Origin of the sequence: Chryseobacterium sp., assembly GCF_008014695.1 — a bacterium.
GTDB lineage: Bacteria > Bacteroidota > Bacteroidia > Flavobacteriales > Weeksellaceae > Kaistella.
The window spans coordinates 115,344-230,686 of the sequence record NZ_VOXE01000004.1 but is presented as its reverse complement, the minus strand read 5'-3'; the positions used below and the strand labels follow the sequence as shown (position 1 = coordinate 230,686).

Genomic DNA, 115,343 nt, shown 5'->3' with positions numbered 1-115,343 from the left:
ATTGGCCACGAATTCGGTGCGACTACCGGAAGACCGAGAAGAACAGGCTGGCTGGATCTTTTGTCGCTGAAACATGCAACAATGATTAACGGGATCAATAATCTCGTTATTACCAAACTGGATGTGCTTTCCGGAATTTCATCGCTTAAAATTGCTACTAAATACAAGACAGAAGACGGGAAAATTATCGATTATTTTACTTCTTCAACTACAAAACTGTACAACTACGAACCGATTTATGAAGAACTGGAAGGTTGGGATGAAGATATTACGAAAGCCAGAACCTACGACGAACTTCCTGCAAACGCTAAAAAATACATTGAGTTCATCGAAAGTTATCTAGGCATCAACGTTTATCTGGTATCAGTAGGCCCGGAGAGAAGCCAGAACATCATCAGAAAAGAATTGTTTTAACAATAGAATTGTTTTCGGAAAAATATCAATTGAAACCATGCTGAAGAGCATGGTTTTTTGTCGAAAAGGTTTAGAATTTTCACATTGTTATGAATAGAATAGTTTTATTTAAAAATAGGTAAGAAAATGGTTCGTTATTTGATAAAAGTTTATCAATTACGGTTTAAGTGTATAAACTGTGTAATTTGAATATTAAACTTTAAAATCTTCACAATGAAAAATTTTCTGACCGATACCCGAGAGATAAAGTTCAATGAAGTGGTTTTTGCCAACCGGAATAAACAGTACGGCGCATATGTCTTAAGAACCGAAGAATCAAGCACCTTAAAAAAAGCGCTTATTATTGGAGTTGCATTTTTTGCGGCGGTTTCTGTGATTCCGTTGATCGCAAATTCTCATACTGATATAGCTGTTCCCGAACCTGCACCTACAGAGGGGCATATTTTTAGAAACATCGCAGATCCTCCCAAAATTGAAAGGGAAATTGTTAAACCTTCTCCTCCCGCACCGGCACCAATGGAGAAAACCGTGGTTAGTACATTACCGACACCAACTAAAAATCTGACAAAACCCGAAGTTCCTGCGCCCTCAAAAGATGAACTCAAGGATGCCAGTATCGGAACTGCAAACGCAGACGGCGCGAAACCCGACGACACCTACAAACCAATTGAAAAGCCTGTAACAAGCGTTGTGCCGGGAAAACAGGCGGATATGCCAAAAACTTCAGATGAACCGGCTGTAATTGTGGATGTACAGGCGAATTTCAGTGGCGGAATCGAGGCTTTCAGAAATAAAGTCATGCAAAATTTTGATACTTCCGATTTTGAAGAAAATGGCGGTGTGATTAAAACCACGGTAACATTTATTGTCGAAAAAGATGGGACAATTTCCGGCATCAAAACCAACGGAGCCAATGCAGAATTTAGCCTTGAAGCTGAACGTACGATCAAAGCTGTTAAAGGAAAATGGATTCCGGCAAAAATCAAAGGACAGCCGGTAAGAAGTTATTTCAAATTCCCGATTTCAATGAGATTTGAATAAATACGCTTCAAATATGATCTTATCCACAAAAAGTAGCTTTTTGTGGATAATTTTATTTAGGGATAAACGTTTCATTAACAGTTTTTTAACTTAAACCAACTTATTAACACACATCCGAAAATGATAAAAAAGTGTATTTTTGGACTATAAAATAAAATAATGGCTAAAGTTATAGGTGTAGCAAATCAGAAAGGTGGGGTCGGTAAAACAACAACTGCCGTAAATCTGGCTGCCGCACTGGGAGTTCTGGAAAAAAAGATTTTGCTTATTGATGCTGATCCGCAGGCGAATGCAACATCGGGTTTGGGCATCGAACAGTCTAACTTTTCTACCTATAATCTTTTGGAGCACAGTGCTGATGCCGCAAAATGCATCCAAAAAACTTCTTCGCCCAATCTGGACATTATCCCGTCTCATATTGATCTGGTTGCTGCTGAAATTGAGTTGGTTGACCGCGCAAACCGGGAATACATGCTGAAAGAAGCGTTAAAATCGATCAGAAAAAATTATGATTATATCATCATCGACTGTGCTCCGAGTTTGGGTTTGATCACGATCAATGCTTTAACAGCCGCGGATTCGGTGATTATTCCTATTCAGTGTGAATATTTTGCACTCGAAGGTTTGGGAAAACTCCTCAACACTGTAAAAAACGTGCAGAAAATTCACAATAAAAATCTGGATATCGAAGGGCTGCTTCTCACGATGTACGACTCTCGTCTTCGCCTTTCAAATCAGGTCGTGGAAGAAGTGAATTCGCATTTCCCGGAAATGGTTTTCGAAACCATTATCAGCAGAAATGTCCGCTTAAGCGAAGCGCCAAGTTTTGGAGAGAGCATTTTAAATTATGATGCCGAAAGTAAAGGCGCCATCCAATACCTTCAGCTGGCGGAAGAGGTTTTGCTGAAAAACGAAAATTTAGTTAAAAATTAAAGAGCGGATTGCAGTAATGCAGAAGCCGAAAGCATAGCATGAAAGACAAAAAAAGAGCAATGGGCCGCGGTTTGGGCGCAATTTTAAGTGCAGAATCCAAGGCATCCGTCAACTCAGCGACCGATGAAGGCGCAGATAAATACGTAGGAAATATCGTAGAGGTTTCTCTGGAAGATATTTATCCGAATGCAACCCAGCCCAGAACTTATTTTGATGAAAAAGCGCTGAGCGATTTGGCGCAGTCCATAAAAAATCTTGGAGTAATCCAGCCGATTACTTTGAGAAAAGACGGAAGTAAATTCGAGATCATTTCCGGTGAAAGACGTTTTCGCGCGAGTAAAATTGCCGGTTTGGAAACTGTCCCTGCTTACATCCGTCTCGTGAATGATCAGGAACTTCTGGAAATGGCTTTGGTCGAAAATATTCAACGTGAAGACCTTGATGCCATTGAAATTGCCCTGACGTACCAAAGATTACTTGAAGAAATAGGAATGACTCAGGAAAATCTGAGCCAGAGGGTCGGAAAGGAAAGAAGTACGATTACGAATTCAATCCGTTTGCTGAGACTGAATCCTGATGTTCAGAATGCCATCCGAAGCGGTGAAATATCCGCCGGACACGGCCGTGCAATCATCAGCCTGGAAAATGCAGAAATGCAGAACCTTCTCTTTGATAAAATTCTAAAAAACAGTTTAAGTGTCCGTCAGGCAGAAGCGGAATCCATTCTTTTAAAAAACCCGAAAACACCAAATAAAAAAATTCAGGCAAGCTTGCCTAACAGCTATAAAAAAGCCGCAAAAAACCTGACCGATATTCTGGAAGTGAAAGTGGAGATTAAAACGGCTGCTAACAGCAAAAAGGGGAAAATTGTACTGGATTTTAAAGATGAAGAGGAACTCGAGAAAATTCTTTCACATTTCAAATTATGAGAAAATTACTGCTGTTCGTTTTCCTTTACTTTACACAGAGTTTTTATTCGCAGATCAGTCCGAATGACACAATCCGCGTCGAAAACCGCCCAACAGATTCCATCTCAGCAACGGTTTCAAAATCTGAAGCAGCAATTATTACCGATATTGAACTGGCTAATTCTGCTCCTCAGAAACCAAAATTCAGCCCGACAAAAGCGGGTCTTTATTCTGCTGTTTTACCCGGATTGGGACAGGTGTATAACAAAAGATACTGGAAAGTTCCCATTGTTTTGGGTGCGATCGGCACAGGCGTAGGATTTATTGTCTGGAACGACAGACAGTATAAAAGATACCGCAATGCTTTTGTGGCAGAACTGAATGGGATTCCCCATGAATTTTCAGATAAACCTTGGATTGACAAGGTAGCGCTGGGAAACATTCAGGATCAGGCCAAAAGACAGCGCGATTATGCAATTGCAATCACCGGGTTGGTTTATATCCTGGGAATTGTTGATGCGGTTGTAGATGCACACCTTTATGAAGGAAGAAAAGATCCTGATCTGGCCTTGAGGCCCACTTTAATTTACGATAACCAGGGAACTCAGCTTGCAAAAGCCGGAATCAGCCTCAATTACAGTTTTTAAAAAATTATGAGAATAGCATTGGTAGGATATGGGAAAATGGGCAAAATCATCGACAGGATTGCCACGGCAAGAGGTCATGAAATTGTTGCGAGGCTCAATGACACCCCAGATTCAGAAAATCTGAACAGTCCTGATGTCGTCATCGAATTTTCGAATCCTGATGTTGCGTTCAGAAATATTAAAACCTGCCTCGAAAATAAAATTCCCGTAATCTGTGGAACCACAGGATGGCTCGCGGGAAAAAACGAGATCGAAAAAATCGCTTCCGAAAACCAGACCGCTTTTTTATACGGTTCAAATTTCAGTCTTGGGGTGAATCTTTTCTTTGCTTTGAATGAGAAACTGGCTGATTTGATGAAGGATTTTTCTGAATATCAGGTTCAGCTGGAGGAAATTCACCATACCCACAAAAAAGATGCTCCGAGCGGCACTGCCATTTCTCTGGCCGAAGGAATTATTAATAACGATTCTCGTTATGACGCCTGGAAACTGGAAGAAACCGAAGACAACCAACTGGGAATTTTCGCCATCCGTGAAGATGAAGTTCCCGGTACGCACAGTGTTTTCTACCGGAGTGAAGTAGATGAAATCGAAATCAAACACACTGCATTTAGCCGCGACGGTTTCGCTGTGGGCGCAGTAATTGCTGCAGAGTGGATTCTGGGGAAAAAGGGCAATTTTTCCATGAAGGATTTGCTTTTCAAAACATTATAAAAAACTAAAACAATTGGCTTTCAAGGCGTCATAATCTGTAACAAATTTCATTTAAAATAAACTAATCAACCTTATTCTTAAATTTGTCAAAACCAAACAATGAATTATTTACTTACTTATACTGTCTACGTTCTTATTCTCTCAGTTCTGATGGGAATTTCAACGTGGAAGCTCTTCAAAAAAATGGGTTACAGTCCGGCTTTTGCTTTTATCCCGTTTTATAATTATTATCTGATCCAGAAAGCGACAAATCATCCGAAATGGTGGATCGCTTTGGCCTATCTTCCGATTGTGGGCCCGATTATGATGTCGGTTTTTCATCTTTTTCTGATGAAGCATTTCGGAAAGACGACTTTTATGCAGAAACTACTTACCGTAATTCTTCCTTTTATTTATATGGGTTTTGTCAACTATTCAAAAGACCCTGAAATTTATAGCGAAGACGATCTGTATTTAACCGAAGAGGAAAAAAATGCAAAAAAGAAAGAAACATTTATCGGTTCCATCACTTTTGCAGTGGTTTTTGCCACGGTGATCCATGTTTTTTTAACCCAACCTTTCGGGATTCCTACCGGGTCTATGGAAAGAACGCTATTGGTGGGTGATTTTCTTTTTGTGAACAAATGGAGTTACGGTTACAGATTGCCGATGCGTCCCGTTGCAATTCCTTTTTTGCAGGGAACGATTATGGATACCGGTCAGAAGGGCAACCCGAAAGATGATCCAAAATCATATGTGGATGCCGTGAAACTTCCTTACTGGAGAATTCTGCAGTTCAACAAACCGGAGAAGAATGATATTGTAGTATTTAATTATCCTCAGGATTCTGTGCATACGGCTATCGACAGAAAAGATCCTTATGTAAAAAGATGTGTCGCTGTTGCTGGTGATGTGCTGGAATTTAAAGCAGGAAGACTTTACGTAAACGGAAAACCGGAAACGATTCTTGGAGATCAGTACGAGCAACACAAATATGTCGTGTATACCGGAAAACCGCTGGATATTCCTGCGCTTTATGAAAAGTACGGTTTTCTTCCGGTTCAGGAAAAGCAGGATGATAAAGGTTTTATCTATGATTTTCAGGGTTTAACGGATGAAACGGCGAATGAAATTAAAGCACTTCCACAGGTGATTGATATGCAGGAGCACATTTGGCCAAAGGATTCTGCAGCTGTTTCCTATAAATTAAATGCAGACCGCACGGCTTATACCAAAAATGTGGATAGCACCGAATCTATTTTTCCAGTGAACAAAAGCTGGAATCCAGATTGGTACGGTCCGCTCAGAATACCTAAAAAAGGCGATGTGGTATCATTGAACCAGGAAACTTTGCCTGCTTACCGTTGGATCATTTCTGAGTACGAACATAATAAACTTGAAAACAGAGACGGTAAAATATTTATAAACGGTCAGGAAGCTGACAAGTACACGATTAAACAGGATTATTATATGATGATCGGCGATAACCGCGATGCTTCTTTGGATGCCAGATTTTTCGGATTTGTTCCGGAAGAAAACATTGTCGGAAGCCCTATGTTTACCTGGATGAGTTTACAGGGAGCATTTAAGGATTCAGGCTCCTCTTATCAGGCTCCGTTTAAAGTTCGCTGGGACCGCATGTTTAAAGCCACAAATACGGGAGAAGCCAACAAAACCTCTTACTGGTGGATTGCCGCAGGCCTTCTGGTTTTGTTTTTCGGATGGGATTATTTCGTGAAGCTTTTCAGAAAAAAAGAAAAAGAAGATTAATTTTTAAAGACGCGTTAATCGCGTCTTTTCTTTATATATAAACAATGAAGATTTTATTACCTCTGTTTTACCTGCCGCCGGTTTCGTGGTTCGCTGTTTTTTTAAACGACGAAACCGAAGCAATTATTGAACAGTATGAAAATTTCCCGAAACAGACTTACAGGAACCGAACCGTAATCTACGGCGCAAACGGAAGACTTTCGCTGATCATTCCCATCAACCATAACGGAAAGAGGGTAATGAAGGAAATTGAAATGTCGCATCGCGAAAACTGGCTGAAAATCCACTGGAAATCCATAAAAACGGCGTACCAGAGTTCCCCGTATTTTGAGTTTTACGAAGACCGGCTGGAGGGAATTTTTACCTTTAAAACCAATTCTTTGACGGAATTTAACCTGAATGCACTCAAAATTATTCTAGAAATTCTGAAAACAGAAAAAACATTTTCTTTGAATACTGAATTCTCAAAAACGCCCCTAGAAGAAAATTACAGGGACTTTTTTTCAGCAAAAAAACCTTCGGAATTTAACATGGAAGAATATTATCAAACCTTCAGCGATAAGATGGGTTTCGAAAAAGACCTGTCAATTTTGGACCTTATCTGTAACAAAGGTCCTGAATCTTCGACTTATTTAAGAAATATTCAAACAAAATAAATTTTTAAGATGAAAAAAATACTGATTGCAGCTTGCTTTATGACGGGCTTTGCTTCTTTTGCACAAACAGCAGCACCTTTGGATCCAATGATGGACAAAGATCTGATGACGTGGTATCATAAAGACTTTTCCTCGGCTAATGTATACGGAGTTAATACCCAGAATGCCTATAAATACCTTGAATCCAAAGGACTAAAACCAAAAACAGTAATTGTTGGTGTTTTAGACAGCGGAGTGGAAGTGGATCATCCGGGATTGATTAAAAATATGTGGAAAAACCCCAATGAAGTTCCCAATAACGGAAAAGACGATGACAATAACGGATATGTTGATGATATCCACGGCTGGAATTTCATCGGCGGTAAAAGCGGTGACATCGATGTAGACAATATGGAGGTAACGCGAGTGGTAAAAAAATACCAGTCGGTTTTTGAAGGTGCCGATTCAACTGTGAACAAAGCAAATCAGGCAAAAATGCCCGAAGAATTTGCGATGTACATGAAGGCAAAGGAAATCTTCACCAAAAAAAGCATGGAAGCGAAACAAGGGTACGAAACCTATTCCAGAATTCAGAAGATGATTCCTTCGATGGTGGCTTTGCTCAATGGAAAAAACCTGACTCCGGAGGCGGTAGCGGCTATTAAGCCTGCCAATCAGGAACAGGCAATGGCAGTTAGTGTACTGACGCAGATCTCCGCAGATCCATCATTGGCAGGAAAATCACCGGCTGAAGTGCAGAAATTTCTGGACGCTCAGATGAAAGAAGCTTTAGATTATTTTGGACCCCAGGCTACAAAACAGTACAACCTGGATTTTGATCCGAGAGCCAGTATCGTTGGCGACAATTACGACAACTATTCAGAAAAATCTTACGGAAACAACCACTACGAAGGCGCTGATGCAAAACACGGAACCCACGTTGCAGGAATTATCGCGGGATTGCCACAAGGAACTGAAGTTCAGTACGGTGTAGGATATAAAACTGCAAAAATCATGACGGTGAGAGCTGTTCCGGATGGTGACGAAAGAGATAAAGACGTGGCTAACGCCATCAGATATGCAGTGGATAACGGAGCGAAAATTCTGAATATGAGTTTTGGAAAACCGGTTTCTCCGGGGAAAAATGTAGTTTGGGATGCCTTTAAATACGCGCAGGATAACGGTGTGCTTTTGGTGAAAGCTGCAGGTAACGAAAACGAAAATATTTCTGAAAATGTATATTATCCGACGAATTTCAAAAATGTTACTGATGCTAAACCATTCGTTTCAAATATGATAGTAGTGGGCGCAAGTACCAACAACAATGAAATGCTGAGAGCAGACTTCTCCAACTATAATCAGAAAATGGTAAACGTTTTCGCACCGGGAGAAAAAATTTACTCTACTGTTCCGGATGGCAAATACGAATATCTTCAGGGTACCTCAATGGCTGCACCGGTTGTAGCTGGCGCGGCATCAGTTCTTTTGGCTTATATGCCGAACCTGACTCCGGCTGAGGTTATTGAATCTTTGGTGAAGACCTCAAACAAATCAACAGTTAATGCAATGATTGGTTCCAATGAAAACAACCGTTTCGACTTGATTTCGGAAGCTGGCGGAGTTATTGATTTGAGAAAGGCAGCCGAATATGCTTTTACCAATTTTTATAAACCAATGTCTGCGAAAAAAGCTGACAAGGCAAGAAAAAAAATAAAAATGTAAAATTTTAACTTGAATACACGAAAGTCCGGTTTATCCGGGCTTTTTTTGTGTCTGAGTTCATCTTGGCACGGTTTTTTGTTCATAACAAATTAAATAATTTTATTACGATGAAAAATTTATTACTGACAGGAATTTTAGGAGCTGCTTTAACTGTTTCCTGTTCCACTGCAAAAACAGCACAGTCTAACCGGGCCGAATTTTTAAAGATGAAAGGCGATTGGGAAATTACAAGTGTAAATTATGACAAGAGTTATAAAATAAAGCCTTTTGACGAAGGTGCAGATGTCAACTGTTTTGTAGGAAGCCACTGGAGACTAATTCCGAATAACTATTCGGGAGCTTATACGCTGAAAGGTGGTGGAGACTGTCCGAGTCTTACCCAGCCCGTGAAATTCGAGGTAAAAGATGGTAATACATTTTTATTCAAAAAAATTGTAGAAGGAACAAAGGCAAAAGCCAATCCGGATGGATATATGATGACTTTGCTTAATCAGTCTACAGATCAGTTCAGTTTACAGCAAAGTGTTCCTTTCGAAGGACAAATGGTGAATGTAGTTTATAACTTCGCGAGAACAGCAGCACAATAATTAATATTAAAAAATTAAGAAGATGAAATTCAATAAAACTTATATAGCAGCCTTATTTTTATCAACAGGATTGCTTTTTACTGGCTGTGAGTCGGTACAGAACGCAAACAACCAACAGAAAGGAACCGTGATCGGTGCTGCAGCTGGAGCTGTACTGGGTGGTGTACTCGGAAACAATATCGGTAAAGGTAAAAATGCGCCGGCTGGAGCCGTTTTAGGCGGTGTCCTTGGAGGTGTGGTAGGTAATGTAATCGGAAACAAGATGGACAAACAGGCCAAAGAAATTAAAAATACTTTGCCTGGAGCTGAAGTGGAAAGAGTTGGTGAAGGAATCCGAGTAACCATGAAAGAAAATATGGTGAACTTTGCATTCGATTCTTCAAATTTGACTCAAACCGCCAAAACAAATCTTGATAAACTTGCTCAGGTTTTAATTAACAATCCTGACACGGATATCAACATTTATGGCCATACCGACAGCAAAGGTACAGATGAATACAATCTTTCCCTTTCCGACAGGAGAGCTGCTGCAGTTAAAACTTACCTGATTTCAAAAGGCGTTGCCTCAAGCAGAATGATTACAATGGGGATGGGCGAAAAAGAACCCGTAGCTTCTAATGACACTGATGCTGGAAGAGCTGAGAACAGAAGGGTGGAATTTGCCATCACCGCTGGTGCAGAAATGATCAAGGATGCACAGGACGGTCAGTAAACCATTATACACATCAATATTTTTAAAAACCGCTTCGGCGGTTTTTTTTATTTCAAAGACTGGGAAATCAGGGAAAATTTAAGTAAAAAATATGTATTTTTGCTTTTCACTCCTCAATATTAATGCTGAAATACTTAAAACTCCTGCGGGTGGAACAGTGGGTAAAGAACTTTTTTGTTTTTTTGCCTTTATTTTTCTCTGGAAACGTTACCAACACCGGTTTATTGATCAAAAGTTTATTTGCTTTTGTGATTTTTTGCCTGGCCGCAAGTTCCGTGTATATCATCAATGATTATTCGGATATTGAGTCTGACCGCAAACACCCCGAAAAAAGAAAAAGGCCGCTTGCGAGTGGCTCCGTTTCAAAGAAAACTGCAGCGGCAATTTTTACGGCATGTGTTGCAGCCGTTCTCATGCTCATCTATTTCAGTTCAGCCTACTTTCACCAGAATGTTTTGGAATTCAGTTCAGTAATCGCCTTTTATTTTTTAATGAACATTGCTTATACTTTTAAGCTGAAACATGTAGCCATTATCGATGTTTTCATTATTGCATCAGGTTTTGTGCTGCGGGTATTGGCAGGTGGAGCGATTACCGGAATTCTGGTTTCTCAGTGGGCCATTCTGCTGACCTTTGTTCTGGCGCTGGTTCTGGCGATCGGGAAAAGAAGGGGAGAACTCATCAATGCTCAGGTTACCGGAAGAACGAGAAAAGCGCTGGACGGTTACAATGTTCAGTTTGCAGATATTGCCCTGTCGATCAGCTGTACTTTGGCAATTGTCTGTTATCTTATGTTTACCCTGTCGCCTGAAGTTCAGCAGCGCTTCCATCCCACGATATTTTATACCGTAATTTTTGTGGTCTATGCTTTTCTAAGATACCTTCAGCAGACATTGGTTTACAACAGGACCGAATCACCCACCAAAATACTTTACCGCGATCACTATATTCAAATTACGCTGCTCTTGTGGCTCGTCGTTTTTTTACTCCAAATCTATTTTAAATGATGAAGCCAAATTTTATCAGAAAAATAGCGAATTGGGGAAATTTTCCGGTGGTAGAGAAGGAGGTCAGATCGATGGATTCGTTATCTCGTATCCGGGAATTTATTAAAAACAATAACGAGGTCATTGCCCGCGGTAACGGTCGGTGTTACGGTGATGCAGCGCTCGGTGAACATATTTTTTCAACAATCAGGCTTAACAAATTCATCAGTTTCGACCGTTTAAACGGCATCATTGAATGTGAATCTGGTGTGCTTCTTTCAGAAATTCTGGAAATCTGTGTTCCTCAGGGTTATTTTCTTTTCGTGACACCGGGAACGAAATTCATTACCTTAGGAGGTGCCATTGCAGCTGATGTTCACGGCAAAAACCATCATTCCGAAGGTTGTTTCTCTGAATCCGTTTTAGAATTTTCACTTCTGAATGAAAATGGGGAAGTTATTACGTGTTCCCGAACAGAAAATTCAGAAAAATTCTGGGCAACCGTCGGTGGAATGGGCCTGACGGGAATCATCCTCTCAGCGAAATTCAAACTCAAAAACATTGAAACGGCTTATATCCGTCAGGAAATCATCAAAGCAGAAAATATTGATGAGATTTTCAGACTTTTTGACGAAAGTGAAAGCTGGACGTATAATGTAGCCTGGATCGACTGTCTTCAGAAAGGCAAAAACCTCGGTAGAAGTGTTATGATGAGGGGTGAACATGCATTCCGTCATCAGTTGCCACCAAAACTTCAGGAAAATCCGTTAAGGCTGAAAGAAAAATCAACACCGTCGGTTCCGTTCTATCTGCCTGGTTTTATTTTGAATAATATCACCGTAAAATTTTTTAATTTTCTGTATTTCAATCACCACCGTAAAAATAAAGTTGCAGATTACGTAAACTACGAAACGTTTTTTTATCCGCTGGATATCGTGAACGACTGGAACCGAATGTACGGTAAGAATGGTTTTATTCAGTATCAGTTCGTGATACCGAAGGAAAATGGAAAAGAAGGTTTAAAGAAGATTCTGGAAACCATTGCCGACAGCGGAAACGGATCTTTTCTGGCAGTGCTCAAGCTTTTCGGGAAAAATAATCCGGAAGCTTACAACTCCTTTCCGATCGAAGGGTATACCTTGGCGCTGGATTTTAAAGTGAATCCGAAATTAAAAAAACTCGTCTCCCGACTGGATGAGATTGTTGAGGATTACGGTGGACGGATTTATCTTGCCAAAGACAGCATGAGTAAATCAAGCCTCACCGATTATCTCAAAAACGTTCAGAATCCGAAATTTGTTTCACTTCAGCACAAAAGAATCATCAGTAACAGTTAATTTTCCGATGAATGATCCGTGGTCATTCGTCATTAATCATTTTGTATGATCGTATTGGGAAGCAACTCCGAGGTTGCGCAGGAATTTGTAGAAAAAGCATTGAAGGAAGGAGAAAAATTTTCAAAAATTTATCTCTTCACTTCCCATGCGGAAACCTCAGAAAAGTTTGTGAAACACATTCAGGTGAAATATGTGCAGCAGGCCGAAGTCGTTGACCTGGATCTGACAAAAGAAATAGACTGGAGCCGGTTCGAGGACATCAATTCGGACCTGGTTTTTTGTGCAATAGGCCATCTCGGCGAAAGTACCGAAGAATCGCTTTACGACAGTAAGAATACTGAAAAGATCATCAGCATCAACTATGCGAAACTCATTCCTGTACTGAATTATTTTGCAGAAAAAATGGAAAGAAAACGTTCCGGAACGCTCATTGTTTTATCTTCGGTCGCTGGTGAAAGAGGAAGGCAGAGCAATTTCATTTACGGCAGCGCAAAAGCAGGATTAACCGCCTATTTGAGCGGCCTCAGAAATTATCTGTTCGACAATAAAGTACATGTTCTTACCGTGAAACCCGGATTTATGGCCACCAAAATGACAGAAGGCCTGCCCCTGAACCCGCATCTGACGGCCACTGCAAAAGAAGCCGCTGCTCATATTTACAAAGCCTATAAAAAAAGAAAAAATGTCGCATATGTTTTACCTGTTTGGGAACTCATTATGCTGATCATCAGAAATATTCCGGAATTTATTTTTAAAAAATTGAAACTTTAAGAACGCACTCTTCAGATGAAAAAAGCATATTTTTTTGATTTCGACGGCACCCTTACCTACAGCGACACGATGTTTCGGTTCCTTAAGTTTTATGATGCCCCGAAATTCTATCTGCAGTTTGCAAAACATATTCCGCTTTTTATTCTGCTGAAGCTCAGACTTGCCAGCGCCGAAAAAGTAAAGAAAAGTTTTATTTCTTCCGTTTTAAAAGGGGAAAGCAAAAGTAAAATCGAGAAAAAATCCCGCGAGTTTTTTGAAAAGAGCTATCCTTCCATCATCCGCGGAAACGCTTTGGAATTCATTGAAAATATAGACCGCAGCCAAACCGAAAGTTATATTGTTTCCGCATCTCTAGACATTTGGGTGCAGCCTTTCGCCGAAAAACTCGGCATGCATCTTATCGCGACAAAAGCCGAATTCATTAATGGGATTTTTACCGGAAATTTCATCGGTAAGAACTGTAACGGAGCCGAGAAGCTCAACCGCATCAAAGAGGCGATTTCAGATAAAAAATTCGACAAGACCATTGCCTTTGGAGACACTTCCGGTGACCGTGAAATGATGGACTGGGCCAACGAAAGCCATTTTGAATTTTTTCACTAATTTTACCCTTTTAAAAATCTTAAAAATCTCCAACTAAAATGGATAAAATATATCTGGATAATGCCGCTACCACACCGCTTTCTGATGAAGTAATCGATGCGATGGTAAAGGTGATGAAAATTACCTTCGGAAATCCTTCTTCTACACATAGCTTTGGTCAGGAGGCGAAAATTCTCATCGAAAACGTAAGAAGGCAGATTGCAGAATGTCTTAAGGTTTCGCCCGCTGAAATTACATTTACTTCCTGCGGAACCGAATCCAACAACATGATCATTCAATCATGTGTGAACCATCTGGGTGTGGAAAGAATCATTACTTCGCCGATGGAACACAAATGTGTCGCCGAAACGGTTCTGGACATGAAGAAACGCAGAAATGTGGAGGTGATTTATCTTAAGCCTGATAAGAAAGGCGATTTCGATCTTGCGCAACTGGAGACCTTGCTTAAGGATTCGGACAAGAAAACGCTGGTTTCGCTCATGCATGCTAACAACGAAACCGGAAACCTTCTCGATATAAAAAAGGTTGCCGAAATCTGTCACGAAAACAAAGCGCTTTTCCATTCAGACACCGTGCAGACGGTTGCTCATGTTGATCTGGATTTTTCCGATATTCCGGTTGATTTTGCTTCGTGCAGTGCACATAAATTCCACGGTCCGAAAGGCAGCGGTTTTGCTTTCATCAGAAAATCTTCGGGTTTGAAAGGTATCATTACAGGTGGGCCCCAGGAAAGGAGCCTCAGAGCGGGAACTGAAAATGTCTGCGGAATTGTGGGCTTGGGTAAAGCCCTGGAACTTGCAGTAGACCATATGGCAGAATATTCGGCCCAGATTCAGGAGATAAAAGACTATACCATTGGAAATTTGCGGAATGCAATACCGGGCGTAAAATTCAACGGCAGAAGCGCCGAAAAAGAAAACAGCCTTTACACCGTCTTGAGTGTTTTGCTTCCTTTTAAAGACCCGATGATTGGTTTGAAACTGGATATGAAGGGAATCGCAGTTTCGCAGGGAAGTGCGTGTTCTTCCGGTGCTTCAAAACCTTCAATGGTCATGATGATGCTCTTGGAAGAAGAGGAAATGGAAAACTGCACACCACTTCGGGTTTCCTTTAGCCATCTGACCACGAAAGCAGAGATTGATGCGCTTACGGATGCGCTTAAAGAGATTTCGGAAAGCTTTGAAATAGACAAAACAAATATTCAGCATAGATAATTTGGGCTTTCCTTTGGCTTAAATATTGTATTTTTGCGGAAGAAATTTAGTAACAGTAATTTAAAAAATATAAAAAAATGGCTTTAGAAATAACAGATCAGTCTTTCGAACAGACTGTATTAAGATCAGATAAACCGGTATTGGTGGATTTTTGGGCAGTATGGTGCGGACCTTGCAGAATGTTGGGGCCAATCATCGAAGAGGTAGCCAATGACTTTGAAGGAAGAGCAGTTGTAGGTAAAGTAGATGTAGATAATAACCAACAGGTTTCGGTAGATTACGGAATCAGAAATATTCCTACCGTTTTGATCTTTAAAAACGGAGAAGTGGTGGATAAAATAGTAGGTGTTGCTTCAAAAGAAGTGATTGCTGAAAAATTATCGGCACATTTATAAAAAATTCCTCTTGAAACTGAGTGCTTTCTATAAAAGAAAGCATTTTTTTTGTCAAAAGGTTTTGTAGATGGCCGGAAAGTTGTATTTTTGCACTCATCAAAAGAAACAAGCTCTTTAAAACGTATTGATCCGGTAGTTCAGCTGGTTAGAATGCCGCCCTGTCACGGCGGAGGTCGCGGGTTCGAGTCCCGTCCGGATCGCATATATTGCTTGGCACAATCTTATTATTTTGTTTGATTGAGCCACATGAAATCATTAAAGTTTTGTCAGTACTTTTAAAAAATTGATCCGGTAGTTCAGCTGGTTAGAATGCCGCCCTGTCACGGCGGAGGTCGCGGGTTCGAGTCCCGTCCGGATCGCAAGCCCCATTCAGGGGCTTTTTTATTTATATTATTTACATTTTGGTAATCAACACACAAGATTTCACTTTGCATAGATGAAGCCATCTAATAATTCAAAGATTTCAAGTTAATTCCTTGTAAACACTGATATTTGGTATCATTCTTGAAACTGAGTAGGGAAAGGATATATGAAGATTACAACAAAAAGAATTCTGTTTTTCTTATTCATGGGTACGCTTTCTGGTGTGCTCATGCAATGTACAAAAGAAGCAGTTAAAGAGATTTCCCCTGAAAATAAAGTGCTTACTAAGGAACAGAATAATCAAAAGCAAAAGGCAATTGAGGATTCCCTGAAGGCCACTCAAATTCAATATACATCATTAATCTTCCCGAAAAATAAAAAGGATTCTTTGATGGGGGAGTTTACAAAAAAATATTCCGAAGAAGAGCAGTATATAATCCTTGCTCTTAACCGTCTTGACCAGAAAAACCGCTGGAGAGCTGATACTTTAGTGATCCCCGATAAATTTGACCCGACATTAATGCTATACAGTCCATTTCCCAGGAAAATGGAAATGCTGGATAAGGTGAATAAATTTGTGATTTTTTCTTATCCCATCCAGGCTTATGCGGTATATCAGAACGGAGAACTCCTGAAATGGGGTCCTACAAGTATGGGCAAAAAAGCGGCGCAAACAAAGCGCGGCCTTATGTTTGTAAACTGGAAAAAGGAACTTGCGATTTCTACAGTCGACAGCGAGTGGAAACTGCCCTATAACGTCAACATTCACAATACGCTTGGAATCGGATGGCATCAGTATGACCTTCCCGGTTTTCCCGCTTCTCATTCATGCCTGCGCCTTTTAATGAACGACGCAAAATGGATGTACAATTTCGCAGATACGTGGATTTTGAACGACGGAGGTGCGACCTTAAAGGCCAACGGAACGCCCGTTATTGTTTTCGGTGATTATAAATGGGGTGGTAAAAAGCCATGGAAAATGTTATCAGACAATCCTGCCGCCAATTTAATTACTGTGGAAGACCTGAATGAAGTAATTAAGCCACATCTTTCTAAAATTCTTGATGAACAGGAGAAAAGAGAGCATGTTATTCAGTCATCTGAACAAGCCTCAGATAAAAATATTGAAGCTGCATAAAAAATCAACTCTCAAAAGGAAGGACAGACTCTTCTGCAAAATTTCTCAGCATCTCCATTTCGGTATTTGATCTCCGCTGCCCGATTTTTGCGGCTGCATAAGTCAGGAATATCAGAACAAGCATGGTGATTGAAGCTGACAATGCCCAAGGAAATTCATTGCTTTTAATCTGCTTTTCCACAAACCACATGGTGATGAAAACCATCCACAAGATCCCGAAAAGGAAATAAAGGAACATGAAAAAAGTCCATACCGCGGAACTGGGACCGAAAACGCCCCGAATAACCGTGTTTTCCTCCTCTTTTTCGATGCGTAAGGACAAATAGGGCTTCCAGTAACTGTCGGTTTCTGTTTTAACGGAAACGGTCACCATTTCGGAATTTACATTTCCTGAAAACTGTTCCCGGTGTTCTTGAAGATATTTTTTCAGCCCTGCGGCATATTCATCTTGCGAGAGTTGAATGATCAGCTTAAATCGCGGACGCGTACGGATTTTATCTAAAGTTGTTTCTTCTTTTTTCATAATTATTCCCGGTAAGGGATTGGGTCTTCCAAATTAAAACTAAAAGTAAGGGTTAGTGTATTGCGAGTCGCCTTAATCTCAATAAATTTACCTTCTTCCGACTTCATAAGGTCATTAATTTGGTTTAAGGACATGCTTGAAGTTTTTTTTCCGTTTATGGAGAGAATCTGATCACCTTTCATAAGCCCGGCTTTGAAGGCTGGAGAGTCTTTCCTTATTCCCGCGACAGAGTAAATGGGTTTCAGTACAAATTTATACTGAAAAGGGTTTGCAATAACATTTACTTCATTACCTGCATTGTCATTTTTGGTAGGTGTTTCAACCTTTACCATTTCTTCTTCCCATTTCACTCCGTCATGTTTAAAATCAATGCCACTCATGTTGAAATGAAAATCATCTCCATAATTCTTGTTTTTTCTGAGGTACATTTTTTTATTTTCATAATCAAATATAATATTGAACCGCCTCAGGATTTCACTGCCTACCGAGCCTTTCCGGTCTTTCACCAAATTTACATGCTGTATAGAAAATTCATCGGGCATGGCCATTAAAGGTTTTTCAAATTTAAAATTGCCCAGATAGAAATGATGAATGCGGCTTCGCTTTCCATACACATCTCCGTTGAAACCACGCCCCAGAAAATCTTCGATATTCGGACGGTTGTAAACAAAATCCTTGATGAGGGCAGGGAAGAGCCAAAGGGCATCGCTGTTGCCAAGATCCAGCAGTAGTTTTGAGCTGTTTTTCTCGTTTTTCATTTCAACGTCAGCCACTACATACGGTTTGTTGTATTCTACTGTAATGGGTAACTGCTGAAATTTGCCTATATTCTTTGGAAGTGCTTTTTCGTCCTCAAAAACCGTAATTTTTTTAGTGATGTAATTGATGGAAACAGGATGGTTACGGAAAAAATAATATCCAATAATTCCGTTTACCGGAATGCCGATATGAGATGAGAAATTAAAGTCTTCATCTAAAATAATGAAAATGGTATGGGAAGAATCGGTAAAATTTTTTCCTATTTTAAGTTGGTTTCTTATGGATTTCAGGCCTTCAATTTCCAGACTTCCCCCAAGTCCGGAAAATTTTATTTTTTCGATATTTTTGAAATTGATTTCTTTATTGTCTGTACTAAAAAGGATCGTCTCCGCAACTCCGGTATCTAATAGAAAGGTAAGCGGAACACCGTTCAGCTCTACCGGAATGAAAATTAAATTGTTAATGAGTTGAAAAGGAATGACAGTAGTCTTCTTATTTTCCGTGATCTCAAAGCCATCCTGCGCTCTAAAAAAGACCGCGGTGAAAAGAAGAAATAGTTTCAAGAAATTCATCAATTGAAATTACGATTTTTTTCATATTCAAGTGCAATTTATTTGAAGCTGAAAAACCTTTTCATAAAAATACTCCAAAAAAAAAATCCCCAAGTAATTGGGGATTTTTTCTTTTAAAATTTATTGTTAATTCTTGATGAATTTTTTCTGGGCGGTTTCTCCGTTATTGTCTATATCAATTACATAAACGCCTCTTTCGAGTTTGCTGACATTTATTTTTCTGCCATAGATTTTACCTTTGGAGATCAGCTGGCCAGCAGCATTGTAAATGGTATAAAGAGCACCTTCAGAAACTTTGGAAATATTCAGGATATCACTAACCGGGTTCGGATAAATAAATATCGTGTTTTGATCCAAAGCATTGATTGTACCGCTTTTTGAAATCATCACTTTATAGTCTTCCACTTCACCGTTAGGGAAGTTAACACAGCTTAATGGTGAACCATCTCTCTGCATTACCACTCGCATTACCACATATTTGTCATTTGTTAAACTTACAAATGCATCGGAAGGAACAGTAAATGTGCCGGTAATTGGAGTGTTTTTATTTGGTGGAGAAGTAAGAATTCTTTCACCAACTTCAAAAGTGGAATTCCTGTTGAAATCTATCCAAACAGTAACAGCTTCGTTGTACTGGGTATTCGCCCAGGTTTTAGAAACAGATATCTGATTATTGGTAGTTCCTTGAAGCAAACGGATTGTTTTAAGGTTATTACCAATATAACTTGAATAGTTGGTTGCTCCGGAATCATTGGTCATTGCCGGCAATCCACCAGCAGGAGTTACTTTTACATTCGAAATATGTTCAGCTGCAGAACTCGCAGATGTCATTGGACAATATACCACGCTTGGAGTCGTAAAGATATATGGAGAGGTAAAAGTCTGTAATGTTCCTCCACATACGTTCGCTACCTGAACTTCATACTGTGTATTTTCAAGTAATCCCGTCAATAAGTAGGTATTTACGGTTAGGTTAACAGTAGTCCAGTTTGGAAATCCAACTTTTCTATATCTTAAGACATATGTTGCACCGGCAAAAGTATTCCAGTTCACTTCAGCCGTAGTCATCGTAAGATTTGTAACGGTCAGCCCGATTGGAGCCATCTCACATGTTGGTAAGGTGGTAAACACAATTGGAGTGGTGTATGGATTCGTTGCTCCTGAACAAATTGACGCAACCTGTACTTCATAAGTTGTATATGGAGTAAGTGCTGTTAAGTTGTAACTGTTTGTAGGTACGTTTACAGTAATCCACGTTCCCGATCCTACTGCACGATACTGCAGACTGTAAGTTGCGCCTAATGTTGCAGCCCAGTTCACCTGTGCAGAAGTAGCAGTTATATTTGTTACCGTGAATCCGGCTGGTGGTGTAGGATCACATTTAGTGGTAAACAAACTGGAGGCCGTGTAAGCGCCCATTTGGTTGCTGCATATAGCCGCCACCTGCACTTCATATTGTGTCGAGGATGACAATGGTGTCATTGTATAGGTATTGGTACTTAGCGGCAGAGTAATCCATGTCGTACTTCCGACAGCTCTGTATCTGATGCTATATGTTGCACCACCTGGATCAGCTGTCCACGTTGCAACAGCAGATGTACTGGTAATTGCAGTGATTGTTAAACCTACCGGAGTTGTATTGAGACAAGGTATTGGTTCGTGCAATTTAACAGCATAGTCTTCTATCTCACCATAAGTGTAACCTACACAGGCATCTGTCGGCTGAGTAGATTCTCTCAACATGATCCTCATTTTAGTTTTCAAAGGACCATTATAAGCAGTTGGAGGTGAAGGCACAGCAAATGTAGCTGTAACTGGTGTGGTAGTACTTGAAGGGGAAATCATGATTTTTTCTCCTACTTCAAACACACCGTTTCGGTTAAAATCGATCCAAGCGGTTACTGCAACACTAAAGTTAGTTCCATCCCAAGCTTTACCAATCGAGATAGTATTTCCTGTAGAACCCATCACCAGATTAACCAATTTAGTAGCATCACTTGAATAATCGATATAACCACTTGCACCTGAATTATTGGTCATCGGGGCAAAAGGAGGAGTTCCCGTAGGGGTAATGGTTACATTGGCAATCCAGTCATCTGCACTGGTGCTAGGAGCACTGTTTGGTGTAGGGGTCGGTACACAATATGTTAATGGAGTTGTTGTGAACAATACTGAAGGAGAAAATGCTCCCTGGGTTCCTCCGCATATTGTTGATACCTGAACCTCATACTGAGTCTGTTCTGTTAGACCAGGAATTACAAAACTATTTCCAGGTGTTACGGGAACGTTTGCAGTGATCCATGTAGGTGAACCTACCTGACGATATCTTATCACATAAGTTCCACCTGTAGTAGCTATCCAAGAAACATTCGCTGTTGTAGAGGTAATATTTGATACTGTAATATTACTAGGTGCGGCAGTAGTACACGGCTGCATATCTACAAACACAACGGGATAATCTTCAATTTCACCTTGAGTGGACATCGTACAAGGACTTGTAATGGTAAGGAAAGACATGATCACCCTCATCTTAGTAGGTTGTGATCCTGCATATGCCCCAGCCGGAACTGTAAATGTTGAAGTAACAGGTGTGGTTGAGGAATAACCTAAATTCATAATCCTTTCAGATGTTTCAAATACTCCGTTTCTGTTAAAATCCACCCATGCTGATGTAGCATAAGTACTTGAAGCAATAGATCTACCCACTGAAAGGGTGTTATTCGCCTGACCTCTTACCATTGTAATGGTGGTAGCAGGAACTCCATAATAATCAGTGTAAGTACTTGCACCTGAATTATTACTCATGGTCACTGAATTTGTAGGAATTACAGTAACATTATTAATGAAACTGCCCGCACTTGTTGAACTGATTGGACACCATGTTAAAGGACTCGTTGTAAACACTACTGACGGTGAGAATGCACCTGTAGTAGCACTACATGTTGTTGCAATCTGCACTTCATATTGGGTCGATTCAGTAAGACCGTTAATAACGGTTGCAGTTGTTGCAGGATTAATCGTTGTCCATGCTGTAGTCCCAACTTTTCTGTATCTTAACTGATAAGTAGCTCCAGTCGCATTCAACCACGATATTGTAGCTGAAGTGGCATCCACACTGCTTACTGTAATATTTGATGGTGGATTGGTAGTACAAGGCTGCAGTTGAAGCAGTTTAACATCGTAATCTTCAACTTCACCGTATGTAAAGTTTGTACACGCGACTGGTGCAGTGCTGTTTTGCATTACCACTCGCATTCTTGTCACCAAACCTCCGCTGTAAGCGGTTGCAGGCACCGTAAATGTTGCGGTAACTGGCGTGGTTGTACTTGATGCAGATGTAAGTATTTTTTCTGAATCCTCAAATATTCCATTTCTGTTAAAATCTATCCAGGCAGCAACAGCACTGGCGTATGTCGTTCCTGACCATGTTTTGGAAACCGAAATAGCATTATTGGTAGAACCAATAATAAGATTTACAGGAGCAGGAGCAGCGGTAAATAAGGTGTAGTTGGCTGCACCTGTAGTGTTGGTCATTACATTGGCACCTGTAGGAGATACCATAACGTTTGAAATATAACCTCTTGTTGTATCACTGGAAGTTTGTGGACAATAAACCACCGCAGGTGTTGTGAATACTATTGGAGCTGTAAATGTGCCCTGTGTAGTTCCACAAACATATGCCACCTGAACTTCGTAAGGAGTTGATGGGGTTAAATTAGTTAAAGTATACGAACTTGAAGTTGGAGCGGGTGTGGCCGTTATCCAAGTTGCTGAACCCACCGCCCTGTACTGCAGAACATAAGTGGCTCCGGTAGCAGAATCCCAAGTTACGTTTGCGGTAGTTGCGGTAACATTCGTTACACTACCGTTTAGTGGCGCTGCAGAAGTACATGGAATAGGGGTAATTAATTTAACTGCATAGTCTTCAATTTCTCCGTATGTATATCCTGTACATGCATCAGTTGGTGGCGAACTAAACTTAAGAATAACTCTCATTCTTGTAGGTAAGCCTCCACTGTAAGCGGTTGGTGGTACTGTGAAATTTGTAGAGACAGGATTAGTTGTACTGGCTGGTGAATCCATTACTTTTTCCGCTGTTTCAAAAACACCGTTTCTGTTGAAATCAATCCAAACTACTACAGCTTCTGAAAAAGTAGTACCAGTCCATACTTTTGTCACTTCAATATTATTATTGGCCGAACCGATTACAAGATTTACCAATCTCGTAGCATCCGTAGTATAATCTGTGTAGGTACTGCCGGCTGAAGTACTGTTCATAACCGCAGCTCCATTTGGAGTTACTTTTACCCCACCAATATATTCGTCACTGAAGTTAGTAGAACTTATTGGACAGTAACTTAAAGATAAAGTTGTAAAATTTGTTGAAGTAGAGAATACACCTTGAGTGCTAGAACATACGTAAGCTACCTGAACTTCATATTGCGTGGATTCTGTTAATCCTGTAATAATATACGAGTTCGTGGTTGGAGCAGGCGTTGCGGTTGTCCACGTAGGCGCTCCAATTTTTCTGTATTGAAGAACGTATGCGGCACCTGCAGCGGCAGTCCAGTTAACTGTAGCTTGAGTTTGAGTTACGGGTGAAACCGTAATTCCAGTTGGGGCAATAGTTGGATCACAAACTGCCATTGCAGAAATTGTGACATTCCCAATTGCATAAAACACATTATTAAGAGCTGTAACCCGAACTTTTGCAATGGCTCCTGTAGCAACACCAGTAAAAGTGAAGCTTTCGGTACCGTCATTTGGTGTTGAGGCTGAAAGTACATTCCATGTAGCTCCATTGTCTGTTGTATAATCTATTTTAACATTTGCAACACTATAAGGTGCTGCAGTTGTTCCGACTACATCCCAGGTTACTGCCGATGGATTGTTGTTATAACCTGCAGTTGAAGTTACTTTGAACGGACCTGCACTACCAACAACAATAACCTGATTGGCTCTTTGCGTTTGCTGTTGATTTCCTGCAGGATTGTTGTCCCTTACAGTCAATGCAAAATTTGTTGTACGCGCAACTGTTGATACAGCTTCCCAAGTATTGGTGCTATTGTTTAACACACCCGCTAAAACTGATTGCAGTTTAGGGAAGTATCTTGTAGCTCCGCCAGTGGAAGGTACAACAGACCTGAATGAAGCACCTGAAGAAGTAGTTCCCAGATTTGTTTTATTAATAACGACAGCTCCGGCTGTATCCACCTCTTCCCACGTAAAAGTCATGGGATCGTTTTCCGGATCTGTTACCGAACCTGTTAAAACAAAAGCGGTCCCTTTAGGGATATTATAAGTTGGCAACGCTGCAATAACCGGTGGGTTGTTAGTCACCGGAATTTCAACATCACATGTTTTATTTGTTAAATTGGTTTGAACCTGATTGATACTTACAGTGTGAAAATAACCGTCAGAATGAGGCTGTACATCAGTGTTGGTGCCTGTAATTCCGGCATAACCCATTATGGTGGATCCTGAACCAGGCTCCACATTCATACCTGAATTTTCTGTATTATGCGAAAAAGTATGGTTTGCACCTAACTGGTGACCCATCTCATGAGCTACATAATCAATATCAAAATTATCTCCCTGCGGAATGTTGTCAGCAGGTGAAGTAAATCCTGAACCTTTATTTTTATCTGTTAAGCTCGGAGTATCATCTACACATACACAACCAATACATCCTGCATTACCGCCGCCGCCTGAAGCACCAAAAAGATGCCCAATGTCATAGGCAGAATTACCGATAACTGTAGTTAAGGTATTTTGTAGTTCAGTATTCCAAGGTCCACCAGACCCTACAGGTCCACTGGAATAAGGATCGGTGGCTGCATTGGTATAGATTAAATTAGGAAAATTCTGCACATTCAGATGAAGTGCAAAATCTTTTTCAAATACACCGTTTACTCTTGTCATTGTTGCGTTGATCGCTGTAAGCGCTCCGGCTACACCACCAAAGAAGGTAGTATATTCAGCGGTCACCGAAATTGCCAATCGCATTGTTCTGTATTTCTTATCAGAACTTTTGGAAAAGTCATTAGGATTATTGGTGAAAGATTTTCCGGCATCATAGAGTTTGTTGATTTCCTCTTTTGACAGGATATCTTCATTCATCGAACACAAAAAGCCTTTATTTCCAGTGTCCACCGTTTTGGGATGAACCTCATAAACTGTTTTGCTTTTATTTGCGGGCTCAATGAACTGATATTCACCATTATGAATGATCATCGCCTGGAAATCATTCGGAGCGACACTAAATCTAATATATTTTGAGGGATCAGACACATCAACTCCTACATAGGATCCGAGTTGATATTGATCAGCAAGCTCTTTTACCACAACAGGCAGACTGTAAACAGCAAATGTTTCAATTTTACCACCTAAAGTGGGAATTGAAACTTGAACTGGCTTCGCCTTGGGCCCGGTTTCCTGAACATTTACTAACTGAGCTCTTAATACATTTAAATCTAATTTGAAATAATCCGATGCTTTCGTATTATTTCGAATTTTTTCTCCCTGCATACTCGTTGGAGTCCATTGTGCAAATGAAGTAACAAAGGAGCAGAGAAGAATCAATAAGGTAAAGAATTTCTTCATAATATTCACTATAAGTTTATTTTACAAATCTAAACAATTTTTATTATTTAATACATCGGATGGAGTAAAATTTTAATAATTGCGCAAAATATAATCAATTCTTGAATTTTATCGATAAATAGAGGTGAAGCGTGATTTGTTTCAAATTAAAATTTTAATTTTTTGTGATCAGATCTTAATGGGATTAAAAAAACGCTTTGGGAAACCAAAGCGTTATATAAGACATTAAAATATTTCAGAAAAAACATCTGAAATTACCTGTTTTTAGTAACGGTAATATTCCGGTTTGTAAGGTCCTTCAACCTCCACACCAATATATTTTGCCTGTTCGGGACTTAAAGTTTCCAGTTCTACGCCTAATTTTTTGAGATGTAAAGCCGCTACTTTTTCATCCAGATGTTTTGGGAGCATATACACTTCATTTCCGTAAGCTTCAGCATTCTTCCAAAGTTCAATTTGAGCCAAAGTCTGGTTGCTGAATGAGTTACTCATTACAAAACTCGGGTGTCCTGTTGCACAGCCCAGGTTTACCAGACGACCTTCTGCCAGGATAATGATTTCCTTACCTTCGATATTGTACACATCAACCTGAGGTTTCACTTCGTATTTTGTAGAACCGTAGTTTTTGTTTAGCCACGCCATGTCAAGTTCATTATCGAAGTGTCCGATGTTACAGACAACTGCTTTATCTTTCATTTTAAGAAAATGCTCGCTTCTTACAATATTGAAGTTTCCGGTAGTGGTAATTACAATATCTGCAGTATCTACAACAGTCTCAAGTTTTTTAACCTCAAACCCGTCCATTGCCGCCTGAAGCGCACAGATAGGGTCGATTTCCGTCACAGTAACAATAGATCCTGCGCCTTTAAATGAAGCCGCAGTACCTTTACCCACGTCTCCATAACCGCATACAACCACTCTTTTTCCTGCAAGCATAAGATCTGTGGCTCTTCTTACTGCATCAACAGCAGATTCTCTACAGCCATATTTATTATCGAATTTTGACTTTGTAACTGAATCGTTTACATTTATGGCAGGCATCACTAAAGTCCCGTTCTGCATTCTTTCGTATAATCTGTGAACTCCTGTCGTGGTTTCTTCAGAAAGTCCTTTAATGTCCTTTGTTAATTCAGGATATTTATCGAAAACCAGATTTGTTAAATCACCACCATCATCCAGGATCAGATTCAAAGGTTTTCTGTCTTCGCCGAAAAATACCGTTTGTTCAATACACCATTCGAATTCCTCTTCGTTCATTCCTTTCCAGGCATAAACCGGAATTCCTGCAGCAGCGATAGCGGCGGCGGCGTGATCCTGAGTAGAGAAAATATTACATGAAGACCAGGTAACATCAGCTCCAAGTGCAACCAAAGTTTCAATAAGTACTGCAGTCTGGATGGTCATGTGAAGACATCCTGCAATTCTGGCGCCCTTCAATGGTTGAGAAGGTCCGTATTCTTCACGGATGGCCATTAGACCTGGCATTTCTGCCTCTGCCAGTTTTATTTCTTTTCTTCCAAATTCCGCTAATGATATATCCTTAACTTTATAAGGAACGTATTGTGTAGTTGTTTCCATTAATTCAAAATATTTTTGCAAAAATACACAAATTTCTTTGGACTGTCAAAACATGCAGCTGTTTGCCCATGAACACTGGGTTTTCATTTTTGGACATTTTAAAAGAAAGTATCCCGAAGCATCCAAATGAGGCATTTGTTGTACCTATTGTTGTACCTTTCAACATCGTTGCCCCACATTGCCAATCGCCGTTTTAACAGGTTTTAAACCTTTTGCATTCATCAGTTTGTTTAATAAAAAATGTATGAATTATGGCAACCGTAAAATTTGTTCTTAAAACACAACAAAAAGATAAAACTGGCAAATGCCCACTTTATATCCGCGTCATTAAAAACCGCAACGCAAGGTTTATTTCCCTTGGAATATAGCTTCTTCCCTCAGAGTGGGATCAGGACCAGCAAAGGGTCCGCAAAAACTATCCGAACAGCACGAGGATGAATGCAGTGCTTATCGCTAAAATGGCAGACGCATCGATGGAAATTATCGACGAGGAAAGAAAGACTAAAAACATTTCAGCAAGTGCTTTAAAAGAGACTGTACAGGAAAAAAAATCCATCAACTTTTTTGAGTACGCTGATCAGACTCTGGAGAAGATGTATCTTAACATTACTGAAAACACGTACCGGGTTTATAGAACTTTCCTTAACAAATTTAAACGGTTCGTCGGATCGGAAGTGGCGTATACTTGCAAGTGAAATATCTTTAGAAAATTTCACAAGATCATCTTATGGTTTTCTTTTTTCCTTCTCACTTTATTTTTGTAGTTTTGAGTTAACCGTGAATCCCCTTAATGGCTCAGAACAAAAACGCTCAGATCAGATACAAGGCTTTGGACAAATGCTTTGCGAATCAGTATAAAAAATTCTACATCAATGATTTAATTGAATATTGCACCAGTATTCTTTCCGATCATTATGCGCAGGAGACCACGGTTTCCCGCCGCCAGATTTTTGAAGATATGGATTTCATGAAAAGCGATGCCGGTTTTGAGGCGCCCATCGAAAGTTTAAAAGACGGTCGTACCGTCTTTTACAGGTATTCAGATCCGGAGTTTTCCATATTGAAAACCCCGCTGAACCCCTCGGAAATGTCTTCTCTGCAAGAAGCTCTGGAGACCCTGAGCAGAATGAATAATCTCCCCGGTTTTGATTGGGTGAATTCCTTACAGGCAAAACTTCAGTCAGGATTAAATGCGGAAACGCAGAAAACACAGGTCATCAGTTTCGAAGAAAATGAATATTTGCTGGGTCTGTCATTTCTGAACCCTCTATATCAGTTTATTATCAATCAGCAGGTGATTGAAATCCAATACAAAACTTTTACATCAGATGAGGTGTTGACATTTACTTTGTCACCTTACTACCTCAAGCAGTATAACAACAGGTGGTTTCTCTTCGGTTGGAATCACACTGATGGCTACATTCAGAATTTAGCATTGGATCGGATGCAGAATATCATATCATGTAAAGATCAGTACATAGCAAATCCCATAGACTTTGAAGAATACTTTGAGGAGATCGTTGGAGTAAGTAATGATCTAACGAAAGCTGCCGTTAAAATTAAAATTCAATTGAGTAATAACATCATCCCGTATATCAAATCCAAACCTGTTCACGGTTCACAACAAGTCAAAGAAAATATTCTGTTATTGGAGGTCAAGCTAAATTATGAATTGCAGTCACTCATTCTTTCTTACGGCGAAAATATGAAGGTATTGGAGCCGCTGGAGTTGGTGGAGATTATTAAAAATAGAGCTAAAAAACTGTCTGCAAATTATTAATGCAGTTATTGTGCACAGAATATTTATATCATTGTACCATTATACAGCGCACACAATACTATTAGCATGCATTAAAATAATATCAGCATTATGGAAAATGAAAAATTACCCACCAGAATGGGCACAGTTGCTTACCGGACCACAGGTAGACATGCCTCATTCCAAAGATTTTGTGAACTTTTTGAAATTAATTTAGAGAAACCTTTTGATAAAGATTCTCGTATCAGTGCAGAATGCTCCGCTCATATTTTCAAATTTCAAATTTTTGCCATACTATATGAGCAGGATTATTATAGAAAAAAGTCTCCTCAAGAGATCGCCGCTTTTTTGGGAAGAAAAACTGACAATGTACTGGGGATCTTGCAAAAGATTAGGCCTAATTACTTTATTAACGGGGTTTATACCCCAAAGGAGAATCATAATCTTAGATATTTGTCCTCCTTTGAAGTCGACAAACATCTGGGAGGAAATTATGATTTCCTAAGCTATAAATAAAAATTATTTTCTGGTGCACTTCCTTTGCATTGGTGACGTTGAAGTTTGCATCAGAAAAACAATAAGAGTTCATTGAAAAGCCTGTTTTTTAGATTTTGATTTCGCCTACTGTTTTTTGTAGGTATTCCTGGCGAAGCTAGGGATGATGAAGGTTTCTTTTATAAATTGATTTAGATTTATAGGTCTTAGTAGACTGAGGATATTATTTTATAATAATTGGTAATATTATTTTAGTAGATCATTGGTTTTACTTTATTACATCTTGAATTTTTGATCAATTTAATTTCAGAAGTACCCTCACTTATTTTAGCAATTGAATATATAAAGAAAACACAAAACAGGCTTTGAACTTTTTACATAAAAATGAAAAATGGTAAAAAATATATCAATTGAGCAGGCAGAATTTATAAAGAAGTTTTTCAAGTCAATGAAAGATTTAAGGGATTTCTGTATGCTTATTGATATTTGTCAGGATATTTTATATCCTGAATTTAAAGACCGTACCCGCATTGATGAGTATGTAATTAAAACATTGGCTCATCCAAAATCGAAAAACAGATACCATTCTTTTGAAATCAAAAAGAAAAATGGGGGTATGAGAACGATTCATGCACCACAACCTGAATTAAAAGTAGTGTTGCAATGTATTAACCTGATGTTCCAAACAGTTTTCACACCACATTCTGCAGCTTACGGATTTGTTAAAGATGCATCTGTAGTAGATAATGCCAATTTACATTGTGGCAATAACTACGTATTCAATATTGACTTGAAAGATTTTTTTCCAAGTATTGAAATCGGAAGGGTACTAAACCGATTAAGTTTTCCACCTTTCAATTTCAATAAAGAAAATGGACGGGAAGAATTAGGGAATTATATTGCATGGTTAGCCTGTGAAAATACAATTGTGGAAAGACTTGTAGATGGCAAAATTCAAAAGGCAGAAAAACGGGTCTTACCACAAGGTTCTCCATTATCCCCTATCCTTACAAATATTATCTGTGAGCGGTTAGACCGGCGATTAACTGGGCTCGCCAAAAGATTTGGTGTTAAATATAGTCGATACGCGGATGATATTACTTTCAGCTCGATGCAAAATGTATATCAGGAGGAAGGAGCATTTCGAAAGGAATTAGGAAGAATTGTTTCCGACCAGTATTTTATAATTAATCAGGATAAAGTAAGGCTGCAAAAATCTGGTACACGCCAGGAAGTAACCGGCATTACTGTAAATGAATTTTCTAACGTGACGCGAACTTATGTAAAAAGGATTCGTCTATGGCTAAGTTTTTGGGAGAAATTTGGGGCCGAGAAAGCTTTCAATTTATTTTTAAATGGATACATCAAAGACAAGGGACATGTTAAAAACCTTGGAAAGACCTCCTTTTTTATGGAGAATGTTATCGAAGGTAAGCTTAACTACTTGAAAATGGTAAAGGGGGAAAACAATTCCACTTATTTGGGTCTAAAAGAAAGATTTGAAAAACTTTCGCTGAGAAACAAATCAGTCGATCAACTTTTAGATACATGGGAAAAGAATGGTATTGATGAGGCAATGTCAAAATTTTACGCTGACCCATCTCCTAGAGTTGATAAAGTAGCTGATCAAATTGCATTATTATAATTTCTATGGCAAAAGATAAATACGATTTTATACAGGAACTTCTCGAAAATAAAAAATTGACGCTTAGTCAGCGTGAACGTATATTACGTAATACAAAGAATGAGATAAAAAAGGATGGGCTGTTGGGCAAAGATTTAGAACAGCGTGTTGCTCAGTTGGAAGAACAAGTACAGACAACGCTTGGTGGAAAATTGGGAAGCATGACACATGTTATGCCCGATAAAAAAATAGACGAGGAGATGGGAACCCCGCAAATGGGATCCACAAAACTAAAATATGTGAATCCACATAAATTAGCATCGTTTTTAGAAAAGTTCAATCAGAATCCACTCCTTCGTACCGCCTGTCATTTAATTGACAGCAACGAACTAAAGATGATCAACAGGGCTTGCGGAACACTTACTTATGATTATTTCAATCACCGTCAACTTTTAATAGACGAATTCAACGAGTGGATTAAAGGGTATGCAGACGGCGACCTCAAGGCAATCTTCTTTGCATTTATAACAGGACGAAATTTTGACAACAGTAAAAATCTTAATTTGGACAGCACAATTACGATAAATTGGTTTTCCGATGAATTGGAAAGTTGGTGTCGAAAAAATCCGGGAGCAGTTCCCCATCCAGACCCGGGATTTAAGAACGTCCAGAAGAACAAAGGCTGTAAATTGCCTCAACCTTTAAGTGGACAAACATTCCCTGCCGACAAATCAATTTATTTTTCTGATCTCATATTATATTTTAAAAAACTATTCCATATCCGGGGAGACAATCCGCTAGTGCAAATTTTAAAAACTCACAATACAAGAAATAACTGGGAAAGGGATATTACATTTATAATTGAGGAAGAAAACTTCCCTGAGGATATCGAATTATTTACGAACGTGCAGAAACTAATCGCCGCCTATGACGTTTTGATCAAATTGATAATTGAAGTGCAAAAAAAATATAAATTAGAAAAACCCCTAGTTAAACTGTCCTTGCTGCAAAGTAAGAAGGGAACTGTAGAACTGTCAGTCCATCATAAGAATACAACCTTCCGAAAATCTCGCTTTGACGCAATTAATCGGCCAGGTCAAGTCCTGTCGAACCTCTTTGACTTGCAACTTAATGGACTTTGCGATTTCTATATAAGGGCAATCTATGCGGATTCGGAAGAGCCCCATATTATCAATTTCTGGGACGGAAAACCGGCTAAAGCCAAACCGGATTCAGTTTCATCATTCCATGGTGTTGAATACATCTTAAAATTTACAAAATGATTTTTTTAATAGACGAAAAAACTGAAAGGCAGGAAATAGATTATGCCTGGACACAGGAACGTTTTAACGAATTTCACGGCATCATACATAGTATTTCTTCATATGAGGATCTGGAGAATGGTAATCTGCGTGAGGAAATCTTTGCTGACGACAGCATAATCTTGTTTCACGAATCCTTTTTTGACAACGTTCTTAACAACCACCCGAAAGACAGCCGTCTCATCCGGGAGAAATTGACTGCTTTTACCGAAAAGAATGGTAACTCGCTGGTGTACTTTAGTGGCAGCAAAGTGGACCGTCATATTAATGGCAATATCGCCCACTTACCCGTTTCTGTTTTATACCAGAATTTAGAGGTGTTTTTATCAGAAGTAAAGAGCGAAAACATAGATTTACGCAACTTGCTTTTTGGCAGGGACTTCTTCCGGGAAGAAAAGCTACTCCAAAAGATACAGGATAGCAATAACGCTTTTGATTCAACACAATTGGATACTGCTGAAGTAACTTTTTTGGCGCTTAGCTTGGAAGACGAAATTCCCGTCTCTATTCAAGAGTCAAGGGATGAGACCTTCTTTACTGAAGATAAATTTAATCACCTGATTTCAGACGAATATCTCGATCAAAGAGTGAAGGAGTGGTTTAATGACGAAACATTTGATAAAATTTTCATCCCCCTTTGCTTCGGAAATGTTCTGTCCGATTTTAATGGACTCCGCTTGGCGTTGCATATTCGCATCACCGATTCAAAAAATAAATTAACACCATTGTTTATTTATTCACCTGTAGAGCACCGGGACCTACTGAATAATGATTTCTATGATGTTTTAAAAACCAAGAACATCTTTCTCATCAGTTATTCCAGGGAAGGATTTCTCCGCTCGCTGGCATACCGTCCTCAGAAATTAGAGGATTACCAGTTGCCGGCTGAGCTGGCTAAAATTAATTTGAAAGTCCCTTCCAATTACGAAGATTCCCATAGCGCGACTAATGAGTGGGCAATTTACAGATGGGCCCGGACATTAGATACTTCTGACGAGGCAATTGAAAAAATAAGCAAGAGAGTCGAGGGAGACAGCTATTTTAAGTATTTAAAAACCAGATTCCCGGTTTCATCGGCAGAAATAATTTTGGAGAATACGCTTAAGATTAAGGTAAACAATAAACCCCGGATTCTCCTCATTGACGATGACGCAAATAAAGGCTGGTACAAAAACCTCTGTAAAATTTTCTATGACATTAATAGATTTGAGTTCAGTTATCTCGAGGAAGATTTCAAGACGCTTTCTCAGGACCTGATCATTGAAAAGGGTATTGAAAAGGTGATCAAAATTGACGCCGATATAGTACTCTTGGATTTCCGGCTACATCCTTCCGATTTTCTGCAGAAAGACATTTCCAGCGTTACAGGTCTTAAAATACTTAAAAGGATAAAAAAACACAATCCCGGCATTCAGGTTCTTATATTTTCTGCCACAAATAAAATATGGAATCTTCAAGCCAATCAAAACGCGGGAGCGGATGGTTTTATAATAAAAGAATCACCCGAAAACAGTATCGATGAAACTTTCACAAATAATGCGATTAATGATTTGATAAGAAATTTTAAGGAAGCATCTCAAATGGGATTTTTAAAAAATGTCTACTCAGATTTCGTAGAAATTAAAAATTCCATTCTTATATATTCTTCATTTGATAAGGACGAAATAATACTTGGTGAAGAAATTAATTCATTTTTAGATATTTCATTTGAATTATTGAAAAGAGCACGATTTGACAAGAAGTATTTATCATATGCATACATCCAAATTTATTTGTTCCTGGAATTTTTAATTTCACAAGACTTTTTCCTTATCGAAGGCGATTCGGTGTATGTCATAAATAAAGACCAAAGGATTCTCGTTCAGCAACGGAAAAATAAAGAGTTTGAGAGAAGTATAAAATTCACAAACGGAAAATATGATATAAATAAAAATTCGTTGAAACAAGAACATATTAAAAGATTAGACACTAATTTTAAAGTATCTGCTATTTTAATTTATAGATTGGGAAATTCCAATTCGTCGGTGATGAATTGGACGCGAATCTATACAAACCGAAATACAAAAGCAGCTCATTACAGCAAAGAAAATATTTCAAGTAAAATTGGCATTCAAGATATTCTAGAGTTGATAAGCTTTTTGAAATATTTTACATCTCTTGAAAATGTTAGTGATAAGAATCTCTTAAATGGTCTAACAGAAAAAACTTTTGAGGACTCTCTTGCTGAACTTTCTACACATCCCAACTTCAAGAAATCTAAATGATAACTACGCATTTCTCGGCTATAAGAAAAAATATTATTTCAGAAGTTTTATCAGCGACAGATGAGGTACTTATTGCTGTCTATTGGTTCACTAATCGTGAATTATTTAATATCCTTTTGACAAAATTAAAAGATGGGGTCCGCATTAAACTGATAATTCACAATGATTTTATAAACAACCGAATCGGTGGATTGAATTTTCAGGAATTTATTGATTTAGGTGGGGAGTTCTATTTTTCAAGCTTAGAAAACCCAATGCACAACAAATTCTGTTTGATTGATAATATAATTCTCATAAATGGATCCTACAACTGGACCTATTTTGCAGAAGAAAAAAACAGAGAAAACATTCTCATCATAAAAGAGGAAGAGGAAGTGATAAAATCATTTTCCCATGAATTTTCAAATCTATGTTCTACAACAAATCGTTTAGACAGCATCCAGCAGATTTCTAAATTTGAAGTTGGAGTTAATGATGAACTAAATCAAAGGGAATATCTTGCTCAAGATATTTTATATCAAGCCAAAACAGAGGGGGATAGAACAGACATTAATAAAGCGTTTGACATCGCACCGGATAACATTAAAATTCAAAAATTAGCTTCTTCATTAGATTTATTACCTCAATATATTCTGAAACACAATATCGGTATCTCCATTCTAAATGATGAAATAAAATACTTGGCTAAGAAAGGAGATAAAGTCCCATACACATATTCAGCAGTGGTGAGGACAAGTAAGGACTATCAATCAAAAAGCATAACCAACATTGTATACGGTAATAATATTAAGGCAAGTCAAAACTCAAAACTCTTAATGTTTGAGTTTGACGGCCTACCGTTGCTCCAAAAAGGAAAAGTAGAAATGAGATTTACATTCTCTATTGATATGGAGGGAAACGCCATCATTTCACAAATTTGTTTAAACAATGGAAAAGATCTCACTAAAAAAGTTAGAAATCTCAATCTAATAGAGAGAAAATAGAAATGCACTCAAGTTGAATTAATAGCAATGTTAATTTCATCTCCAACTAAAATTTTCAGAAATGGCTATACTAATTCCCATGATACCCCAAATTTTAAAAGGGAAAGTTAAACCTCAGGAAGGTGAAATCTATTAAGCGGTTAGTTACCCTCTCAATATTAGCTTCAAAAATGAACAAAAAACAACTAATCCTAAAAGCTTTTGAAGACCTCGACTTAGACATGCTCGACGTCCTGCTGAATGATGGGCAGTCTTATCAGGATGTCCACAAGGAAACTTTTGTGGCAGAGCTCAAATCATACTTTGATGATCTTCGGAACGATCGTAATTACAAAACAGACTTTAAAGCGGTTCAAGGAATGTGCACCAATTGCAGCAAGGGTAAAAAAGGATTTTCATTTGTGAATTCGGACGGGGAAAGTTTCATGAGTATGGTTTTCGAAGAATCTGAAGATGATTATGTAGACAATTTATAAATGCAGCAGTTTCAAAACTTTTGACAGGGAAATCACAGAAGAATGGGCTGGTATTTACTTTTATGATGATGACAAAGTAGATTACCTTCCTACAGAATTTAATATTCGGGAAAAGAATGAATGTGACCGTGCGGTAAAAGCATTGGAAATGGAAATTGAAACTGAAGGAATTCTATCAAAAAATTTCTATATTCCCTGGATCAACACCTATGGCCACCTGCACACCGTTGCAGATATTTTCGCCGACAAAACATACCGGTATAAAAACGAAATCTCCGGCTATCTCTGGATTCTGGAACCCCTTGTACAGAGCCTCAAAAAGTCTGATCTTGCCCTGGAATATTGGAAGGAATTCATTGCCTTTCCCGTTATTACCCGGGAGATCATCCAGGACTGGCTGATCAGATGTGACCACCATTTTCCTTATAGCAAATACGGCTTTGACTATGAAACAGATTTCAGACAGGGTTATTTCGCGGATAGAGGCGTCAAAATCAACCTTCCCGAACACTGGTATCTACAGAATATTGCTGTAATACTCCATAATTATTTTGTCTTGATTCCTGAGGAAAACTCGCTGAAACAAAATGAAGAGTTACCCATTGATGGGGAAGATGATGACATATTTCTTTTCTAAAAAAAACACCCCTAATTTTCAGTCTTCTAATTGCTTTAAGTGAAGGGATACCAAATAGAATATACAATTTTTTTTGCTGGATTTTACTTACTTCCTTTACGGATTCCCTTTTTTACTTTCAATTGCATTTACTATATTTACAGTGTATGATAAAAAACTTTCATCACGTTGAGAGAAGTGTAAATAATTCAGCGGATATGCAAGTAAATATATTTATTTATGGAGTGAATAATAAATTATAAGTAATACCAAAAACATAGATGCCTGAAATTTTACCTTTTAAAGAGATCTTTTCCAATAAAATATTCCGCATTCCCGATTACCAGAGGGGTTACTCTTGGGAGGAACCGCAACTCGAAGATCTCTGGGCAGATCTTACAAACATTCATCTTGGTAATAACGCCTACCACTTTACCGGTATCCTAACCATTAATGATTTTTCAGACGACGATTTTGCAAACCTTGCCAGAGAAGGATTTGAAAATGCTATTGACCTTCATGAAAAAATAGTGCGGTTAAATGATGAAGATTTCAAGGCATATAATTTAGTGGATGGACAGCAGAGGTTAACCACCATACTCATACTGCTTTCCCAACTCAATGAAAAACTACGGCATGCCGCTGAAAAGTTGCAGATTTCGAGAAAATACTTTTTCAGATATGAGGAGGGCAACAAATACCTTTTCGGTTATCATGTTGATGTGCCTTCTCATAATTATTTGATTCATAACATTTTTGAAGACAGTTCTTACGATCCTGAGAAAACAGAAACGCTATACACCCACAATCTCGATTTTGCAAAAAAATTCTTCCAGGAAAAGCTGGAGGATTATGGGCAGAATAATGTTCGGGATTTGATGACCAAAATCACGGAAAGACTTCTGTTTTCAGTATTGAATCTCAGCGAAGCTGCCGGTACCAACCTGGACATCTCAATGGTGTTCGAAACCCTGAACTTTAGAGGCATGCAGTTGTCCGGATTGGAACGTTTTAAGAACCGTGCCTTATACCTGCTGTCTAAGCAGGCTTTTGGCGCTAATCAAATTGCATCCCGAAGAATAACCATCAATAAAACATGGCTGCAGATTTATAAATGGCTCGGTAGGAATCCTGCTCCTAAGAAAGTAATGGATGACGACGCTTTCCTGAAAGCATTTTGGCTTCTCTATTTTTCAAACGACAGTATGGTTGCAAAGGAATTCAAAGCATACCAGAAAAATCTTTTCGAAAATGACTTTAATCTGTTGAATATTAATAATAACCGGTATATGATGCCGGATACACTCCGAAAGTGGTTAACATGCATGCGTCATTCGGTCGTGTTATGGTATTTTATTAACAATCCTTACGAAGTGGATTCGGATGACGATTTTAATTATCATTACACGCCCTCAATACAAAGATCTCTGCTGCGGCTTCATAGTTTTCCTTATGGTTATGGCCGCTATATGCTCAACCTGATACTTGCAGTTTTGGTTAAGCTTCTACCGCCAAAAGTGGAAGACCAAGAACTGTCTCTCGAAGAACAGGAAAATCTCCGATCAATTGAAGAGTTGTTATGGGCAGCAGAACGTCATAATATCATGTGCTTTCTGTTTTACGGTAACAAAACCAATTTCAACCAGGAAGTAATATTCAGGGAGATCAATAAATTCTATAATGCCGGAGATGCCGCCAGCATACCTGCATTAATCAGCACCATTCTTAATGTTAGAGTGGGTCATTTCAATTGGGACACTGTACTTCGGAATATTACCATGGGACAGGATTTTGCCAATTGGGACGGTATTCATTTTCTGTTAAAAGAGTACGACGAACATTTGTCCGGTGAACCCGTTCACCGCGAAGTGGCCGTTAACCTGATTTTTCCTGACGATCAAAACCCCTCTACAAGAGCTTTTTACTCTGACATTAACCGCTGGGGTCAGGCGAAGAAAAGAAAGTACACCTATGCGCTGGGAAATCTATACATGTCTAACAACTCACATGCGCCTAAGCCGTTTGAGGAACACAAAACGCGGATACAAAATGCGATCGAAAAAGGCTATACCGTCTATGAATCTGAAAAGGAACTGCGGAATTATCCTTCCTGGAAGACAGAACATGTCATAGAGCGTACCCATAAAATTATTGACTTTGTCGTCGGTAAATGGTCACTTCCGGATCCGGCAGATACTTTTAAAAATTATTATAACTAAAACGCAACAGCCTAGAAGCTAAATTAAACGAAAAATCCAGTCTTTAGTGACGGACATAAAATATGAACAAACAGGATTTAATAAAAAAAATCAACAAGATACAGGACATCTCACGCGAAGAAAAAGCGTATTTGATCGATTTAGTCAACACCAAAAAGAAATACGGTCTGGTCTGGGAAAACAAACCCGAAGATGTAGAAGAACAGCTGCGCAGCATGCTGCCGGTTTTTAAGGAGGTTAAGGAACGTGCTATCATTTCAGAAGACAAAACTGCGCCCAACCATATCCTTATTGAAGGCGATAACCTTCATGCCCTTACTGCGCTAACCTACACCCACGAAGGAAAAATTGATGTAATCTACATTGATCCTCCTTATAATACGGGGAAGGAGAAAGAATTTAAATATAATGATAAATATGTTGATTTAGAAGATTCTTTTCGTCATAGTAAATGGTTATCATTTATGAATAAGCGTTTACGCATAGCGAAAAAATTACTATCGGAGAAAGGTGTTATTTTTATCTCAATTGATGACAACGAACAAGCACAATTAAAAATGTTATGTGACGAGATTTTTAATACGAATAAAGGCACTAAAAATACAAACCACCTTGCCTCAATAGTATGGGACTTAGGGACCGGAACCTCTGCAGGTCATTTTACACGATCACATGAATATATTCTTGCCTATACCAAAAATCGAGATTTGGTCAAAAATTTTGAAGGTGGTGAGGGGATAATTGACGACAGAGCTGTTAAAAAAATTGGAATTAAAAATCCAGCTTCAGAATTTAAATTTCCTGCAGGAACTAGATTTGATGCACCGTCTGGATTTGAATTAACGGAATCTTGGGGAGGCACAGAAACGCTTACCTTAGTTGAGGGAAAAATGATTTCTGAAAATGGGATATTAAAAGAAGATGTGATATTAAGGGCTGGCTGGACTCAAAAAAAACAAATGAAAAGCTTCTTTGAAGGGTTAGAAACATTTGACAGTAAAGGGCAACGGGTTTTGGAGTTTTATTTTAGAAATAATGGAAAGATTTATAGCAGAAAACAAAAAAGCACTATAAATCCAAGTTCTGTTTTACGAAGTATAGCAACAACAAAACAAGGCTCCTCCCTTATAAAGGAAATTTTCTCAGGCGAAGAGCCTATTTCATTTGTCAAGCCGATTGAATTGTTAAAATACATTTTAAATTTATTTGATCAAAAATCTTTAGTTCTCGATTTTTTCGCTGGGTCCGGCACCACTTTACACGCTACCATGGCGCTCAATGCGGAAAATGGCGGCAACCGCCAGTGCATTTTGGTAACCAACAACGAAAACAATATTGCCGAAGAGGTAACCTACGAACGCAACAAACGCGTTATACAGGGTTATACCAGCGCAAAAGGCGATAAGGTAGAAGGTCTTATGAACAATAACTTACGATATTATCAGTCAGATTTTATCCCAAGCGCACGCACCGAGGTGAACCGCCGTCAGCTCACCGCACGCTCCACAGAACTGCTTTGCATTAAAGAAAACTGCTACCACTGTATTACTGCAGATTTTGGAATCAACCCCAAACAGGCGCAACTGTTTACCGACCTTCTGGGCAGTTACATGGTCGTCATCTACCATTCCCGGAATATGGAAGCAGTAGTTGAAAAACTGACGGAAGTAATTCAAGGATTGGAAACAACCGAGAAAGTAAAGATTTATGCCTTCAGCCCGGAAAAAGATTCCATCGAAGATGATTTCTTTGCGGTACAGGATAAGATAGAAACGGTACCGCTCCCGGACAGTATTTACAATGCCTATCGTGCAACTTTCCGAACTTTAAAACTAAGTCAGAATCAGGCAGCTGCCTCCACCCAAAACCAGGATAATTAATGTACACCCTATTAGAATTTCAGGAAAAAGCAGTCGGCCAGTTGCAGGATCATGTAATCGCGGCGTTGGAAAGTCCCTTCGCACAAACTCCCATTTTATTAAAAGCGCCTACAGGCTCCGGCAAAACCGTTATGGCGGCAGCGTTAATAGAGCGTATTGTAGATCAGGCGCACCTACACCCCGGTCTCGATAACAACATCGCCTTCATTTGGTTCGCGCCCAATACCCTGCACATACAGAGTTACGATTCACTACATACCTTGTATGAAGAGTCCCGCCGGTTAAATTGCATCAACCTGAGCGAACTTTCTGCTAATCCGGTCTTAAATCCGGGCGATTTGCTTTTTGCGAACTGGAGCAGCCTGAGCAGCGCCACCAACATCTGGCGTAAAGAAAACGAAACCAACACCAATCTGGAATCGCTGATTGAAAATATCCGGAACAATGATACCAAGATTATTCTGGTGATTGACGAGGCGCACTTAAGTGCTTTTACGGGAGCCCAGGCGAAAGCGGTTCGCAGCCTTATTGCGGCAGATGTAGAAATATTGATCACCGCGACGCCAGCTCATATCCCGGACCGCAATGTCGTTGTGCAGCGCAGCGAAGTGATTGAACAGGAATTGATTAAAAAATCAGTACGCCTGAACATGGGATTGGATCCTGCTCAGCAAAAGAGCGATAATGTGCACATTCATCTCCTCAGGAAAGCGTTTGAAAAAAAGGCAGAACTTCAGAAACTGTACGATGAAGAATTAGGGGAAGGCATCGTAAATCCTTTATTGCTTATTCAGCTTCCATCAGATTCCGTCACTTTGTCCGATGAAGACAAAAGCATTCGGGAGACGCTCGAAGGAATCCTGGCTTCAGATTATAACATTACTTTAAATAACGGTCGTTTAGCGGTGTGGTTATCCGGCGAAAAAAATAAAGATGATCTGGAAGACCTGAACGGTTTGCAGGATGTCTTGATCTTTAAACAGGCCATCGCACAGGGTTGGGATTGTCCGCGGGCCTCCATCTTGGTGAGTTACCGTAATGTCCGCTCTGAGGATTTTGGAATCCAGACCGTCGGCCGCATTTTACGCATGCCGCACAGGAGACATTACCTTCACGATGACCTGAACCACGGCTATGTATTCACCAATATACAAACCAACCAGATTAAATTGGTGCCTTCAGATTCTGATTATTTCGATAAACTTTTGGCCGTTAGACAATCGGATAAAGGGTGGGATTTTCCGGTAATGCCATCTGCACAAATGATCAATGACCGTAAAACAAGTGCCACCTTAACCTCCAGATTTCAGTCCATATTTTTCAGCTATATGGAGAACAAGTACGGTATTAAGCAACTTCCGGACATTGACCTGTTTACGCCACGCCCTGAGGATGATGAAGACGTTCTGAAAATAAAAGAGGATAATACCCGGAAGATGTTGGAAAAAGGCTGGGTATTTGAAACCGATGACCACCAGATAAAAATTCCTTCCGATATAAAAGTCGACCCCTATCAGGTAGATGCCATTCAGCTCAACACGGGCAACCGTAAGGAATTTGCCATTACCCATGAAGAATTCAGGCAGTATTTCGACCGGTTTTGCTACGACAGCATCACACGCTTGATCAAAGAAAAGTCCTGGCGCAAAATGAGGGAAACACTCATCAATTTTGCTGAGTATTATTTGCAGTCTTTTGAATTTGATGCCCGAAAAATTTACCTCTTCCCACAGAACAGGGCAATTATATTAGATGATATCAAGGTAGCTCTGGAAAAATTTGATGCCTGGCAACAGGCCGTCGGAAACGAGAGACGAAGGGTGGAATACTCCGATTGGTCAATTCCTGCCGAACGCTACTACAGTGAAAAACACAGCAGAGAAGATATTGAAAGTCATGCGTTGAGCCCGTTTTATGAACAGAACGGCGCTTCTAATCCCGAAAAACTGTTTAAGCAGTTTTTAGTTGCCAATGCAGATAAGTTGAATTATTGGTATAAGAATGGAGACAGCGGTCGCGAACATTTTGCAGTAGATTACGTTGATGTTTCCGGGACCCCAAGACTGTTTTACGTAGATTTTATAATAAGAACAAAGGACGGTCGCATCGGATTATTTGATACCAAATCATTAAAATCAGATATTGATGATGCTAACAAACACAATGGTCTGCGAAAGTGGATCACAACTAATGGCGATCAATATTTTGGTGGAGTCTTAATTCCGGTGGAAATGGCTGGAATCTGGAAATTCTATTTCTCGGAATTCGATCTGCAGGAAAATGCATATATAGAAAACACCACTGGTTTCACGGATATGAGTCAGAAATTATAATAGATCACAATAATCTGAATGACTTATAATATTTAGACAATTATGATATCGAGATCATGTCACAAAAATTGAAAAACGATAACATGTTCCACAATTCGTGTTACAAAAACTAAAAAAAACTAACATATCTGCGATATCATGTTACATTGTATAGCAGGATAGAACACAATCAAATAACAAAAACGAAAGAGATGAATAAAGGATTAGATGCGATGTTTATGCATTCCGGTATTAGGAATGAAGATATGGCAATTATAGAGAATATTTGTAAAGATAATGACATTGACTTCGAGTGGTTCAAAGATGCCATACTCAAAGAATACCACGAGTTAAAAATGAAAAATGAAGATATAAGTTCAAAGTCCCTTCAAACGCTTTTGGAAAAGGCACTAGCTAACAAATAAAAATCTATAAAATGCTCATCACAAAAATTGCAGCTAAAAATTACAAGACCTATAAAGAACTGGATCTGGATTTATCGGTAAACCCCGATCAGCCGATTGTACTCATCGGCGGCCAAAACGGCGGGGGAAAAACAACCCTGTTCCAGGCTATTTACGCTGCCTTATACGGTCTGGAAATTAAGGACGCAGCTCATTTCAAAAGACTTATCACCGCTTCAGTACCGTTTACTGATGATATTAAAATAGAATTGGAAATTGATTTTAAGGGAAAAGTTTTATCACAGGACTTCCTCTACAAGATTAAGAGAGTATATGCCCTCAATACCCAAAAAAACCCGGTGGAATCGGTATCTCTTAATTTTAATGGGGACATTTTTACTTATGGCTCGGCAATGCCTTTCTCCCAAAGGAACAAAATGGAAGCAGAGGTCAATAAAATCATCAAGGCAAACCTTCCGAAAGAACTAAGCAAATATTTCTTATTTGATGCGATGGAATCCGGTGACCTGCTGAAAGAGGATTATCTCTCTCGGGTTATTAAAGAAAATATTGAGAACGTAATGGGATTCAATAAATACTTGCATCTTGGCGAAGCAGCGCATAAACTGAAAGAAAGGTATATTGCGGATACAATAGAAATACAGTCCGAACGCATTGCGTATCAAAAACTATTGGATACGAAGTCTGATGTAGAAGCAAAAATAAAATTACTGAAGGAAGAGCAGCAAATAAAACTGGGATATTCTATAGATAAAAAAGATTTTTATAAAAAAGCCAAAGAGGGCAAAAATTTACAGCAGGAATACAAGGACCAGATAAACATTTTAGAAAATAGAATCGCTGAACTGAAAGATAAAGAGCTGGAATACCTGCACTGGGTGAACAAATATGCCGAGGAAGTGGAATTACAGGCTTTTGTGCCCAAATTGGTTGATACCATCAGAGAAGAATTGGAACTCATCTTGAGTAAAACCGAAGTGATGGGAAGTAATGACAATTTTACTGCACTTCAGCTTAATTACATTAATGACCGGATTAACCGGTTTTTCATAGAAAAGAAATATTGTGATGTAGCTCCTGAACAGTTGGCATCGGAAATTACCGATTACATAAGAACAGATCTGAAAAAAGAGGAATCAGCAAATGATTTCGGTTTCTTTTCTAATGAAGAACTGAACAGCATCAGGTTGTTGCTAAACCAAACATCAATAAATAATTTCAAATTTATATACCATACCAAAGAAATCTTACAGAAAGAATTAAAACAGCTCCCTATATTAAAGGCTGATTTAGCCGAAGCAAAAAGCCACACTTCCAATGATGAAAGCGCTGTAATTGATGCGTACGAAAACAATGAAAGCATCCTTAACGACCTAAAAGCTAGTATCAGCAGCTTGGAAGGCGAGGTAGTTCGTATAAATACCGAAATCAACCGGTATGATATTTCCGAAGAGGAAATTCCAAATCCCAAACTTGAAATCCTTAAAAAAATTGAACCTGTGTTTGATCAGATTTCCAATGCCTTATTGAAAGCAAAGAAAAATCGTATTGAAGAAACAATGAAAGAGGATCTCAATGCTACTTTGGTGGCATACAGCAATCAGGTCGGTAAAGTGGAACTTTCAGAAAAGTTGAATGATCTGACCTTTAAAATATACCATAAATCAGGAAACGAAATTTATCTCGAAGAACTGAATGCTGCTTCGAAACAGATTATCGTACAGGTGTTGCTAAAGGCATTACACCAATTTGGTGATTATAACCCTCCGGTGATGATTGATACGGTGATGGGTTATTTGGACGAAGAAAGCAGAGCCTCATTATTGGAAAATTATTTCCCGATGTTGTCTCATCAGACCATATTGCTGAGTACGGATAGTGAAATTAGGACTGATAAAGATCTCTTGAAGATTGAAGAATTTATTTCGAAGAAATACACCTTGGAACGGGACAAAGAAAATCAGTACACCAATGTGCGGGTCGGTTATTTTAATGCTTAATTATTGATATTTATGTTGACTTTACAAACGAATTTACGTATTGCTGAGGCAGTAGCTCCCAAAATGGATCAGCTGCGCACAAAATTTGAACAGATACTTAACTTGGACAAATATGAATTTGAGCAAAAACCTTTTGCTGTCAAAGGAAATGCTAAATACATGCGGATTTCTTTACTGGCAGGCTTGGCATTAAAGGAAGCGCGAACCAAAGATTTTACAAATCTTGTCATGACCAGCAACAGTATCCATCCCACCTTATTTACAGTTCATAACTTATCGAATTATTTAAATACACTGCTGCATTACCGGTACAGTCACTTAGACGTGAATTGGGAAGACAGTATTACAAGAAGTAAGGTGATATGTCACGAAATTTTGATGGGCGCAGAAGCGCTGCTTCAGGGTGAGCAATTATTGGAATGGCTCAGTTTTACAGGCAGTTCATCCACACAGAACAACGGAATCCCTCACCTGAATTTAAATATTGGGGAATACCACGATGAAATTCCGGCATTCCTGGACATGAACAGTTCCGCAATTACCAACACCCAGATATTAATTGCCGGAACCACCGGCTCAGGAAAATCAAACCTGTTGGCCGTGTTGATGAATGAAATTCGCTCTTTGTCGGTGGAAACAAATTATCCGGTGAACTTTTTATTTTTTGATTACAAGGGTGAATTCTCAGACATTGCCAATAACAGCTGGCTGAATCACTTTGCCGTAGATCGTGCTGCTATTCTGGATCCCATTGAAGGACCATTACCTTTTACGCCATTTAAAAATTTTGTCAATGCAAACCAGAACGAAATAAATATTTATTCTACGGAAATGGCAAATGCACTGTGCGCAATCGATAGAGCAACGATCAGTGCAAATATGAGCAACAGATTGTCCGAGGCGATCATTGATGCCTATGCGGCAACTAAAGGCCATCCTATATCTTTTGAACTTATATTGGATGCTTATACGGATCTTCAGCCTACCAATGAAAAAGAAAAAGTAGATAGTGTGAAATCCGTTTTGAACCAGTTAATAAGGTCAAACCTTTTCCTCAACGAGGACAAAGCAGACCTGGTAAAAAGTAGTTTTATTATTAAAATGGATAAGTATGCAAGCCAGGGAGCAATAGGTAAAGCAATAGTTTACTTTATTGTTTCCAAACTGAATTCTATCTACGAAAATCTTTCTCAACAGGCCAACGATGGGGAGAAAGTGCAGCTACGTCATTTCACAATAATAGATGAAGCCCACTACATGCTGGATTTTGATAATAAGCCCCTTAGGAATCTTATCGCCGTGGGTCGTAATAAAGGAATGAGCGTGGTGCTTGCCACCCAGAACATGGAGCATTTTAAATCGAAGCACTTCGACTTCTACGCTAATGCACAATACCCCTTAATAATGAAACAGCAAACGATAAACGACGGAGTTCTGAAGGATATGTACGGCGCAAATGCTGCAGAATTGCAGGACATTAAGCAGGCCATTGCTGGTTTAGGTAAAGGAGAACTCATAGTCAAAAATAACGAAGCCATAATGATCGGCATCGGTAAAAAGTTCAAGAAAATAAAAGTAAGGCACTTAATATAATGATTGATTACTAACCACATCTTTGGCCGATTAATCTCCGGAAAACGCCGAAAGAGCACCTCGGAAATTAGGAAGTTTGAAAGTACTGCTAAAAAAGATCCAATTATAATTTGTTTAGATGGTGTACACAACCCGCTATGGATCCGTTAGGATTGTAATGTATACCAAAAAAAGGAGCATTAGTTCAAAGTTTAAAAGACCTTATAATCTTATTTATTTTAGGTCGCCGAAGATCTCCCAACTAATAAATCAATTAAATCAGCTGCAGGTCTACCCTCTATTATTGTTAATAAAAATTCCAGACCATATATGCAATATTATATCTGCAGAGTATGTAACCAAAAAAAATAATGTCAGAAAATATCTATGAAAGCCAACGAACTACCGATCATTAATTTCTTACAAGCCCCTAACGTACAGTTTGTAATTCCGGTTTATCAACGGAATTATGACTGGTCCAACAATGAATGCAGAGAATTAATCAATGACATTATCTCAGTAGAAGAACAGGATCGCGGTACACATTTTATAGGAAGCATTGTTTTTATTCACGAAGGTACTTACAGCACTAGTGAAGTTAAAGAATTGGTGATTATCGACGGTCAACAGCGGCTAACGACCATCAATATTATTTACGTTGCACTTTACCGGTTCGCGAAAGACAATGGATTGAAAAACGAAGCAGATATGTTGTTCAATATGTTTTTGACCAATCAATATGTGCAGCATGAATCCAGCAAACTGAAACTAAAACAGACTGATACCAATTCCCTCGCATTTAAAGCCATTATGAATGGTACAGAAAACGAATACGATCATTATTCAAATGTCATAGAAAATTACTCCTATTTTAAAAGCATCATTACAGAGGAGAATTTCCAAACAATATTACAAGGGCTCAGACGACTTATTTTCGTCGAGATTTCGCTGGAAAGAGGTAAGGATGATCCCCAACGGATTTTTGAAAGTTTAAACAGTACAGGTTTGGATTTATCCCAATCAGATCTTATCAGAAACTATATTTTGATGGATCTGGATCCTAAAAATCAAAATAAGATATTTGAGCAAATTTGGAGTCCCATAGAAGAAAATGCAAAAGATATCGTTAAGCAAAAATCTGTGGTCTCAGATTACATCAGGGATTATTTGACCCTAAAGAATAAAAAAATTCCAAATAAAAATAGTGTCTATTTGGAGTTTAAAAAGCTTTACGGACAAAAGGATGAAGCATACTTACAGGAACTGGAAAATATTAAGTCACTTTCTGTTCACTACAAAAAGTTTATCAATCCTTCTACAGTTGCGGATTTCAACGTTAGGCGCGAATTAGAATATATTTCCCGACTGGAAATTAATGTAGTGTTTCCATTTCTTCTTCAGGTATTTGAGGACAAAGAAAATGGTTTAATCACCAATCAGGAACTTATTGCCATTCTAAAACTCATTCAGACCTACACTTGGAGAAGGTTTGTGGTAGGATTACCAACCAGTGCGCTAAACAAAATCTTTATGGCACTATACTCAGAAGTGGACTCCGAAAATTATGTGGAATCTCTTGCCATAGCTTTGGTTAAGAAAAAAGGAACAGGTAAACTACCTACGGATGAGGACTTGAAAACTGCGCTGAAAGATAAAGATTTGTACAACATACAGTCTAAGAACAGGAATTATATGTTTGAGCTGTTGGAAAACTTTAATAATAAAGAGCATGTAAATACCGCAAATGAAAACATAACCATTGAGCATATATTTCCGCAAACACCAAATGAGGATTGGGAAAAAAGCATTACGCCCGATGACTATTTTATGTTTAAAGAAAAATATTTGAACACGATTGCCAATCTGACTTTGTCTGGAAATAATGGTGCCTTGAGTAATAGATCTTTTGCAGATAAAAAAATGATGAACAGGAATGAAGGCGAACAGGGTTACAATTACAGCAGACTTTGGCTGAATGATTATCTAAAAAAAATTGATCAGTGGAATGTAGCAAATTATGATTCGCGTTTTGACCTTATTTATAATCGTTTTTTGAAAATCTGGGAATATCCAAACGTTACTCTGCCGGTTTCTGAAAATACAGATGAACAGAATATTTTTGATGCCGAGTCACCAACGCACAAAAAATTAGAGTATTTTATCTTTGAGAATACCAGGGTTGAGGAAGAAGCCATTGCCCAGATGTATTTCTATGTTATAGACAAATTGTACGATAGAAACGCACAACTCTTACTGGGAGCCTCAGACATCATAAAAATTACCCACGATACAGCAGATTTCAGAGCGCCTCAGCCTCTCAAAAACAGCTATTATATAGAGTCGAACATTGATAGTAATTCCAAATTTAGCGTGCTCAAGAAGTTGCTCAAATTGTTTGAATTGGAAGATGATCTATTGATAAAATACACGGAAGCACAGAGCGAAAATTTACAGAATGGCCCATATTTAAGACGGGAATTCTGGAAACAGCTTCTGCCTTTAATAAATAACACATCACTATTCTCGGATGTCAGTGCGGGCAAAGACAGTTGGTTAAGTTGTGGGGCCGGAATCAGTGGGATATCTTATACTTTCGTAATTACCCAGAAATATGCAAGAATAGAGCTAACGATTTCCGGATCTAGTAAAGAAGTAAATAAAAGATATTTTAAGAAGCTCTTAGCAAATAAAGAGTCCATCGAAACTGCTTTTGGTGATCACTTGGAATGGGAAGAATTAACAGACTCTAAGATGAGCAGGATTAAATATGAGTTGGATAATGTTAGTCTATATGACAAATCAACATGGGAGCAGATGAAAGTGTTCTTAATCAATAATTTACCAAAGTTTGAACAGGCATTTAAGCCCATTATTTTGAATCTAAATTAAACCACATAATAAGTGATAAAAGAAATATCTCAGATTGAAGCATCTTACTTATCCAGATTAAAAAAACCGGGGAAGGTTTTAATCTTATATCGATATTGAAGATGGAAAATAATGAGAGGTATACTTACTCAAGAAATAAATCAGCAACTTTACATAAAGTATCGCCTCTCAGAAGAAGAAATAGCTATTTTTGAAAGTATGATAAAACCGATGTCATGATCGGACAATTTTAAATTAATTACTAGTTGATTCACATCTAAATAAATATGGCAAAAAATGTAGGCATACTTGCATCTATGAGTTGGAACAGCAATGGTTGGCAAAACCAGGCAACCACCGAGGACATCGCAAAATCTAATTTTGATTATATGAAGGAAAATGGTTGGATGCATGAAGATCTTAACTTCGGTCATAAGAAATATGCTTTAGAAGAAAACGGGACCTACATTGCATATACCCCACAATTCAATACATTACCTGCTTTAGAAGAATCCAAATATGTTGAAATAGTGTTTCTAAAAAGTTTCAATTATCATTTAAATAAAAATTATATCGTAGGATGTTATGCATTTCCTGATATAGGTCATTTTGTAAGGAATGCTGATGAAGATAACTACCATGTATACGACTTTGGGAATGTTAGGGCAATACCTGAAAATATTATAGCCTTTACCACCCCTTTGCACATAACAGATGATATATGCTCATTAAAAGGATATTTACCCAAAGGAAAAAAACTGGGAAAAATGGGCTATAATTATTTGGATTATAGCAATGTCTTAAAAATTCTCGATGAAGCAACAAGACTAAACAGGGACAAAAAACTAGATTCAATCAAGTATAAATTTTTGACTGACGGTAGATACAAATTTTAATATGCAACTCAGAAAAACACAGCATGAAAAACTGGAATTATTTTTCGACAATTTAAACAAGGAAATTGTCAGGAATGGATCAAAGTCGATCAAAGTAAAAACCCTCGTCAGAAATTTTGTATATACCAAAAGAAGTGTTCAAAATATCACGAAAATAAATGACGAATTAAGATTACGTGGATTATTTGCTCAACCTGCATATTCTATGGACCTTAAATTCGAATCTGTTATTAGAATTTCTTCGTTTCCGGTAAAACAGCTGGGTGATTTATTCTCGTCCGAAAAACAACTGGAAGACTTTTTTGACGATAAAAAACTCTATAAGAAACTGGATATAAAATCTGTTGAGCGACAATACAGTCCGAATGGTTCAAAAGATAGGCCGGATTTTCGGGGTGAAACAGTAAGCGTGAAGTGGTTGTTTTGGAATTAAAGAATTTCGGCGGGGGTAAATCTGCGGTAGAACAGGTGTTTAGATATACAGGTTTGTTAAAACGCGAGAATTCAAAGTCGAAAATTAGAACAGTATTGGTAACCGGTATTCAAAATTATGAAACAACTTTGGCCATAAGTGGGATGACAAAAACGCAGAGGAAAGCATTTGAGTGGTACCTCTACAAATTTGATAAATCATCTAATAAATTAGAATTGATTAGACTGTCGGAAGAAGATTTTAAAATGATAAAGTTTTAAGCTTAAATAATTGTACACAAAAAAGCAATTTCAACTCTTAAAAGACTTTGCAGCTAAGAATGATGCATTGTTTGATCTGGGGATTACTGCCACGGATAGTTTTACCGGCGAGATCGGGGAATTCATAGCCTGTCAGCATTTCAAACTCACGAAGTCCGGCCGGTCAAATAAGGCAGTAGATGGTGTTGCAGCAAATGGTGAAAGGTATCAGATCAAATCAAAAGTAATTTCCGCAAGTAACTTCAGTCATACAATCTCAAACTTACAGCCAGATTTATTTGATAAACTGGTTGTCGTATATCTTGATACACATTATAAGCTTCTGCAAATGCTGGTGATACCTGTTTCGGAAATCCCAGTATCTGTTTTTAGAATTACAAAGGCAAATGTTTCAAAGTTTGAGTCTATTGATAAAGTTAAAATTCCTTTAAAATTCCAAAAGGCACTTACAGACTTTGCAAACTCATTCACTGCACTCCATGTAAATGGTATTATAAGAAGCCGTAGAATAGTCGGTGATATAGGGGAATTTTATGCATGTAAAAAATTAGGTTTACTAATCAGTGAAAATCAAACCGAGAAAGGCATAGATGCGCGACATCCCAATGGATTGACGTTCGAGATCAAGACAAGATGGGTATATGAAAGTGATCGCCGGATTTCAGAAGTAAGAAGATTAAACAATTTAGTAGGCAAAACTGCCGACTACGTCATAGTGGTTACATTGGACAGATCTTTTGAATGCTCAGGAATGTGGATTATTCGAATGAAAAATATCGCAAACCCCAAATCCGCTAATCTGAAAATTATAAATAACACACCAGGCGTCAAAAATATAATCCCAAGCAAAATTTCCTGGTTACAGACTGGGGAATCTTTTCAAGGTTTTGAAACAGTTGTAAGTAAACCTCTGTCACCCAAAACTATTGCCAGAAAAAAGAAAATTTCTATCAACCCAATTGAGGCTTTTCGTCCACAAATACCTGTTGCTGAAAACAAGATGAGTATTATTCAACAAATTATTATTGCAGTTGTTATAATTGCCTTTGTCTATCTCGTAGCATTTAAATGGTGAGAGATGGTTTTACAAAATAACCCGTAGCATTATCCTCCTTTTTGTGATAAGGTAGTTAAAAATACTTTGTTATTTAATTTTTCTGCGTTGCCATTTCAAGGTATCTGCAAAAGGGATTCGCAAGTTTCATTTGGTTAGGCGAATGACAATCCGGTTCAAATAGTCTCGGACTCCCCACTAGAATAAATAAGGCTCTCGCCCTCGACACTGCAACATTAAATCGGTTTGGGCTGTATAGAAAATCCATACCTCTCGGTGCATCCTCCGGTGTAGAACTGGCCATACTGTAGATAATGATGGGCGCCTCCTGCCCCTGGAATTTGTCAACAGTTCCAATTTCATAATGGGACAATCGTTTCTTCAGCTCAAACACATTGTTATTGTAGGGGGTAATAATCTTAATGTCTTTCAGCGTTACCTTATTTTTTTGCTCTCAAAGAAGCCATCGTAAATTCAGACGGAATCATCAGCAGGGTCATTAAAAAACATGACTTCCTCATAAAAAACAGCCCCAAAATCACCAATGATCGTCAGCATTTAGTCATCAACAGACTGTTGGATGGTTTTGAAGGAAATCTTACCACTTCCAAATATGCAGGACTCACCAAAAGCTCTTCCGATACCGCGCTGCGCGACATCACCGATTTAGTAGAAAAGGGCATTCTTCTGAAATCAGGATCCAGAGGCCGAAGCACCCATTACCAACTGAATATTGAAGGATAAAATCCCCACTTCCCACACCGAGCAACATTATGGCAATGATAAGTGAATACCATCTGCCACATCTTTATGCTCCAATCCATGCTCCAGTAAAAAAAATCATAAATACAAGTACAAATTACCATCGGAGCACTAACTGGAAAATGTCTTGATTTCTGAATGATTAGCCGTTTTTTTGTAGAGCGGGGAATTTGTAGAGCGGGGAATTCAGCCAAACGGGAGTTTGAAGTATCTGTCTGGAATTCCATCAGTGTCAGCGTCTGAACTCTTTTAACGGATTCAGAAGTAATCCCGTATAACGTTTAAGCTGTGAAAACTTAACCATTTCAATGAATAATTACACTATTTGAATGATGATGATGTCTTTTAAAGACGTAAAAAAATGGTAGATAACGAAATAGAAAGTCTCGCATAGATATGTGAAAGGAATGCATCCGCATTCCTTTTTTATTCCTCAAACTGATTGTATTTAAGGATATAAAGTACTTTCCCCATGTTTTGTGCTTTGTTAATAGCGTCTCGGGTGCCGTTGGATCTTCCGTCCCAAAAGGCATAAACCACATCAGAATTCTCAATGATTTCGGTGTTCCAGATTAATGCAGCGCCCCGCCCATTTCTTTTGTAATCAGGTTTATAAACGATCATTGGTCACCCGATTTCCCTCGCATAGCGTGCAGCAAGGATATCTGCACCCTTAGCACCACCCGAAATAATAGCCTCAACAAAGCTTAGATGGTCAAATTTTAAATGAGAACTTTTTTATAAAGTCGATTGCTTTTTATTAAACTCAAAACCTTTCAGGTAGTTTCTTTGCGTTGAGATCTCAACCTTCCGGTATCCATGTGCCTTAGTACCGTCTTTCAAGTTGATCTTCTTCATAATCGAAGTCAGTCTTTCTGTAACTTTTGTATCGGTGAATTTGCCCATAAGCTGAGACAGCGCGGTGCGAACTGCTTTCCCAGAAATGGCGCACCCGCCGAACTCATTCATTTTCTCCCGGGTTCTCTCGAACTCCGGTGCCGACTTGATCTGCTCTGCAGTGGGTCCACCCACCATTCCGGCATAAAACCCCTGCTGGCCTTTGATCTTAAAATGTCTCACGTCGCCCAATGTGCCGACGTATTTCATGAGACCTCTATGTTTTGCCATGATAATAAAATTTTTAAGTTAGAAATTAAGTAATACACTGTTGTCTAGACGATTACAAATTTCATTCATTATCATGTAAAAAACAATACACATATCAATGTAAATCAATGCAATAGAAAGAAGAAGTGTTATTTTATTCTCTAGCTTACAGTATAACAAATACCGACGTAAAGGATGGGCCTAAATTGAAATTGGGTTCAATAAAAAATGTGTGTAACGAGCTTACAAACAATGCCGGACTTTGGGCAAATATCTTATTTTGCTGCTGTTTGTCCATTCATAACAATACTGTACATTTGTAGGAATGCAAAGGGGTGAAGAAAAGCGCACTGAAAGACTTAATGATTGATGTTGTACGTATGTTGTACTAAAGAAAGTAGGGACGTAAGCAAAACCCCATAAATAGGACCTATATCAACAAAATTAATAATGTTCGCAAATTTACAAACTAATTTCCTGACCGCAAAATATGCCGCTCTACCGTGATTTTTCCGACCATAATGCCACAATTCTTGTCTGGAAGTATGACGAAAATGAAGAACTGAATGCCGACGAACTTCTGGAGCCCGAAAACCGCCAAAAAGTGAAAGATTATCATCCTCAGAAATTACTCGAGGCTTTGATGGTGAGGAAAATCCTGAAAACGCTGAAACCCGAAGCCAAAATTCTCTATAATGAGCGGGAGCCTTATCTTTCAACGAAAGATGCTGAAATTTCCATTACGCATTCGTTTCCTTATGCCGCTTTGGCACTTTCCCCGCATAAAGTCGGGATCGATATTGAAAAATTCAATCCGAAAATCCTGCGTCTCAAAGACAAATTTATTCTGCCGGAAGAAACGGAATTTATTCCGGCTGATAAAGAGGAAGAATACCTCACGGTGATCTGGAGCATGAAGGAAAGTCTGTACAAAATTCACCATTCCAACTATTGGTCCCTGAAAAAGCATTACGAAGTAAAACCGTTCAGTTTTAAACACCTTAACCGGTTGGAATGCCGTGTTCATGATGATCATTTCTCCGATGATTACAAAGCCCGGGTTGAATTTTTCGACCAGTACTGTTTTACGATTGTTGACTGATCTGTGGCGGGAGTTTTTCCAGAATCTTAATCTGTTCTTTCGAAACATCATCGATCAGGTGGAGCAGGGTGCGGATATTGCTGAGCTCTGTTAAATGGGTGATTCGGGCGGGGTCACGGCGGTTCGAAATTTCATGTTCTTCTATTTCCTTTTTTCTGTTTTCGAGTAAAATTTCCACCGCATCTTCTGGTGTGATTGTTTTTTCAGGAGTTACGTCGTGCTGAGAACCTTCTGTGCTTAGAAGGGAAATAATTTTTATGATTTCAGCTGAAATTTTACGGTTCCATGTTTCAAAATCAATTTCTGGATACTCGTTTCTGGTTTTCGAAAACTGCGAGAGCGAAGCGGTATAGGCCGTGATCAGATGCGAAGTGTTTACAAACTGGTGCACGGTTTCAAGTTTTTTCTGCTGGTTTTTTGGATCCGAGATCATCCGCTGGAAATTATCTGAGAGATTTGCCAGATTAATAATGGCATTTTTGCGTTTGAGTTTGTAGAAATTCGGATCGTTGTTTTCTTTTTTAAAGGAATCCATCACGACCTGAAAATATTCCAGATTGCTTTTCGCCGCTTTCTGCATGAGCTGAAGGTTCTGCGTATGTTCCCAGACCGGAAGTACAAAATATGAAACGGCGAAAGCCACCAATCCCCCGATCGCAGTATCCAGAATTCTGTCCTTAAAGATCACATTGATGTTTCCCGGCGTAAGAAGGTTGAACGTGAGAAAAACATAAATGGTCATGAAAAGCACCGCCCAGAAATACTTCCACTTCAGCATGCTGAAACACAGAATCATGCTGATAAGCAAAATAGTAAAAAGAAGAGTGCTGTCTTTAATAAAAAATAAAATAATATACGCCGAAACGGCGCCCACAAGAGTGCCGTAAAGCCTGAGCAGATTCCGGTCTTTGGTGGTGGAATAAGCCGGCCGCATAATCGCGATAATGGTAATGAGGATCCAATAAGAATGTCCGAGACCCAGAAACTCCAGTTTAGAAATAAAATATCCTATGAGCAAGGCAGAGGTAATTCGGATGGCATGCCGGAAGTGGGATGATGCCAAGGATAAATTATTTCTTAGAACTTTTAAATTGAGCTTCTCCTGATTTGGCGTAAAATTTTTAATATCCAATCCGGTTGAAAGGCTTTTTGCCAGTTTTTCATCCTGGGAAAATATACGGTAAATGGCGTTTATTTCTTCGCTGATATCGGCGATTCTTACCATGATCTGCCTTAGAATCATAAAATCTTCAAGATTGTCGGCAGATAATTTTTGGTTCCGGAGATCAAAATATTCTTCAAAAAGCTGCTGAAGTTCTTCGTCGATGTTTCTGAGAGGTTTGGCTTTTGCATTTGCCTGCATTGCAATTCCGATGGAAGTGAGTTCTCCGGCAATGAGCGACAGGTACTTACTCACCGACAGCAGGAAACCGGTGTCACCAAAACGCTGCTGCACCTTTTTATAATCACTTTCCGAGGTCATTAGTTTTTCGTGCAGGTCGATTGAATTCAGAAACATCAGCATCAGAAGCCGGCTTTCAGTCGTGGATTCATTAACGATCGTCCGGGTTTTGAAAACGGTTTCCCGGGTTTCTTCCTGAAGGTTTTTGATCTTGATCTGTTGCGAAATTACCTGCGAGAAAAGTGCGTCGATATCAGCATCTTTTTCATAAAACTTTGCTTTAATGAGAAGATAATCTGCAAGATCAAGATAGTTTTCTCCGATCATCTGTCCGGCGAGCTTATAGGGTTGGATTTTAGTAACGATAAGGAAAACGATAAAAAACCAGAAGCAGCCTGCCAGAAATGTGATTAAACTCAGAAAAATATCGGCTCCGGTTAAGTGTCCGTTGATAAAAATCCCCAGAACTACCAAGGAAAGGGAACCAACGGCGGCCAAGCGCTGCCCGTAAATCCCGATGAGGGAAAAAAACATTCCGAAAAAAATAATCTCTGTATAAATCAGCAAGGGAAAATCTTTGATTAAAGTCGCCACGAGCGCTACAAAAAAGAAACAGATGACTGCGAAAAGTAAAGAATTTCTCCGGCGAATAAATGGTCCCGGCTGATCGGTAAATCCAATCAGACTCGTTCCCAGCGGGAAAAGGACATATTCCTTCAACACCCCGAAATAGGCAAGAATAACACTCGGAACTACGATAGCCAGCGTGATCCGCACCGCGGAATAGATATACTGGCTGGTCATGTATTTTTTTAGTTCTGAGCGGTAATTCATCATGCAAAATTAAGGATAGAAAAGAAAAAACCGGTAAAAATTAGATTTTTTAATCATCAAATTTGAATCTGCATAAAAAAAACCTCACAAGTGAGGTTTCTGTTATCATGACTGTGAATTTTAATAATCAACATTTGAAGTTTCTTCTCCAATAGTCCAAGTCAGTCCAAATCTTAATGTATTGTCCAGAGCTGAGTTGATTTTAGAGGTATTAATGAGGTAAGAAACATCAAGTGCGAAAGCGTTGTATTTTAAACCAATCCCGGCAGTGGCAAACTGTCTTGCTCCCTGCTCTTCGCTTTCATGGAAATAACCGGTACGTACAGAGAAAGCATTATCATAAGAATATTCAAGCCCTCCGCTGAACATTACGCTTTTTTCGTTTTTCAATGATTTTCCGATTCCTTCGAGTACACCTACATTCGGAACGGCGTAAATAGGATCGTTCGTAATAGGATTAACTCCAACCAGTTCAGAACCTGGTACCAAAAGTTTTGAAGCTTCTGCACTTATACTGATTCGGTTTGCATCATCAAGAAACATATCGTATCCGGCTCCAAGTCTTGCCATTGTCGGTAAATAAGATCTGGAATCATCATTTCCGGTATAATCAAGCCTTGGACCTAAATTCTGAATTGCCAAACCAGCATTTACACGACCGTCGTACCCTCCGATACTGGAAAAACGCGGAGTAGTATAATAACTGGAAATATCAACCGCGAAAGAATTCGCAGCTTTCAGTGTAGTATCTGTATTGAAACCTCCTGCAAGATCGGAACGTAAAAATCTTCCGGTTACTGCCATGGAAAAGGTGTCGAAAAGTTTCAAACCATAGGCGATATCGATTGCAAACTCATTAGGTTTTGCGATTCCTTCCTGTACCACTTCGGTTCCTACAATCCGGGTAAGATCAACCTGGCCCATATTGAAATAATAGATACTTGCAGAAATGGTGGATCGTTCTTCCTGACCCAAAAATTTATGATAAGCCCCATATACCAAAAATACATCATTAGTCAGTTTACTCATATAAGGAGTATAACTGAAGCCCACCGCAGAATTTGTTCTGCTGAATGGATATTTTGCGGCATTCCAGAACTGAGAAAATGCATCTGATGAAGTGGCAACACCCTGATCACCCATACCTCCTGAGCGGGCATCTGGTGCAATTCTTAGGAAAGGCGCTCCGGTAAGAACGGGTCTGATATTACTCAAATCCTGGGAAAATCCCATGAATCCGGCACTAAGACCAAGACCTAGAAAAAGTTTTTTTGAAAGATTCATATAATATTATTTATAGTTTATTTATTTTAAAAGAACCATCTTTTCGACAGCCGTTGCACTTCCCTTACATTTTTCCTGGTTCTGGCTTTTTGCAAATATCTTAAAAATATACGTACCTTTTGCTACCGAATCACCAAAATCATCATTACCATCCCATTCAATGGCCTGTCTTGGTGTTCTGAAGCCCTGTAAGAACGGTTCCGAAACAACAGTCTGTGTTAAAGTCCTCACCAATTTTCCGGTTATTGTATAAATCTGAACATTCACATCCAGAATATCATCACAGTTGTGCTCAAACTGCACATAGGTCTTATTGGTAAAAGGATTGGGCCAGTTCAAAGGTCTGTTGATAATGAGACTTTGATTGGTTTCATCTTTCACGTCAAATTTTAACGTTTCTGTAGTCGAATTATTGTTGATGTCCCAAACTTTAAAAGTTAAAAGATGTTCACCCGGAGTCAGATTTCTGAAAGGGTAGGTGACATTCCCTTTCTGATAGTCTGCTAAACCAGCATTTACGCAGCCGTTTCCTTCACCCGGCGAATAGAAATCGTTTAAAACCACGGTGTTAATAATTTCGCCATCCAAATATACAGTAATATCGTGACCAATTCCCGCCCCGGTTGAATTTATTCCGGTATCGTCTGTAACACAGGCTAGGAGCATTGGATTCTGATCTGTGATTCCTCCGTTTGCAAAATTGGTATTGTTCATATACAAATGAACTTTCGGTGGCTCATTGTCATTAATACCGTTGGGATTAATATCTCCAACCTGATACGGCTGGTTATTGAAGACATCAATAACTTTATTATCTGCATAAGCGAGTATTCTTCCGGTACCTACAGTATAGTTGATATCGTTCGGCACATAGAATTCAACTGTAAATACACCGTTTACTGCAGTTCCCGAAGCTTTTACAATTGCACTCCCTTCTTCGGTATAATTCAGGACAGGTGTTAGGTTCCCATCGTTGTTGAGGGTGCTTTTATTGAGCCTTTTATCGAAAATATTAATGACCACTCTGCCGTTGAAGGTATTATTTAAACTGCCATTCGGGTTGTTGATATGACCTGTGATTTTTACAAAATCCAGCGCTCTTATAAGACCCGGCACAGGCGTTACAATCTGGTCAATCACCAAAAGTCTTTTAGGGCGGCTTAGTTTCATAGCCGGATCTCCCAGAAAGTTAACCTTTAAATGGTTAGAATTGGCCCCAAAATTCGTTTTGGCGATTAAATTGGCTCTTCCCAAAGTTTCAAAATCATCATTTGTCAATTTAAAGAGGGTTTTTGTAAAAAGATCGGTATAGCTGAGTCCGTAATTCACCTCAATGGCGCGGCTCGAAGTAATCATGGTGGTTGCCCCGCCGTCTTTATGTTTGATGAATTGTTCACCTACAGAAAATGTATTCGGCTCATCCCAGAGCGTAAATTCACAAGTAATGGTGCAGACCAAAGGAAAGCGGCTGTAAACATTCGAAAAATTATTGGAATTCTGTACTTCATCTGAAGTGAGTACCCGTTCCTGAGCCCAACCATTGATTCCGCCATGCCCGAAATAAAACAAATAAAGGCTGTTGCCGATGTCATTGGAAATAGCCTGGTTCACCTGCGGATAACGCGGTCCGCCCGCAGAACTCTGCTGCACAAATGCATCCTGATAAAGTTTCCGGATGTTGTATTCAGGTTTATCGGTGGTTCCTTCAAAGGTGTCGGCAATAGCGGTTTCTACATAATTATGGAAAGGTCCGCCACCATCATTGTCATCATCCACTATAAAATCCATCTTCATCCGCCATTCTCCAAACGGGGTCGACTGTCCCGGTAATGCGTTGTAATAAGCCAGTGTTTTATCAATGAGTTTCGTTGCTTCTGTAATTGTAGCAGCAGGAAGTCTTCCTACAGGTAAATCCGGAAGCATATTCCCTAAACTCGTGGAGGTCTGTGGCTGAGTCATTACGATGTAATCATCGGTAACGAAGGAAGAAACAAAATTGCCACTTTCCTCACTTTGGTAAGAAGGAACCACATCATAATTGTTTGGAGTCCGATTTTTATAGTCATAAGTGGCATCTCCAAGCAGAAAAACATATTTTAAACTTCCGGCCGGAGTATTCAATTTTGTTATGAAATCCCGGATTGCTGTTAAATCCTGGCCTCCGCTGCTGTATTCATTATAAATTTTATTAATGTCGACAATTTTAGTTTGAAGATTGCTTTTGGTCTGATGATAAGTGGAAAGCCGTTGTGCATTCGACATCATTTCCGGTGTTGTGAGTATCAGATAATCCACATTCTGCATGGCCGCAAGATTCTGGTTCTCAATTTTACCCACAAACGCAGGTAGGTATGCAGATGCAGCTTTGAAAGCCACAAATTCATTATTAAAATCCATATTTTGGGAAATATATCCGAAATTAAAGAGTGATCCTCCAGCTTTATTTACCCTTCTGTTGGCATTTGTAATGTCGGTAACATCCCAAACCTGCTCCAGCGAAGCTGCATCAGAAATAGAAAATCCATAATTCTGAAGGGAGCCGCTTTCCATTGAGAAGTCCCGGAAATTCATCTGGGTCCCGTTGAATTTAAGGTTTTCTTTATACTGCACCTCGATATAATCAAAGTAAAAAAGACCATTAGGATTTGAAGTGATGTTTGGAGTGTAATTCAGCGTAATTGCGCTGCCCGTGAGGTTTGAAATATTCCCACTGTACCGCATTTGGACAAAGTCCTGTCCGTTCGGCGCGATGGATTGCGACTCTACATTTTGTCCGTTGATATTAAATGATATATGGTTGCCCTGGGATTTAAATCCTATAACCTGAGTCCGATATTTAATCACGTCAGTCGGTTGGATGGGTGATTTTGTAGCTAAAGTGACAACTTTTGCGGTGGTAAAAGGCAATTCGTCAGCCCATATTCTTCCCAGTTTCAATAAATTTTTCTTTTCCTCGTCTATGAACTGGTAATCATCATATCTGGTAATAAGAGTAGAGGGGAGGTTTCCGTCTACCGTCTGCACTCTTTTTCCCGGACCTTTATCAAAACTGATGAAATAATAGGAAAAATCCTCATAAATATTCTTAAGATGATTACTTCGGTCAGTACGGGTATCTGTTCTCTTGAAGCCACCTCCGTTTGCAGTATCATAAAGGTTGTAGCCATCGGGTCCCTGTGCATAGAAGAGAGCGTAATCTGTACTGTTCCAGACCCCGTCATCTTCTCCTACTACCTGAACTGCATTTTCCTGCAGCGCACCGTACCGTGAATCCTGATTAAATTCAGGCAACATCAAACCGCCGTTTCCGTAGATTCTGAAATTTTTAGGATTCACCGATGCTGGATTAATTCCGTTCTGCTGAAGAAAATCTGCTGTAATCTTAAATATTCCACTGCGGTCTACTTTGATCTTATAAAAATTTCCGTCGGAGAGCGGATTGATTGTGCTTCCTATTTTGGAAGCGCCATTGTTCTTAGCAGTATTCCCGGAAGATATTTCAAAAGAAGCAAGCCGCTGGATTTTCCCTTTTTCAAGTTTAAACAGGGCTACGTTAATTTGCGCAATGTTGCCGGTTTCGCCCGAAGAGTAGGATACGGAGGTTTGATCAAAATCGATTAGAGAATTTTTGTTGAGGTCAAAAAGTTCTTTGTCAGGAACCCCAACCCACTGCAGATTGGTAATTTTAATATCTTTTTTTTCTGTTTTTTGTTTTATATTGATAAAAATGTTATTTTGGTCAAATGAAAAACCTTCGTTCTTGAAACTGGGGAGATTCATATTTATTTCACCAAAACTTCTTGTTTTCGAGCCTTCCCACTGAAGATCGATTCTTTGAGCATTTACAAGTGAAATAACCAAAAAGAAAAAAATAACCGTAAATTTTGTTTTCATAAAAGGAATTAAAATTCTAGAATACAAAATAAACGAAAATTTTAGAGAAATTATATGAGACAATAAAATTAATTTCTAAACGTTTTGCAAAAAAATCAAATCTTTACTTGATTAATTGAATAATTTATTTTTTCTTTGTACTTTGAAAATATTTAAACCAACTATGAAAAAACTAAAGTTGTTTTCATTAATAGCATTCAGTTCTACACTTGTACTCACCAGCTGCGGCGGCTCCGGAACAAGCAAAGGAGGAGGAACCAAAAAATTTGTAAGTAAAACCGGTTGGAAACCTAACGATTCCAAAGGCTGGTTTTATGCTGGTAAACAGCCAAAACAAAAAGGTTGGCCAGGAATGGTGTATGTAGAAGGAGGAACGTTTACAATGGGATTAGTGAAAGATGATGTCATGCACGATTGGAACAACACACCACGCAGAATGCAGGTGAGTTCATTCTACATCGGCGAAACTGAAATTACCAATTACGAATACCGCGAGTATTTAACCTGGTTAAAGTATGTATTCCCACCGTCAGATCCTAGTTTTACTAATATCTACACCGGCGCTTTACCTGATACTTTACTTTGGGACAATCAGCTGTCGCGTAATGATTTTTCTGAAACCTATTTCAGATCTCCTGAATATGACTATTACCCGGTAGTGGGAGTAAGTTTTGATCAGGCGAACAGATATTGTGAATGGCTTACCGACAGAGCAAACGAAAAAGCTTTGATGGATGCCGGAATCATTGCCAAAGATTTCTATATCAATGAATCCAACAATGTTGGTGGAGCTGCTTTCAATATGGATAAATTCAAAGCGAATGATCCTGAAATGAAAGAGTATATCAATGATAAAAGAATGCAGCAGAAATCCGGTATGAAAACCACCAATGAACGTCTGCTTGCTGCAAACAGATCTCCAAATGCTGCCATAGTAACCAAATTCAGACTTCCAACGGAAGTGGAGTGGGAATATGCAGCGCTAGGAATGGAGAAGAACAGAGAATATAACAATTATCTGGGAAAAACTCCTGAAATTGAGAAGTTGAGAGGCAAAAAAGGAAAAAATGAAGGAATGTTCATGGAGAATTTCAAATACGGAACAGGAGATTACTCCGGTGTTGCGGGTTGGAAAAACGACGGTTCTGCACAGACTTCTGATGTAAGACAATATCCTTCAAACGATCTTGGAATCTACGGAATGTATGGAAACGTAGCAGAATGGACCGCTGATGTGTACAGACCTATCATTGATTCAGATTATAACGATTTCAATTACTACAGAGGAAATGCACCGCAGGCCATTGTTAGAAACGGAGATGGAACCCTTAAGAAAATCGAAGCTGGCGATATCAAATATGATACACTTGCCGATGGAAGATTGGTTTACAGAGGACTTCCAGGTCAGTTCGAACGTGAAACAGTTGCCAATTTCGGTAATTTCAGAGACGGTGACCGTCAGTCTTCACTGAATTTCCGTGGAGAATCTACCGACAGTGCCAACTCTTATAATATGTATAATGCACCTAGAAAAAACTTTATTGTTGATTCACGTGGCCGCGTTATTATGCAGAAAGATACTAAAGAAAGAACTTCCGCAATAACCAACGATATTCGTGTAGTGAAAGGTGGTTCATGGCAGGACTCAGCTTATTGGCTGGATCCGGGTCAGAGAAGATACAAAGACCAGACAAAAGCTTACGGCTGGATTGGTTTCCGTGTTGCTCAGGATTCAAGAAGCCACGACGACAACAGATCAAGAAGATAAAATATTATCAAAAATAAAGTAAAAAATCCTTCCGAATTTTCGGAAGGATTTTTTACTTTTGACCCATGAATGCAGAACAGTTTTACCCTATTTTTCTTAGGGCCGGTAAAGTAACCATCGACAGCAGGACTGTTCAGAAAAACGACCTTTTCTTTGCTTTCTCAGGAGAACAGTTCAATGCGGCAGTTATGGCGGATAAAGCTTTCGAAAGCGGCGCTTTGGCGGTTATTGTTGAGCAGAAGGAATATGAAAACGAAGCGAAAAATATTTTTTATGTTCCTTCTACCTTAATTTTTTTACAGGAACTTGCAAAATATCACCGGAATAATTTAAATATTCCCATTATTGCACTTACAGGAAGCAACGGGAAAACCACTACGAAAGAACTCATTCACGCTGTTCTTTCTGAAAAGTTCAGGGTGCAGTATACTTTCGGAAACCTGAACAACCACATTGGTGTTCCGTTGACGATGCTCTCCATCAGACCGGAACATGAAATCGCGGTTATTGAGATGGGTGCCAATCACCAGAAAGAAATCGAAATGCTGTGTTCTATTGCGGAGCCGGACTTCGGGTACATTACCAATTTTGGTAAAGCTCACCTGGAAGGTTTTGGCGGGTTTGAAGGCGTAGTAAAAGGCAAATCTGAACTGTATGATTATCTGAAATCAAATGGCAAAACTATTTTAGTGAATGAAAATGATTCCATTCAGTTGCAGAAAACTGCAGATTATCCCAACCGCATCACCTTCGGAAAAGAAAATTCTCAGTATTTTTTTAAGGAATTTTCTGAAAAGAATTATGTTGGATTGGCTTTCGGCAGTAGGAAAATACAGTCTAAACTTACCGGCAGTTATAATTTTACCAATCTGTGTGCAGCAGCAGCTTTCGGACTGCATTTCGGTATCGGAATCGATGAGATTAAATCTGCAATTGAAAACTACATTCCTACCAATATGCGTTCCCAAATCATGCAGAAGGACGGCAAGACGATGGTTTTAGATACCTATAATGCGAATCCGAGTTCCATGACCGAATCTCTGAAGAATTTCAGTTCATTTGAAGGGACTAAAACAATTATCATCGGAGACATGCTTGAGCTCGGAGAGGAGAGTGAAAAGGAACATGGAGATATTCTGAAGTTTGCAAAAGCAATGAATTTCGATGAAATCATGACGGTTGGAAAGTATTTTAAAATGGTGAACGGTTCCGAAAAAGCCTTCGAAAACACTGAAAATCTCATCGGTTTTCTTAAGGAAAATAAAATTAAGTCAAAAAATATCCTCCTGAAAGCTTCAAGAGGAATTGCACTGGAAAAAATAATCAGTTTTATTTAATCGGCCTCCGACCAGAATTCATTTAAGATCAGTTTGATATTTTTGAAAGTCGAAGGAAGCACGTCCTCCTGGATTTCTTCATTGTTCTTCCAGGCGACATGAGTGATGCCTTCCTCAATTTGGGGAACGGCTTTCTGGTCGCCCACACAGGTCATTTTGAACCAGTAAGTAGTTTTCAGGATCCGGTCTCCGTTTCTTTCGGTGTAAATGTGGAAGGTGTTATTGACAAATTTTTCAAGAATCAGGTTTTTCAGTCCTGTTTCTTCTTCAACTTCACGCAATGCCGTCTGTTCCAGCGATTCGCCTTCTTCAATTTTTCCTTTCGGGAGATCCCACTTTCCAAGCCTTTTAATGAATAAAAGTTCGCCACTGCTGTTGCTTACAATACCGCCTGCAGCCTCAATCACGCGGAACATATGCGTAAAATCTTCCCAGATTTCTTCAATATTTTCGCCATATACATTCAGCATGGGGCAAGACGTGTTCTGCAGCAGATCAATTGCAATTTCCAGTGTGGCAAATCCTTCAAATCTTAAATTCTTCTCGATATCCGCAGGATATTTCGACAACAATAATTTTTTTTCGTTAACAAAAACTTTATACATTTGCAGGACTTTTTTAATGGAACAAAAATATAAAAATGAATTTAGAAGCACGAAAAATAATTGTTAATAAATCAGCGGCCGAATTAACAGAATTACTGAAAACCCCCGAAAATTATAAAGCGCTGATGCCTGAAGGCCTCCAGACTTTTGAAACAAGAGAAGATGGTTTTAAATTCAGCTTGAAAGGAATGCCTGAAATTGCGCTTAAAATCGCAGAAGTAACCGACAATAAAGCGGTCCTGAAATCTGCTAGTTCCAGTCTTGATTTTGAGTTGGTAACCCACCTTACAAAATTAAGTGAAGCCCAAACTGAAATTCAGATGATTTTTGAGGGGAAATTCAATCCTTTCATCAAAATGATGGTCGAAAAGCCACTTCAGAATTTCATCAATTCCCTTACCGATAAGATCGAACAGACGTATCAATAAATTAAAACCTTCAGAAATGAAGGTTTTTTTATGCGTTAATTCCGGAAGAATGATCTTTTATACTTCCTGTGGCTGATGCCAAAACATTGATTTCGTTTCTCGTCCGCAGCATACCCATAAACGCAAAAATAAGCGCTTCCTTGAAATGGATGATTTTTTCGTCGGGAATAATGATTTCGGTTTGCGTTTTCCGCTGGACTTTTTCCATTAAATAAGAATTAAAGGTTCCGCCGCCGGATACCAGTACATTTTTAAGGGCATAGGTGTTAAAAACTTTTGAAATCTGTACCGCAGCGTGTTCTGTAAAGGTCGCCAGAAGATCTTCGGGTTTTCGGTTCAGGATAATAGGATTAATTTCCTTTATCACCCATTCAATTCCGAGGGATTTTGGTGGACCCTGGCTGTAAAAATCCAGCGCATTTAAAAATGATAAAAGTTCGGCATCAACAATTCCGTTGCGGGCAAGAAGCCCGTTTTCATCATACTTTTTGCCGAGTTCTGCGGCGAACCGGTTGAGCATGATATTAACAGGACAAATATCGAACGCAATTCTTTTCCCCTCCTTTTTCATGGAAATATTAGAAAAACCGCCTAAATTTAAACACGCGCTGTATTCCTTAAACAGAAGTTCATCCCCAATCGGGACCAAAGGTGCACCGTTGCCTCCTAAAATAACATCCTGACTTCGGAAATCATAGATTACGGGAATTCCTGTTGTGGCTTTCAGAGCCATTCCATCGCCGAGCTGAAACGTGTATTTTTTTTTCGGATTGTGGAAGACAGTGTGACCGTGGGAAGCGATAAAATCTACATTTTCAAGCTGGTATTTTTGAATGAAAGCATTGACCTGTTTCCCCAAATAAAATCCATATTCAGAATGAAACTCAAGAAGTTCTTCGGACGAAAGCAGGATGGAATTCCGGAGTTTTTCTTCCCAATCAATCGGATACGGAATGGTTTCAGCCTGAAGAATTTCAAACTGCCATTTTTCATTTTTCTGAAAACGGACAAAGCAAAGATCGAGGCCGTCAAGACTTGTGCCGGACATCAGACCGATGACTTGGTACATCATGGTAATATTTTGATAAAAATAAGAAATTACTGGTTCTTTTCCGGTATTTTTTTGGCATTGATGTCGCCGGAATTGTTGTAGAAAGCATATTCCGAAAAATCATCTTTGGCTTTCATGCCGTTAGCGCCAACTAAAGTCGAACCGTCTTTATCGGTAACGAAAACCGTGTCATTGGTGTAAATTTCCTTCTTATTCTGATCCCAATAAACAGTCTGCATCGCAAAAATCTGACCTTCGTTGGTCACAATTCTTACATTGCCTTTCGCCTCATAGAATTTTTTCATCTCCGAAAATTTGGCATATTTTGCGGTGATTTTTCCGGGAACATCGGGTTTTTTCTTGTCGAAGAAAAGAATATTGATTCCTTTTTTTGCTACCACATACGGAGAATCGATGAGTTCGTATTTCTCGATCAGCGGAGCGGTGGCCCTAAGTTTTACAAAGCCTGAATCCCGCTGTACAATTTTGGCATTGTTGATGACCTGTGAAGGGAAATTGGTATTTTTTTTACCGCCGAAAGTATCGAGATCTTCTTCGCAGGAAATCATAAAAAATATAGCACATCCGTAAAGGAAGGCTATATTTTTAAAATTTATTTTCTGCGAAAAAAAAACCATTAATTATAGAGATTTTTCCTGAACCATTTGTCGGCAAAATTAATTCCTATTTTAAGATTCACGAAATTCTGGTTGATGAGATTGTTCTGAACAGTACCGCGTTTTCCCAGTTCCAGTCCAAGATCAATGCCGCTCATTCTGCTTGCAGAATTGTTTTTGAATGGAAACAAAGCTCCTAAAGTAATCCCGTATTTGTTGATATTCGTCCCGTTAATGTTAAGATTACCTTTTTCATAATACGCACCATAACGGTAAGTGATTCTGGAGAAATAATTTCGGAAATTATTGATGTTTGGCAAATACCAGCCGCCTGCTGAGACCCTGTATGAATCTTCATATTGGAAAGGAAGTCCTAGAAACTGAATGCTTTCCCCTTTTTTATAATCGATCTGCGAAGATACAAACCATTTCAGATTGTGTCCGAAACCTGCACCGAGTGAGGCTTCGAAAGGAATCAGGTTTTTAGAGATGGAGTTTCTTTGCTCAATCACATCCAAATACGCTTTTTCACCACCTGTTACATAATAATAGGTGCTGTTGGTATAGAGGGTCTCCATATCCGTCGTATTTCCCAATGTGGAAGTGGCCCCCAAAGTCAGTTTTCGGTCGTTGTCGTATTTTTTCTGATAGGTTGCTCCTAATGTGAAATTGAAATTCTTGATGTTATTCTTGGTTTCATAACCGTTTACCAGTTCAGCATCAGAAAGGGTTACTTCATCAATATCATAAAGATTTCCGAAGTAGAAATTGCTTCGTACACCCAATGAAAAATCTGGAGTTACCGCATATGAAAAAGCTGCCTGAACGGTGCTCAAACTTCCTTCTCCTCTGAAATTATTGACTCTTACTGATCCGTCATCAAGCGTTTTAGAATTCAGGATATTGTATCTCTTGGAACTGTAAGGCTGGTAACCGATACCGAATTTCGCTTTTTGAGAAAGCGGAAAGGCGATGGAGATATTTGATAAGTAAGTGGAGTGTTTTGTTGACTTCGTGTTATCCGTTGTGAAAAAGTTATTTTCATTAGTTGCCTCAAATTTGATCGTCGTAAGTTCAAGGTTTGAATTGGCGGCCGGATTTTTGAAGTTGAAACTGTTGTTGAAGTCACTGATATACGCAGTCGTAATTCCACCCATTGCAGAAGTCTCAACTGTATTGTCATACTTTACATCACCGATTCCATAGGCGGCATAAGGAGAGTTACCAATGCTTTGCGCATTCAGGAAAAATCCTGCGGAAATAAATGATAATGCAAAAAATCTTTTCATTCTGAGTTTTTAAAAATAATGCGCAAATATCCTAAATATTAATGAATTGAGAAAATTTACTTTGGTTAAAGTTTGTTAAGTACGTTTCGGCATGAAAAGGTGATGCTGTTCCTATTTCTGATGGTTTCCGGTTAGCGTTTTCCGGCAAAATATTTATCTTTGAAAAATGAACTGGGAAGAAATTGCAGGCCAGGAAAAGCTCAAAAGCCTCCTGAAAGACAGCATCGAAAATAAAAGGGTAGGCCACGCCCAGCTTTTTGTAGGAACCGACGGATACGGAACGCTGCCTTTAGCCCTCGCTTTCGCAAAAGAAGTCTTTAAAAAAGAGAATGAACACGCCTCTTCGAAAGTGGAGCATCTGAACCACCTCGACCTGCATCTGAGTTTTCCGGTTTTTAAAGTGAATAACAGCGGTCTCAGCAGCAATTATTTTGATGATTTCCGGGATATGATTATGGCAAATCCGTATTCAAGTGCGGAAGACTGGAGCCGTATTTTGGAATCTGAGAACAAACAGCTCACGATTTATGCCGATGAAATTGATGAACTGAATCATAAATTCTCCCTTAAAAGCTTTGAAGGCGGCAGCAAAATCCTCATTATTTGGCAGGCCGACCGAATGAACGATTCTGCTTCCAATAAATTTCTGAAATTCCTGGAAGAACCGCCGAAGGACACACTGATTATCCTCATTGCAGATAACACCGATGATATGCTGCCAACAATCCTGTCGCGGACACAGCTCGTGGAAATTCCCCGTATTTCCGACGAAGACATGGAAATTTTCATCCATAAAAGCAGAAAAATACCCTCTGAAAAAATTGCTGAAATCGTATTTCAGGCGCAGGGAAACTGGAATGCCGCACAGAAACTCATGGCTTCAGAACATTCCGATGCCGAGTTTGAAGAACTTTTTGTTCGGTGGGTACGTGAGGCCTTTCAGGTGAAAAAGAAACCTGAATTCCTGAAAAACATCGTCTTCTGGGGCAGGAATATTTCGCTCTGGAACCGCGAAAAACAGAAGAAATTCCTAGATTACTGTGCCGAAATGTTCCGCCTTGCACTGTTGCAGAACTACGGAAACACTGATCTGGTTTATAAAAAAATTAATTCTGAAGGGTTCAAATGGGATGGCTTTTCAAAGTTCATTCACGGCGCGAATATTGAAGCCATTCTTGAAGAGATTTCCAATGCCGATTACCATTTGGAAAGGAATGCGAACGCGAAAATTGTGTGGACGGATCTCGGGATCAAACTGTCCCGCTACATTCACAAATCACCCTAAAAAAAGCCACTCCGGACCGGAGTGGCATCTGCTTTTTCAAAATAACCGAAATCAGGCCGCTTTTTTTGCGGTCATTTTTCGCATTTTAGAATGATCCATCTTGCAGTCTTTGTGATTTTTCATGTCACAGCTTTTTGCTGTTTTTTTACCGTCCATTTTGCATTCTTTGGCGTCTTTACCCGCGCAGCAGGATTTTTTAGGGGTTTCCTGTGCAAAAGTCATGGTAAATGCAGTGATGGCTAAAACTGAAATTATTTTTTTCATATTTGGATTTTATTTATTAATAACTGAGTAAAGTTATGAATATTTATGAAATAGTATCATTTCTAAAAGCGAAATATCTAATAATTTCATCCATTCTAAACTGCTGAGAAAAAATATTTAAATAAATCAATCAATCGTTTGATTTATTTAAATATTTGTGTAAATTTGCACCGTCAAAATCATCAGAACATGATTTCTAAAGAAGAAAATATTTTATTTACCGCCGAAAAACTCTTTGCCGAAAAAGGTTTTGAAGGAACTTCCACACGGGAAATCTCGAAGGAGGCGAACGTCAATATTTCGATGATCTCTTACTATTTTGGCTCAAAAGAAAAACTTTTCGAAAGGATTTTTGAAGTCAGAATGACGGAAAGTCTCCTGTTTACGAAAGAAGTTCTTGCGAATCCGGACCTGAACGAATGGGAAAAACTAAACCTGATCATCAACAGGTATACGGAACGGGTGAAAAGACTTCAGACTTTTTACATCATTATGCAGCGCGAACAGCTCACCAACAAGAACCTGCACATTGTGAAGTTCCTGAATGAATCTAAAATGGGCTTTCTGGATATTTACGCAGAGCTTATTGAAAGCGGACTGAGAAGCGGAGTCTTCACCAAAAAACCACGTCTTGAATTTCTTCATTCCACTGTTTCCGGAATCATTTTCTCTTCCCTTCACACGCTCAAGGTCTATAAAGAGTATTTCAAAGCCGATGAAAACTACGAAAATCAATACTTCGACGAATTAAAAATCCACATCACTAACATTTTAAAAAACCTTTTGGGTTATGAAGAAAATTAATAATGCCGTTATTGTGCTTGCTTTTTTAGCTGGAGGAACAGGCATTAACGCTCAGGAAACAAAACTCCTCACGCTGGATGAGGCAGTACAGCTGGGCATCCGGAATTCTAAAAATCTGAAGATCGATGAAGCTAAAATTCAGGAAGCCACTGCCGATTATCTGGATGCCAAAAACCGCAGACTTCCGGGTCTGAGTATATCGGGAAGTGCTTTGGCACTCGCGAATGCAGATGTGAACCTGAAAATTTTACCACCTTCAGATGGCGGCGGAAATTCACCGAAAGCCAATTCTGCTTTTTACGGAAATGTCTCTGCGTCTCTCCCCGTTTTTGCAGGCGGAAAAATCAGATACGGCATTCAGTCGGCTGAATATTTGGTGGAAGCATCAAAACTGAATGCTGAAAATGATAAACTCGAAATTGCTTACAACGTTTCTCAGGCTTACAATAATCTGTTCAAAGCGAGCCAGGCGATCAAGGTGCTGGAAGAAAACCTTTCTGCGTCCCAAAAGCGGGATGAATCCTTTCTGAAACTCGAAACCAACGGAATAATTCCAAGAAATGACCGGCTTAAAGCCAATCTGCAGACTTCGAATATCGAACTCCAGTTACTGGAAGCCCAGAATAACTATAATATTGCGAACATCAATATGGATCTGCTTCTGGGACTTCCGGAAACCACCACAATTGAAATCGACCGCCAATATACTTCTGAATTTTCTCCGAATGAAAGCGTTTCTTATTATATGAACGAGGCGACGAATAACAGAAAGGATCTTCAGGCTCTGGATTATCAGCGAAAAGCCGCTGCTTTGGGAATCAGGTCTGCAAAAGCGGAGTCTTTACCCACTATTGCTTTGACGGGAGGCTACGTTGCCGCCGAAATCCCGAAGATTTTAACAGTGATGAATGCCGCAAACGTCGGGGTCGGAATCCAGTACAACATCGATAATCTCTGGAAGAAGAATTCTGCTTTAATGAAGGCTGAATCACGTCAGAACCAGCTTTCCGCTACAAATGAAATGCTCAGTGACCAGATTAAACTTGAGGTGAACAGGGATTTTCAGAATGCAGATTTTGCACGGAAAAAAATCGCTGTTTACGAAAAAGCCGCCGCACAGGCCAACGAGAATTACAGGGTGACGAAGAATAAATACGACAACGGGCTGGCTACGATAACGGAGTTGCTGGATGCTGACGCTGCACAGATTTCGGCAAACGTGAATGTGGTAAATGCTCAGGCCGATGCCGCGCTTGCGTACCGGAAACTTCTGCAGACCAGCGGAATTCTGGATTCAAACTAACAAATAAAGAAGCAAAGGAATCCTTCGCTTTTAAGATCAAATAATAAACTAATCAAATTATCAATACAGAATCTATTTCTGTACTGCCAAGAACTTAAACAATGGAAAATAGCAATACCTCAGATCAGCCGGAACTTTTCCCGGAAGCAAAAAAGAAAAAAAGTTTAATATTCCCCATCATTTTGGGGGTGGTTTTAATTGTGGGCGGATTTTTCGGATACCGGACGTACTCCTTTTCACAGACCCATGAAGTGACCGATGATGCGCAGATTGCCTCCAATATGAGCCCTGTGATTTCAAAAGTTTCAGGTTACGTGGCCGAAGTGAAGGTAAAGGACAACCAGTTTGTGAAAAAAGGCGACACGCTGGTTGTTTTAGACAGCCGCGATCAGAAAATGGCTTTAGAAGCCGCGCAGGCAGCACTTGGAACAGCGCGCAGCAATATTTCCACCGCAAAAGCCAGTACAAATGCCGCTTCCAAAAATATCAATTCTACCAACGCGGCAATTGCGACTGCCAACGCACAGATCGAGGCCGCAAAAGTGAACGTCTGGAAAACTTCGCAGGATTTGAAAAGATATGCGAACCTCGTGAAGGACCATACCATTACGCAGCAGCAGTACGAAACGGCTTTGGCGGCAAAACAGTCAGCCGACCGCCAGCTGCAGGTGTTGGTAGTGCAGAGAAATCAGGCAGCACAGCAAACAGGAATCGTGAATTCGCAGACGGCAGCAAGTTCGGAGCAGATTGGCGTTGCCAGCTCCGTAGCCCGACAAAGGGAGGTAGAAGTGGAAAATGCAAAGCTCAATCTTTCCTATACTGTGATTGTAGCTCCGGAAGACGGCTTTGTTTCAAAAGTCCCGATCCAGAAGGGTCAGTTTTTGCAGGCCGGTTCCCAGTTGTTCAGCCTCGTGAGAGACAATAATAAATGGATTATTGCCAACTTTAAGGAAACGCAGCTTTCGAAAATGGTAGAAGGTCAGAAAGTAGAAATAGAAATTGATGCTTTTCCGGATCATGAGTTCGAAGGGGTCGTGAGCTCTTTTTCGCCTGCAACCGGTTCTTCGTTTTCTATACTTCCTCCGGATAATGCGAGCGGAAATTTCGTGAAAGTCGTTCAGCGGCTTCCCGTTAAGATCGACTTCGTAAAACTCGATCCTGCTATTGCCAAAAAACTGCGTGCAGGAATGAATGTAAAGACTACGGTAAGTTTAAAATAATGTTTGATGGCGGACGCCAAATAACGGGAGTTTACCGCTTCCGGAAAGTATTCAGTGTCCAAAACTAAACATCAAACAACAGAAAAATGGAACAGGATTCATTGGTTGAATACGGCGCAAGGCGCGCCATTATTACGGTTACCGCAATACTTTGCGCCCTTCTCGAGATCGTGGATTCCACGATTGTGAATGTGGCGCTGAATGAAATGAAAGGAAATCTCGGCGCCACGCTTTCAGAAGTGGGTTGGGTAATCACTGCCTACGCGATTGGGAATGTGATTGTAGTACCCATGACGAGCTGGCTTTCTCAACAGTTTGGACGGCGGAATTATTTCGCGGCATCCATTATTATTTTTACCGTTTTCTCCTTCCTTTGCGGGAACGCCGACAACATCTGGGAACTCGTGCTTTTCCGCCTGATGCAGGGAATTGGCGGCGGCGCACTGCTTGTGACCTCGCAAACGATCATCACCGAATCGTACCCGATTGAAAAAAGAAGTATGGCCCAGGCGATTTATGGACTCGGAGTCATCATCGGTCCCACTTTAGGCCCGCCATTGGGTGGCTATATTGTGGATCATTACAGCTGGCCGTATATTTTTTACATCAATATTCCGATCGGAATCGCGGCAGTACTGATGACGCTTCAGTTTGTACGCAGCCCGAAATTTTCAGAAAAAAGAAAAGCCAAAGATGTCGACTGGTACGGTATTGTTTTATTGGCCATAACCGTAGGTTCGCTTCAGTACATTCTTGAAAAAGGACATGAAGAAGACTGGTTCGACAGCAGAGAAATCGTATTCTTAACCGTCACTGCAGTTATTGGATTCATTCTTTTTCTCTGGCGGGAACTCACGTGTAAATATCCGATTGTGGAATTAAGGGTGCTGAAAAACGGAAACCTCAGGATCGGAACCGCAATGTCGTTCATCCTCGGTTTCGGTCTGTACGGATCTACGTTTATCGTGCCGCTTTACACCCAGAGTATTTTGGGGTGGACAGCGCTTCAGTCTGGAGCATTGATGATTCCGGCAGCACTGACGACGGCCTTTATGATGCCGATCATCGGAAAACTCCTGACAAAAGGGGTGAAGCAACAGATTCTGGTATCATTGGGACTGCTGATTTTCTTTGTTTACAGTTTCTGGGGCTATAAAATATTGACTCCGGATACGGGCGAAAGGGATTTCTTCTGGATGCTGATGGTGCGTGGAGCCGGACTCGGACTGCTCTTTATCCCGATCACATCGCTTTCTTTAAGCACGCTGAAAGGTCAGGAAATTGGTCAGGGTGCAGCTTTTACCGGAATGATGCGCCAGCTCGGCGGTTCGTTCGGTATTGCGGCGATTACTACTTTTATCGCGAACCAGACTTCCATCCACAAAGCGAATATCGCTCAGCATCTCGATGCCAACAGTTTCGATGTGCAGCAAAGACTGATGGGTTTAAAGGCCAGCTTTATGGCTAAAGGATTCTCTCCTGATGTCGCCCTTCAGTCTGCATACAAGATCCTGGATCTGAGCGTGCTGAAACAGGCTTCTGTTCTTTCGTACATGGATGTTTTCCTGTACCTCGGGATTCTGTTTCTGATTTGTATTCCTTTTGTACTGTTTGTAAAGGAACGGAAGAGCAGGGAACCGATCGACGTCAGTGAGGCAATGCATTAGTAAGAGCCAGATAAAAAGAACCAAGTCAAAAGGATTCAGATGAAGGAATAAATTAAGTAAAAGGTTTAGTTTTTTATAGTTTATTTAAAGAGAAAGCGTTTTCATATTATATGAAAACGCTTTCGGTTTTTAGAGGTGATTTCTTTTGTAGAAAATATAGTCCGTGTTAATGGGTTCGATTCCGTTTTGGCGTAAATCGGCCGCGATCTGTGCCCGGTGATACGTGGAATGGTTCACCACATGAAAGAGCAGATCCCTAATTTTATTGGAAAATTTCTCTCCTTTGGAATTGGAATAGTCCACGTTTTCTTCCAAGGGAAATTCTTCTATGATTTTAAGCGTGTTTTCATAATTCTGCGTGTTCAGATCGCTTAGAATATTTTGGTCATTCAGCTGCCACACTTCGAACGTTGGTGCGTTAAGTATCCGCCCATTCCAGATCTGGTGGGCGTTCAGCAGATGGCTGATGAGCTGTTGTGAACGTTCTGAAATGTCAGGCCAATGCTGCAGCATCAGTGCAATAAGCTGCCGGTTGGCGTGGAGGTTGTATTCAAAAATTTCTTTAAAGTAATCTTTCATGGCGTCTTGGTTGTAAAGAGTAAACCTGATTTGTCTGCTGCTTTTAGATATTTTGCAGACTTAAATACTGTTGGTGTTTTTCAGAAAATCCCCGTCAATAATGAGGAGTTTAACCCCTTCTGCAGAAACCGAACGGTGAGAACTCATGTCGTCGGACACCACATAAATTTCCCCTTTTGCGAGTTTGATTTTTTCGCCGGTTTTGAGTTCGCTGATAAATTCACCCTCAAGGCAATGTACAATATGCCCTTTTTGGCACCAATGGTCTGCGAGATAGTCTGCGGAATATTCTACCAGCCGGATTCTGAGCCCGCCAAACTGAATGGTCTGCCAGAACGCTGTTCCTTTTTCACCGTTGTGTTCAGTTTTCTCGATGGAAGTCCAGTCGATGGTTTGGAAGGGGATGTTGCTCATTTTTTTTTTTGGTTATATTTAAGGATAGTACTGGATATTGATCTAGATTGACAGCAAATAAAAATTTCACACTGCTATTCATATTTTGAAATGTTCGCCCTTACCATCTTTTCTTCCTCACATAGATAAACGTGAGCAGCGAAATAAATCCCATTAAACCCAACGTAATAAAATAGCCGTATTTGTGTTGCAGTTCAGGCATAAACTGGAAATTCATGCCGTAGATTCCTGCAATAAAGGTTACCGGGAAGAAATACATCGAGTAAATCGCCAGAACCTTCATGACCTGATTCGCTTTCTGGTCGGTAAGGGCCAGGTACATTTGGATGAGGTTGGCAATCTGGAGGTTCAGATGATCGAAATCCGTCGCCACATCTTTGTATTTGTCTTTTAAATCTTCAAAAGCCGCATCTTCAATGCCGAGGGTTTTGAACTTATCGACCCAGTCCGAGGAAATATTCAGAATTCTTGTGTTGAGGCCCGCTTTTCTTTTCAGTTTGTACAGGCGGCGGATCTGGCTGGTTGAATTTGTGTTTTTCAGGAAAATCTCATTCTCGATATTGTCCATGGTTTCAATGAGGCTGTCCGATTCGTCATCAAAGGATTTCATGACTTTAAGGGCCAGATTCAGGGCAATCTTTTCGGATCTGATGGCAGCGTTTTCGGCGAGGAGTACTTCTTTCTTGAATTCATACACGCTCCGGTTTTTCATGCGGTGTATCGTGATGATGATGTCCTTCATCAGGAAAATGCCCAGTTTTGTCGAAATGTCGCTGATGGTATTGAGACTGGCCCGCTCCAGTTCCGTGTTTTCCCGCATCAGGAAAAATTTTACCGAATTGTCCTGCTCGTATTTCGGCAGGTGGTTCGGGTCGATTGTATCCTCCAGAAGCAGCATGTTGATCTCGTATCTTTCGTGCAGGAAATCCAGGTCTTCCTGAGTTGGTGCTTCCACGTCGATCCACTCACAGTGGCTGTTCCGGTAAATAATTTCGATTGGCATCCAACAAATTTAACAATTATTTCCATTTGAAATGATGTTAAGGTCGGTTTTGAATAACCTTCTGAATAAAATTAAACTGCCGGATTAAAGCGGGATGCTTTACTTATCTAATTTCACCAACAGATAACCAACAGGAGGGATCATCACGGTGATATAAATATACAGACACTTTTTTAGAGTCCTGTAATCTTTTCTGAGAATTAATTTGATGGTATAAATAATAAGGAGCAGCATTAAAACCGCCAAAATCAATATAAAAGAATGTCTTAAACTGATATTTTGCATATTTAAGTTATTAAGGTTTACCGGACTTAAGGCTATCAATTAGCCTTAAACCAAATATATAACTTTGTTTTGAATCATAACGAACGTTGTATATTTGCAGAAATTTAAACTTTCATGATCAGAAGCAGAATAGCGGGAATCGGGCATTATGTTCCGGAACATACCGTGACCAATGACGATTTGGCAAAACGCATGTCTACGAACGACGAATGGATTACCGAAAGAACCGGCATCAAGGAGCGCCATCACCGGAAAAACCGTAACGATTCCGAAGAAACCACGGCTTTTCTCGGTTTTAAAGCTTCTGAAAAGGCCTTGGAAATGGCCGGACTCACTGCAAAAGACATCGATTATATTATTTTCGCTACGCTTTCTCCGGATTATTATTTTCCGGGATGCGGCGTCCTGCTTCAGGAAATGCTCGGTTGCGACACGATTGGTGCGCTCGATGTGCGTAACCAGTGTTCGGGATTCGTATATGCGATGAGTGTTGCGAATGCTTTTATTAAATCGAATGCATATAAAAACATTCTCGTGGTCGGTGCCGAAGTTCATTCTTTCGGACTTGATTTCAGCGATGCGGGACGGGGCGTTTCCGTTATTTTTGGCGACGGAGCCGGCGCAGTGGTGCTTTCTGCTGCAGAAGGAGAGGGAAAAGGTGATATCCTGGCCATGAACATGCATTCCGAGGGGAAATACGCGGATGAACTGTGCACGAAATTTCCCGGCTCGAAATACGGCTGGAGCGACCGCATGCGTCTGGAACCTGAAAATGTAACCGATGCCGAGGTCTATCCGCACATGAACGGCAATTTCGTGTTTAAGCATGCCGTAACACGTTTCCCGGAAACCATGGAAGAAGCCCTGAAAGCCGCCGGAAAAACCGTCGAAGATCTCGACATGTTTATTCCGCATCAGGCCAACCTCAGGATTGCGCAGTTCGTGCAGCAAAGATTCGGACTGCCGGACGAAAAAGTGTTCAACAACATCCAGAAATACGGCAATACGACCGCTGCTTCTATTCCGATCGCTTTAAGCGAGGCAATTGCTGAAGGAAAAGTAAAACGCGGAGACCTTGTCCTCATTTCCGCTTTCGGCAGCGGATTTACTTGGGGATCCGTTCTTTTTGAATTCTAAAATCTGATTTTAAATCATAAAAAATGCACCTTTCGGGTGCATTTGATTTTTCAGGCTGAAAACTAGTGTGGCGAAACTGCCTGAACCGTGTCCCGGTCCGGATCGCTGAGTGCCGCAGAATCTACGCCTGCATTTCTTTTTTCGTCTTTGCTGTTCTCCGCTTTGTATTCGTCGCGTTTTTCTTTTTTTCTGGCGCAGCTGCCTGCAAAAAGTCCGGCGATAAGCAATGGAATAAGGATTTTTTTCATGATTGGGTTTTTAACGTGTGCTTAGTTTTATCAAATATTGTGCTATTCTGTCCCGACCTTCTGTGTAAAGTGTTTTTAGCGTCGGATTTTAATTATGATATTGATAATTTACTGGCTTTCAATACTGTAAATACACCCGATATGATATTTTTCACTGTTGAATTTCTGTTTTTCGCTCCGGATTTGCGTAAATTTATATACCGTTAATGAAATAATTAAAATTCAATATCATGGCGACAAAATCCAAATCCCAGAAGTATGTTTATTCCTTCGGCGGCGGAAAAGCAGACGGCAATGAATCCATGAAGAACCTTCTTGGAGGCAAAGGCGCCAACCTGGCAGAAATGGCAGGACACAAAGACTTAAAGCTTCCTGTACCGCCGGGATTTACCCTCACTACCGAAGTGTGTACTTACTTTTACGCCCACGGAAGAACTTATCCTGAAGATCTCGAAAAACAGATTGCAAACGCACTTTCGGAAATCGAAAAACTCATGGGCAAAAAATTTGGTGACGTGAAGGATCCGTTGCTGATTTCTGTCCGTTCAGGCGCAAGAAAATCAATGCCGGGAATGATGGATACAGTTTTGAATATCGGTTTAAATGATGAAACGGTGAAAGGTTTGATCCAGACTACTGGCGACGAAAGATTTGCGTACGATGCTTACCGCAGACTCGTGATGATGTATGCTGATGTAGTGATTGAAAAAGCAGGCGGACTTGAACCTGTAAAAGGGGTAGGCATCCGTAAACTGATGGAGGAAAAACTCCAGAGCCTGAAAAAAGAACGGGACGTGAAACTCGATACAGAACTTTCTGCTGCTGACCTTAAAAAATTGGTGAAAGAATTTAAATCAATGACCAAAAAATTTCTGAAAGTTGAGTTTCCCGAGAAGCCCTGGGATCAGCTGATAGGAGCAATTGGCGCTGTATTCGGATCCTGGAACGGGAAACGTGCGCTGGAATATAGAAAAATAGAGAAAATTCCTGACGACTGGGGAACGGCGGTGAATGTGCAGGCAATGGTTTTCGGAAATATGGGCAACGACAGCTGTACCGGTGTGGGTTTCACCAGAAATCCGGGCAATGGCGACCATCATTTCTACGGCGAATATCTGGTAAATGCACAGGGGGAAGATGTAGTTGCAGGCACCAGAACTCCGGCTCCGGTAAATGATTTCTCAAAAAATGATCACTCGCGGGATTTAATGACCTTACAGAAATTCATGCCTCAGCAATTTAAAGAACTGGATTCCATGCAGAAAAAACTTGAAATACACTACCGCGATATGCAGGACATTGAATTCACGATCGAGAAAGGCAAACTTTATATGCTCCAGTGCCGTGTAGGAAAACGCAATGGTGTTGCTGCCGTAAAAATCGCCGCCGATATGTACAGAGAAAACCTTATTGATGCCGATACTGCCGTGATGCGCGTCGCACCCAATCAACTTCTGGAACTTTTACTTCCCATGATTGATCCGGATGCAGAAAAAATTTCGAAAGTAATCGCAAAAGGCCTTCCTGCAGGTCCCGGCGGAGCAGTGGGCAGAGCAGTATTCTCTTCGGAAGATGCTGCAGAATGGGCTTCGAGAGGCGAAAAAGTAATTCTGGTGCGCGAAGAAACCTCTCCGGAGGACGTTGACGGAATGCATAAAGCAGAAGCCATCCTTTCCTCAAAAGGCGGCATGACTTCCCATGCTGCACTTGTCGCAAGAGGCTGGGGAAAATGCTGCATCGTGGGCTGCAGCGAAATAGATATTGTAGCGAAAGAGAAAATGCTCATCACTGCTTCGGGAAAAACAGTCCATGAAGGCGACTGGATATCTCTGAACGGAACAACAGGATTCGTGTATGAAGGTGCTGTGCCTTTAAAAGCTACGGATCTTCATCAGAATAAATCGTACAGAACTTTCATGAAGCTTGTTGACAAAACCAGAACCATGGGAGTGCGTACCAATGCCGATACGCCTGAGGATGCTGAACAGGCTTTGTATTTCGGCGCGGAAGGCATTGGCCTTTTCAGAACAGAGCATATGTTTTATGGCGAAGGCTCTGAGTTTCCGCTGTTCCTGCTCCGAAAGATGATTATGGCAGGAAATAATGAGGACAGGAAAACTGCGCTTGACGAACTTTCAGTTTTCGTGAAAAAAGACATTAGGGACACTTTGGAAGTAATGCAGGGAAATTCCGTAACCATCCGTCTTCTCGATCCTCCGTTGCACGAATTTGTGCCGCACGACAGAGCAAAACTTCAGGTATTGGCTAAAGAACTGGGCGTAAGCCTGGGCATCCTGAACCGGAGAGTTCTTGCCCTTCACGAAAACAACCCGATGTTGGGACACCGCGGTGTAAGGCTCGGAATTTCTTATCCTGAAATTACCGAAATGCAGGTAAGAGCGATTCTGGAAGCCGCGGGAGAACTGATAAAAGCCGGAAAAAAAACAAAACCGGAAATCATGGTTCCGGTAACAGTTGATGTCCAGGAACTTCGACACCAAAAAGATATTGTAGACCGCGTTTACCGCGAAACCTGCAAAAAACTTAAAATTGATAAAATCCCATACCTGTACGGAACCATGATCGAAACTCCGAGGGCTGCCCTGAAGGGTGCTTCCATGGCGAAGAGTGCTGATTTTTTCAGTTTTGGAACCAATGATCTTACCCAGATGTGCTTCGGATTTTCCAGAGACGATATCGGTGGGTTTTTGCCGAAATATATTGAGCTGAAACTGTTGCCAAACGATCCGTTCGCGACGCTGGACCAAACCGGTGTTGGAGAATTAATGAAAATCGGCATTGAAAGAGGGCGTTCCCAAAAGCCTAAACTGGAAGTGGGAATCTGTGGCGAACACGGAGGTGACGCCGAATCTGTAAAATTCTGTCACCGCCTCGGAATGGATTATGTCAGCTGCTCACCGTTCCGTATCCCGGTCGCGCGTCTTGCTGCTGCACAGGCCGTGATTGAAGACAGAAAGTAAAAATACTTTAGCAAAGTAAAACTGGTCTTTTCAATTGTAAGCCGGTTTTTAACTTTCTTATTTGATTTACGAACAAAAAAATCCGCGGAATATATTCCGCGGATTTTTTTGTTGGTTATGAGGTCAAAATAGTTATCCCAAATAAGGATAACGGTAATCTTTTGGAGAAACAAATGTTTCTTTGACGGAACGAACGGAAACCCATCTCAGAAGGTTCATTTTTGAACCGGCTTTGTCATTGGTTCCGGAAGCTCTGGCCCCGCCGAAAGGCTGCTGACCAACGACTGCTCCTGTCGGTTTGTCATTGATGTAGAAGTTTCCTGCTGCATTTTCGAGTGCTTTGTAGGCTTCATCAATTGCATAACGGTCCTGCGCGAAGATGGATCCGGTAAGGGAATATGGTGAAGTTTCATCCACAAGTTTCAGCGTTGCTTTCCAGTCCTGATCTTCGTACACGTAAACGGAAAGGATAGGTCCGAAGATTTCTTCACATACCGATTCATACTTAGGATTGGTTGTTTCGATCACCGTAGGCTCTACGAACCAACCTTTTTTATCGTCGCATTTTCCACCGAAGATGACTTCAGCATCTTTGGATGCCTGAGCTCTTTCAATATATCCTTTGCATTTGTCGAATGAATTTTTATCGATCACAGCGTTCACGAAGTTGGACGGATCCTCCGGACTTCCCATTTTCACAGAAGCCAGCTGCGTTTCCATTACTTTTTTTACATCATTCCAAAGCGATCTCGGAATATATGCCCGTGAAGCGGCAGAACATTTCTGTCCCTGATATTCAAAGGCACCGCGCACCATTCCGGTGGCCACTGCTTCTACATTTGCAGAAGGATGCACCATGATAAAGTCTTTTCCGCCGGTTTCACCAACGATTCTCGGGTAGGTTTTGTAATTGTGGATATTGTCTCCCATCAGCTTCCACATTCCCTGAAACACTTTCGTGGAACCCGTGAAATGAAGGGCTGCAAAATCAGGATGAGCAAGGACTTTCTCAGCAGTGCTTTTACCGTCCGTAAAGATCATGTTGATGACTCCACCCGGAAGGCCCGCTTCAGTTAAAGCGTCCATGATCACTTTTGCGGAATAGATCTGGTTGTTGGAAGGTTTCCATACGACCACATTTCCCATCATGGCCATACACGTCGGAAGATTTCCGGCAATCGCCGTGAAGTTGAAAGGCGTCACTGCAAAACAGAACCCTTCGAGCGGCCGGTATTCTGCACGGTTCCAGATTCCCTGATCGGAAATCGGCTGTTCCGCGTACATTTCGGTCATAAATTCTACATTGAAACGGAGAAAGTCGATAAATTCGCAGGCGGCATCGATCTCTGCCTGATGAACATTCTTGGACTGTCCGATCATCGTAGCGGCATTCAGCCTGTCGCGGTACGGACCGGCGATGAGGTCTGCTGCTTTGAGGAAAATCGCAGCGCGGTGTTCCCATCCCAGGGTGTTCCATTTCTCTTTGGCCTCCATGGCGGCTTTAATCGCATCATCTACATGCTGCATGGTTCCTTTATGGTAAAAACCAAGGTCATGCTGGTGATCTTGAGGCGATGTAAGCGTCACTTTTTCTCCGGTTTTCACTTCTTTCCCGCCGATGTTCATCGGGATTTCCACTTTTTCTTTCCACATCTGTTTGTAGGTGGCGATGAGGGATTTCACCTCTGCGGAACCCGGTTCATACGTTCTTACCGGCTCGTTTACAGCGAAAGGAACCTGCGAAATTGCTTTTGACATATTGTGTATTTTTTGATTTAAGGATTGAGTTGTCTTCAGAATTGTATCTCTGCGACAAAGCTTCTACAAAGTTAAGGGATTTTGGCTGATCTGCAAAGTTTTGGGGAAGGCAGCCGAAGGTGAACTTTTCAATATCAACATTCAAAAGAGGTACTTGAGAACAACCCGTTCCGGCACCCGAAAAGTGGTTTGCCTCGTCCCGCATTGCGGAAACTAAAACCAAAACAGTTTTGCACTGTCCCCAATGCGGGAAAGTTAAAACCAAATGTGGTTTGCCCCGTCCCTTATGCCGGAAACCTTAAACCAAAACTGTTTTGCCCTGTCCGCGATAGGGGACAGAAAGAACCGGAAGTTTCGGGCATCTTCAATAATTGAGGCAAAAACCGACAATGTGCAAAGATCATTTGTAATAAAAGCAGATCGTCAGGAGTTTAATTGTAACGGAACCCCTTCCACTCCCTTCAGGATTTCTCGGACTTCATTGATCTCACTTTCATCCAGGCCTCTTTTGGGAATAATAATCGCCGACAGATTGTTCTGGTAAATCAGGAACCAGCGTTTTCTTTCAACAATTTTAAAGATTCTTGGCCACAGGATCTCCATATAAAATGACTCGCCACGGATCTTGATCCGCGTATCGGTCAGCCGCATGTCCAGTGTTTCACGCAGGTGATTGCTCGACTGGTAATTTCTGTAAATCGTGTAGAAAATCATAAAAGGCTGCACAACCAAAATTAAAATGAGCGTGATGTACTGGTAAATGAGCGGTTCAGGAAGGTTAAAGAGATCAAGCCACGACAGTATGATCCATATCAGCAGCAAAAAAGCGAAAGCTACCAGCAACCTCAAAACCGGCTTTTCGTAGGCCAGGCTGTAGAGCAGCCGTAAATATTGTTTAAACGTAACTTTGGCTTTCAGTCTCATAACGTCATGATTGGGTTTGAATGGATTTTGTTCAGCACAAAACGCCAAATATCCAAATATAATCCCGTTTCACCAAACCGGTTAACTGAAATAAAGTTGGGCAGAAGTGGGTTAGTGTTTTCGGGCATCCCATTCGCGGTTGAGCATGGCGTACTGAAATTCGCTTCCCCATTTGCCTTTGAAGAATACGTTTTCAATAAAATGGCCTTCAAGCCTGAATCCTGTGCTTTTCAGCAAATTGATAGAGGCAGTGTTTTCAGCATCTACAGTTTCTGTGACGCGGCGGATGCCTTTTTTATCGAAGAGAAATGCCAGAAGGGCTAGCATGACTTCCTTGGCGTAGCCTTTTTTCTGATGCAGCGGCGATAGCGTAATACCGATCTCTGCAGTATCCGGATCATTCAGGTCCAGTTTCAGGGCACAGTCTCCGATGAGTTTTGTTGTTTTACGGTCTTCGATGCCGTACTGCACCCATTCGCCGGGCTTCCCAAAAGTTTTGGTAGCGTTTACTTTTATAAAACCCTCTGCCTGTTCTTCGGTCATGACATCAAAACCCTGATATTTGGTGACTTCGGGGTCCGACCGGTAGGCAAAAAATTCAGGGAGATCAGGTAATTCAAGGGAACGTATACGGAGACGTGGTGTGATAATCGGTTCCATTTAATGGCTTTTATTTTTTTTTATCTGACGGCAATTTAATTCGGTTTCATTGATTAATTTTCTTTGGCGGAACAAATTTTTCTATTCCTTTTAAAATTTTATTCCTCTGAATGTCGTCTTTATACTTAAGGCGGGTGATCCGCTTCACCCTTACAGGGCTAATTCCACAGAATTCCAATGTTGCCCGCTTAATGGAATTTAAGTCGCTGCTGCGGTACTGCCACCAAATCCACCATCCCGGCGCGTCGCAGGTAGTGATAAGATCTGCCGAACGGCCTTTCAGCAGTTTATCCCACAAGGGATCTTCAGTATGGTACCGGTAGGCAAATCCCGAATACAGGGTTCTGTCGAAAAAGCCTTTCAGCAAAGCAGGCATTGAGCCCCACCAAACAGGATAGATAATTACCCATTTATCGCACCATAATATGTTTTCCTGAGCAGTCTTTAAATCATCTTCCAGCTCCTGAACGGTTTTATAGCCTTTCCACAATACAGGGTCGAAGTTCATCTCCCCCAGTTGCTGGGCTCTTACTTCGTGTCCGTTCTCAACTGCAGTTCTTTGGTAGGTCTCTGCAATTTTTCCGTTGAAACTCTCATGATCGGGATGGCCGAGTAAAATGTATATTTTCATGGCGAAGATTTTGGAATTGTTTACATCTTGTCCACGTGACTTCTGTAATTTTAATCGGTTATTGTTTCTTCCTTCTTTTTGAAGTAGTAGTTTAAGAGGTAGATTACCGGAAAAATAAACACAAAACAGAGTCTGGATAAAAGCACGGAATAGAATGAAAGCGCTATGGACAAAAGAAATATAACCGGAGCGACCAGACTTCTTAAAGTATGGTAACGGCGCCAGTTACGGTCGCCCGAAAGGGTGGAAAGTCCATGCTTTCCGGAAGAAACATAACATATGAGCCAGCAGTTCAGCATTCCGGTAACTGCAATATTTAAGCAATAGATGGAGTAGGGAACCGGGAGGCTGAAATTTTCGCTGTAAAAAGCGGAGGAGAACGGCATGATGACGATGGAAAGCAGAAACAGGATGTTGATCCAGATTAACCGGTCTGTATATTTGGTGACAAATCCGAATACATAATGGTGGGCTTTCCAGTAAAGGGCAATGACAAAAAAACTAACGAGGAAAGATATGAATTTAGGGATTAACTCATTGAGGCTTCTTTTCATTTCCGCGGAAGAGTGGTCATGGAGATGCGGGGCTTTGATTTCAATAATGAGTAAAGTCATTGCAATCGCCATAACGGCGTCACTGAAAAACAGGATTCTCTCAATCTGCAGTTTATTGTTGGTCTTTTCCATTCATTAAATAATTTAAAATTAATTATCTGAATTTCTTGCGGATAATATTATTCCTTTACGTGCGCAAAAGAACTGCTGCGGTCCAGTTTTCACATTTGATTTCTGATGCTGCATGAATTGTAACCCCACTTAGGATCTGAATGCTACGAAGTTAGAAAAAAATAGGCTCACAGAAAAAAGAATTTTCAATGTTGGTTTTGACGGCTATAATGAGTCCGATGGAATAGCTGGAGTCTCAGGGGCAATAAAAAGAAGGATTTAGCGCTGAGAGTCTCCGGTTTATTTTAATGTGTTTTGGTCAGTCTTTTTGCAAGCTTTTCAATCGTCAGTCCCTGCACGATAATGCTGAAGAGTACACAGAAATAAGTCGCGATTAAAAGGATGTTTTTGGTTTCGCTGTACGGCAGCGACAGCACCAGCGCCAACGACAGGCCGCCACGCAAACCGCCCCAGCTGATGATTCCGGCTTCCCTGTCCGTAAGTTTCAGAAGTTTTGGAAATGCCCTGTGTGGAAGGAAAACAATTAACATTCTTGAAAGCAGAACGATGACAACAGAAATAAGCCCCACCATAATGTAAGTGGCATTGAAATCGATTACGATCAGTACAAATGCGATGAGGATAAACAGGATGGCGTTGAGCACTACATCGAGCAGTTCCCAAAATTTATGTACATATTCCTGCGTGGTATCACTCATGGCAATTTTCTGTCTGAAATTTCCGGCCATCAGTCCCATGACCACCATTGATAAGGCCCCTGAGATATGGATGTAGTTGCAGAACGTATAGCCTGCCATTACAAAGGCCAGCGTCAGCAGTATTTCTGTTTCATAATGGTCAATAGATTTTAACAGCAGGTGGAGACAATATCCCAGTACAAGACCCATCAGGATTCCGCCAACAGCCTCCTGTATAAAAAGAATTCCAAAGTGTGAAAAACTGAAAGATCCCGTGTTCAGTGTATCCAGCAATGCTATGAATACTACTACGCCAACACCGTCGTTAAAGAGGCTTTCGCCGACAATCGTGTATTCCAGTTTTTTGGGAACCTTCGCCTTCGTAAGGATTCCGAGAACAGCGATAGGATCTGTGGGCGAAATAAGGGCGCCGAAGATCAGGCAGTAGGTGAAATCGATTTCCAGATGGAAGATTCCAATAAGTCCGTAAAAAAGCGAAGCAATTATAACGGTGGAAAGCAGCACTCCGCCGAGTGCAAATGTGGCTATAGGTTTGATCTGCTCTTTTAGATTGTTCCAGTTTGTATGCAGTGCACCGGCAAAAAGCAGAAAGCCTAATAAATAATTGAGGACAATATTGTCGATGTCGGCCAGTTCAATATACGCTTTAATTTCATCGGTAGGAAGATGCAGCCAGAGTTTTGAACTGATCACTACCAGAGAAAGGAGTGTGGATAATAAAAAGAGACCAATGACGAAGGGCAGTTTCAGAAATCTCCTGTTAACATAAGCGAAACCTGCAGACAGGCAGATTAAAACGGTAAGACCAAGGTAAATATTCATTGCTGTTCAGGATTGAGAAATGCAAATTTAATATTTTATAAAATAGAAACTGGCATCGGATTACTCAGTTGAGGTCAATTCAAATCAGCGATTAAGGTTCACAGCGGTGGTGCTCTTTACTTCTTTTATCATAAAGGAACTTTGCGTGCTCGCGATATGCTGCAGGTTGGTGAGTTTCGATACCATGAACTCGCGGTAATCCTGAATGTCCTTTACACTGATCTTGAGGATATAATCGTAATCGCCGCTCACATGAAAACACTCCAGAACTTCCGGGAACTGGGTGATCTCCTTTTCAAACTGGGTAATGGATTCTTTGCTGTGGCGCATGAGTTTCACATGGCATAGTACCAGGAAATCCCTCTCAACAAGTTTCCGGTCAACAAGGGCTACATATTTTTCAATGATTTTATGCTTTTCGAGTTTTTTAATGCGCTCAAAAACGGCGGTCACCGAGAGGTTCAGGTCAGCTGCGAGTGCTTTCGTGGTTCTTTTGGAATCCTGCTGCAGTAAAGTGAGCAGTTTCTTGTCTTTTTCATCGAGGGTCATCAGAAAATTATTTGGAATGTGCTTTATATTCATTTCAAATATAGAATTTAATTCTAATATTCAGGATTTATAATCTTTTATATTCTGAAGAAATAGTTTTTGCTTGTTTTTTCGTTGGAAACTTTTGATATTTAAGGAATATAAAAATACTTATCATGGAAAAATTTGATGCAGCAAACAACATTCAGGACCTTCAGTATTTCGGAGAATTCGGCGGAGTAAATCCTTCAATTTCAGACAGTTCTACTTACACTTTTCTGTCGGCAAAAACGATGGGTGATACTTTCGAAGGCAATACGGAAGGGTGCTACCTGTACTCCAGACATTCTTCTCCCAGCAATCTCTATCTTTCGGAAGCATTGGCAAAAATGGAAGGCACGGAAAATGCTAACGTAACGTCTTCCGGAATGGGCGCCATTACTTCTGTACTTCTGCAGCTCTGCAAATCGGGCGACCATATTGTTTCCAGCAGAACGATTTACGGCGGAACCTACGCCTTTATGAAGAATTTTCTGCCTGGATTTAAGATTGAGACTTCATTTGTGGACATTACAGACCTGGAAAAAGTGGAAAATGCCATCACTGAGCATACGAAAGTCCTGTACTGTGAAACGGTGAGCAACCCGCTGCTTGAGATCGCCGATCTTGCAGCACTTTCGAAAATTGCCAAAAAACATAATTTACAGCTCGTGGTCGACAATACCTTCTCTCCGCTCTCCATTTCACCGAAACTTCTAGGAGCCGATGTAACGATCCACAGTCTGACGAAATTCATCAACGGCAGCAGCGATGCCATTGGCGGCGTGATCTGCGGAACCACGGACCTGATCAACGGACTTAAAGATGTAAACAGCGGTGCGTGCATGCTGCTTGGGCCTACGATGGACAGCCTGCGTGCGGCGAGTATCCTCAAAAACCTCAGAACGCTTCATCTGAGAATGAAAAAACACAGTGAGAACGCCCTTTATCTTGCCGAACACTGGGAAAAAGACGGCCTCAAAGTGAAATATCCCGGACTTAAAAACCATCCGCAGCATGCGCTTTTCACTAACATGATGCAGGGGGAATACGGCTACGGCGGTCTTATTGCACTCGATGTAAAAACTGTGGAAAAAGCAAATGAGCTTATGGAGATGATGCAGCATGAAAACCTGGGATATCTGGCGGTAAGTTTAGGATTTTACAAAACCTTGTTCTCTGCCTCCGGAACGTCTACATCATCTGAGATCCCCGAAGCGGAACAGAAAGAAATGGGGCTGTCGCCAGGACTCATCCGTTTTTCCATAGGACTCGATCACGATATTGAAAGAACCTATGAAAAGATGAAAGCCTGTATGCAGAAAACCGGCATTCTTTAACATGATACAAATACAGAAAGCTTCCAATAACGGAAGCTTTCTGTATTATTTAATTTGAAAGCGTTGTTTATTTTTCATATTCCTTTAAAACTGCGGTAACGGTCTCCCTATCAAATCTCGAAAGACTGTCGATCATTTGCGCCAGTTCAGGTTTTGAGGCTGTTAATTCTTTAAGTTTGTTTTTCGTACTGTTTAAAAGTCCGATATTTATTTCTTGGCTACCGTTCACGAAATGGTCCGTTGTCTGCACACTTCCGTCGTAACTATTTTTATAGTATTCCCGAAACCATTTAATTTTTCCGTCGTAAAAAAGCTCCTGTAAAGAGACCGATTTCGGACCTCTGTTTACAAAGATTCTTGTATCACCCTTGTAGTCTTTTATCCTCATTTCTTTCACCAGTGGATAATAAATGTATTCTTTTTTGCCTGTATTGTTGTATATTGGGATGTGCTGTGTTATGGATGTTTCCGTCAGAATTCCGTAGAATATATTTTTCTGGCCCACTATTTTTGTATCCACAGTTCTGCCGTCAATAAGCGTGATTTGGGCATCCATGGCATTTTTATCCTGAATGTTCAGATTTTCAACAGCGTAAGCCTCAAGAGGCTTGAGTTCATCCAGCCTATCCCACACTTTTACACAGCCTGTTAATGATAAAACAAGTAATCCAATAATAAAGGTTTTTAATTTCATAGGTAATTTTTTCGGTTTTCGTGGCCCTGTCGTGGACTGTGTAAATATAATTATTTTCATTAAAAAAGTCGCTACACCCATCTTTATTTACCTGCAAACTGCAGATACAGCAACAGCGCCGACGCTGCGGTCATGATGAATAACGCCACAAACTCCAAAATGTTACAACCGTTGCGAAAATAAAAAAAACACACTTCGAAAAGTGTGTTTTTCTGTGCCCGGAACAGGACTCGAACCTGCAAGCTTGTGGGCACCCGCACCTGAAACGAGCGTGTCTACCAATTTCACCATCCGGGCATCGGATTGAGGTGCAAAAATAACATTATTCGGCGGTAACTTCCTAATGCAGACTTAAAAAAAATTGCAAATAAATGCAGGAAACCGGATGACACTTTAAAAAAGCGTTCAGCTGCTAAAAAATGACTGCACTTTGCTTCAGGAAAAATGGGATTCCGTAAATTTGTGTTTAAATAGAATATTTATGAATTTAAAAGGAAAAAATGCCATCATCACCGGTGGCGGAAGAGGCCTGGGTAAAGCGGTCGCTGTGGCGCTGGCCGCTGAAGGGGTGAATATCGGTATTACCGGAAGAAATGAGGAACATCTGATAAAAACTGCCGAAGAAATTCAAACGCTCGGCGTTCGGGCTGCCTTTGTTGCATTCAGTATCGACGATGAATCGGCTGTAAAGACAGGGATTGATGCGCTGGCAAAAGAGCTGGGCGGGGTGGATATCCTGATCAACAATGCCGGAATCGGGGACTTCGGGAGCATCGAAGAAATGCCATCGGAAACCTGGGAACAGGTAATCCGGACGAATCTTTTCGGGGTGTATTATGCTGCGAAAGACGTTTACCCCTATCTGAAAGAAAAAGGAGAAGGCGATATCGTAAATGTCGCGTCGACTGCCGGCCTGAAAGGCGGCCCGAATATGTCGGCCTATGCCGCCTCAAAAGCCGCTGTAGTTTCTCTGTCGCAGTCGATGATGGCGGAGTGGAGAAAGCAGAATATCCGCGTGATTACGCTCACGCCGAGTACCATTGCCAGCGACATGTCCATTCAGGGCGGCCTTACCGACGGTAATCCGGATAAAGTGCTGCAGCCGGAGGATTTTGCGGAGTGGGTAAGGGACATCCTGAAAATGAACAGAAGAGCCATGATTGCAAGCGGATCGATTTTCTCGACGAATCCTTAATTACTTAACACAAATGAAAAACAAAGCAGGTTTTAAAACCTGCTTTTGTTATTAAAATTTGCTATCGAAGAAGTTGGCGGATAGATATGATCTTGCCAACCTCTATTTAACATTCAGCAGCGTATTAGAGCCGCTTCCCAATACCGTTGTCGGCATCACGCCGTCCCATTTCAGAACCCGCTGGTATTCTACGTAAGTCTGGGTGATGGCTTGCTGCTTCAGGCTTATCGCTTTGGCTTCCGCCTGCGCCCTGATCACTACCGAGGCCGAATCTCCTTTTGCAAGCTGTATTTTTCGCTGTGCATCCGCCTGTGCCACACGCGCCTGAGCTTCGGCTTTTATTGCATCCGCATCCGCGGTCGCTTTATCCTCAATAGACTGGCGAATGGCTTTTGGCGGCTGAATATTGGTCTTCAGTTGTGATACAAGGAACCATTTACCGATCCTTTTATTCACTTCCGACAGGATTTCAGCTTCATAGGTTTCCCGGTTGTTAAAAAGGTAATCGATAGAATGCCGGTTCGCAACATCATTGATCGCACCAATGATGGCATTGTTCAGCCAGCCTTCCTGAATGGCTTCGAGGCCTCCTTTTTTGTATGTCGAGCGGAGGTTCGTAAACATATCGGATGCAGTGGATTCCTTCACCGAATAGTTGAACGACGGTTTGATCGGGCAGGGAAAGCCGCCTTTGGCAACGATGATGGATTCAGGATATTCAATATGCCGCTGATCCAGCGGAATTTCCTGTATTTCCTGAGTGTACTTATTGTAGAACACCACTCCGGAAACCTCTTCTGTATTGGATGCGCCCCGTTTGTCTCCCAGAAGGTTAATCAGGAGCCCTTTGTGACCCACGCTGATGACTTCGTAATTCATGGGCTGGAAAAGGGCGGCAAGACACGCCAGAAGAATGAAGGTAACTGGTTTCCATTTCACTCCGTCCGGTCTCTGAGTCCCGTTTTTGTCCGGTTCCGAATACGTTAAAATATTAAGTTTCTTTGTGATGGCTCCAATGATGACCAGAACTCCGATACAGACCAATAATAAAAATGTTAATGACATAATTTCAACCCGTTTAATTTGATTTTAGATTTTTTAAATATAATAAATAATCTGATGGCCATATAATTTATTTAGAATGCTCTTCTTTCATATCATCCTGACAGCTTCAACAGAAATGTTTTTTTTTTGGAGACGGCTAAACTTAAGGTCGTTTTATATTGTTTCAACGATCAGTTTTGTTATTCAAAAAAAAATTTTTGGCAAAATAATTGTATTGTGTTTTGTATTGAATAACAGCATATTACACATAACCTTATAAAAATAGCTAATATGAAAAAATCAATTGTAACACTTCTGTGTTTGGCTACACTGGCCGCCTGCAAAAAAAATGAAACGACAGTGGTGGATCATAGTACCGACAGTACTGCTATGGTGGCGGCGAACGATTCAACCACAATGGTAAAAGATTCTGTCGATGCCGGAAAATTGAGTTCGCTCAATGATCAGGACAAAAAATTTGCTGATGATGCCGCAAGAGGTGGAATGATGGAAGTAATGATGGGTGAACTCGCTGCGACCAACGCTTCAAATTCCAGGGTAAAGGAACTGGGTAACATGATGGTGCAGGATCACGGAAAAGCCAATGACGAACTCAAAAACTGGGCATCTGCAATCGGTTATCCGCTGCCTACAAAGCTGGATGCTGAAAAACAGAAAAAATATGATGATCTGATGACGAAAAAGGGAGTCGACTTCGACCGGGCTTATAGCAGCCTGATGGTAAAAGATCACAAAGAAGATATTGCCGCATTTAAAAAAGAAGCCGCGGATGGTGCCGAAGACGGATTAAAATTGTTTGCCGGAAAAACAGTCCCAACGCTGGAACACCACCTGGTGCAGTCTGAAGAAGTTGCCAAGGCAGTAAAATAAAAGACAACATTAATTTGGAAAATCCCGCTCTTAAGCGGGATTTTTTTATGATCAGATAAATAAAGCGAATGCTGTTTATCCGGAAAAATCTGGAAAGTTCAGTACACGCTATCCTTTATTCACAGCAATATAACGGAATCATGGTTCATTTTTATTCCTTGATAAATCTTACGGAACTTGAATTTCCGTTTTTATAGATCAGCTGAAGCATATAATTTCCGGATGGTAAGTGGGCGACGTTGAGCTGCGGTGTTTTTGATGTATTTTTTTCAGAATGAATTTTCTGACCCACAAAATTGTAAATATGAAACTCTGAGATATCGCCGGAAGCTTTTACATAAAGCAGTTCTTTTACCGGATTTGGATAGACCGAAAATCCGCCGTCTATTTCTACTGATTTCACTTCCAAGGAATTAACTGCATTGAGCTGTATAAAAGTAAAATTTCCCTGAACAACACCCCCGGTGCCCTGCCAGCATGCGGTGTAGAGAGAGCCTTAACCCGCAGAACTTGTTCCGCTGGAATTGGTGGAACGGGAACCTACATCGTTTCCAGTATGGCGTATTTCTACAATCAGGTTGGTACCGGTATATAAATAAGGGGTATTAAATGTCAAGAGATGGCTGAATGCATTGGGATCCGCACCAGAAGTAAGTGCACCTGCGGGAACCACTAAACTTCCCGTTCTGACTTGCGTTTGTGGTCCCACTACATTTGCGGCAAAATCCAGCTGTCTGTTGGCAGGTTCCACCCCGTTACTGAGGAATATTTGATAATTGGAGAAGGTAGCAGGGGTAGCGGGCCATGCCTCGGTAGCATTGCTGGGAAGTCTGAATGCGATAGAAGTAATGTATTTTCCGTTCAGCGCGGTCAGTTGGGAGTCATCAATGATCAGCTGATACGTTCTTGCAGAACTTGCATAAACACCTGTAAAACCTGAACTTGCAGTAATATTCGGAACCGTTTGTGAGGTTTGTGCATTCAGGGTGATGGTGCTGAAAGCCATGAAGAAATAACTCAGCAGTAAAACCAACATTCTGCTTCTCTTCTCGCTGTTAAATCCACCATTACCTGTCTCGTTTTGTTTGGCAAATAATAATTTTCTTTTCATAATTTGATTTTTAAGTTCAATAAAGATATAAAAAAAATATTTATATGCAGCAAATAGCATTTAATAATCGTCTGAACAGTAATTGTTTACAGAGGCTCAGCCTGTTTGTAAAACGGTAAGTTCAGAATAGAGTTGCGGTACTAAATTTCAGAAAGTTTCGCTGAGGTTGAAATCGGCGCAGGTTTATTCGGGCCAATATGCTAACATTTTTTCTTAAATTTATAGAAATATACAAGAGATGTGGTTTTCCAAACCCGTGCCGGATGTTTTACAGGAGATGAAGGTAAATGCTGATACTGGCCTTTCCTCAGCCGAGGCCGAAAAGAGAACAAAACAGTACGGGTCCAATGAGTTACTCGCCAAAAAGAAGAGAACCGTGCTTCAGGTTTTTGCAGCACAGCTGAACGACTGGCTCATTTATGTGCTTTTCGCTGCGGTGTTCATCACTTTTCTGATGGGGGAATATATTGATGCTGCCATCATTGTGGTGGTAATTATCCTCAACGCAGTAATTGGCGTGTTTCAGGAAATAAAAGCGGGCAATGCGATTGAGGCGCTCATGAAAATCTCATCTCCCAAAGCGTTGGTCAAAAGAGACGGTTTTACCCGCGAAGTGGATTCAGCGGATTTGGTGCCCGGTGATCTCGTTTTTCTGGAAGCCGGAAGGATCATTCCGGCAGATCTCCGTTTAACCGAAACTGCCAATCTGCAGATTGATGAATCAGCGCTTACCGGAGAATCCGTTCCGGAAACAAAAGAAGCACATACTGTTTTTACTGACCCTAAAACCCCCATCGGTGACCGCACGAATATGGCTTTTATGTCGTCATTGGTGACTTTCGGACGCGGAGCCGGGGTTGTGACAGCAATCGGAATGCAGACCGAGCTCGGACATATTGCCCACCTCATCGAGCCCGGAAAAGGAAGAAAAACCCCTATGGAACTTCGCCTGAATGAACTCGGAAAATTGCTCGGAAAATCAGCTGCCGGAATCTGTATCTTTATTTTTGTGATTTCTTATTTTCAGGGACGGGATCCTGCGGAAATGTTCCTGACTGCCGTTTCTTTGGCGGTCGCCTCGATTCCGGAAGGTTTGGCAGCCATCGTTGCCGTGGTGCTGTCGGTTGGAGTTACTGCGATGTCGAAAAAAAACGCCATTATCCGGAGACTTCCGGCAGTGGAAACCCTGGGTTCCGTGAATGTGATCTGTTCCGATAAAACGGGGACTTTAACACAAAATAAAATGACCGTTACGCAGGTTTTTGCTTCCGCGTGTTTTACAGATCTGGAGGATGAAAAGCAGGAATTTGCAGAAGCTGTGAGATTTCTGACAACCGGAATGATTCTCTGCTCAGATGCCACCCTCGAAAATGGGGAACAGACCGGTGATCCAACTGAAGTGGCCCTCTTGATGCTCGCTGATGAGATTGGTCTGAACCGTACCGAAATCGCCAGCAGCTACAAAAGGATCAGTGAAAAAGCTTTCGATTCCGACCGTAAAAGAATGTCGGTGCTCGTGGCAGATGAAAATCAACAGCATTTTGTTTTTGCAAAGGGTGCATTGGCCAGTCTGTTTGAAATTTCAACAAAATTTTTAATAGATGGTGAAATCCTGCCGCTGACCGACGAAGAAAAAAAGAAATTTAGCGCAGCTGCAAAAGAAATGTCGGATCATTCCTTAAGAACTTTGGCACTCGCTTATAAGCCCGTTACCACTGACTCATCACCTGAAAATTTGGAAACCGATCTGATTCTCGTTGGAATGGTAGGAATGAGCGATCCGGCCAGAGCCGAAGTGAAACCTTCCATTCAGCAGGCAAAAGAAGCCGGAATCAGAACGGTGATGATCACCGGCGATCACAAAAACACCGCTTTCTCCATAGCGCGGGACCTGGATATTGCGCAGGATTTCTCCGAAGTGCTTACCGGCAGTGAAATAGATGCGTTAACAGAGGAAGAATTCCTCGAGAAAGTCAATTATATCAACGTTTTTGCCAGGGTTTCTCCCCAACATAAAGTAAAAATCGTGCGGACCCTGAAAGCCAAAGGAAATGTGGTTTCCATGACCGGTGACGGCGTGAACGACGCGCCTTCCCTGACTGCAGCAGACATTGGGGTTGCGATGGGAATCACCGGAACCGATGTCGCTAAAGGTGCTGCAGATATGATTTTAACTGATGATGATTTTTCGACCATTGTAAAAGCGATTGAAGAGGGGAGGAATATATACGGCAATATTAAAAAATCCGTCATCTTTCTCCTCACCTGCAATTTGGGCGAAGTGCTGGCCATGGTTCCCGCACTCCTCATGGGATGGTCATCGCCGTTGATTGCTACGCAGTTGTTGTGGATTAACCTGATCACCGATTCGCTTCCCGCCATTGCTTTGGGTATGGATAAAGGGGATAAGGAGGTCATGAAAGAGGCGCCGCGGTCGCTGCAGGAAAGTTTTTTTTCGCGCGGCGCAGGATTAATGACGGTAAGCGGCGGACTTTTCATCGGCTTTATTACCACTTTTGCATTCTGGTACGGCCATTATGAGTTCGGATGGTCGCCTTTCGGCACTAACGTTCCCGAGGAGGTTCTTGGCAATGCGCGAACTTTGGCTTTTATGGTTCTGATCGCCGCGCAGCTTTGGTTTTCGCTGGGATTGCGCAGCTTCCGAAAACCGCTCTACAAAACCGCCGTTTTCAGCAACCGATATTTAACAGGCGCTATTATTCTGGGTTTTGCCCTGCAGTTGATGGTATTGCTGATCCCGGTGATGCGCGAAGCCTTCAGACTTCAGCTTCCCGATTTGAAAGGCTGGATGATAATAGTGGTCCTGGGTCTGCTGCCTCTTGTGATGCTTGAAATTTATAAAACACTTTTTATGAAAAAATAGTTAATGCAAAGGCACAAGGCTTGCCTATTTAGCTTTATCCGGGCGCAAAGGCGCTTTGCTCAGCAATGGTAAACTACGCGAAGGGTATGAGGCCACGTGATGAAATCGCGCGATAGCTGGGATGCAGTCTGAAGAAGCTGTGATGGCAGTAAAATAACAGTAACAGAATATTAAAATCCCGCTTTTAAGCTGATTTTTTTGTTAGATCAGACGATAAAAGGGAATACATGCGTATAAAAAATAATTTTATATACTGTAAATAGGATCAAACAATATATTGAACAGTAAGGTTTTACTCAAATGGAGCCGCTGAGACTCCGCCGTTGGTTTTCCCAAAGATAAATTTGAGAAAATGTTTACAAATAAAATTATAAGATTTTTTGGTGTAAAAATGCTACACTATAAAACAAATATTCCACGAATCAGTGGGATTTTTTTATCTGTTATCCGATTTCATATATATTCTTAACCATACTATAATTCCAAAAATTACAGGTATCCAAAAATAATGAAGAAATTTGTATGAAAATATTGCAATAATCACACCCAAAGAATAATTATTGTTGTTGCAATTACAGGGAAAAGATGAAAATTCCCTTCCTGAACTTTCAATATAATCAATAATTGAAACTGACAATAATCCCAAAAAAATGAATAAAAACGGCATTACTACAAGGTGTTTATACCAAGCTCCGTTTTTGCGAAAAATTAGAAAAGAAATTAATGCCGTTAACAATAAATATATTATTAGGAAAAAAACAAGAAATAGGCAACTTAAATTATTATTTAGCATACTAACGTTTTTGATTATCTCTATTAATAATAACTTCTTTAGTTATATCCTCTGTTTTTCCTGGCGTAGATCTATTAAATACTTACGTTGCACAACGCTAAGTAATTACTGCTCCTTCAGCGGATTCTATGGTAAAGGTTTTTATTTGAAATTGAAACAGCTTTCATGTTCCATTAAATGGGGGGTGTTCAGTAATGCTGACTTACAGGCTCAGAATGACGCCGTTTTCTTTCAGTTTCTGAATCGGTTTCGAAAACCAGAAGAGTTCAAAATCCTCAAAAACGGCTTCGAAACGGTTTTTAAGTTCCTGAAGCGTGATTTTTTTTGGGTTTTCAGTGGAGTTTTCGGATATAGTTTTCATCAGCCATTCCGCTTTTTCTTTTTCCAGTTCAATCTTTACAATATTGGTTTTAAGATGGAAGGTGAGCTCCGTAAAGGCATAGGAATTTCCTTTTTTTGATTTGATGTAATGTTCGGCCTGCACATTTTTATCTGGAAAAATGAGCTTTGAATTTCCTTTGAAAATAAACGTTTCCTCTTCCAGAAGACAGTCGTGAATATAATCAGGATGGACCGTTGTGTCCGGGATTTTAAAATCGAACCAGTCTTTGAGCGGAATATCGAAATTGATCCCGTGCATATAATTGAGCAGGGATTTTTTAAGGCCGAAACTGAACATGCTGTGGTCAATTCCGGTTGTATCAGTGAAATCGATATCGTTATGGGCAAATAAAATTTCCTTTTTCAGGGGTACAACTCCGAATTCTTCAGGATTCCTTCCGACAGGTGAATGGGCCGTCATCGCAAACTGGTGCCAGAAACCGCTCTGCACAATTCCCATCTCAAAAAGCTGGCGGACCATTTCCAGAGAATCTACCGTTTCCTGAACGGTTTGGGTCGGAAATCCGTACATCAGATAGGAATGCACCATAATGCCGGCTTCCGTAAAATTTCTCGTCACTTGGGCGACCTGTTCCACCGAAACCCCTTTGTCGATGAGTTGGAGTAATCGGTCACTCGCTACTTCAAGTCCGCCCGAGACGGCAATACAGCCGGAAATTTTCAGTAAAAAACACAGATCGCGGCTGAAACTTTTTTCAAAACGGATATTCGTCCACCACGTCACGACCAGATTTCTGCGCAGTATTTCGAGCGCCACTTCCCGCATCAACGCAGGAGGTGCGGCTTCATCCACAAAATGAAAACCGGATTCCCCGGTTTGGGCAATAAGTGTTTCCATACGGTCCACCAGAATTTTTGCGGAAACCGGTTCGTAGGTTTTGATATAATCCAGGGAAATATCGCAGAAAGTGCATTTCCCCCAGTAGCAGCCGTGCGCCATCGTGAGTTTGTTCCAGCGGCCGTCGCTCCACAAACTGTGCATCGGATTGGCAATTTCAATCACGGAAATATATTCATCCAGCAACAGGTCACTGTAATCGGGGGTTCCGACAAAAGCCTGTTTGTAGTCATACCGCGGAGAATTGTTTTTATAGATGATTGCTCCGTTTTCGAGCAGAAATGTTCTTTTGAACTGAGGGTCTTCGCTTAGTTCTGCAAGACAGGTATTCGTGTGGATCAGTTCAATGGGCAATTCACCGTCATCGAGTGTAATAAAATCAAAAAACTCAAAAACCCTTTTGTCTTTCACTTCCCTTAATTCCGTATTTGGGAAACCGCCGCCCATCGCTGTTTTAATATGCGGATAATGCAGCTTTAGAAACTGCGCGCACCGGAAAGCGGAATATAAATTTCCAGGAAACGGCACCGAAAAACAGATCAGTTTAGGCTGTGCCGCTTCGATTTTTTCCTCAAGGATTTTTAAAGTCAGCTGATCAATAAACGTTGGCTGATTATTCAGCTTCGAATACAGTTCGTCAAAAGAATTCGCGCTTTGTCCGATGCGTTCGGCATACCTGCTGAAACCGAAATCAGCATCGATGTTTTCCACGATAAAATCGGAGAGGTCTTCGAGATATAATGTTGCGAGATGCTTAGCTTTGTCCTGCAGGCCCATGTTTCCGAAAGCAAACTCCAGATCGTCGAGCTGGTTGAAACGCGAGGCTTCGGGCAGGAAATTCATGCTGCAGATCTGTCGGGCAAGCGTCGGGTTTTTATTCTGGAGGAATAGGATGACCTGATCAATGGTCTTTAAATACTCATCGCGTAAAGCGAAAATCCGACGGGAGTTTTCAGAAGAATGCTGCAGATCAGCGGTTTCGGCAAATACTTTGCGAATCCCTTCCTTTGAAAAAAGCGCAAGAATGACTTCAATCCCCAGATCCATCTGGTAGGCTGAAATATTTTTGGTATTCAGAAAACCTTTCAGATAAGCCGTAGCCGGATAAGGCGTGTTGAGCTGGGTAAATGGGGGAATGATGAGCAGGAGATCTTTCAAGGATTCTTTTTTGCAAATTTATTTAAATATTGGGAATGTGTCATCAATCTTTGTTGTGAATAAGCATCAGCATGTTGTTCCATACTTGATTTATTCGCGCAATGCGTATATTTACACAAGTTGATCCATTAAACAAGAAACTGATGAGTGATCCTGAAAAAAAATCCAATATTACCGAACATCTGGCCAATGAAAGAACCTTCCTGGCCTGGGTTCGGACAAGTATTGCCATCATGGCATTTGGTTTCGTAGTGGTGAAATTTGCATTGTTTGTAAAACAGATTTCAATGATGCTTGGTAAAGAGCATCTTATCCAGTCTACCGGCTATTCCGGAGATGTCGGAATATTTTTGGTGGGCATCGGTGCTGTAACCGCCATTCTTGCATTTATACGGTATAAAAAAACGGAAAAAATGCTGAACGAGAATACCTATAAATATTCATCCATGCTCATCACGCTGCTCACGATCTTCATCCTTTTTATCAGCGCGTTTCTGATTGTTTACCTGATTGAAAGTACATAGAATTTCACTTAAGTGGAGGAATGTGTATAATGAAAAATTTGTGATCGAATTATCTAACGGGCTGAAAAGGATTTTCAATACATTAAATATTGACCGCAAAAGCTTTACGTTAGTTCAAGCAGTCAGAAGTTTCTCAATTTTCACTCTGTTGCCATTCAATCACCATCCTTTTTCAGAAAAATCAGCAGTTCTTTCACTACTTTTTCGGCATAAATCTGTTGATTTTCGCCGATGTCTTTGTCTTTTGCGCCTTTAATTCTTTTGGAAAGAATGATTTCTGAATTTTTAGACACGGCAATAAAAGCAAAACAGTCATCCACCTTTTTTTCAGGAAACGGCTGTGCATAACCCGTGATGGAAATCCCGATTTCTGCATTGAATTTCGCCGCGACTTCAACTGCCATTTTTTCACAGATTTCCTTCGACACTGAATTACAGTTTTCAGCAGCGATAGGATTGATGCCCAAATGCTTGGTTTTCTGTCCCGCATTATACACCGTCATACCGCCCTGGAAAAATGCCATAGCCTCTTTGGTTTGTGAAAAATTATTCTGAATAAGCCCCGAGGTACAGCTTTCCGCCACTGCTAAAGTGAGGTTTTTCGTAGTGAGCATTTTGGACAGTTGGGCAAGGTTTTTGTTGAGCATACTTTGATAATAATGGTTTATTTACAGGGATTCAGCATTTATTTAGCCATAACAAAAATGACCTCATTTTACAAAACCACTTAACAAAAATAATTCCAAATGAAAAGGGACGGCACTAACAAAAGCATCTGGGAGAACGAAATGTTCCCCCATCAAAACATCCACACCCAGCAAAAAAACTTCCAGACCATTATTGTTGGAGGAGGAATAACGGGAATCAGCGTTGCGTACGAACTTCAGAAGCAAGCTCATCAATGCCTTATTTTGGAGCAGGAGAACATCGGGTTCGGAACAACGGGTGGAACTACCGCCCATATCAATAATTTCTTTGATGAATCCTATGACCGCCTTATTTCAAAATTCGGAGAGGACAAAGCCCAAACCATTGCAGATCATGCGAAAAGCGTTCCGGCGATCATCCGCAAAAATGCAGAAGAGAACAATATCTCATGTGATTTTGACGAATGCAGTTTTTATCTTTTCAGTGCCGAAAAAAAACAGGACAAAGAACTCCAGAAAATCCTCGATGCCCACCAGAAGCTTGATATTCCGAGCCGAAGTGTAACAGAAATTCCATTTGAGATTACTTTCAGGTCTGCCATTGAAATCGACGGGCAGGCGCAGTTTCATCCGCTTAAATATATTAACGGACTTTTGAAAGCTTTCAAAAAACTGGGCGGTACTGTGCTGACTCAGACGCGGATCACCAAACATGAAAATGAAAACGGCAAAGTAGCTGTGCAAACCGAAAACGGAACTGAATATACTGCGCAAAATCTTATCTGGGCGACGCATATTCCGCCCGGAATCACTCGTTTCAGTATGCTGAATGCGCCGTACCGAAGTTATGCACTTGCCGCAAAACTGGAGAAAGCACCGGAAAAATTGGGTCAGGCGGCAGATTTATATGATCCTTACCATTATTTCCGCTATCACCAGATTGGTGATGTTTTTTATCTGATAATTGGGGGGTTCGATCATAAAACCGGCCATGAAAAAGATACTGAAAAACCTTTTGAAGAGCTTGTCCGGTATGCTGAAGAAAACTTCGGTTTCATAGAAATCGCCGAAAAATGGTCGGCGCAGTATTATGTTCCGTCCGACGGTCTGCCTTATATCGGAGCGATGCCTGGAGAGGAAAATGTATTTATCACCACGGGTTACAATGGAAACGGCATGACGTGGGCTACCCTAGCGGCACAGATTATCCCTGATTTAATCCGAAAAAAAGATAATGAACTCGCGGATATCGTTTCGCCGTCGAGGGTGGAACTGTTGGAGAGCGCTAAGGAGTTTGTGAAAGAAAACATTGACGTAGCCTATCATTTCATCAAAGACCGGTTTACCGCAGAGAAAAAACCGGAGCTTGATGATTTAAAAACCGGCGACGGAAAAATCATCGTTCACGACGGAAAGAATGTCGCAGCGTACCGGGATGAAACCGGCAATCTGAAACTGCTGAGGGCCGACTGTCCGCATATGGGGTGCACAGTGGCTTTCAACACCTCTGAAAAAACATGGGACTGCCCGTGTCACGGTTCCCGCTTTGATACCGACGGAAATCTTCTCACCAGTCCGGCAATGGAAGGGCTTAAAAAAATTTAAAACCAACAATTATGGAAAATACAGACTTTAAAACGCCGCGCGGAATGGCCGTTACGATTCCCGGCAAAACCACAACCATCAATCATCAGCTTGGGACTACCGATATTATTGTAGCACTCTACAACGTTGCCACCGGCAATGAGCTGAACAGCGGCATTACGGTCGTCGACAAAAATACCGTAACCATTACCACTGCAAGCGGTGCACCGGATCAGATCCGAGTGGTGATTATGGGATTTCCGATGGCAGAGTAAAGGCAGAATCGCATTTTTTTAAATTATTCCGTTCCGTACAATAAAAAAAATGCTGTTAAATAATGTTAAAGAACTAATTGTGGCATTTTAATTGAACTTATGTATTTATAATTCACACATTAACAACTAAAATATTTTATTTATGGAAAATCAACAGTACAGACCGGAATTCAGAAATGATTACGTATCAAGAGTCTTCAGAACAAGAGAAGAAGCCGACAACGCTTACGCAGATCTTCACGGAAGAGGTTATTCAAAAGATGACGTAAACGTGATGATGTCCGACAGCACTAGAGACAGGTACTTCACCAACAGCGACAATGACTCCGATCTTGGAGATAAAGTGGCAGAAAATGCAGGAACAGGATCCATGATCGGCGGCGGAATTGGCGCAGTAGTAGGAGCGATTGCCGCTATCGGAAGCAATGTATTGCTACCGGGACTTGGACTTATTATTGCAGGACCATTGGCAGCAGGACTTGCTGGAGCAGGAGCAGGAGCCGCAGCAGGCGGACTTGTAGGCGCTTTAACAGGAGCAGGAGTTCCAGAAGACGAAGCCAAACGTTATGAATCCGATATCAAAGACGGCGGTATTTATATGGGTTACAAACCAAGAAATGAAGAAGACGCACGTGCTACATATGACCGTTGGTACAACGACGATACAGCAACCAGACTTTAAAAGCATTATTTTATAAAGATTTAGAAGTGCATCCGGTGGATGTGCTTCTTTTTTGTTTTCAATACATCCAGAAACCTTGTGGTTCCCTGCTTTCGTAATATCCCGGATATCGCGTCAACTGCTGTTAAACAATCATCTTTATGTAACCCATATCACTGTACAGGATTCTGAATTGTTGCAATTTTGCAGTATAATCACATCGGCATGGATACATTGGGGTATATCGCTTCAGTTTTTATCGGAATTTCCTTGGGTCTCATTGGGGGTGGGGGCAGTATTCTTACTGTGCCGGTTCTCGTGTACCTTTTCGGAATCGATGCCACGCTGGCTACGGCCTATTCTCTTTTTATTGTCGGAATGACGAGTGCAGTGGGTTCGGTTTCCTATTTTAAAAAAGGGCTTGTTCATCTTAAAACAGCGCTTATTTTCGGAATTCCTTCTATTGTCTCTGTATTTCTTACCCGAGCTTATATCGTTACCGCTATTCCGGAAGAGATTTTTACCCTCGGAAGTTTTACCCTGACCAAAAACATCCTGATCATGCTTGTCTTCGCCGCACTCATGATTCTTGCTTCATACAGCATGATCAGGAAATGTAGAGGAGAAGACTGTGTACCTTCCGAAAACAAGAAAGTCAACAATACTGCGGTAATCATTCAGGGAACCGTTGTGGGTTTTGTTACAGGCCTAATCGGGGCGGGTGGAGGATTTCTCATTATTCCCGCACTGGTGAACCTGCTGCGTCTCGATATTAAAAAGGCTATTGGCACCTCACTTTTCATTATTGCACTGAATTCCCTTTTCGGTTTCGGAGTATCGGCAACACACATGGAAATTGAGTGGGGCTTTATCCTCAAGATTATGCTTTTGGCCATTGTAGGAGTTTTCATCGGCAGCTGGCTGTCAACAAAAATTGTCGGCAAAAAACTGAAGCCCGCTTTCGGGTGGTTTGTGCTGATGATGGGAGTTTATATCCTCATCAAAGAAATTATTTTTCAATGATGAAGCATCACGAATTTTATCATGTACAAATATAACACTTAAAATCAAGCATCATGTCACAGGATCATTATTACGAAGTACGGGCAGACTGGAAAGAGGAGCGAAAAGGAAACTTATCCTCTCCAGTCCTTATCGACACCATTGAATGTGCAACACCGCCGGAATTCCCGAACGGAGTGGCGGGAATCTGGTCGCCGGAACATTTATTCACGGCGGCCATCAGCAGCTGTTATCTCGCTACTTTTCTGGCAATTGCCGAGAATTTTAAACTGACTTTCCGGAGCTTTTCGTGTAAAACCGTCTGCAAACTGGAGGTGGTGGAAGGTAAATTCCAGATCACACACGCCGAAATTACGCCTGAATTAGAATTGGAAGATCTTGAGCAGGACCGCGATAAGGCATTAAAAGTGCTGGAGAAATCCAAAGCAGCTTGCCTTGTCACGAATTCCATGAAAACGGAAATCACACTGAACACTCAGCTTCTGTAATTAAAACGGTGACATATTTTAGGTCAGATCCTGGATCACGGCAGTCGGTGCTTTTTTGCTAACGCTTTCAATCCCTGCATCTCTGGCTGTGGATGAAGAGTACATTTCGCTTGTGCCCAAAACCTGCCCATTGCCCGCAGTCTGGTTGAAGTAGTGTGTTCCCCCGCTTGAGAGTTCCTTGGCAAAGTTTTTCAGATCTATAGATTCCTTACTGCTTCTCAGGCCTTTCAGGCACATCTGAAAATCAGTGTAAGTTTCGCTGGTGATTAATATTTCCCCGTTTGATGCTTTCAGCACCCACCGGTACTGGCTGTCGGCTGTGGCTGTAATCTGATATTTGCCCATGATGATCCTGAAAATTTAAAAGTGTTTATTTGAATCCTTAAAATTATGCGCATTTTCATGAAGAGCTGCTACACTTTTGTGTAGTTTTGTGCAGAAATCACCTTACAATACGAGATATGGAAGAAACAGACCGTTTTTTTATGGAGAAGAATACCGTTTATCACCTTTCGGAAGGAGAGCGGAACCAAACCAACGATTATCTCGAAGCGGTGCGAGCCTTTGGGCGTCTGACTTCACAAAGTCTATACATCATTGATTATCAGAAAAAAAATTTCGAATACGTGTCCGATAGCCCGCTTTTTCTTTGCGGGCATACCCCTGACGAGGTTCGGGAAATGGGCTATAACTTTTATTTCCGGAATGTGAAGGGTGTGGATCTGGATTTACTCCTGACCATTAATGAAGTAGGCTTTGGTTTTTACGATGATCTGCCGGTGGAGGAACGCAAGCTTTATTCTATTTCTTATGATTTTCATCTGGTGGATAATGGAAAGGAAATTCTCGTGAACCAGCAGCTCACCCCGATCTATCTGACAGATGACGGCAAAATCTGGAAAGCGATGTGTCTGATCTCCCTTTCAGCAAAGGACCGCGCCGGAAATATCTGTGTCTTCAAACACGGATCTGACGAGTTCTGGCATTTCGACCGAAGCGAAAATTCGTGGAAGTGCGAGCAGAAAGCGCAGCTCACCGAGAGGGAAATTGAAATACTCCGGCTCTGTGTGCGTGGACTCAGCATCAACGAAATTGCCTCACGGGTCTGCCTGGCCCCGGACACTGTAAAGTTCCACCGGCGTAAACTGTTTGCGAAGATTGGCGCGCAGAACATGACTGAAGCGCTTGCATATGCGACCGGCAAAAAACTGATGTAATCAGGACTGCACGGCCATCTTCTCGTTTTCCAACATCTTCATCACAATTTTTTCCTCTTTCGTAAGGCCGCTTTTGCCGTCATCTTTTTCGATAACATCGAGTTCGCTGAGGTATTTTTTCATTGAATCGTTTTCGTAAAGGCTGATGACAAGCGGGTGCACGTAGTATTTTCGGCACACGGTGGCAGTATTCCCAAGCTGCGCAGCCACCATTTCCAGAGCTTCTTTCACTTTCGTTTTGTGCTCCTTTTCATTCTCGGCTTCGCCGATTTCTTTAAAGGCGATGAATGCATTCACTGTTCCGGACCAGGTTCTGAAATCCTTCGCCGTAAAATCCTCCCCACTGATTTCTTTGATGTATTCATTCACCATTCCGCTTTCAATCGCGTGTCGTTGTCCGGCGGAATCGTAAAATTGGAAGAGTTCTTTTCCGGGGATATCCTTGCAGTTCTGCACGGCTCTCGCGAGTCTGGCATTTTTAAGGTCAATGTCGTGGTAGATCCCCTTTTTGCCTTTAAAGGAAAGATTGATTTTTTGTCCGGTGATGTCAACATGCTTGTCTTTCAGTGTCGTGAGTCCGAAAGATCCGTAGAGTTTTTCATACACACTGTTCCCAATCCGGATATTCGTCCTTTCCATCAAACTTACAACTATCGCAAGAACTTTTCTTTTTTCCAGGGTTTTAAGGGCAAGATCTTTCTCGAGCTGAAGCCTGATCTTTGGCAGGGCATAGCCGAACTGAAGCATCCGGTAGAACTTCGTATGATTCCGAAGGGCATTCCAGACAGAATGATATCGGTACTGTTTGCGTTTTTTGGCATCAATGCCGGTTGCCTGAAGATGTCCGTTTTCAAGAGCGCAGATCCAGACATTCTCCCAAGCGGGAGGGATCGCGAGCTTGTTGATGCGCGCGAGTTCCTGTGTGTCAGTGATTTTTTGTCCTTCTGAGTAATAGATGAATTTTTTGCCGGTTTTCTTCCGAACGACGCCCTGATCCATATGATCAGTGGTGTAAACCAGACTCGCGGCCTTTGCAGATTTCACCGGATCCTTCATGATTTTCACCATTTTGGCAGGGGTGATCTTTGCAATGATCTCGAGTCCGGGAAGGTTCGTATCCATTGAGGCGATTATTTTTTACCGCGTGTAAGTAACCAAAGGATCAGGCCTACTACACCGACAACAAGGATGATTCCCCACCACATTCCGGCTTTAAATATTGTTCCGATGGCATCGCATCCGGTAAGGGTCATTAAGGCAATCGTCATTAGGCTGAGTAATGTGAACTTTTTCATAATATAATTTTTAGTTAATGTTGCTTGTTAGGTTTATTAGACCCTGTGATCATCGGGTCTCCACTTGGTGATGCTTTTTTTGATTGCATCTCCCGGGAGATGTTCATTCAAAGCTTTATCCAAAAGTAGGGTAAATTCTTCATCCTCCGCAAAACGGAGCGCAGCAATCTGACTGAAACTGAGTTTTTCTACCACTTCATCAGACCTTTTCTGGAACAGTTCATAATAGCGCTGCTTGAATTCAAGGCGGATAATGCGGTCCTGATTGCCCAACGCGTAATGCTGTCTCACCATCAGCGCAAGATAAACCAGCAGAAAGATTATGGCGGAAAATAGCATCCAGACCAAACGATGAGGTTCATCTGCGACCGATTTCCAGATTCCCAAAATCAATAAAATTCCGAGAAGAGGCAGGTAAATAAAGTGATGCGGAGCATAAAACTTCCGGTGGTTGCTGTAATTCTGAGGTTTCATATGGTAGGGGTGATGCAAAAATCCAACCAAAATGGGAGCCTAGGAGCAAGAATCAAGAGCCAGGAGTCATGAAAAAAGAAAAAAGAGCAAAGAACAAAGATCTCGGACAAGATGCGGGAAGGACGCAGCCACGGTCAAATATCAAAAGCTATGAAGTGAGAAGGTTAAGAAAGTAAAGGTTAGAATAAAACAGACTAAACTCCTCATTAAAATCTTATTGCATACAGCGTACTGCTTACAGCTTAAAACCTCCCATCATCCATCATCCACAATCCAGAATTATGATCCATCATTCCTCCACGCCCAGCTTCTCAATGGCCTTCAGCATATCAATGCCTTTGCCGAGGACGGGCTTGAAGAGGTCGCCGTTTTTTTCCATGCGTTCAAGGGCGTTCTCAATATTAAAATCAGTGGGTTTAAGGCCTTTTTTCAGTTCCTTCCATTCAATCGGCATCGAGACCGGCGCGCCGTTTTTCGGCCGCATGCTGTATACACTCGCCAGCGTCTGTCCGCGGCGGTTCTGCAGGTAATCGAGGTAGATCTTGTCTTTGTCGCGTTTCTGAAGGCTGCGCTCGAGGGTCGTGATTTCCGGCAGTTTTTTCTGCACCATCTGCATCAGCACATGCCCGAAATCCTTCACCTGGTCAAAGGTGTATTTCGCCCCCATCGGGATGTAGATGTGGATTCCTGAACTTCCGGAGGTTTTGCAGTACCCGTCGATATTTCCTGTGTCCAGAATCTCTTTCACCATTTTGGCCGTGGTGATCACATCCTCAAACGTATTGTTGTCGGAAGGATCCAGATCGAGCACGAGATAATCCGGTTTGTCGAGCGTCTTGATATTGCTCGTCCACACATTCATTTCAATGCAGCCAAGGTTGTTGAGATAAGCCAAAGCCGCCCGGTCGTTGCAGATGAGGTAATTGATGTATTTCTCGTTGCTTTCGGAAAACACTTTTTCGGTCTCGAGCCACGCCGGAGTATCGTCGGATGCGTCTTTCTGGTAAAAACTCATGCCGTCGATGCCGTTCGGGAAACGGTTCAGCGACTGCGGCCGGTTCTTCAGATGGGGCAGGATGAAATCCGCCACCGACTGGTAATAGGCGATCACATCTCCTTTCGTTACACCGTCTTTCGGGTAATAAAGCTTGTTCTGGTTCGTGAGTTTGACCTTCTGCTTGTTCAGGGTCAGTGAGGTTTCGTTTTCTCTTTCCATGACGGAGGTTTTTAAAGGTTTTAATGGGATGTTCTCTTCGGTTTTCTCGTTTTTTTCTTCCTCAGAAAAACGGAGGTCTTTCGGATTGATGTCATCGCGCAGTCTCAGAAAAACGGGATGGCGGAAGATATGGTCTTTCGTGAGTTCGGTGAATTTGATCTCGGCCACCACTTCGGGCTTTACCCACGTGGCTTTCGCATTGGTTTTTGGCATCGAGGCGAACAGCGGTTCATCAATAATGAGCGGTTCAAGCCTCGCATGGATCTCCTTCAGCTTGGCGGCATTGAATCCCGTTCCGGTATGTCCGCAGAACACGAGTTCCTCGCCTTCGTACCTCCCGAGAATAAGAGACCCGAATTTCTCCCGCGAACCTTTCGGTTCGGTAAAGCCGCAGATGATGACCTCTTCGGTCTGCTGGCTTTTGATCTTCACCCAATCTGAAGTCCTGACCCCCGGACTGTACGTACTCTCGGTCTTTTTCGCCACAATGCCTTCAAGGCCCATGTTTTCGGCCAGTCGGAAGAAATCTTTGCCTTTTTCCAGCACATGGTCGCTGTATTTGATATGATCCGATTCCGTCAGGGCGTTTTTGAGGAGCTCCTTGCGCTGAAGATAAGAAAGGTCTGCGGTGGAATGTCCGTTCAGCCAAAGCAGGTCGAAGACCTGAAAGATGAGCATGGCCTTCGGGTGTTCGGCGATATTCTGAAGCCACTGGAAATTTGGTTTTCCGTCACTGTCGTACGCAACAACCTCCCCGTCGAGGATCATTTCATGGTCCTGAAACTTCAGCTGGTTCGCAATTTTTTTGAACTTCCCGCCGAAGTCCAGTCCGTTTCGGGAATAGAGCAGGACCTCCTTTCTCAGGTCGGCAATGGCGCGGTAGCCGTCCCACTTGATCTCGAACGCCCAGTCTTTGCTGTCGAAAGGTTCTTCTTTGGTCTGACAGAGCATCGGGACGATGAAGCTGCTCAGTTTCTTGCTTCCCGTAAGGGCCGGCGCATGGTTTCGATACCCCTTTATTTCCGAGATTTTAGGGCTTTTTTTTTACCGCTTTTTTCTTCGAGATAAGCACTTACTTTGGAATCGGGGTCTGTATTTTCTTCGGCGTCGTAGGAATCGGTGGCATATTCATCCTTATGCTTGATGAGCAGCCAGGCGTTGCCTTCCGTATTGTTCTTGATCTTTACCAGCGCAAATTCCCCTTTCAGCTTCTTACCGTGCAGCCTGAATTTCAAAGATTCTTTATGGAGTTCGGCCCGCATAATGAGGTCGTCGCTTTTGCCCTCTGTTTTTTCCAGCGGTTCATAGGTGCCTTCGTCCCAGATCTCGACTTCCCCGGCGCCGTAGTTTCCTTCCGGAATGCTGCCTTCAAAGGTGCGGTACGAAAAAGGGTGGTCTTCCACCATCATCGCCAGCCTCTTGTCGGCCGGATTAAGAGAAGGCCCTTTCGGCACGGCCCAGCTTTTCAGCACGCCTTCCATTTCGAGGCGAAAGTCATAATGCAGATGGGAAGCCGCATGGCGCTGAACGACAAATTTCAGTTTCCCTTTCGAACTTTTTTCCTCACCCGCAGGCTCGGAAGTCTGTTTAAAATCGCGTTTTTTGTTGTATTCTTCTAATGGCATAGGTGAATGTAATGATGAGTTATTGTGGTAATGAATTGCGGCTTTATTTCTTATAGGATCTTTTCTAACCTCTAACCTCTAACCTCTAATATCTGATATCTTGACTCTACCTTCACCCCGCTTCCTTCTTCCCGCCCTCCAGACTCGCTTTCAGCAGCGCCATAAGGTCTTTGGCTTTGCCGGCTTTCTCTTCCGGAGTCGACGGTTTTACGGTTTCGCCTTTTGCTTTGGCATGGATGATCTTCAGCAGGTCCTCCGCATAATGGTCTTCATATTTCTTCGGGTCGAAGGTTGTGGCCAGCTGCTTGATGAGCGATTCGGCCATTTTCATCTCGTCTTCGTTCGGTTTTTTGTTCGAAGGCAGTTTAAGGTCTTCAAAGCTGCGGATCTCTTCCGGGAAACGCATGCGGTTCACCATCAGGACTTTGTCTTCGTATGGCCGCACGAGGCAGAGGATTTCCTTTTCCCTCAGGATAAAGGTCCCGATTCCGGCCATCTTCGTCTTAATAAGGGCTTTAAGCAGAAGCCGGTAGGCGTCTTCTCCGTTTTTCTGGGGTTCCAGGAAGTAGGGGTTTTCAAAATAGGCTGGGTCGATCTCGTCGTGGCTCACAAACTGACGGATGGAGAGGATCTTGGATTTTTCAGGGCTCACGGCTTCGAAATCCGCTTTGTCGAGCACCACATATTCGTCTTCGAGTTTATAGCCTTTCACAATATTCGCGAAGGTCACTTCCTTGCCCGATTTCTCGTTCACGCGTTTGAACTTGATATTGCTGTGATCGGACTTGTCGAGCATATCCAGATCCAGATTGCTTTCTTCGCTTGCAGAATACAGTTTAATGGGGATATTAACCAGCCCGAATCCCAGGGCCCCATTCCAGATCGCTCTCATAGTGTTGTTTTTGTTGTGGAGTGTTGCACACATCAAAAAGCGTGCATATTTTTTATTTGTATTTTAAAACGGTACCCATTATAAAGGACTGTCCCTGTCATTGACTACGTCGAATCTCCGGATTTCTCAACGAAGAATCGTGCAGTGAAGAAACCTAAAAAAATGGTTTTACGGAGTCCATCTCCATCATAAAGAGAAACCAAAGTGTAGTCAGAATGATATGCGTCGTTTTTAAAAAGGTATTTCCTATAACAATACCCTTATTACTTAGAACGAAGCAAAGCGATTAAATATAACCAGGATGAAATCAATTATTATGGTAGTAAATAATATCATTCTCAAACAGGAAATAAAATACAAATTAGTACAGCCCACCATCGATACAATTATAAAGAAAAAATTATCTTCGCACTTTCAAAATTCATCCATGCTCTCAAAAATAATCGTTCATAAAGTCGGAAACAGAATCAATCAGGAATCACTAATCCTCTCTCAGGAAGAACTGCAGTTGGAAGAGGAAATGAAGGAACTTCTGGAAGATTTTTTCCTGAAATCATTTAAATCCGAAGAGCAGTTTCGCTTTTACAGCGACACCTATCTGGTGAATAATCCTGTTTACAGCTCAGTTTCGGAGATTTTTGAAGACAGGGCCAAATTTGTTTACGAAGCCGAGAACATCGCGCAACATCTGTACGATATTGCTGAAAATCCCCGCGTGCAAAGCGGCGAACTCTTCATCGTGTATTTTGAAGGGGAAGAAAATGCCGACGGCAATAAAATCGATTCGATCGGGATATTCAAAACCGAAAGCAAGAACCCTTTCCTCAAGATTTTTCCGAAAAACGAAGCCTTCGAAATTGAAAAAGATTACGGAATCGGCCTTTCAAAACTCGACAAAGGGGCGTTGATTTACAACAGCAGCAAGGAAACCGGTTATGCAGTTTCAGTCGTCGACAATAACAAGAACGGCGATATGTACTACTGGTTCGAGGATTTCCTGAAAGTAAAACAGCGCGATGATGAATATTTCCACACTCAGGAAACGCTTTCTGTGTACAAGGATTTCATTACGAAACAGCTTCCGCAGGAATTTGAAACCACAAAAGCCGATCAGGCAGATTTTTTGAATAAATCCATCACCTTTTTCAAGGAAAAGGAGACCTTCGACTTTGATGAATTCACTAATGAAGTCCTGGAAGACAAAAATGTCATCGAAAGTTTCAGCAATTTCAAGTCAGACTACGAACAGGAAATGCAGATTTCCATTTCCGAAGATTTTGCCATCAACGAAGCG

General features: G+C 40.9%; 100 protein-coding genes, 3 tRNA genes and 1 pseudogene (2 of these 104 cut by a window edge). 64 read left to right on the top strand and 40 right to left on the bottom strand.

Features of this window, described 5'->3' with window-relative positions; genetic code table 11:
* The 20 genes from FUA25_RS12040 to FUA25_RS11945 all read left to right on the top strand — a co-directional run.
* A protein-coding gene (locus tag FUA25_RS12040; protein WP_147757168.1) for an adenylosuccinate synthase crosses the window boundary here: on the top strand, positions 1-414 show its final stretch. The gene continues 873 nt to the left of window position 1, outside the view; the window shows 414 of its 1,287 coding nt (coding positions 874-1,287); the start codon falls outside the window, past its left edge; the stop codon is at positions 412-414.
* A 213-nt stretch (positions 415-627) separates the two neighbouring features.
* Positions 628-1,455, top strand: a complete 828-nt coding sequence (locus FUA25_RS12035; RefSeq protein WP_147757167.1) for an energy transducer TonB — start codon at positions 628-630, stop codon at positions 1,453-1,455.
* 159 nt (positions 1,456-1,614) lie between these two features.
* Entirely contained in the window at positions 1,615-2,388 is a 774-nt protein-coding gene (locus FUA25_RS12030; protein WP_147757166.1) for a ParA family protein, read from the top strand.
* Between the two features lie 38 nt (positions 2,389-2,426).
* Complete coding sequence (locus FUA25_RS12025; RefSeq protein ID WP_147757165.1) at positions 2,427-3,317, top strand: ParB/RepB/Spo0J family partition protein; 891 nt, start codon at positions 2,427-2,429, stop codon at positions 3,315-3,317.
* Positions 3,314-3,943, top strand: a complete 630-nt coding sequence (locus FUA25_RS12020) for a DUF5683 domain-containing protein (RefSeq protein WP_147757164.1) — start codon at positions 3,314-3,316, stop codon at positions 3,941-3,943. Before FUA25_RS12025 ends, FUA25_RS12020 begins: the two co-directional genes overlap by 4 nt.
* 6 nt (positions 3,944-3,949) lie before the next feature.
* The gene (dapB, locus tag FUA25_RS12015) at positions 3,950-4,657 is read left to right on the top strand and encodes a 4-hydroxy-tetrahydrodipicolinate reductase (protein ID WP_147757163.1); all 708 of its coding nucleotides are present in this window, start codon (positions 3,950-3,952) and stop codon (positions 4,655-4,657) included.
* Between the two features lie 99 nt (positions 4,658-4,756).
* Entirely contained in the window at positions 4,757-6,406 is a 1,650-nt protein-coding gene (lepB, locus tag FUA25_RS12010) for a signal peptidase I (protein ID WP_147757162.1), read from the top strand.
* Between the two features lie 44 nt (positions 6,407-6,450).
* Positions 6,451-7,062: a WbqC family protein gene (locus FUA25_RS12005; RefSeq protein WP_147757161.1), complete on the top strand. Its 612-nt coding sequence runs from the start codon at positions 6,451-6,453 to the stop codon at positions 7,060-7,062.
* Positions 7,063-7,071: 9 nt separating this feature from the next.
* Positions 7,072-8,763: a S8 family serine peptidase gene (locus tag FUA25_RS12000; RefSeq protein WP_147757160.1), complete on the top strand. Its 1,692-nt coding sequence runs from the start codon at positions 7,072-7,074 to the stop codon at positions 8,761-8,763.
* A gap of 107 nt (positions 8,764-8,870) precedes the next feature.
* Positions 8,871-9,350 carry a lipocalin family protein gene (locus tag FUA25_RS11995; protein WP_147757159.1) on the top strand — a complete coding sequence of 160 codons (480 nt, stop codon included), beginning with the start codon at positions 8,871-8,873 and terminating at the stop codon, positions 9,348-9,350.
* Between the two features lie 22 nt (positions 9,351-9,372).
* Positions 9,373-10,062 (top strand): OmpA family protein, encoded by a 690-nt coding sequence (locus tag FUA25_RS11990; RefSeq protein WP_147757158.1) that lies wholly within the window; start codon positions 9,373-9,375, stop codon positions 10,060-10,062.
* Positions 10,063-10,184: 122 nt separating this feature from the next.
* A complete protein-coding gene (locus FUA25_RS11985; RefSeq protein ID WP_147757157.1) occupies positions 10,185-11,069 on the top strand; it encodes a decaprenyl-phosphate phosphoribosyltransferase in 885 nt (294 codons plus the stop codon).
* Entirely contained in the window at positions 11,069-12,385 is a 1,317-nt protein-coding gene (locus FUA25_RS11980) for an FAD-binding oxidoreductase (RefSeq protein WP_147757382.1), read from the top strand. The genes FUA25_RS11985 and FUA25_RS11980 overlap by 1 nt, the downstream gene beginning before the upstream one ends.
* A gap of 45 nt (positions 12,386-12,430) precedes the next feature.
* Positions 12,431-13,156, top strand: a complete 726-nt coding sequence (locus FUA25_RS11975; protein ID WP_147757156.1) for an SDR family NAD(P)-dependent oxidoreductase — start codon at positions 12,431-12,433, stop codon at positions 13,154-13,156.
* Between the two features lie 15 nt (positions 13,157-13,171).
* Positions 13,172-13,759 (top strand): HAD family hydrolase, encoded by a 588-nt coding sequence (locus tag FUA25_RS11970; protein ID WP_147757155.1) that lies wholly within the window; start codon positions 13,172-13,174, stop codon positions 13,757-13,759.
* Positions 13,760-13,797: 38 nt separating this feature from the next.
* Complete coding sequence (locus FUA25_RS11965) at positions 13,798-14,973, top strand: cysteine desulfurase family protein (protein WP_147757154.1); 1,176 nt, start codon at positions 13,798-13,800, stop codon at positions 14,971-14,973.
* 77 nt (positions 14,974-15,050) lie between these two features.
* Complete coding sequence (trxA, locus tag FUA25_RS11960) at positions 15,051-15,368, top strand: thioredoxin (RefSeq protein ID WP_147757153.1); 318 nt, start codon at positions 15,051-15,053, stop codon at positions 15,366-15,368.
* A 126-nt stretch (positions 15,369-15,494) separates the two neighbouring features.
* A tRNA-Asp gene (locus FUA25_RS11955) sits at positions 15,495-15,568 on the top strand.
* A gap of 85 nt (positions 15,569-15,653) precedes the next feature.
* Positions 15,654-15,727 (top strand) — tRNA-Asp (locus tag FUA25_RS11950).
* Positions 15,728-15,897: 170 nt separating this feature from the next.
* Positions 15,898-16,869, top strand: coding sequence for a L,D-transpeptidase (locus FUA25_RS11945; RefSeq protein WP_147757152.1), 972 nt, complete (start codon positions 15,898-15,900; stop codon positions 16,867-16,869).
* Positions 16,870-16,873: 4 nt separating this feature from the next.
* Here FUA25_RS11945 and FUA25_RS11940 read toward each other — a convergent pair whose 3' ends face one another.
* The 4 genes from FUA25_RS11940 to ahcY form a co-directional block, all read right to left on the bottom strand.
* Entirely contained in the window at positions 16,874-17,392 is a 519-nt protein-coding gene (locus tag FUA25_RS11940) for a hypothetical protein (protein WP_147757151.1), read from the bottom strand.
* Between the two features lie 2 nt (positions 17,393-17,394).
* Complete coding sequence (locus tag FUA25_RS11935) at positions 17,395-18,723, bottom strand: aspartyl protease family protein (RefSeq protein WP_185146707.1); 1,329 nt, start codon at positions 18,721-18,723, stop codon at positions 17,395-17,397.
* A gap of 126 nt (positions 18,724-18,849) precedes the next feature.
* Entirely contained in the window at positions 18,850-25,326 is a 6,477-nt protein-coding gene (locus FUA25_RS11930; RefSeq protein WP_147757149.1) for a GEVED domain-containing protein, read from the bottom strand.
* Positions 25,327-25,590: 264 nt separating this feature from the next.
* Positions 25,591-26,904 (bottom strand): adenosylhomocysteinase, encoded by a 1,314-nt coding sequence (gene ahcY / locus FUA25_RS11925; RefSeq protein WP_147757148.1) that lies wholly within the window; start codon positions 26,902-26,904, stop codon positions 25,591-25,593.
* Positions 26,905-27,155: 251 nt separating this feature from the next.
* Between ahcY and FUA25_RS13495 the strand changes: the two are divergent.
* From FUA25_RS13495 to FUA25_RS11820, 20 genes and pseudogenes are all read left to right on the top strand, one after another.
* Positions 27,156-27,599, top strand: a pseudogene (locus FUA25_RS13495) (hypothetical protein).
* Positions 27,600-27,694: 95 nt separating this feature from the next.
* Positions 27,695-28,684, top strand: a complete 990-nt coding sequence (locus FUA25_RS11910; protein ID WP_147757145.1) for a helix-turn-helix transcriptional regulator — start codon at positions 27,695-27,697, stop codon at positions 28,682-28,684.
* Between the two features lie 90 nt (positions 28,685-28,774).
* Positions 28,775-29,179, top strand: coding sequence for a hypothetical protein (locus FUA25_RS11905; RefSeq protein WP_147757144.1), 405 nt, complete (start codon positions 28,775-28,777; stop codon positions 29,177-29,179).
* Positions 29,180-29,549: 370 nt separating this feature from the next.
* Positions 29,550-30,803, top strand: coding sequence for a reverse transcriptase domain-containing protein (locus FUA25_RS11900; protein ID WP_147757143.1), 1,254 nt, complete (start codon positions 29,550-29,552; stop codon positions 30,801-30,803).
* A gap of 5 nt (positions 30,804-30,808) precedes the next feature.
* A complete protein-coding gene (locus tag FUA25_RS11895; protein WP_147757142.1) occupies positions 30,809-32,065 on the top strand; it encodes a hypothetical protein in 1,257 nt (418 codons plus the stop codon).
* Positions 32,062-34,368 carry a response regulator gene (locus tag FUA25_RS11890; protein ID WP_147757141.1) on the top strand — a complete coding sequence of 769 codons (2,307 nt, stop codon included), beginning with the start codon at positions 32,062-32,064 and terminating at the stop codon, positions 34,366-34,368. Before FUA25_RS11895 ends, FUA25_RS11890 begins: the two co-directional genes overlap by 4 nt.
* Entirely contained in the window at positions 34,365-35,351 is a 987-nt protein-coding gene (locus FUA25_RS11885) for a phospholipase D-like domain-containing protein (protein ID WP_147757140.1), read from the top strand. The genes FUA25_RS11890 and FUA25_RS11885 overlap by 4 nt, the downstream gene beginning before the upstream one ends.
* A 170-nt stretch (positions 35,352-35,521) precedes the next feature.
* Entirely contained in the window at positions 35,522-35,827 is a 306-nt protein-coding gene (locus tag FUA25_RS11880; protein ID WP_147757139.1) for a hypothetical protein, read from the top strand.
* A gap of 148 nt (positions 35,828-35,975) precedes the next feature.
* Positions 35,976-36,464, top strand: a complete 489-nt coding sequence (locus FUA25_RS11875; protein WP_147757138.1) for a hypothetical protein — start codon at positions 35,976-35,978, stop codon at positions 36,462-36,464.
* Between the two features lie 260 nt (positions 36,465-36,724).
* Positions 36,725-38,662, top strand: coding sequence for a DUF262 domain-containing protein (locus FUA25_RS11870; RefSeq protein ID WP_147757137.1), 1,938 nt, complete (start codon positions 36,725-36,727; stop codon positions 38,660-38,662).
* 62 nt (positions 38,663-38,724) lie between these two features.
* Complete coding sequence (locus tag FUA25_RS11865; RefSeq protein WP_147757136.1) at positions 38,725-40,542, top strand: site-specific DNA-methyltransferase; 1,818 nt, start codon at positions 38,725-38,727, stop codon at positions 40,540-40,542.
* The gene (locus FUA25_RS11860) at positions 40,542-42,875 is read left to right on the top strand and encodes a DEAD/DEAH box helicase (RefSeq protein WP_147757135.1); all 2,334 of its coding nucleotides are present in this window, start codon (positions 40,542-40,544) and stop codon (positions 42,873-42,875) included. The genes FUA25_RS11865 and FUA25_RS11860 overlap by 1 nt, the downstream gene beginning before the upstream one ends.
* Positions 42,876-43,066: 191 nt before the next feature.
* Positions 43,067-43,279, top strand: coding sequence for a DNA modification system-associated small protein (locus FUA25_RS11855; RefSeq protein ID WP_147757134.1), 213 nt, complete (start codon positions 43,067-43,069; stop codon positions 43,277-43,279).
* 11 nt (positions 43,280-43,290) lie between these two features.
* On the top strand, positions 43,291-45,279 hold the full coding sequence (locus tag FUA25_RS11850) for an AAA family ATPase (RefSeq protein ID WP_147757133.1): 1,989 nt from the start codon (positions 43,291-43,293) through the stop codon (positions 45,277-45,279).
* Between the two features lie 12 nt (positions 45,280-45,291).
* Positions 45,292-46,872, top strand: coding sequence for an ATP-binding protein (locus tag FUA25_RS11845; protein ID WP_228411702.1), 1,581 nt, complete (start codon positions 45,292-45,294; stop codon positions 46,870-46,872).
* Positions 46,873-47,238: 366 nt separating this feature from the next.
* Positions 47,239-49,740: a DUF4268 domain-containing protein gene (locus FUA25_RS11840; protein WP_147757132.1), complete on the top strand. Its 2,502-nt coding sequence runs from the start codon at positions 47,239-47,241 to the stop codon at positions 49,738-49,740.
* Positions 49,741-50,006: 266 nt separating this feature from the next.
* Positions 50,007-50,615: a hypothetical protein gene (locus FUA25_RS11835; protein WP_147757131.1), complete on the top strand. Its 609-nt coding sequence runs from the start codon at positions 50,007-50,009 to the stop codon at positions 50,613-50,615.
* 1 nt (position 50,616) lies between these two features.
* Positions 50,617-51,048 carry a hypothetical protein gene (locus tag FUA25_RS11830; protein ID WP_147757130.1) on the top strand — a complete coding sequence of 144 codons (432 nt, stop codon included), beginning with the start codon at positions 50,617-50,619 and terminating at the stop codon, positions 51,046-51,048.
* Entirely contained in the window at positions 51,030-51,308 is a 279-nt protein-coding gene (locus FUA25_RS13490) for an endonuclease NucS domain-containing protein (RefSeq protein WP_147757129.1), read from the top strand. Before FUA25_RS11830 ends, FUA25_RS13490 begins: the two co-directional genes overlap by 19 nt.
* A gap of 10 nt (positions 51,309-51,318) precedes the next feature.
* On the top strand, positions 51,319-52,383 hold the full coding sequence (locus FUA25_RS11820) for a DUF6998 domain-containing protein (protein WP_147757128.1): 1,065 nt from the start codon (positions 51,319-51,321) through the stop codon (positions 52,381-52,383).
* Positions 52,384-52,456: 73 nt separating this feature from the next.
* On the opposite strand, the gene FUA25_RS11815 is transcribed toward FUA25_RS11820, so the two are convergent.
* Positions 52,457-52,795 carry an AAA domain-containing protein gene (locus tag FUA25_RS11815; RefSeq protein WP_147757380.1) on the bottom strand — a complete coding sequence of 113 codons (339 nt, stop codon included), beginning with the start codon at positions 52,793-52,795 and terminating at the stop codon, positions 52,457-52,459.
* Positions 52,796-52,938: 143 nt separating this feature from the next.
* Between FUA25_RS11815 and FUA25_RS13280 the strand changes: the two genes are divergently transcribed.
* Positions 52,939-53,106, top strand: coding sequence for a hypothetical protein (locus FUA25_RS13280; protein ID WP_185146704.1), 168 nt, complete (start codon positions 52,939-52,941; stop codon positions 53,104-53,106).
* 444 nt (positions 53,107-53,550) lie between these two features.
* Here the strand turns inward: FUA25_RS13280 and FUA25_RS11810 are convergent, their stop codons facing one another.
* On the bottom strand, positions 53,551-53,748 hold the full coding sequence (locus FUA25_RS11810; protein WP_147757127.1) for a hypothetical protein: 198 nt from the start codon (positions 53,746-53,748) through the stop codon (positions 53,551-53,553).
* A 114-nt stretch (positions 53,749-53,862) separates the two neighbouring features.
* Positions 53,863-54,252: a hypothetical protein gene (locus FUA25_RS11805; RefSeq protein ID WP_228411701.1), complete on the bottom strand. Its 390-nt coding sequence runs from the start codon at positions 54,250-54,252 to the stop codon at positions 53,863-53,865.
* Between the two features lie 469 nt (positions 54,253-54,721).
* On the opposite strand from FUA25_RS11805, the gene FUA25_RS11800 reads away from it, so the two are divergent.
* Complete coding sequence (locus FUA25_RS11800) at positions 54,722-55,333, top strand: 4'-phosphopantetheinyl transferase family protein (protein WP_147757126.1); 612 nt, start codon at positions 54,722-54,724, stop codon at positions 55,331-55,333.
* On the opposite strand, the gene FUA25_RS11795 is transcribed toward FUA25_RS11800, so the two are convergent.
* From FUA25_RS11795 to porU, 3 genes are all read right to left on the bottom strand, one after another.
* Positions 55,317-57,572 carry an FUSC family protein gene (locus FUA25_RS11795; RefSeq protein WP_317130283.1) on the bottom strand — a complete coding sequence of 752 codons (2,256 nt, stop codon included), beginning with the start codon at positions 57,570-57,572 and terminating at the stop codon, positions 55,317-55,319. The two genes, FUA25_RS11800 and FUA25_RS11795, sit on opposite strands and share 17 nt — an antisense overlap.
* 117 nt (positions 57,573-57,689) lie before the next feature.
* The gene (gene porV, locus FUA25_RS11790; RefSeq protein ID WP_147757125.1) at positions 57,690-58,853 is read right to left on the bottom strand and encodes a type IX secretion system outer membrane channel protein PorV; all 1,164 of its coding nucleotides are present in this window, start codon (positions 58,851-58,853) and stop codon (positions 57,690-57,692) included.
* Positions 58,854-58,874: 21 nt separating this feature from the next.
* Positions 58,875-62,747 carry a type IX secretion system sortase PorU gene (porU, locus tag FUA25_RS11785; protein WP_147757124.1) on the bottom strand — a complete coding sequence of 1,291 codons (3,873 nt, stop codon included), beginning with the start codon at positions 62,745-62,747 and terminating at the stop codon, positions 58,875-58,877.
* 163 nt (positions 62,748-62,910) lie between these two features.
* Between porU and gldJ the strand changes: the two genes are divergently transcribed.
* Together gldJ and FUA25_RS11775 are read left to right on the top strand one after the other, a co-directional pair.
* Complete coding sequence (gene gldJ / locus FUA25_RS11780) at positions 62,911-64,515, top strand: gliding motility lipoprotein GldJ (protein WP_147757123.1); 1,605 nt, start codon at positions 62,911-62,913, stop codon at positions 64,513-64,515.
* A 65-nt stretch (positions 64,516-64,580) separates the two neighbouring features.
* Entirely contained in the window at positions 64,581-65,852 is a 1,272-nt protein-coding gene (locus FUA25_RS11775; protein ID WP_147757122.1) for a UDP-N-acetylmuramoyl-tripeptide--D-alanyl-D-alanine ligase, read from the top strand.
* On the opposite strand, the gene FUA25_RS11770 is transcribed toward FUA25_RS11775, so the two are convergent.
* Positions 65,849-66,457: an NUDIX hydrolase gene (locus tag FUA25_RS11770; protein ID WP_147757121.1), complete on the bottom strand. Its 609-nt coding sequence runs from the start codon at positions 66,455-66,457 to the stop codon at positions 65,849-65,851. The genes FUA25_RS11775 and FUA25_RS11770 overlap by 4 nt on opposite strands.
* Before the next feature lie 35 nt (positions 66,458-66,492).
* On the opposite strand from FUA25_RS11770, the gene FUA25_RS11765 reads away from it, so the two are divergent.
* Positions 66,493-66,885 (top strand): SRPBCC family protein, encoded by a 393-nt coding sequence (locus FUA25_RS11765; protein WP_147757120.1) that lies wholly within the window; start codon positions 66,493-66,495, stop codon positions 66,883-66,885.
* Positions 66,886-66,913: 28 nt separating this feature from the next.
* On the opposite strand, the gene FUA25_RS11760 is transcribed toward FUA25_RS11765, so the two are convergent.
* From FUA25_RS11760 to FUA25_RS11750, 3 genes are all read right to left on the bottom strand, one after another.
* The gene (locus tag FUA25_RS11760; protein ID WP_147757119.1) at positions 66,914-67,957 is read right to left on the bottom strand and encodes an anhydro-N-acetylmuramic acid kinase; all 1,044 of its coding nucleotides are present in this window, start codon (positions 67,955-67,957) and stop codon (positions 66,914-66,916) included.
* Between the two features lie 26 nt (positions 67,958-67,983).
* Positions 67,984-68,505 (bottom strand): LPS export ABC transporter periplasmic protein LptC, encoded by a 522-nt coding sequence (lptC, locus tag FUA25_RS11755; RefSeq protein WP_410493480.1) that lies wholly within the window; start codon positions 68,503-68,505, stop codon positions 67,984-67,986.
* A 68-nt stretch (positions 68,506-68,573) separates the two neighbouring features.
* Entirely contained in the window at positions 68,574-69,842 is a 1,269-nt protein-coding gene (locus FUA25_RS11750; protein WP_147757117.1) for a hypothetical protein, read from the bottom strand.
* A 166-nt stretch (positions 69,843-70,008) separates the two neighbouring features.
* Between FUA25_RS11750 and FUA25_RS11745 the strand changes: the two genes are divergently transcribed.
* Positions 70,009-71,127: an ATP-binding protein gene (locus tag FUA25_RS11745; protein WP_147757116.1), complete on the top strand. Its 1,119-nt coding sequence runs from the start codon at positions 70,009-70,011 to the stop codon at positions 71,125-71,127.
* A 51-nt stretch (positions 71,128-71,178) separates the two neighbouring features.
* Here FUA25_RS11745 and FUA25_RS11740 read toward each other — a convergent pair whose 3' ends face one another.
* Positions 71,179-71,391 carry a hypothetical protein gene (locus FUA25_RS11740; RefSeq protein WP_147757115.1) on the bottom strand — a complete coding sequence of 71 codons (213 nt, stop codon included), beginning with the start codon at positions 71,389-71,391 and terminating at the stop codon, positions 71,179-71,181.
* Positions 71,392-71,580: 189 nt separating this feature from the next.
* Here FUA25_RS11740 and FUA25_RS11735 point away from each other — a divergent pair, with 189 nt between their 5' ends.
* The 4 genes from FUA25_RS11735 (at position 71,581) to FUA25_RS11720 (ending at position 76,385) form a co-directional block, all read left to right on the top strand.
* Complete coding sequence (locus FUA25_RS11735) at positions 71,581-72,195, top strand: TetR/AcrR family transcriptional regulator (protein ID WP_147757114.1); 615 nt, start codon at positions 71,581-71,583, stop codon at positions 72,193-72,195.
* Entirely contained in the window at positions 72,182-73,498 is a 1,317-nt protein-coding gene (locus FUA25_RS11730; RefSeq protein ID WP_147757113.1) for a TolC family protein, read from the top strand. Before FUA25_RS11735 ends, FUA25_RS11730 begins: the two co-directional genes overlap by 14 nt.
* 101 nt (positions 73,499-73,599) lie before the next feature.
* On the top strand, positions 73,600-74,718 hold the full coding sequence (locus FUA25_RS11725; RefSeq protein ID WP_147757112.1) for an HlyD family secretion protein: 1,119 nt from the start codon (positions 73,600-73,602) through the stop codon (positions 74,716-74,718).
* Between the two features lie 86 nt (positions 74,719-74,804).
* Positions 74,805-76,385, top strand: coding sequence for a DHA2 family efflux MFS transporter permease subunit (locus FUA25_RS11720; protein ID WP_147757111.1), 1,581 nt, complete (start codon positions 74,805-74,807; stop codon positions 76,383-76,385).
* A gap of 129 nt (positions 76,386-76,514) precedes the next feature.
* Here FUA25_RS11720 and FUA25_RS11715 read toward each other — a convergent pair whose 3' ends face one another.
* From FUA25_RS11715 to FUA25_RS11705, 3 genes are all read right to left on the bottom strand, one after another.
* Positions 76,515-76,964, bottom strand: a complete 450-nt coding sequence (locus tag FUA25_RS11715) for a DinB family protein (protein WP_147757110.1) — start codon at positions 76,962-76,964, stop codon at positions 76,515-76,517.
* Between the two features lie 60 nt (positions 76,965-77,024).
* Complete coding sequence (locus FUA25_RS11710) at positions 77,025-77,378, bottom strand: DHCW motif cupin fold protein (protein ID WP_147757109.1); 354 nt, start codon at positions 77,376-77,378, stop codon at positions 77,025-77,027.
* A gap of 100 nt (positions 77,379-77,478) precedes the next feature.
* Entirely contained in the window at positions 77,479-78,381 is a 903-nt protein-coding gene (locus tag FUA25_RS11705; protein ID WP_147757108.1) for a CorA family divalent cation transporter, read from the bottom strand.
* Positions 78,382-78,780: 399 nt separating this feature from the next.
* Here FUA25_RS11705 and FUA25_RS11700 point away from each other — a divergent pair, with 399 nt between their 5' ends.
* Complete coding sequence (locus tag FUA25_RS11700) at positions 78,781-79,803, top strand: 3-oxoacyl-ACP synthase III family protein (protein WP_147757107.1); 1,023 nt, start codon at positions 78,781-78,783, stop codon at positions 79,801-79,803.
* Between the two features lie 62 nt (positions 79,804-79,865).
* On the opposite strand, the gene FUA25_RS11695 is transcribed toward FUA25_RS11700, so the two are convergent.
* Positions 79,866-80,051 carry a hypothetical protein gene (locus tag FUA25_RS11695; RefSeq protein ID WP_147757106.1) on the bottom strand — a complete coding sequence of 62 codons (186 nt, stop codon included), beginning with the start codon at positions 80,049-80,051 and terminating at the stop codon, positions 79,866-79,868.
* A 230-nt stretch (positions 80,052-80,281) separates the two neighbouring features.
* On the opposite strand from FUA25_RS11695, the gene ppdK reads away from it, so the two are divergent.
* Entirely contained in the window at positions 80,282-83,032 is a 2,751-nt protein-coding gene (gene ppdK / locus FUA25_RS11690) for a pyruvate, phosphate dikinase (RefSeq protein ID WP_147757105.1), read from the top strand.
* A 132-nt stretch (positions 83,033-83,164) separates the two neighbouring features.
* On the opposite strand, the gene pruA is transcribed toward ppdK, so the two are convergent.
* The 7 genes from pruA to FUA25_RS11655 all read right to left on the bottom strand — a co-directional run bounded on the left by pruA (position 83,165) and on the right by FUA25_RS11655 (position 89,760).
* Complete coding sequence (gene pruA, locus FUA25_RS11685) at positions 83,165-84,790, bottom strand: L-glutamate gamma-semialdehyde dehydrogenase (protein WP_147757104.1); 1,626 nt, start codon at positions 84,788-84,790, stop codon at positions 83,165-83,167.
* Positions 84,791-85,213: 423 nt separating this feature from the next.
* Entirely contained in the window at positions 85,214-85,714 is a 501-nt protein-coding gene (locus tag FUA25_RS11680; protein WP_147757103.1) for a YcxB family protein, read from the bottom strand.
* Positions 85,715-85,825: 111 nt separating this feature from the next.
* Positions 85,826-86,374, bottom strand: coding sequence for a GNAT family N-acetyltransferase (locus FUA25_RS11675; protein WP_147757102.1), 549 nt, complete (start codon positions 86,372-86,374; stop codon positions 85,826-85,828).
* A 46-nt stretch (positions 86,375-86,420) separates the two neighbouring features.
* Complete coding sequence (locus FUA25_RS11670) at positions 86,421-87,005, bottom strand: NAD(P)H-dependent oxidoreductase (RefSeq protein ID WP_147757101.1); 585 nt, start codon at positions 87,003-87,005, stop codon at positions 86,421-86,423.
* A gap of 50 nt (positions 87,006-87,055) precedes the next feature.
* Positions 87,056-87,691 carry a TMEM175 family protein gene (locus tag FUA25_RS11665; protein WP_147757100.1) on the bottom strand — a complete coding sequence of 212 codons (636 nt, stop codon included), beginning with the start codon at positions 87,689-87,691 and terminating at the stop codon, positions 87,056-87,058.
* A 284-nt stretch (positions 87,692-87,975) separates the two neighbouring features.
* On the bottom strand, positions 87,976-89,211 hold the full coding sequence (locus tag FUA25_RS11660) for a cation:proton antiporter (protein WP_147757099.1): 1,236 nt from the start codon (positions 89,209-89,211) through the stop codon (positions 87,976-87,978).
* Positions 89,212-89,295: 84 nt separating this feature from the next.
* A complete protein-coding gene (locus tag FUA25_RS11655; protein WP_147757378.1) occupies positions 89,296-89,760 on the bottom strand; it encodes an Lrp/AsnC family transcriptional regulator in 465 nt (154 codons plus the stop codon).
* Between the two features lie 155 nt (positions 89,761-89,915).
* On the opposite strand from FUA25_RS11655, the gene FUA25_RS11650 reads away from it, so the two are divergent.
* Positions 89,916-91,118, top strand: coding sequence for an aminotransferase class I/II-fold pyridoxal phosphate-dependent enzyme (locus FUA25_RS11650; protein WP_147757098.1), 1,203 nt, complete (start codon positions 89,916-89,918; stop codon positions 91,116-91,118).
* A 67-nt stretch (positions 91,119-91,185) separates the two neighbouring features.
* Here FUA25_RS11650 and FUA25_RS11645 read toward each other — a convergent pair whose 3' ends face one another.
* Both FUA25_RS11645 and FUA25_RS11640 read right to left on the bottom strand, forming a co-directional pair.
* Positions 91,186-91,812 (bottom strand): hypothetical protein, encoded by a 627-nt coding sequence (locus FUA25_RS11645; protein ID WP_147757097.1) that lies wholly within the window; start codon positions 91,810-91,812, stop codon positions 91,186-91,188.
* Positions 91,813-92,027: 215 nt separating this feature from the next.
* Positions 92,028-92,109 (bottom strand) — tRNA-Leu (locus FUA25_RS11640).
* A 184-nt stretch (positions 92,110-92,293) separates the two neighbouring features.
* On the opposite strand from FUA25_RS11640, the gene FUA25_RS11635 reads away from it, so the two are divergent.
* Entirely contained in the window at positions 92,294-93,007 is a 714-nt protein-coding gene (locus tag FUA25_RS11635) for a 3-ketoacyl-ACP reductase (protein ID WP_147757096.1), read from the top strand.
* A gap of 102 nt (positions 93,008-93,109) precedes the next feature.
* Here the strand turns inward: FUA25_RS11635 and FUA25_RS11630 are convergent, their stop codons facing one another.
* Positions 93,110-94,072 (bottom strand): SPFH domain-containing protein, encoded by a 963-nt coding sequence (locus FUA25_RS11630; RefSeq protein WP_147757095.1) that lies wholly within the window; start codon positions 94,070-94,072, stop codon positions 93,110-93,112.
* A gap of 270 nt (positions 94,073-94,342) precedes the next feature.
* Between FUA25_RS11630 and FUA25_RS11625 the strand changes: the two genes are divergently transcribed.
* Entirely contained in the window at positions 94,343-94,942 is a 600-nt protein-coding gene (locus FUA25_RS11625) for a DUF4142 domain-containing protein (RefSeq protein ID WP_147757094.1), read from the top strand.
* A gap of 151 nt (positions 94,943-95,093) precedes the next feature.
* Here the strand turns inward: FUA25_RS11625 and FUA25_RS11620 are convergent, their stop codons facing one another.
* Both FUA25_RS11620 and FUA25_RS11615 read right to left on the bottom strand, forming a co-directional pair.
* Positions 95,094-95,345 carry a T9SS type A sorting domain-containing protein gene (locus tag FUA25_RS11620; protein ID WP_185146703.1) on the bottom strand — a complete coding sequence of 84 codons (252 nt, stop codon included), beginning with the start codon at positions 95,343-95,345 and terminating at the stop codon, positions 95,094-95,096.
* Positions 95,346-95,438: 93 nt separating this feature from the next.
* On the bottom strand, positions 95,439-96,053 hold the full coding sequence (locus tag FUA25_RS11615; RefSeq protein WP_147757092.1) for a hypothetical protein: 615 nt from the start codon (positions 96,051-96,053) through the stop codon (positions 95,439-95,441).
* Between the two features lie 238 nt (positions 96,054-96,291).
* On the opposite strand from FUA25_RS11615, the gene FUA25_RS11610 reads away from it, so the two are divergent.
* On the top strand, positions 96,292-98,937 hold the full coding sequence (locus tag FUA25_RS11610) for a cation-translocating P-type ATPase (protein WP_147757091.1): 2,646 nt from the start codon (positions 96,292-96,294) through the stop codon (positions 98,935-98,937).
* A 995-nt stretch (positions 98,938-99,932) separates the two neighbouring features.
* On the opposite strand, the gene FUA25_RS11605 is transcribed toward FUA25_RS11610, so the two are convergent.
* Entirely contained in the window at positions 99,933-102,128 is a 2,196-nt protein-coding gene (locus FUA25_RS11605) for a B12-binding domain-containing radical SAM protein (RefSeq protein ID WP_147757090.1), read from the bottom strand.
* Positions 102,129-102,271: 143 nt separating this feature from the next.
* Here FUA25_RS11605 and FUA25_RS11600 point away from each other — a divergent pair, with 143 nt between their 5' ends.
* Positions 102,272-102,652, top strand: a complete 381-nt coding sequence (locus tag FUA25_RS11600) for a YidH family protein (protein ID WP_147757089.1) — start codon at positions 102,272-102,274, stop codon at positions 102,650-102,652.
* 155 nt (positions 102,653-102,807) lie between these two features.
* On the opposite strand, the gene FUA25_RS11595 is transcribed toward FUA25_RS11600, so the two are convergent.
* Positions 102,808-103,299 carry a CinA family protein gene (locus FUA25_RS11595; protein WP_147757088.1) on the bottom strand — a complete coding sequence of 164 codons (492 nt, stop codon included), beginning with the start codon at positions 103,297-103,299 and terminating at the stop codon, positions 102,808-102,810.
* Positions 103,300-103,398: 99 nt separating this feature from the next.
* Here FUA25_RS11595 and FUA25_RS11590 point away from each other — a divergent pair, with 99 nt between their 5' ends.
* The 5 genes from FUA25_RS11590 (at position 103,399) to FUA25_RS11570 (ending at position 107,330) form a co-directional block, all read left to right on the top strand.
* The gene (locus tag FUA25_RS11590; protein WP_147757087.1) at positions 103,399-104,904 is read left to right on the top strand and encodes an FAD-dependent oxidoreductase; all 1,506 of its coding nucleotides are present in this window, start codon (positions 103,399-103,401) and stop codon (positions 104,902-104,904) included.
* Positions 104,905-104,915: 11 nt separating this feature from the next.
* On the top strand, positions 104,916-105,158 hold the full coding sequence (locus FUA25_RS11585; RefSeq protein ID WP_147757086.1) for a hypothetical protein: 243 nt from the start codon (positions 104,916-104,918) through the stop codon (positions 105,156-105,158).
* A 142-nt stretch (positions 105,159-105,300) separates the two neighbouring features.
* The gene (locus FUA25_RS11580) at positions 105,301-105,840 is read left to right on the top strand and encodes a hypothetical protein (RefSeq protein WP_147757085.1); all 540 of its coding nucleotides are present in this window, start codon (positions 105,301-105,303) and stop codon (positions 105,838-105,840) included.
* A 204-nt stretch (positions 105,841-106,044) separates the two neighbouring features.
* Positions 106,045-106,842: a sulfite exporter TauE/SafE family protein gene (locus FUA25_RS11575; protein ID WP_147757084.1), complete on the top strand. Its 798-nt coding sequence runs from the start codon at positions 106,045-106,047 to the stop codon at positions 106,840-106,842.
* 53 nt (positions 106,843-106,895) lie between these two features.
* Positions 106,896-107,330 carry an OsmC family protein gene (locus FUA25_RS11570; RefSeq protein WP_147757083.1) on the top strand — a complete coding sequence of 145 codons (435 nt, stop codon included), beginning with the start codon at positions 106,896-106,898 and terminating at the stop codon, positions 107,328-107,330.
* 18 nt (positions 107,331-107,348) lie between these two features.
* Here the strand turns inward: FUA25_RS11570 and FUA25_RS11565 are convergent, their stop codons facing one another.
* On the bottom strand, positions 107,349-107,675 hold the full coding sequence (locus FUA25_RS11565; protein WP_147757082.1) for a YegP family protein: 327 nt from the start codon (positions 107,673-107,675) through the stop codon (positions 107,349-107,351).
* 116 nt (positions 107,676-107,791) lie between these two features.
* Here FUA25_RS11565 and FUA25_RS11560 point away from each other — a divergent pair, with 116 nt between their 5' ends.
* Positions 107,792-108,547 (top strand): helix-turn-helix transcriptional regulator, encoded by a 756-nt coding sequence (locus tag FUA25_RS11560; RefSeq protein ID WP_147757081.1) that lies wholly within the window; start codon positions 107,792-107,794, stop codon positions 108,545-108,547.
* Here the strand turns inward: FUA25_RS11560 and FUA25_RS11555 are convergent, their stop codons facing one another.
* The 6 genes from FUA25_RS11555 to FUA25_RS11530 all read right to left on the bottom strand — a co-directional run bounded on the left by FUA25_RS11555 (position 108,548) and on the right by FUA25_RS11530 (position 114,049).
* Entirely contained in the window at positions 108,548-109,669 is a 1,122-nt protein-coding gene (locus FUA25_RS11555; RefSeq protein WP_147757080.1) for a DNA topoisomerase IB, read from the bottom strand.
* An 8-nt stretch (positions 109,670-109,677) separates the two neighbouring features.
* A complete protein-coding gene (locus FUA25_RS11550) occupies positions 109,678-109,842 on the bottom strand; it encodes a phosphatidate cytidylyltransferase (RefSeq protein WP_147757079.1) in 165 nt (54 codons plus the stop codon).
* A 36-nt stretch (positions 109,843-109,878) separates the two neighbouring features.
* Positions 109,879-110,316 (bottom strand): DUF6526 family protein, encoded by a 438-nt coding sequence (locus FUA25_RS11545; RefSeq protein ID WP_147757078.1) that lies wholly within the window; start codon positions 110,314-110,316, stop codon positions 109,879-109,881.
* A 289-nt stretch (positions 110,317-110,605) separates the two neighbouring features.
* Positions 110,606-112,483: a DNA ligase D gene (ligD, locus tag FUA25_RS11540; RefSeq protein ID WP_147757077.1), complete on the bottom strand. Its 1,878-nt coding sequence runs from the start codon at positions 112,481-112,483 to the stop codon at positions 110,606-110,608.
* 65 nt (positions 112,484-112,548) lie between these two features.
* Positions 112,549-113,157: a DNA polymerase ligase N-terminal domain-containing protein gene (locus FUA25_RS11535; RefSeq protein WP_147757076.1), complete on the bottom strand. Its 609-nt coding sequence runs from the start codon at positions 113,155-113,157 to the stop codon at positions 112,549-112,551.
* 112 nt (positions 113,158-113,269) lie between these two features.
* On the bottom strand, positions 113,270-114,049 hold the full coding sequence (locus tag FUA25_RS11530; protein WP_147757075.1) for a Ku protein: 780 nt from the start codon (positions 114,047-114,049) through the stop codon (positions 113,270-113,272).
* A gap of 427 nt (positions 114,050-114,476) precedes the next feature.
* Here FUA25_RS11530 and FUA25_RS11525 point away from each other — a divergent pair, with 427 nt between their 5' ends.
* Positions 114,477-115,343 carry the 5' portion of a nucleoid-associated protein gene (locus tag FUA25_RS11525; RefSeq protein ID WP_147757377.1) on the top strand. The gene runs 150 nt beyond the window's last position, so 867 of the gene's 1,017 nt are visible here — the first part of the coding sequence; its start codon is at positions 114,477-114,479; its stop codon lies off the right edge, out of view.

What these genes read in the sequence shown, in the direction of transcription:
- FUA25_RS11700 (WP_147757107.1), top strand. Translation starts at nt 78,781, where the DNA reads ATGATCAGAAGCAGAATAGCGGGAATCGGGCATTATGTTCCGGAACAT.
- dapB (WP_147757163.1), top strand. Translation starts at nt 3,950, where the DNA reads ATGAGAATAGCATTGGTAGGATATGGGAAAATGGGCAAAATCATCGAC.
- FUA25_RS11940 (WP_147757151.1), bottom strand. Translation starts at nt 17,392, where the DNA reads ATGAAAAAAGAAGAAACAACTTTAGATAAAATCCGTACGCGTCCGCGA.
- FUA25_RS11635 (WP_147757096.1), top strand. Translation starts at nt 92,294, where the DNA reads ATGAATTTAAAAGGAAAAAATGCCATCATCACCGGTGGCGGAAGAGGC.
- FUA25_RS11740 (WP_147757115.1), bottom strand. Translation starts at nt 71,391, where the DNA reads ATGAAAAAAATAATTTCAGTTTTAGCCATCACTGCATTTACCATGACT.
- FUA25_RS11840 (WP_147757132.1), top strand. Translation starts at nt 47,239, where the DNA reads ATGAAAGCCAACGAACTACCGATCATTAATTTCTTACAAGCCCCTAAC.
- FUA25_RS11765 (WP_147757120.1), top strand. Translation starts at nt 66,493, where the DNA reads ATGAATTTAGAAGCACGAAAAATAATTGTTAATAAATCAGCGGCCGAA.
- gldJ (WP_147757123.1), top strand. Translation starts at nt 62,911, where the DNA reads ATGAAAAAACTAAAGTTGTTTTCATTAATAGCATTCAGTTCTACACTT.
- FUA25_RS11705 (WP_147757108.1), bottom strand. Translation starts at nt 78,381, where the DNA reads ATGCCAATCGAAATTATTTACCGGAACAGCCACTGTGAGTGGATCGAC.
- FUA25_RS11905 (WP_147757144.1), top strand. Translation starts at nt 28,775, where the DNA reads ATGGAAAATGAAAAATTACCCACCAGAATGGGCACAGTTGCTTACCGG.
- FUA25_RS11970 (WP_147757155.1), top strand. Translation starts at nt 13,172, where the DNA reads ATGAAAAAAGCATATTTTTTTGATTTCGACGGCACCCTTACCTACAGC.
- FUA25_RS11845 (WP_228411702.1), top strand. Translation starts at nt 45,292, where the DNA reads ATGTTGACTTTACAAACGAATTTACGTATTGCTGAGGCAGTAGCTCCC.
- FUA25_RS11895 (WP_147757142.1), top strand. Translation starts at nt 30,809, where the DNA reads ATGGCAAAAGATAAATACGATTTTATACAGGAACTTCTCGAAAATAAA.
- FUA25_RS11730 (WP_147757113.1), top strand. Translation starts at nt 72,182, where the DNA reads ATGAAGAAAATTAATAATGCCGTTATTGTGCTTGCTTTTTTAGCTGGA.
- FUA25_RS11680 (WP_147757103.1), bottom strand. Translation starts at nt 85,714, where the DNA reads ATGAGACTGAAAGCCAAAGTTACGTTTAAACAATATTTACGGCTGCTC.
- FUA25_RS11585 (WP_147757086.1), top strand. Translation starts at nt 104,916, where the DNA reads ATGGAAAATACAGACTTTAAAACGCCGCGCGGAATGGCCGTTACGATT.
- porU (WP_147757124.1), bottom strand. Translation starts at nt 62,747, where the DNA reads ATGAAAACAAAATTTACGGTTATTTTTTTCTTTTTGGTTATTTCACTT.
- FUA25_RS11995 (WP_147757159.1), top strand. Translation starts at nt 8,871, where the DNA reads ATGAAAAATTTATTACTGACAGGAATTTTAGGAGCTGCTTTAACTGTT.
- FUA25_RS12000 (WP_147757160.1), top strand. Translation starts at nt 7,072, where the DNA reads ATGAAAAAAATACTGATTGCAGCTTGCTTTATGACGGGCTTTGCTTCT.
- FUA25_RS11885 (WP_147757140.1), top strand. Translation starts at nt 34,365, where the DNA reads ATGATAACTACGCATTTCTCGGCTATAAGAAAAAATATTATTTCAGAA.
- FUA25_RS11735 (WP_147757114.1), top strand. Translation starts at nt 71,581, where the DNA reads ATGATTTCTAAAGAAGAAAATATTTTATTTACCGCCGAAAAACTCTTT.
- FUA25_RS11850 (WP_147757133.1), top strand. Translation starts at nt 43,291, where the DNA reads ATGCTCATCACAAAAATTGCAGCTAAAAATTACAAGACCTATAAAGAA.
- FUA25_RS11875 (WP_147757138.1), top strand. Translation starts at nt 35,976, where the DNA reads ATGGAAATTGAAACTGAAGGAATTCTATCAAAAAATTTCTATATTCCC.
- FUA25_RS11715 (WP_147757110.1), bottom strand. Translation starts at nt 76,964, where the DNA reads ATGAAAGATTACTTTAAAGAAATTTTTGAATACAACCTCCACGCCAAC.
- FUA25_RS11555 (WP_147757080.1), bottom strand. Translation starts at nt 109,669, where the DNA reads ATGGATACGAACCTTCCCGGACTCGAGATCATTGCAAAGATCACCCCT.
- FUA25_RS11760 (WP_147757119.1), bottom strand. Translation starts at nt 67,957, where the DNA reads ATGATGTACCAAGTCATCGGTCTGATGTCCGGCACAAGTCTTGACGGC.
- FUA25_RS11710 (WP_147757109.1), bottom strand. Translation starts at nt 77,378, where the DNA reads ATGAGCAACATCCCCTTCCAAACCATCGACTGGACTTCCATCGAGAAA.
- FUA25_RS11610 (WP_147757091.1), top strand. Translation starts at nt 96,292, where the DNA reads ATGTGGTTTTCCAAACCCGTGCCGGATGTTTTACAGGAGATGAAGGTA.
- FUA25_RS11665 (WP_147757100.1), bottom strand. Translation starts at nt 87,691, where the DNA reads ATGGAAAAGACCAACAATAAACTGCAGATTGAGAGAATCCTGTTTTTC.
- FUA25_RS11630 (WP_147757095.1), bottom strand. Translation starts at nt 94,072, where the DNA reads ATGTCATTAACATTTTTATTATTGGTCTGTATCGGAGTTCTGGTCATC.
- FUA25_RS12025 (WP_147757165.1), top strand. Translation starts at nt 2,427, where the DNA reads ATGAAAGACAAAAAAAGAGCAATGGGCCGCGGTTTGGGCGCAATTTTA.
- FUA25_RS11910 (WP_147757145.1), top strand. Translation starts at nt 27,695, where the DNA reads ATGGCTCAGAACAAAAACGCTCAGATCAGATACAAGGCTTTGGACAAA.
- FUA25_RS11835 (WP_147757131.1), top strand. Translation starts at nt 50,007, where the DNA reads ATGGCAAAAAATGTAGGCATACTTGCATCTATGAGTTGGAACAGCAAT.
- FUA25_RS11545 (WP_147757078.1), bottom strand. Translation starts at nt 110,316, where the DNA reads ATGAAACCTCAGAATTACAGCAACCACCGGAAGTTTTATGCTCCGCAT.
- FUA25_RS11980 (WP_147757382.1), top strand. Translation starts at nt 11,069, where the DNA reads ATGAAGCCAAATTTTATCAGAAAAATAGCGAATTGGGGAAATTTTCCG.
- FUA25_RS11660 (WP_147757099.1), bottom strand. Translation starts at nt 89,211, where the DNA reads ATGAATATTTACCTTGGTCTTACCGTTTTAATCTGCCTGTCTGCAGGT.
- FUA25_RS11530 (WP_147757075.1), bottom strand. Translation starts at nt 114,049, where the DNA reads ATGAGAGCGATCTGGAATGGGGCCCTGGGATTCGGGCTGGTTAATATC.
- FUA25_RS11580 (WP_147757085.1), top strand. Translation starts at nt 105,301, where the DNA reads ATGGAAAATCAACAGTACAGACCGGAATTCAGAAATGATTACGTATCA.
- FUA25_RS11930 (WP_147757149.1), bottom strand. Translation starts at nt 25,326, where the DNA reads ATGAAGAAATTCTTTACCTTATTGATTCTTCTCTGCTCCTTTGTTACT.
- FUA25_RS12030 (WP_147757166.1), top strand. Translation starts at nt 1,615, where the DNA reads ATGGCTAAAGTTATAGGTGTAGCAAATCAGAAAGGTGGGGTCGGTAAA.
- FUA25_RS11550 (WP_147757079.1), bottom strand. Translation starts at nt 109,842, where the DNA reads ATGAAAAAGTTCACATTACTCAGCCTAATGACGATTGCCTTAATGACC.
- FUA25_RS11975 (WP_147757156.1), top strand. Translation starts at nt 12,431, where the DNA reads ATGATCGTATTGGGAAGCAACTCCGAGGTTGCGCAGGAATTTGTAGAA.
- FUA25_RS11880 (WP_147757139.1), top strand. Translation starts at nt 35,522, where the DNA reads ATGAACAAAAAACAACTAATCCTAAAAGCTTTTGAAGACCTCGACTTA.
- FUA25_RS11725 (WP_147757112.1), top strand. Translation starts at nt 73,600, where the DNA reads ATGGAAAATAGCAATACCTCAGATCAGCCGGAACTTTTCCCGGAAGCA.
- ahcY (WP_147757148.1), bottom strand. Translation starts at nt 26,904, where the DNA reads ATGGAAACAACTACACAATACGTTCCTTATAAAGTTAAGGATATATCA.
- FUA25_RS11945 (WP_147757152.1), top strand. Translation starts at nt 15,898, where the DNA reads ATGAAGATTACAACAAAAAGAATTCTGTTTTTCTTATTCATGGGTACG.
- FUA25_RS11575 (WP_147757084.1), top strand. Translation starts at nt 106,045, where the DNA reads ATGGATACATTGGGGTATATCGCTTCAGTTTTTATCGGAATTTCCTTG.
- FUA25_RS11565 (WP_147757082.1), bottom strand. Translation starts at nt 107,675, where the DNA reads ATGGGCAAATATCAGATTACAGCCACAGCCGACAGCCAGTACCGGTGG.
- FUA25_RS11570 (WP_147757083.1), top strand. Translation starts at nt 106,896, where the DNA reads ATGTCACAGGATCATTATTACGAAGTACGGGCAGACTGGAAAGAGGAG.
- FUA25_RS11965 (WP_147757154.1), top strand. Translation starts at nt 13,798, where the DNA reads ATGGATAAAATATATCTGGATAATGCCGCTACCACACCGCTTTCTGAT.
- FUA25_RS11675 (WP_147757102.1), bottom strand. Translation starts at nt 86,374, where the DNA reads ATGGAACCGATTATCACACCACGTCTCCGTATACGTTCCCTTGAATTA.
- ligD (WP_147757077.1), bottom strand. Translation starts at nt 112,483, where the DNA reads ATGCTCTGTCAGACCAAAGAAGAACCTTTCGACAGCAAAGACTGGGCG.
- FUA25_RS11645 (WP_147757097.1), bottom strand. Translation starts at nt 91,812, where the DNA reads ATGAAATTAAAAACCTTTATTATTGGATTACTTGTTTTATCATTAACA.
- FUA25_RS11595 (WP_147757088.1), bottom strand. Translation starts at nt 103,299, where the DNA reads ATGCTCAACAAAAACCTTGCCCAACTGTCCAAAATGCTCACTACGAAA.
- FUA25_RS11830 (WP_147757130.1), top strand. Translation starts at nt 50,617, where the DNA reads ATGCAACTCAGAAAAACACAGCATGAAAAACTGGAATTATTTTTCGAC.
- FUA25_RS11720 (WP_147757111.1), top strand. Translation starts at nt 74,805, where the DNA reads ATGGAACAGGATTCATTGGTTGAATACGGCGCAAGGCGCGCCATTATT.
- FUA25_RS11870 (WP_147757137.1), top strand. Translation starts at nt 36,725, where the DNA reads ATGCCTGAAATTTTACCTTTTAAAGAGATCTTTTCCAATAAAATATTC.
- FUA25_RS11890 (WP_147757141.1), top strand. Translation starts at nt 32,062, where the DNA reads ATGATTTTTTTAATAGACGAAAAAACTGAAAGGCAGGAAATAGATTAT.
- trxA (WP_147757153.1), top strand. Translation starts at nt 15,051, where the DNA reads ATGGCTTTAGAAATAACAGATCAGTCTTTCGAACAGACTGTATTAAGA.
- FUA25_RS11770 (WP_147757121.1), bottom strand. Translation starts at nt 66,457, where the DNA reads ATGTATAAAGTTTTTGTTAACGAAAAAAAATTATTGTTGTCGAAATAT.
- FUA25_RS11800 (WP_147757126.1), top strand. Translation starts at nt 54,722, where the DNA reads ATGCCGCTCTACCGTGATTTTTCCGACCATAATGCCACAATTCTTGTC.
- FUA25_RS11855 (WP_147757134.1), top strand. Translation starts at nt 43,067, where the DNA reads ATGAATAAAGGATTAGATGCGATGTTTATGCATTCCGGTATTAGGAAT.
- FUA25_RS11560 (WP_147757081.1), top strand. Translation starts at nt 107,792, where the DNA reads ATGGAAGAAACAGACCGTTTTTTTATGGAGAAGAATACCGTTTATCAC.
- FUA25_RS11600 (WP_147757089.1), top strand. Translation starts at nt 102,272, where the DNA reads ATGAGTGATCCTGAAAAAAAATCCAATATTACCGAACATCTGGCCAAT.
- FUA25_RS11795 (WP_317130283.1), bottom strand. Translation starts at nt 57,572, where the DNA reads ATGATGAATTACCGCTCAGAACTAAAAAAATACATGACCAGCCAGTAT.
- lepB (WP_147757162.1), top strand. Translation starts at nt 4,757, where the DNA reads ATGAATTATTTACTTACTTATACTGTCTACGTTCTTATTCTCTCAGTT.
- FUA25_RS12035 (WP_147757167.1), top strand. Translation starts at nt 628, where the DNA reads ATGAAAAATTTTCTGACCGATACCCGAGAGATAAAGTTCAATGAAGTG.
- FUA25_RS11745 (WP_147757116.1), top strand. Translation starts at nt 70,009, where the DNA reads ATGAACTGGGAAGAAATTGCAGGCCAGGAAAAGCTCAAAAGCCTCCTG.
- FUA25_RS12020 (WP_147757164.1), top strand. Translation starts at nt 3,314, where the DNA reads ATGAGAAAATTACTGCTGTTCGTTTTCCTTTACTTTACACAGAGTTTT.
- ppdK (WP_147757105.1), top strand. Translation starts at nt 80,282, where the DNA reads ATGGCGACAAAATCCAAATCCCAGAAGTATGTTTATTCCTTCGGCGGC.
- FUA25_RS11750 (WP_147757117.1), bottom strand. Translation starts at nt 69,842, where the DNA reads ATGAAAAGATTTTTTGCATTATCATTTATTTCCGCAGGATTTTTCCTG.
- FUA25_RS11865 (WP_147757136.1), top strand. Translation starts at nt 38,725, where the DNA reads ATGAACAAACAGGATTTAATAAAAAAAATCAACAAGATACAGGACATC.
- FUA25_RS11805 (WP_228411701.1), bottom strand. Translation starts at nt 54,252, where the DNA reads ATGGCAAAACATAGAGGTCTCATGAAATACGTCGGCACATTGGGCGAC.
- FUA25_RS11655 (WP_147757378.1), bottom strand. Translation starts at nt 89,760, where the DNA reads ATGACCCTCGATGAAAAAGACAAGAAACTGCTCACTTTACTGCAGCAG.
- FUA25_RS11775 (WP_147757122.1), top strand. Translation starts at nt 64,581, where the DNA reads ATGAATGCAGAACAGTTTTACCCTATTTTTCTTAGGGCCGGTAAAGTA.
- FUA25_RS11535 (WP_147757076.1), bottom strand. Translation starts at nt 113,157, where the DNA reads ATGCCATTAGAAGAATACAACAAAAAACGCGATTTTAAACAGACTTCC.
- FUA25_RS12005 (WP_147757161.1), top strand. Translation starts at nt 6,451, where the DNA reads ATGAAGATTTTATTACCTCTGTTTTACCTGCCGCCGGTTTCGTGGTTC.
- pruA (WP_147757104.1), bottom strand. Translation starts at nt 84,790, where the DNA reads ATGTCAAAAGCAATTTCGCAGGTTCCTTTCGCTGTAAACGAGCCGGTA.
- FUA25_RS11935 (WP_185146707.1), bottom strand. Translation starts at nt 18,723, where the DNA reads ATGAATTTCTTGAAACTATTTCTTCTTTTCACCGCGGTCTTTTTTAGA.
- FUA25_RS11650 (WP_147757098.1), top strand. Translation starts at nt 89,916, where the DNA reads ATGGAAAAATTTGATGCAGCAAACAACATTCAGGACCTTCAGTATTTC.
- FUA25_RS11670 (WP_147757101.1), bottom strand. Translation starts at nt 87,005, where the DNA reads ATGAAAATATACATTTTACTCGGCCATCCCGATCATGAGAGTTTCAAC.
- FUA25_RS11900 (WP_147757143.1), top strand. Translation starts at nt 29,550, where the DNA reads ATGGTAAAAAATATATCAATTGAGCAGGCAGAATTTATAAAGAAGTTT.
- lptC (WP_410493480.1), bottom strand. Translation starts at nt 68,505, where the DNA reads ATGATTTCCTGCGAAGAAGATCTCGATACTTTCGGCGGTAAAAAAAAT.
- FUA25_RS11625 (WP_147757094.1), top strand. Translation starts at nt 94,343, where the DNA reads ATGAAAAAATCAATTGTAACACTTCTGTGTTTGGCTACACTGGCCGCC.
- FUA25_RS11615 (WP_147757092.1), bottom strand. Translation starts at nt 96,053, where the DNA reads ATGAAAAGAAAATTATTATTTGCCAAACAAAACGAGACAGGTAATGGT.
- FUA25_RS11590 (WP_147757087.1), top strand. Translation starts at nt 103,399, where the DNA reads ATGAAAAGGGACGGCACTAACAAAAGCATCTGGGAGAACGAAATGTTC.
- FUA25_RS11810 (WP_147757127.1), bottom strand. Translation starts at nt 53,748, where the DNA reads ATGATCGTTTATAAACCTGATTACAAAAGAAATGGGCGGGGCGCTGCA.
- FUA25_RS11695 (WP_147757106.1), bottom strand. Translation starts at nt 80,051, where the DNA reads ATGAAAAAAATCCTTATTCCATTGCTTATCGCCGGACTTTTTGCAGGC.
- FUA25_RS11860 (WP_147757135.1), top strand. Translation starts at nt 40,542, where the DNA reads ATGTACACCCTATTAGAATTTCAGGAAAAAGCAGTCGGCCAGTTGCAG.
- FUA25_RS11985 (WP_147757157.1), top strand. Translation starts at nt 10,185, where the DNA reads ATGCTGAAATACTTAAAACTCCTGCGGGTGGAACAGTGGGTAAAGAAC.
- FUA25_RS11990 (WP_147757158.1), top strand. Translation starts at nt 9,373, where the DNA reads ATGAAATTCAATAAAACTTATATAGCAGCCTTATTTTTATCAACAGGA.
- porV (WP_147757125.1), bottom strand. Translation starts at nt 58,853, where the DNA reads ATGAATCTTTCAAAAAAACTTTTTCTAGGTCTTGGTCTTAGTGCCGGA.